The organism is Parapedobacter tibetensis (genome assembly GCF_024704835.1).
Lineage (GTDB): Bacteria > Bacteroidota > Bacteroidia > Sphingobacteriales > Sphingobacteriaceae > Parapedobacter > Parapedobacter tibetensis.
Genome location: NZ_JAMXBE010000013.1, coordinates 1 through 115,343 on the forward strand (window position 1 = coordinate 1; position 115,343 = coordinate 115,343).

Here is a 115,343-nt window from a genome sequence, read left to right on the forward strand (position 1 = left end):
AACGGTAAGTGAGGGACCGGTAGCGGTGGATGATACAACCACCACGACACCGGATACGCCGGTGACCATACCGGTATTGGACAACGATACCCCGGGTGATGCACCGCTGGATTCCACAACGGTAACCATCACCACCCCACCGACGAACGGTACGGTGGAAGTTGACCCTGAAACGGGTGACATCACCTACACACCGGATCCGGGTTATACCGGACCGGATACCTTCGAGTATACCGTGGACGATGAAAACGGCGTACCAAGTAATCCGGCTACCGTGACGGTCGACGTTGTTGAACCGGAGCCACCTGTGGCGAACGACGACGGGGCCATGACGACAGTCTACACTCCGGTGACCATCCCCGTCCTTGATAACGACGAGGATGGTGACGCGCCGCTGGATTCCACAACGGTGACCATCACCACGCCACCGACGAACGGTACGGTGGAAGTTGACCCTGAAACGGGTGACATCACCTACACACCGGATCCGGGTTATACCGGACCGGATACCTTCGAGTATACCGTGGACGATGAAAACGGCGTACCAAGTAATCCGGCTACCGTGACGGTCGACGTTGTTGAACCGGAGCCACCTGTGGCGACCGACGACGGGGCCATGACGCCAGTCAACACACCGGTGACCAGCCCCGTCCTTGATAACGACGAGGATGGTGACGCGCCGCTGGATTCCACACCGGTGACCATCACCACCCCGCCGACAAACGGAACGGTGGAAGTTGAACCTGAAACGGGTGACATCACCTACACACCGGATCCGGGTTATACCGGACCGGATACCTTCGAGTATACCGTGGACGATGAAAACGGCGTACCAAGTAATCCGGCTACCGTGACGGTCGACGTTGTTGAACCGGAGCCACCTGTGGCGAACGACGACGGGGCCATGACGCCAGTCAACACACCGGTGACCATCCCCGTCCTTGATAACGACGAGGAAGGTGACGCGCCGCTGGATTCCACAACGGTGACCATCACCACCCCGCCGACAAACGGAACGGTGGAAGTGGATCCGGTAACAGGTGAAGTGACCTATACGCCGGATGACGGATTCACCGGTGAAGACACCTTCGAGTATATGGTAGACGACGAGAACGGTGTGCCGAGTAATCCGGCGACTGTAGCCGTCACCATCGTGGATGGCCCCGTGGCCAATGACGACGGAACCACAACAACACCGGATACGCCGGTGACCATACCGGTATTGGATAACGATACCCCGGGCGATGCACCGCTGGATTCCACAACGGTGACCATCACCACACCACCGACGAACGGTACGGTGGAAGTCGACCCTGAACCGGGTGACATCACCTACACACCGGATCCCGGTTTCGAGGGTGAGGAGACCTTCTAGTATACCGTGGATGACGAGAACGGTGTGCCGAGTAATCCGGCGACTGTAGCCGTCACCATCGTGGATGGCCCCGTGGCCAATGACGACGGACCCACAACAACACCGGATACGCCGGTGACCCTACCGGTATTGGATAACGATACCCCGGGCGATGCACCGCTGGATTCCACAACGGTGACCATCACCACACCACCGACGAACGGTACGGTGGAAGTCGACCCTGAAACGGGTGACATCACCTACACACCGGATCCCGGTTTCGAGGGTGAGGATACCTTCGAGTATACCGTGGATGACGAGAACGGTGTGCCGAGCAATCCGGCTACCGTGACGGTCGACGTAGCCGAACCGCAACCACCAATGGCCAACGACGACGGGGCCATGACCCCAATCAACACGCCGGTGACCATACCTGTACTCGACAATGACGAGGAAGGTGACGCGCCGCTGGATTCCACCACGGTGACCATCACCACGCCTCCGACAAACGGAACGGTGGAAGTCGACCCCGTAACCGGCGAAGTGACCTATACACCGAATCCGGGTTATACCGGACCGGATACCTTCGAGTATACCGTGGACGACGAGAACGGTGTGCCGAGCAATCCGGCTACCGTAACCGTCACCATCGTGGATGGTCCCGAGGCCAATGACGATGTGGCCATCACCATCCCGGACGCGCCTGTGACCATCCCCGTACTTGACAATGACGAGGAAGGCGACTCCCCCATCGATCCGACAACGGTGATTATCACCACACCACCGACGAACGGCACGGTGGAAGTCGACCCTGAAACGGGTGATATCACCTATACACCGGATCCCGGTTTCGAGGGCGAGGATACCTTCGAATACACCGTGGACGACGAGAACGGCGTACCATCCAACCCAGCGACGGTTACCGTTGTGGTAGCCGAACCCGTGGGCCCGATGGCGAACGACGACGGGGCGATGACGCCAATCAACACACCGGTGACCATCCCTGTACTCGACAATGACGAGGAAGGCGATGCGCCGCTGGATTCCACCACGGTGACCATCACCACCCTGCCGACAAACGGAACGGTTGAGGTCGATCCGGTAACAGGCGAAGTGATCTATACACCGGATGACGGCTTCACCGGCGAGGATACCTTCGAATACACCGTGGATGACGAGAACGGTGTGCCGTCGAATGTAGCAATGGTAACCGTCACCATCGTGGAAGGTCCGGAAGCCAATGATGACGAGACCTCCACCACCCCGGGTACACCGGTGACCATACCGGTATTGGATAATGATACCCCGGGTGATGCACCGCTGGATTCCACCATGGTGACCATCACCACCCCGCCGACGAACGGCACGGTGGAAGTCGACCCTGAAACGGGTGATATCACCTATACACCGGATCCCGGTTTCGAGGGCGAGGATACCTTCGAATACACCGTGGACGACGAGAACGGCGTACCATCCAACCCAGCGACGGTTACCGTTGTGGTAGCCGAACCCGTGGGCCCGATGGCGAACGACGACGGGGCGATGACGCCAATCAACACACCGGTGACCATCCCTGTCCTTGATAATGACGAGGAAGGCGATGCGCCACTGGATTCCACCACGGTGACCATCACCACCCTGCCGACAAACGGAACGGTGGAGGTCGATCCGGTAACAGGCGAAGTGACCTACACGCCGGATGACGGCTTCACCGGCGAGGATACCTTAGAATACACCGTGGACGACGAGAACGGCATGCCAAGCAATCCGGCTACCGTAACCATCACCATCGTGGAAGGTCCGGAAGCCAATGATGACGAGACCTCCACCACCCCGGGTACACCGGTGACCATACCGGTATTGGATAATGATACCCCGGGTGATGCACCGCTGGATTCCACCATGGTGACCATCACCACCCCGCCGACGAACGGCACGGTGGAAGTCGACCCTGAAACGGGTGATATCACCTATACACCGGATCCCGGTTTCGAGGGCGAGGATACCTTCGAATACACCGTGGACGACGAGAACGGCGTACCATCCAACCCAGCGACGGTTACCGTTGTGGTAGCCGAACCCGTGGGCCCGATGGCGAACGACGACGGGGCGATGACGCCAATCAACACACCGGTGACCATCCCTGTCCTTGATAATGACGAGGAAGGCGATGCGCCACTGGATTCCACCACGGTGACCATCACCACCCTGCCGACAAACGGAACGGTGGAGGTCGATCCGGTAACAGGCGAAGTGACCTACACGCCGGATGACGGCTTCACCGGCGAGGATACCTTAGAATACACCGTGGACGACGAGAACGGCATGCCAAGCAATCCGGCTACCGTAACCATCACCATCGTGGAAGGTCCGGAAGCCAATGATGACGAGACCTCCACCACCCCGGGTACACCGGTGACCATACCGGTATTGGATAATGACGAGGAAGGCGACTCCCCCATCGATCCGACAAAGGTGACCATCACCACCCCACCGACAAATGGTACGGTGGAAGTCGACCCTGAAACGGGTGACATCACCTACACACCGGATCCCGGTTTCGAGGGCGAGGATACCTTCGAGTATACCGTGGACGACGAGAACGGCGTACCGAGCAATCCGGCTACCGTGACGGTCGACGTTGTTGAACCGGAGCCACCTGTGGCCAATGATGATGACATCATGACAACGGTCAATACGCCGGTGAGCATCCCTGTTCTTGATAATGACGAGGAAGGTGACGCACCACTGGATCCAACCACGGTGACCATCACCACACCACCGACAAACGGTACGGTTGAGGTTGATCCCGTGACCGGCGAAGTGACCTACACGCCGGATGACGGTTTCGAGGGTGAGGATACCTTCGAGTACACCGTGGATGACGAGAACGGTGTGCCGTCGAATGTAGCAATGGTAACCGTCACCATCGTGGAAGGTCCGGAAGCCAATGATGACGAGACCTCCACCACCCCGGGTACACCGGTGACCATACCGGTATTGGATAATGACGAGGAAGGCGACTCCCCCATCGATCCGACAAAGGTGACCATCACCACCCCACCGACAAATGGTACGGTGGAAGTCGACCCTGAAACGGGTGACATCACCTACACACCGGATCCCGGTTTCGAGGGCGAGGATACCTTCGAGTATACCGTGGACGACGAGAACGGCGTACCGAGCAATCCGGCTACCGTGACGGTCGACGTTGTTGAACCGGAGCCACCTGTGGCCAATGATGATGACATCATGACAACGGTCAATACGCCGGTGAGCATCCCTGTTCTTGATAATGACGAGGAAGGTGACGCACCACTGGATCCAACCACGGTGACCATCACCACACCACCGACAAACGGTACGGTTGAGGTTGATCCCGTGACCGGCGAAGTGACCTACACGCCGGATGACGGTTTCGAGGGTGAGGATACCTTCGAGTACACCGTGGATGACGAGAACGGTGTGCCGTCGAATGTAGCAATGGTAACCGTCACCATCGTGGAAGGTCCGGAAGCCAATGATGACGAGACCTCCACCACCCCGGGTACACCGGTGACCATCCCGGTATTGGATAACGATACCCCAGGTGACGTACCACTGGATCCGACGACGGTGACCATCACCACTCCGCCGACTAACGGTACGGTAGCTGTGGATCCGGTAACAGGTGACATCACCTACACACCGAATCCTGGTTATACCGGATCCGATACCTTCCAGTATACCGTAAAGGATGAAAACAGCATGCCAAGCGATCCGGTAACCGTTATGATAACCGTTGCAGAACCGGAACCTCCAGTTGCCAATGACGACACGGCCGAGACACTGGCTGAGACAGCGGTGACCATTCCGGTACTGAATAACGACGAAGAGGGCGATGCCCCGATCGATTCCGCTACGGTAACCATCGTTACCCCGCCGACCAACGGTACGGTGACTGTGAACACCGACGGTACGGTAGTATACACGCCCAACCCCGGCTTCATTGGTGAAGATACCTTTACGTACACGGTAGAAGATGAAAATGGAAATCCATCAAATACGGCTACAGTAGTTGTACAAGTAACGGCCAGGCCAGTGTTTGTCCCCAATATATTCACGCCGAATGGTGACGGAATGAATGACCGGTTTGAGATTATAGGAAAAGAGGCTTATGACCGGATTGAAGTGACCGTCTTTAATCGCTGGGGCAATGAAATATATCGCAACATGAATTACAACAACGATTGGGGCGGTCAAGACCTGAGAGAAGGCACCTACTATTACTTAGTTAGATTAATCAGGACCAACCAAGAGGAAACCTTAAAAGGATGGGTACTGATAAAAAGACAATAAGAAGTAGGTCATAGAACCAAGCGGTTGGCAAGATGAACCTGCCAACCGCTTGGATTGAGGGCATCACAGTTGAAAAAACATACAATATGGATACGCAGAACATAAAGAAACTACTGGTGATAACGGGACTGGTTTTCGGTTTGTTGCATGCCAAGGCACAGCAAAACATCCAGTTTACACAGTACATATTCAATTCAATGAGTGTCAATCCAGCATATGCGGGTTATAAAGAAGAATGGTTCGGTCAATTAGGCCTGCGGAGTCAGTGGGTGGGCCTAGATGGGGCTCCAGAAACAGGGGTGCTATCCGTGGACGGGTTGATTGACCCGCTCAATAAGCGACATGGTATAGGTTTACAAATCATCACGGACCGATTAGGCCCACAGACAGCATCCTCGGCATATGCAAATTATGCCTTCCGTCTTCGGTTAAATGAGGAAGATACACAGCGGCTAAGTTTTGGCATAGGTGCTGGTGTTACCCAATATAGCTTAAACGGCGATGTATTGAATCCCGTTAACGACGGAGATCCCTTGGTGCCCCCTGGAAGAATCAATAATTTTATTCCCGATATCCGCTTCGGCATCTATTACTACAACCCGCGCTGGTATGCAGGGGTATCGGTCATGGATCTCCTTTCGGGTGATCAAAGCAACAACATCTTCCGGTGGGATAATACAACGACAGACAATATCCGTCGGAAACGGCATATGTATTTCATGGGCGGTATGCTCTTCGATCTCAGCGAGGGCACAAAACTACGCCCCAGCGTGCTGGTAAAGGAAGATTTCACTGGGCCGACTAGCTTGGATCTGAATGCCATGTTCATATTCGGGAACCGCTTTTGGATAGGCGGGGGTTGGCGCACCGGGGTAACCGCCTTCAAACGAGACTACGAGCGGTACACGGGCAACAGCCTGAGCAGTCGCAATTCGATATCCGCCATTGCCCAGCTCTATGTCACGCAAGCCCTACGTGTTGGTTATTCCTATGACCACATCTTAAGTCGGCTGAGCGGTGTGCAGAACGGATCGCACGAAGTAACCTTGGGTATTACTTTTGGCAAATTGAACCAACGGATGCTTAGTCCAAGATTTTTTTAATTATCAATTATTAAGAGTTTCGAAATGGAAAGAATGGACATAAAAGATAACGCATTGGCCAAGTTCTACCTGTCGATGGTTACATTTGTTTCGCTGTTTATCACGGCAACAGTTTTATCCATCGTACCGGTTCATGCGCAGGAGCAACTGGGATTACGCGATCGTGCCGAAGAACTATACCGTAAATATGAATATGCCCATGCGGCAGCAGCCTATGTTAAACTGGCTGACCGAAAAAAGCCCCGTCTAGAAGACCTAGAGCGTTTGGCAGATTGTTATGAAAAGATGAATGACTATGAATCTGCGGAAAACTGGTATGCCCGTGTGATTCAAGACGAGAAGAGTGATGCAGCGAACCTGATAAAATATGGCAGTGTTCTGAAGACTAATGGAAAATATGCAGAAGCCCGAAAACAATTTGAAGCGTATGCCAGCCAAACTGGCGATGCTGAAGCCGTTGCGATCGACATTGCAGGCTGTGATTCGGCTGTTGTATGGATGGCTAACCCGACAGCACATTACCTGCGCAATGAAGCAAACATCAATACCGCTTTATCCGAGTTTTCGGCCTACCCCCTTAACAATAAAATTTACTATACCGGTGAGCCCGATGCAAACATGTTCAATACGACCTATGGCTGGACAGGAAATACATTTCTACGCGTGTACACGGCGGACCGTTCAACGGACAATAGCTTAAGCCAGCCGACCATTGCTCCCGCTGGGCTCAATAGTGAACCTTATCACATCGGACCGGTAGCAGCCGACAAAGATGGAAACACGCTCTACGTTACCCGAACGTATCCAGGTAAAGAAGGGGAGCGAACAAGAGAAGCCAGAAAAAAATACCGGACAAGTAAACTGGAGCTGTATACCTATACAAAAGACAACGATGAATGGAAACCCGCAGCTTTTCCCTATAATAACATCAAGGAATACTCCGTCGGCCATGCCACGCTAAGCGAAGACGGTAACACGTTGTATTTTGTGTCTGACATGCCCAGTGGTCATGGCGGCACCGACATCTGGTACTGCGAGCGACAAACGGATGGTACCTGGGGTACCCCTATCAATGTCGGAAGCACCATCAACAGTGCAGGCGATGAAATGTTCCCAAATATTGGTTCCGATGGGGCGCTGTACTTTTCCAGCGATGGCTTTGCCGGCATGGGAGGACTCGATGTTTTCAAAACACAGGGCAATAAATCCACGTGGAGCAGCCCCGAAAATCTGGGATTTCCTGTCAATTCTGCCAGAGACGACTTCGCATACATCGCGGTTTATGAAGGAGATGCAAATGTATCAGGCTACTTATCCTCCAACCGCCGGGACGGCCGTGGTGGTGATGACATTTATTCATTTTCTTATGAGAAACCTAGGATTATCATTATCCTGATTGGAACCACTTCAGACAAAAGTACAGGGGAGCGCCTTCCTGCCACCTCGGTAACATTATACGACGGCGAGCGAGAGATTATCGCTAAGAAGAACAGCGACCAGCAAGGCAAATTCGAGTTTGTACTTGATCGCGACCAACGCTATACAGTTTTGGGACGGAAAGAGGGTTACCATGCAGACTCGGCGAAAGTAAGTACGGAAGGCATCACCAAATCAGATACGCTCGAAGTTGCTTTATTGTTGGAGCCTATTTTCGAAGTGGGACAAACATTTGAGCTGGAGAATATCTACTATGATTTTGACAAACATAACATCCGTCCGGATGCGGCCGAAATTTTGGATGAGTTGGTTCGTACCATGCGTGACCATCCGACACTGAAGATTGAATTGTCAAGCCACACGGATTCCCGTGGAAGCGATGCATACAACGTTGCCTTGTCACAACGACGGGCCGAGGCAGCCGTGGATTACTTAGTATCCAAGGGTATTGCCCGCGACCGAATGCAAGCAGCGGGTTATGGAGAACGCAGGTTGGTCAACCATTGTTCGGATGGTGTGTCTTGCTCACGTGCAGAACACCAAGCCAACCGCAGGACAGAGGTGACCGTGTTGGAATATTAATGGGTAAAATTATATTTAAGGGTTACGAATGGTTTTCATTCGTAACCCTTAAATATAATTCACTTGGCAAATCTTACAAAGAGGCCCTCAAAGTTAAATAAAATGGCACCTCTTCATGCCTGCGAGAATTGTCAAGTATGAGTTGAGCGGCAACTGTGCCCATCCGTTTAAAATCGGTTGATATGGTCGTAATACCATCTAAAATAAATTTCTTAAGTGGTGTTTCGTTATAGGAAATGATGCCTACCTGTTTTCCTATTTTTAACTTAAGGGATATAACCCTGTCCAATAATTTCACTAGGTCATCTTCCATCAGGTTGATGTAGACTTCTCCCTCGGCAATTGGCTCTTGCATGATGTCGCTAACCAACAAATGGTTAAATGCATACTGTTGGCAAAAACGGTAGAACCCTTTGATAATGCCTTTTGGAAAGTAGCTTTTATCTGGAAAAATTAGCTTGATGGTGTGGTATTTACTTAATTTTTCTTTTGCCTGTTCAAGTGCGTTGTAAATATCATTTTCAAAATTTTCATACACAACAGCATATTCCCCGTCGACGTCCGGCACTAATTTATCGAGCAAGACCAACTTATCCTTCGGGATTGTATTGATAATCTCCGCAGCTTTGTCACGTCCTTCTATAAAATGAGGTATGATTACGTAGTGGGTGTATTCCTGCCTGAGGTTTTGAAACAGCTTCTTGAAAAGAGATAAGTCGTTGTTGTAAATGTAGAAATCCACAAAGGCATCGCTTCCGATGGCCTGCACAAAGGAATCATAAACAATTTTCTTGTGTGCACTCAGTTTGTTAAAAAAAAGTACGATCTGGAGCTTTCGCTTAAAGTCTGCATTGGTGATGTAGTATCCCTTGCCCGGTACAGATCCCAATACGCCCAGTTGCTTGAGGTGCTTGTACCCCTTTTCAGCCGTATCACGCGATATCTCAAGCACATAGCTCAACTCATTGATAGACGGGAGCATATCGTCTTTTTTTATCTTCCCTGCACCCACAGCGTTGATCACTGCATTAGCCAATTGCAGGTATTTGGGCGTGGCAGCATATTCGTTGATATGAATATGGTCCAATATGTTTATGGGTTTCATGGCAAGCGCTGGTTTTTTACGCCCTAAAGATAAGCGGTTAATTCAAGAATGGCATATTTTATTCCATTTTGTATTGCTTAATCTTGACAGTCCCGGTTAATCCAGAAGGCTGAACTTTCCATGATGAGGCATCAAATGCTTTATAGTCGATATTTACGAAATTGATCTCATGGTATTTCCTCCACTCAACGCCCGCGCGATCCATCGACCGAATACGGTTGGCCATAAGGTTGGCTACTTCTATTCGAATGGTGTTCTTCCCTTTTTTCAATAGGTGGCCAATTGGTAAACGATACGGTATGCTCCATGCTAAGCCGGCATCTTGCCCATTGATCCATACCCGCGCGCTCTCATGTACCCCTTCCAATTCCAGCAAATACGTGTCCTTCGTCACTTTGGCAAGCTGGAATGTCACCTGATATGCCCCTACCCCACTAAAGGTTTGGTACGCATCGTCCATAAAATCGGTCCAAGGAACCAATGGCCCAACTTCAGTTGGGGGAGGTAATTGGGGCCCTCCTTCTTTAAAGTCGATCCGCCATCCGTCGGTAATGTTTATTTCAGCTACATTTCGCCCGATATATGACCAATCGGGCATGTGTTTATCTTGTTTATTATAAAACTTAAGAATAACAGCCTCACCTGGATGGAGCTGTATACGTACACCTCGTTTCCCATCAGTTGTTTGGGTGGCTACCTTCCCGAACCGTCCGTTCTGGGGATCCAATAGCATTGCGTCGTGATCCGTTGCAGATTGGAAAGGCACCCAGGTGTCGATTGTGGTAGCATGGTGATTAACGATAAAATAATAGGCGCCATCCGTTGTTTTCCGTCTGACGAATTTCAGCCCATGCTGTACCAATTGCTCTCCAACAATATCATGCCGTTGTAATGTCGACACGATGTCGGTTGAAAGCAGTATGTGCCCTTTGCCTAGCGATGCTTGTTTAATCCCACCCTCCAATGGCGAAAAAGGTATCGTTTTCAGCAACGCCTCAAACCTCAAGTGCCTGTTTTCATAATCCCCCAGACCCGGCACATCCTGTGGAACAGCCTGAAACAGCACGGTAGCACCCTGGCGAACCAAATCCAATAGTTTTTCCAATGTTTCCAATGGCATCTTCCGTGTCACCGGTACAATCAACATTTTATAGGGTATGGCATTGCTTGACGTACGGATAAGGCCGTCAACCACTTCGGCGTTGGACAACAGGTTATCCGATATGAAATCGTAAGCATATCCCTCTTGCTGTAGCCGCTGTACATTTTTATAAAAATCGGTGGGATGCAGCCATTTATCGATATTATGCACGGTGAATGTCATCATGCGGCCATTCGCGGAATCCCAATTGTCATGGATAGGCCAATAGAGCAGCAACTCATTATCGGGCTTGCCCGCCTGCAATACGGATTGCACACGGGTAATGTATTCATTGAGCCCATACAAATGTGGCCACCAGCTGTTGGTGGGCACGAAATTGACCGAAGCATAAAACAGCCATCCAGGCCAGCCCGCTTCCGCTGGCGAATAGGTGATACCGTGGTAAAAAACATGGTTGACCCCGGCAAGGAAACATTGCTCTACCTCTGGTTTGCATTGGGAGAGTGATGTCTTGAAATGTTCCGTAAGCCAGGTGAATGTTTCGGAAGAGACTAGTTTCTTGCCCATGACATTAGCCGCCGAAGAGCCAAATTTCAACATGATGGGGTCTGGGTCTACCGAACGGACATCTGCACTATCGCGACGTAAGCCGGGAATGGCAAAAGAACTCGAACCAAACGTTTCCACTTCGGGGATATCCACAGCAGCATATAGGTCGATAAGATTACCGGGTGATCCATGTGCTTGGTTTTTGCTGACACTACCATATCCATGTGCCCATTTGGTCCAAGGTTGGGTAAAGTTTTCCAGCAGTAAATCGGCCATGGTCTGCCGGTAATCCGATTTGAGCCGAGCCACATGGTCATTGGATTCATCACCAAGAAATTCACGGATATGCAGGCGTAAATCATATCCCCGCCGTTTTATGAATTCATCGAAGAACTCCGCCGTCCAATCTGCACCGTATACCTCATAACTGTCGTTATAGAATGCGCGTATGCCTTGCGGTTGCTTAGCAAAAGCGCTATCATAACGTGACAAGTAGTGGCTCAGGGCATCATGAGAAAAATGGTTGAGGGTAAGACCTTCGCCCCCTGGGGCTGCACGCTTTACCTGCTGATGGGTTTTACCTTCAAAGATAGCATATAGTTCCCAAATGCCTTTCGTTGGTTTCCAGTCCAGTGTGCCATCCTCGGCAACCCGATCGGTAAGCAATGTAGCATTTCCTTCGTCGTCATATGCCGTAAGTGACAATAAGGGGGCGGATTCCTGCTTCGGATCGGCTGATCGGATTTTCTCTTCGAATGGCTTAACAGCAGTCAATTGGAAGGTACGGAATACCATTTTGGTAGCTGCTTCCTTAACACCAACCTGTGGGCCACCGAATGGCCACCCTGTCCCCGTGGTCAGATCGATGCCCATATCCAAGCTATCTGCTTGTTGGACTGTATAGTTCAATACCTCCATCCACCGTGGGGAGAGGTATGGTATATACTGATCTTCATACCCTTTGGCGCCATAAATCGGGGCAATCTCCAATCCGCCAATTCCTGCGGCGGCATAGGACTGCATCAATTTCGCCAAATTATATTCATCCACGGCATTGCCCATCCACCACCAACGTGCCCAAGGTTTCATTTCTTTTTCCACACGTGGCCAAGGGCTGGGCTGGGCTAGGCTTAATTGCATGCCAAGCAACACCAGTAGATAGACACCACATAACCGTACCATATGCTTCAATTTATAATTTTTAAGCATCAATCAAGATGAAAAACCTGTTTTAGGGGTTTGCTTATCGGTGAATTGTCCGAATTTGTTTCCATAATATCTGCCATATAGGCCCACCATTTCTGTACAACGGGATGCGTACCCAAGTCCTGTGAAGATTGGCCTGTTGCTTCCTGCTGCTGTACGGCAAACAAGGTATTGGTTTCTTCATCGAGGAAAATGGAATAATCGCTTATGCCACTTTCTTTGAGCAATTCCTTGAGTTCGGGCCAAATGGCATCATGTCGTTTTTTATATTCCACTTGGCATCCGGGCATCAACTTCATTTTAAATGCGATTCGTTGCATATTTCCAAATTTAATATCCCATTCTTAATAAAATACATTCAATTCACCATGGTCCATTTTTTCGTCTACCCATACTACACCTGCTTCGGCATCATAAAACCAACCCGATGATCCGGAACGCTGTTCCATTTCCTGAAGGTTACGCCCATTGAACGTCAATGCACGTGGCTTTTGTGGGATATCCCACCTGATCTTTGCCGTATAAGCCCTGTTACCCAAGTCATAACCAGCGGAGGGTTTGCCGATCTGGATATTCAGGTGGTCTGCCCTACTGAATGAATGGATTGGCGTAACTGCATAGGCGCCAGCTTGGTAATCCAAGCTCATCCCATCATCGTCATAAAGATCTAGATGGCCATTTGCAGCTGGAAAAATATCCAGCAGCATTTCATCATCCGCATATTGGCCTACATAGTCCATTTCCCGCTGCATGGGAATGATGGCTCCCGCTTTGGCAAATATCGGCATCGTATCCAGGGGCGTGGTCACATGGATGTACTGCCGCCCTTCATAGCGCTTGCCTGTCCAGTAATCAAACCAAATGCCTTCCGGCAGGTACACGGTCCTTGTTTTAGCTCTTTTAGTCACTACCGGACAAACGAGTAAATCATTCCCGAATAGGTATTGGTCATCGATCTCGTAAACATTTCTATCCTGCTGATGCTCCATCACCATGGCCCGCATAAGCGGGGTGCCATCGGTATACATACCGTAAGCGTGGCTATAAATATATGGAATAAGGCGATAACGCAGCCTGTCGTATTTCCTGAAATTTGCCAGTGCTTCCTCGCCATAGTTCCAAGGCTCCTTGTATCCCGGATGGTCCATGCCAAACACCATGGCTATTGGGCTGAACATCCCGAATTGTACCCAACGGATGTACAACTCCGGATCGGCCACATGTTCGAATCCCCCCATACAATGCGTCCAATAGCCTACACCCGACAGTCCCATGTTGAGCCCCGCACGGATGACCGGTAGGAAATATTGCCATTCGCTAGGCCAATCGCCAGCAAAAATAAAGGGATACCGTTGGATGCCTGCGTATCCTTCTCGGGTCTGGTTCAGTCCCCTGATGCCATTGTATGCCTGGAATTTTTCGTACGGTGCCTTGGCATAGGCTATCGGGAAAACATTATGTAGCTTTTTAGCTTGCTCGTCCACAGGCCCCATCTTATCGCTCTCGTTGGCTTTTCCTCCGAAGGCACTACCTTCGTCGGTTTTCAGGAACATTGCCCCGAGATCGGCCACGCGTTTCACGCCGTTGTCCCACCACCAGTCTACCGATTGCTGATCGAAGAAATTAACGAATTCGCCAACCTCTTTCCCCGTTTCATCCTGCTCCGGATAGACATATCCTCCTGCCCGTGCCTGATCAAGCAAATCCATGGTCTGGCCATTGTCAAAACGCGGCCTAAGATGGAGCCCCACCATGGCATAATTCAGGGCATATAGGCTATCAAACATCCCTTTAGGGTCGGCAAAGGTCTCGCGCCATTCGAACGACGTAGCCCCTTTGCCACCGTTTTTGCCAAAAATCCGCCAAGTGGAATCCAACCACAGCAAATCAATGGGGATACCCAATTCCCGGAATTTACGTGCCAGTGCAATTACATAAGCGTCGGACGTCTGTTCCTCATGCCCCCACGTGCCGCCGCTATAGGTGCCAGCATGCAAGCCAAAGGCAAACTTGGGCAACATAGGCGACTTCCCGGTAATGTTGGTGTAGTGTTTTACCACGTTCTTGAACGTCGGTCCATAGATAAAATAATAGTCTAATTCGCCGCCTTCCGCTTCAAAAGCGTACGCATCTTGATCCGAATGCCCCATATCCCATTGGGTGGTATAGGGGTTATGTAAAAAGATACCGTATCCCCGTGTACTCATGAAAAACGGCACCGGCGAATAGTTAGCCTCCAGAATGTTGTATGCCCCTACTTCATGTGGGCGTCCTTTACCACGTCCTACCTTCAAGGTAAGCTTCTTATTACGTTGGTTTATGAAATCCATCCGCTCTCCGAAGCCAAAGAAATACTCCTCGGCCTGAAGTGCCTTACGTACACCTGTTCGCTCCCCTTCTCGATAGGGCCCACCACAGTCGGCAGACAACAAAGCGCCATGCTGGTCATATAGCTGTATGGAAAATGGACTTTTGATAATATGTACGATCAACGAGTCCGATACCAGTCGAACCGTAGAATCGGTCTCCGTCATAGCGACCTCCGAAGGGGGCCAATCGTCACGTACCACCATGAGGCTTGGTTCGGTCTCAAACGTTCCCGTCCATGATGTCCTTATCCGCACCACATCGCTTGTGCAGAATGTTAGCTTTGTGCTGGAGACAGCGGTTTCCAATAGAAACGTATTGCCCTGTTTTTTAACATGCAAAAGGTCCTGCCCTTCCTGGGCAACGGCGGCGGTGATGTTAATCACCAGTAAGGCAGCAATGGCATATTGTATTAAGTGGATCATCCGTATTATCTTTTTTAATTGATGTTTTGGGTAGTGGATATTACCGGTGGACACTAAGGCATTTTTTTAAATCCTTCCGCTTTTACGGTCCATGAGCCGTCTTTCGGAAATCCGGGTAATTCGCCTTCACTCGCATCCCAGCCACCAGCCATCATGGCCACCGCAATAAGTATACCCCCATTACCGGGCAAGTAAATGCGCAGCCTGCCATCCTGGTAGTTGTGGCCATTTTTCAGGTAGCGGTTGGTTTGTATATCCATAAACAGGGCATCCAGGGCTTTTTCAGGCAGACCAAGCCGTGCGGCATTCATGGCGGTCATCGGAAAATCCCATCCCCAGGTCTTCTCCCAAAACCAGGTTTCCCAGACTTTATCCAGGGTATTTGCCATGATTTCCTTATCCAGTTTAGGCGATTCGGGCACCATGCCCAAAGCGCCCAGCACTGCCGGGTGATCCGTCCGCCAACGGTCGTTGGTATAGGAATCAGGAGCACTTTCCGTGGCGAGGTAAACACCGTCTTGTTGGGGTAAGGGTGCCAATTTATCAATGATTTCATCCCATCGCTCATGCCTGGGCAAGCCATCCCGTTCACGCCACTCCTGAGCGATTTTAAGAGCCCAGTCCCAATACGCAACCTCATAAGTTGGGTTATAGGTGTCAACAGCCGGGAAGACCTCTTGGGCAGGAATCACACCTTTGCCGAGGTTGTAACGGTCGTTTTCCTTATCGTATGTAGGGAAATCAGCCATGAATTCAGCTGTGGCATATACGAGTTCCTTGTATTTTTCAATTGTCTCCGGGTCCTTTTTATCCCGATAGGCCAATTCTGCGAGGTAGATAAAATGGGGTTGTTGCCAGATGAGGAAGGCGGCTACGGATGAAGGCGACTCATCACCTTCATGGTCCACCATTTTTTGCCAACGAATGCCCTCATAACCTTGCCGGGTAGCCAAAGCCCGCCCCTTGTCTGCCACTTGGGCAAAATAGCCCAAACTTTTTTCCATCAGATCCACCCGATCCCATAAGGCAAAATGCACGGCATGCCACCAATGCATTTCCAAGTGAGGTTTCCCAAACCAACTGTTGAAAGTTAACCCTGTTTCCTGCGGTGGAAAATTACCTGTACACTGTACTTTAGTAAGGTATTGGGAAAGCACAATGCGTCGTTCCAGCTCATCTGCCCGAGCATCGGTACTCCCCTTAAAATCAATGGCAGCGCCACGTGACCAGAACGCTTTCCATCCCGATTTGCAGCTTTCCGAGGAAGCCTCAAAATCGGGCAGCTCGGCTGGGTCGGATTTTTCCAATGCAAATAATACACTGCATTCAAATGTTTTTTGCCCTTCCGCCGGCGTAACTTGAAAATAATGTGGCGTACCTGTGGGCTGAATATGTGCTCCACTCCACCCAAGAACCGTATGGTAGGTAATTCCTTGTAATGTATGGGTGACAACAGCGCCTCGTTTATTTTGCTGACTGATATCCGTCTTATGGTGTTCATGGTCGGCCCAATGATTGCCTTCATCCAAAAATTCAGCCGTCGGGTATGGATAGCGTAGCCGTATCTTCAACCGACCTTCATCCAAGAGGGCTGATGTAACCTTCACCGCGATCAGGTCTTCTTGCTGGTGGGCCGTTGTCACCACTTCGACCAATTGGCCCTCAATGGAAAAGCTACTGGTTAATTCCCCTGTCCAGAGATCAAGCTCCTGACGAATATCTTGTACATCAGTGGGAGCGATAAGCTGCCCGTCTTTTTTATAGATATCGAAACCGACATTGCCAAGTTGGAGTCTGTGTGGGTTTTTCCGGAACCAATTGGCCGCATCTTGGTTGCGTCCTGCTTCTTTCCACTGCACGCTATAGGTGGCCTCATGTCCATCGTTGTTGAAATCATAGGACCTAAGGGTTTCTTCAAAGCGATAGCCCACACTGTCGTCAAATCGATTCCATCCCCATTCGGATTGTGTACCCAATGAAACGCCTTTGGCATAGCGGTCTGGAAAAGTCTGCAATCCGGTTACATCTGCAGTAAACGCAAATTCCCCATTTCCGATGGTCAGGGATGCCAATGAATCCACTTCCGTATTGATGATGTTATGCCTCCGAACGACCTCCTGCCTGTCGATACCGCTCGGTTGGCTACAACCTCCGGCCAAGGCACACAGTCCAAACCCCATAATAACCTTCCCAAAAAACGTTAACTTCATGATTGCTTATTTTGTTTATAATTTATTCTATTCGTTGCAGGCTTGCTCCCATCAACCCAATGACCACATCATTGGCCAACGCCTGCAACTCCAGCGATTGCAGTTCTTTATCGGGATTGAGTGGTAAATCCAATACCGTTGCAGCACCGCCATCGATAGCCCGTTGGGTGAACCCCTTGATTTCTGTATACTGCGTTGCTTCCCGGGTTATTTTGCCCGTCTTCAGATGGACACGGTAAGGATGCGGGGCTCCGGTATCAAATGCGTATCCATCGTTATAGAAATCCTGTTCGATGGGCCACCAATTTTCTGGATTCCTCAGTGCCAACCGGTCAATGGAACCATCGTTGTACCGTATGCTGATTACCGCATTATCCAATTGGCTCTGCATTGGGTTCGTAGATCCCGCCATTAATAAATAGACGTGATTGGCTTTTCCCGATAATGGAATAGCTAAGGAATCCGGATAGTTATCCCATTTGGAGACAAACGCGATATTAGCACCTTCAGCGGCACCCGTGGTTTGTATGGGAACTCCACCGGGTAGCTTGATTTCATTGTGCTCGCCAGCGAGTTCGCGGATTCCGCTATCATCTATATGAGCTTCCGTAAGGGGATAGCACCAGTTGCCAATCCCTTGCCATGGCAACTGCAATGTGGGGGAGGTTGGCCGCGGCGATAAATACTGGTTCTTGAAAATTTGATCAACACGGTCATTGAATATGCCATCCATAGGAACCGCTTCATAAGAAGCCGGAGCTGCCGCTATCGCGTTCCAATGTTGGATATGTTTTTGCGCGACAACCGCTCCGGTTTCATCGACAATGCGAATGGTGTTTGTCCCCCAAATCACCCCGTTTCGATGCACAAGATGTTCCACTTTCCCTTGTGCGTGAATCGTGATGGTTTCCTGATAATCTCCCTTATCTTCATTTACCAGCACGGTCAGCCTCTTTTCTGCTCCATGATTGACAATCGTAAGGTGAAGATCTGCTCCATCTTGCTCCCGATCGCTCAGCAGCTGTACCTCTGGGATGACATGGAGATCAATCGGTTTCAACCAAGAAAATTCTCCTTGGCTTAACCGGACAAAAAACGTTTTATTCCCAGTTGTCTTAATCGCCCCCGACCAGGCATTCCCTTCCATGTGGGTATGAGCCAGTACCTGCTGCGGGTCATCAATGTGATCAACGGAAGCTCCGGGAAAATCCAAAGTAAATGCGGCATTGGGGAAGATAACCGCTGGCAATTCTGGTTCTACTATCGTTTCCGAAGACCATTCTAACGCTACCCGGTAGGTTTCAGAAGGATCCGCCTCAATCACAATCATTGGTCTCCCAATGGCATCGGACAGGTTATGCCATACCGCTTCAACGCCATTCACCTTGGCCGCTATCAAACTTGCCCCGCGAACATTGACTTTTAAGCATAAGGCCATCTGCTGCCCGAAGCCCGGCTGGATTTCAAACACTTCATGTTTTCCATTCCGATCATACTGAAAGGAGATATGAGGGAGTTCCAATGATGCACTATCCCATTGCTCGGGAAAACCGGGCTGGATAGTCAACACCTTGTTGATTGCATTGGGTTTAATGCCAAACAGTCCTTCTACCACCGTCCTCGCCGCTATACCGATCGGATCCCCAAAATCACGGTAAAGCTGCCCTCTCCGCGCATCATAAAATGATAGCTGCTGGAATCCTCCGGGGCTGGCCCCCAAATACAGGCTTTCAATGATGTTGCTGCGCCATAGTCGATATGCTTCCTCCGGTCTATTACCCTGCCAGTAGGCGATCGTAGTATGCAGTACTTCTGCCAAGGCCACATTGTTTACCGACCAGGTGTATGGCTGCCAATTGGTTGTAGAAAGTGTATATAATGAAGTGTCTGCCAATCCATTGGCGCGAACAGGGATATGTGGGATATGATTGTCGACATATCGTAAGGCTTGATAAGCCATCATGGGATCCGGCACTTCGGAATCAATGGTATGGTAAATGGTCCACAGTCCGGGCCAGGAATGGAGCAATTGGTTGCCCAACAAATCCTGGTATTCGGCATACCACCCTTTTTCCGGTATCCATAGCCGTTCATTCACGGCTTTATGGATCTTTTCTGCCTCTTGGCGATATGGGGTCGGGTCTTCACCAAACCAGCTGGCGACGTCCGCCGCAATCCGATTCGCCCGATAATTATACGCCGAAGTGTGTGCGACACCACCTCCGCTATATTGCAAACCATCGCTGGCCCAGATGGCACAGTATGCATCGTACAATCCATCACCGTCCATATCGAAATTGCGTTTCTCCCAAGCAAGGTGACGCTTGATGGAGGGCCACATCTTACGCATGAAAGCGGTATCTCCGGTCCAATTAACATGGTTGAGCACCTGATCGAAAAATACCAGGTTCATATCATAATGGTGGGGCCTACTGTTATCGTTGGGGTTGCGGGAGATGTAACCGCTGGAAAACATGGCTGTGCCCATTTCCTCGAGGTGACGGGCGAGGTGCAGTGCGGTATCCATCACCACCGGAGCGGTTTCCGGCGCCGTCACCTGCGAGTTGGCGTAGCTCTCGAAATGCCTCCGTGCCCGATCACTCCAGCCCAAGACATCACCCGCATAGGCCCCACGCCAGGCATTCAGGCGCATGCGCCAAGCCACCGCGCCATGCAGAAACGTGGGATCTTCCCAGATCGCATCGGCCGCTGTGGACAGCGCTCCGCCCAGCGTGTTGATAAACGGATCGGGGGTCTTGATTTTTACCCGACCAGCCAGCGTCCTTCGAGCATTCTCCGCTTCACGGAATGCGATTTCTGCATCCGTGTTTGGTTGCGCCCCACCATCGCCAGTACGTACCAAAAAATAATAAGTTGTAGCTGATTGAAGCTTGAGGTCCGATAGCAGCACGGGGGTATCTGAACTCGATGATCCAAGAAGTGCCGCTGGTGTAGCCAGGGCATTCGCATCGCCAAGACGCAGCATACCCTGATCGGGAAACATACCCCATAGCTGCTGCTGTCCGCGACGGCCGTGTACATAGCTAAGTTCAAACACTTGACCGGCTATCGCATAGGTATTGCCTTCGCAGTATGCTGGATGCAGGTAAAAACCCGATTCCGGGTCTGCTCCGATATCCCCTCCCCTGCTGAACGTTTTGCCGTTGGCTCCGCCAAAAACGGACACGAGTCTCAAATCTCGGGGAATTGTTCCTTCCACATGCGCCTTCAGCACCATCCCCTCACCATCGGCCAAGGCCAGTACCTGCACGTGCAGTTCCGCGTCGCCCAACAAGGAGTCTCGAATGCGATACAGCATGGTACCCGGCCGGTAACGCGCTTCGATCGATTGCGCGTTGATTACCCATTTGCTTTGCGATTCATCGACCAAGCCGAACTGGAGGTTACCGCCTACACCGGGCAGATACAATGCAAATTCGGGTAAATCGCCCGCCTCCACACGAAATGCGGTGTTGGTACCATAGAGTGCCCTGTTGAATCGCCTGTTCCCATTTTGGATTACAAAATCTTCGCCATCTGGAAGATACCTTACCTCCCGCGGCAGGTTATGCCAAAAGCGTTGCTGGGCTACCGCCTCCGCAACGCTACACAGCAAACAGCAACCCCAAACCAGAGTAAAAACAATGACATACCAGTTCTTTATACTCTCCATTGCCTATTTAAACTCCTCCGTTTTCTCCAGGCTTTTCTCATCCATATCCACATTCTCCATCGTCATGTTACGCACATTGTTTGCTTTTATGGGTGTGCGCACGCCGTGCATGGTCGAATTGACCATCCTGAAATCCTGCACGGGTGATTCTTCGTAAGCATTGATCAATATGCCATATTTTCCGCCACGCTCCACCTCCATATTTTCCACCCATATATTGCGGATGGTAGGGAGAAAATCCCCTGGCTTCTCGTAAAACATATTGAACCGCACTGCAGCCTCTTTATAGGTGCCCACCTTCGTATCCTTCATGAAAATATGCTCAATAATGCCGCCTCTACTGGAACTGGTCTTCAAGCGTAATACCCTATCCAGCTGCGGACTATCCATTGTGTTGTTCAGGGCAAAGATGTTCCGTGCACCGCCAGATACTTCGCTGCCGATAACCACCCCACCGTGCCCGTCTTTCATGTAGCAATGTTCAATGATGATGTTTTCCGAAGGTATTCCAATCCGGCGTCCATCACCATCGCGTCCCGACTTGATGGCAATGCAATCGTCGCCCGTATCGAAGTAACAGTGGCTAATCAGCACATTCTTGCTCGACTCTGGATTGCAGCCGTCATTATTCGGGCCATGGGAGATTACCTTCACGTGCTCCACAATGACATTTTCGCATAAGACAGGATTGATATTCCACATGGGTGAATTGATTACTTTCACATCCGCAATCCTGACGTTTTTACAGAGATATGGCTGTATGAAATTCGGCCTTAAGTAATAGCCGTCGCCAAACACACGGGTCTTTGGGTCGGTCTGCTGATCGTTGAGCACATGCAGGGAATCGCGCGCCACCTTTTGGTAGCCGATGTGTTTACGCCCGCCGAAACGTTCAGCCCCATTCCACCACCACCAATGGTTATTGTCGGCATTACCGTCTAAGGTACCGATGCCAGTGATGGCGATATTCTCTTCGCCGTAAGCATAGATCAAGGCTGAATAGTTGATCAATTCCATCCCTTCCCAGCGGGTGAAAACCATGGGATATTGCGTGCTATCGCGGCTAAACAAGATCGTGGTGCTATCCGCCAAGTGGAGGTTCACATTGCTCTTCAGGTAGATGGCTCCTGTCAAAAACGTTCCAAAAGGCACCACCACGCGCCCTCCCCCACTGGTATGGCATGTTTCAATAGCCTTCTTGAATGCCTCCGTATTTAGTGTCGTGCCGTCACCAACTGCCCCAAAATCCGTTATCACAAAATCGCGGTCTGGAAACGTTGGTGCGCTGATCTGCTGCCGAACCCGTTCCAGTTCGGCCAGAGGCTCGTCTACGGAGTGCCAAGGGGTGTAATCCGCTATATCCTGATGTTTGGCATCATGACAAGCCGTTGATAAAAAAACCAGTAGTAAGGAAAGTACGGGAAGCTGCTTGAAAAAGGATAGTCTCATGAGTTTTTAAAGTTCAACGTTGTCTGAATCGGTGATTTTCAGCGGATTGCCATCGGCTGCCTCAATGACCACCTGGTCAAACGACCAATCTTTGGCATGCTGTATCTTGCCCGCCTCGCGGGCACGGATCTGTATGGCCTTCAAATGGAAACCCTGCAAAGGTTTTTCCACCAACCCATCAGCAAAAATTGCCTTGCGTGCGTCTTGGCAATTCACTTGGTCAATGTAGATGTTCCTGAATGTAGGGATTCCGCGGCTCGCTGGCAACACCGGCTCCAGCATGGCCCGCCAGTGATCCGGCAGTGTGCGGTAGTCATAGCCTTCGGGCAATTCGGAATAGCTGTAAGATGGGTTCCAATTGGGCGTTATTTCTATGGCCACGCCCACGCTGTCCATCGTGATATTTTGGAGGTAAATATCCTCCACTACGCCACCTCGGTTGCGGGCCGATTTAAACCGGATGCCCACTTTGGTCCCTTGCGCCTTGAGGTTGCGTGCCATGATGTAGCGCATCCCACCGGAAGTCTCGCTGCCAAATGTAATCAGTCCTCCGCCTTTACGGGAAATGCAATTTTGGATGAGCACGTATTCCGTAGGGCGGTTTATGCGCAGGCCATCCCAATCCCTGCCGGATTTGATACAGAAATTATCGTCGTTGCAGTCGATATCGGCGTTCTGTACCAATATCCAAGAGGAGGAGTCGATATCGATACCATCCGTACTCGGGCCATGCCCTCCGATATTATTTTGTACAGTAATGCCATCTATCGTCACATAAGAGGAATAAAGAATGTGTACCGTCCAGAAACCCGCTCTCCTGAAGGTGATATCTTCAATGAGGATATCCCAACATCCATCCACCAGTAGTGTACGGGGGCGCTTGGCGTCATAGTCGACGATCCACCGCAGTTTTTTAGATTCATATTCCTTGCGTAAGGCCCAATATGCATCCCAAAACGGTTTACCCTGCCCATCGATGATGCCTTTGCCGGTTACAGCCGCATTGCGCTGACCAATAATATTAACCAATGCAGCAGGCCATAGCATTTCTACACCCGCTACACGGGTCCATATTTCGGGATAGTCCTTCAGATCTTGGCTTCCCAACAATTCCACGCCCTCATCGATATGCAGTTGCACGTTGGATTTCAGAAATATGGAGCCGGTGTGGTAACTGCCTTTATCAAAGACCACCTTACCTCCACCTTCGGCGGCACAGGCATTCACCGCGCGTTGTATTGCCTCGGTGTTCAACGTCTCGCCATCGGCAACCGCACCATAGTCGTTTGCCCGGAAGGTCTGTTCAGGGATGTCCAAGTTGCGGATGCCTACATGGGTTATCCAATCGGGATCATCGGCATGGGCCGTCATAGCAAAAATGCAACATATCAGGAAAGAGAGCAGTGTCCGTGAAAAAGCTATCATTGATTATTTAACTTTATATTGGTTTTACCTAGCAAGTATACAAACCGTACTTTGGTTAACCGTCCTGAACAAACCCGAACTGGGTTAATTCCAATGAAATCGTTACAATAAAAAAGGGCATGAACTGTTCTGCCCATTTATTTCTTCAACCCCCACCCCAACCCCACCTCAAATGCATTGCCGGCATAGCGGCTCAGCGAAGAGGTTTCCATGCTATACATACCCAGCAACTGCAGGTTTCCCAAGCTTACACCGAAACCCGCAGACGCATTATTTGACGTGTGGTAAAGCCCGAGGATCCGGAAGTGTTCGGCAAAGTGGAAATCCACGCCCAAATCCAGCACATTATCCGTGCCTCGCATGCCGCGGAAACAAACCTTGGGCACCAACGTGATGTCGCTTTTCTCGACATCAAGCGGCACAGCATAGCTAACGGCTGAGAAGAACAGCGGGCTATTTACCAATTGGCGGTTGTCATCCCGTGTGTTGCGTACGATGTCGCTCATCGAAAATTCTATAGTCAACTGTTGGCGGGTATAAGCCAGCCCGAAGTTAGCATCGAGCTCCGTACCCCTGTCGTTGTAGGAAGCCAGCACGGGGTCATACCCTTCGGCGGTCACCTTGGTCATATCCAGTCTGCTGCGCGAAAGTGACATCGCCACACCGAAATGGATGTGTTGGTCATTTGCGGCTATCGGCAGGTGATAGGCATAGCCCAATGCTCCGCCCGTATGCCGCACGGATCCCACCGAGCTGTTATTCAGCACCAATCCAATTCCCGACCGGCCAAAGCCATGGTCTGCGGAAAATGCTTGGTTCTTAGGCGCACCGGGCATTGAATTTGCCGTTGCCCTCACCGCAAGGTTCAGCTTGGTGCCACCATCTGCACCCGCCAATGCCGTGTTAAATAGGTACGGATTTTGGAAATATCCTGTACCCATGGGCGACAATTGCGCCAGGGACGACAATACACCAGCTCCCATCACCCAGAAGACTAGGGCAGCGAAATACCGGCTTATTTTTTTAATCTGCTCGTTCATGTCAGCTTCTTTTATTACCTATTTTCCCTTACAATATTGATATATCCTCTTTGCGTTTCCCGCCCACTGTCAAACGTGATGATGTAATAGTAGGTTCCTTCCGCCAGTGGTTTTCCTTGGTAGGTGCCATTCCAATCGTTTTGGTAGTTCTTAGTCTGATAAAGCACCCTTCCCGATATGTCGAAGACTTTCACGTCGTTGCCAGCATATAGCTCGATATTTTTGACCATCCAAGTATCGTTGATGCCATCTCCGTTAGGTGTCACTACGTTGGTCACGGCGAGTTCCTCCGGCTCAAACACTGTGATGGTGATTGATGTTTCGTCTTCGCAACCCAACGGATTAGTGGCCTTTACCACGTAAGTGGTGGTGACCTGTGGGTGAACGGTTAATATGTCGGTAGCACCTATTACTTGGTCATCGAAATGCCAAGTCATTGCAAAATTTCCACGGGCATTATTCCTGACCGTGAGTCTCACCTCCTCTCCCTTTTCCACGCGATCTTTATCGGCTAAGATGCTGATATCCGGATTAGCGGATACCTCTAGTGTAAACGTTTGGCTATAGGTATCTTGGCCTCCATTCGCCGTACCTCCATTGTCCTTGGCGATTATCGAGACAGTTATCTGATCGTGGATGCCCGCCTTGGGCGTATAATGCAAGTAGGCTACTCCATCCTCGGGTTGCGTAATCGACAAGGAATGGAACATGCGCGATGGATTGGCGTTCACCGACAATTCTACAGTCTGATCCATCTCACGGCCGGGATTGATACCCGAAATCTGGATAACGCGTTCCTCCGGACTGTAGCAATGTTCTACCGGTGCCACCACGTCAAACGATGGTAGCCTGTTCACAAAATTCACCAGTACTTGGATCGTCTGCTCGTCGCTTTCGCCCGCACCATTGCTGACCCGGACTTTCAATTCCAAAATACGTCCTTCTTCGAATACGAAATCCGCCGAATCGCTGATCGCTAACTCCCCGGTTTCGGCATCCAGCTTGAATGCGTCGGCTCCATTGCCGTTTACGTCTACATTCTCCGTAACCCGCCAGTCAAAGAGGGTCTCCCCTTCTGGATTGTCAGCGGTCAACTGGGCGATAACGGTATGCGCTGGGCTGAACTCGTTCACCTCGTGCACGACATCATTGTGGATGACGGGTATCGATTTGGCTTCGGTTACAAAACTCCACGTTTCGCCCGTTACCATATCTCCATCCAACAATGCATCAACGCGCCAGAAATACGTAGCTCCAAATTCCAAGGGTTCTGGAACGGTATACGATTCGCCCGTGATTCCTTCAGCTATGGTAACCAAGTCGTTTTCATCCGTACCCAAGTGAAGCGTATAGGCAGTGGCCACTCCTTCCCATACGAAGGTAGCGCCAGCGACCGGAAAATCGATCGTGCCGTCTGCCGGGCTGATATACGTCACCGCCTTCACTATCGGTTTGCCTTCAAATATTCGTTTCACCTCGTCGTCATTCAAAACCCGCGCATATACCTTAAGGTCATCAAACCGACCGGTATAAGGGGCTGTGCCTCTTTCCAAGTTCGACAACTCCAAAGCCCCGACATTCCCAATAATCAAGTCAGTACCTTCACCGATGCCGGACAGTGCCTTCGTAATTGACTGCTCGTTCACCAATTCCCCGTCACGGTATATCTTCAGCCGCTTATTTTCCGCATCGCGGATGGCTACCACATGAACCCACTCGCCCGAGAAAAACGGAACACCATCGACCTGTATCTCATCTTTACCTCCGCCATTGGCGTCGTTGTCATCATCGATGGCAAAGCGGAGTTGCTTATTTTTCAGCTCGATATTATATCGCTTGCCGGTAGCCCCTGTCGACTCGTTGCGGCCTATGGATCCTTTGCACAGCAAATATGCACTTGAGTTGTTGTCTTGTGGAAGATTCGCACTGGTACCCTGTACCCAAAACGACAGTGTAAATGAACTATTGTCAAAGGTCAATTGTTGCGCGGCAGGCACACGCCATCCCCCCCGCTCGGTATTGTCTTTAAAGTCCAGTGCACCGGCATACTTGCCTTCGGTTATCCAAGGGGTAGCGCCGATGTTGTCCAAATCACCATGGTTTGCGTAGGCAGTTGCATCGTCAGTCACCAACCCCAGGCCTTCATCCAAGCGGTAATGCGCCACGAGGTCGGACTCCACTATTGGAGGTGAAAACAATGCAGCGACCTCTTCCGGTGTCAGCGCGTAGTTATACAGCTGTACATCATCCAGGTAGTCCCGGTAAGGCCGGCTTTCTGCCGAGTTGCCGATCAGTAAGTCCAAATCGGCTTGCGCAATCCCACCAATGGTGCCGTCGTTCCCTTCTTTGGCCAGCTGCCCGTCCACGTACAATAATAGTTTCTGCGCATCGCGGTCGCGAACTGCCACCACATGTTTCCATTCCCCACTGTACAGGTCGATATCCGCCACATCGGCATAGATATCACTCTTCACGATGTTATCATCCACAGCAAACACCAAACGGTTGCTGTGGTTCAATTGAATACCGTACCACTTGCCCACGCCGCCGAAGGTACCCTTCTGGATGAGGTAGGCATTCTGTGCCGAGGGCGTATACGTATTTTCGGTAGCCCGCATCCACAGCGAGATGGTAAAGGAATTTTCGTCAAATGCGTTCTGGCTGGCTGCTGGCACCACAATAGCACCAGTCGGAGTGGTCGCATCAAACTTGATGGCTCCACCGCGCTGGCCATCGGAAACCCATGGGTCGCTGCCAAAATCCTGCAACACGCCGTGGTTGCCGTACGGGCTGGTATCGTACACTGCCGTGCCCGAGGTTTCATCCAGCCGGTAATGCGCCACCAATCCGGGTTCCTCTTTATTTTCAAACAACGCCACGATTTCCTCGGGCGTCAATGCATAGTTGTACAGCCTCACCTCGTCCAAGTCATCACGATAGGGGCGCTCCTCTGCTGAATTGCCAATCAGTAAATCCAAATCCGCTTGGGCGATACCCTCCACGGTGCCGTCGTTACCTTCTTTCACCAACTGCCCGTCAACGTACAACAACAGTTTCTGTGCATCGCGGTCGCGAACTGCCACCACATGTTTCCATTCCCCACTATACAGGTCGATATCCGCCACATCGGCATAGATATCGCTCTTCACGATATTATCATCCACCGCAAACACCAAGCGGTTGCTGTGGTTCAATTGAATACCGTACCACTTGCCCACGCCGCCGAAGGTACCCTTCTGGATGAGGTAGGCATTCTGTGCCGATGGGGTATAGGTATTCTCCGCGGCACGCATCCACAATGAGATGGTGAACGAATTGGCATCAAAGGCGTTCTGGCTGGCCGCCGGAACCACAATAGCACCTGTGGGAGTAGTCGCATCAAATTTGATGGCCCCGCCGTGCTGCCCGTCGGCAATCCATGGATCGGCTCCAAAATCACGCAGCATACCGTGATTAGCATGGTCGCTGGCATCATACACCATCGTGCCCGATGTTTCATCCAGCTTGTAGTGTGCGACCATCTCGGGCGTCGGCCCGTCGCTATCCGGTAGTGTAGAATCGCCGGCGTATTCCGCCATGATTTCGGCATCGCTCAACACATAGTTAAACAGTTTCAGGTCGTCTAATTGCCCACGGTATGGTGCCGGAGTATTTTGACCACTAAGAAACTCCAGCTCGCCAATGTTGCCAATGATCAGGTCGCTCGCTTCCCCGATACCAGCCAGCGCCCGTTGGATGGTGGCCTGGCCCACAGCCGCACCATTCCGGTATATTTTCAGCTGTTTCGATTCCGCATCCCGGATGGCCACTACATGCACCCATTCATTGGTGAAAAAGGGTGTACCGTCGAGCTGCAGTTCATCTTTCCCGCCACCATTGGCATCGTTGTCATCGTCAATGGCAAAGCGGATTTGTTTGTTCTTGAATTCGATATTGAATCGTTTTCCCGTGGCGCCGGTATTCCCGTTACGCGTAATCGAGCCTTTACAAAGCAGGTAGGCGCTCCAGCTGTTATCTTGCGGGAGGTGCGTACCGTCCCCTTTCATCCAAAAGGCGATGGAAAACGAGCTTTGCCCAAGGTACAGGTGATCTTCATGCGGAATGTTGATGGGATACATGGCCGCATCTACATTGACCAAATCGATAGCCCTATCTTTCTTGCCATCCACGCGCACACCTTGCGCATCGTCATCAAATCCCAGCACGCCATGGTTTTCGTATGTTGTGGAGTCTACGATTGTCCGGTCGCCGTCCTCTTCATTGAAAGCCCAATAGCCTGCCAGTCCTTGTTCGAATACATTTTCTGTCCGGAATGTCCACGTGTCGCCCGCTGTTGTGCCTTTGTCATTACGGGCGTCTACACGCCAAAAATACGTTTTGCCGGGTTCCAGTCCCTGCGCGGCATAGCTAGGCGTGGCACCCTGTTCTATTTCGGCCAATTGGGTCAAGCTCTCGGCGGATTCACCAAGGAACACCAGATAGGTTGCTGTATTCTCGCTGCCTTGCCATGCCAATGATGCGCTTCCAGTTTGGTCAACGGTTACGTATTGATAATCGTCTGTTGGATGGGGTTGTTGTGGTTTTTCAGGAGCGGTAGGTATCGGTGGTGTCGTGATTGAAGCTTGGCCATAACTGGATTCCATCCCTTCCTTTATGATTTTTAGCCGATAATGGTAGGTGGTGTTGGGCGTGAGCCCGTCATCATCCTCATAGGTTTCCTCCCCTACGGCTACCTCGGCCACTTGTTCGTAATCACCCTCCGCTTCCCTGCGCTCAATCACCACGGTTCCTGCTTCGTGGTCATTATCGTCCCATTGCAGGGTAACGATGCTTCGGGGCGGCTCCTCTTCGGAAACGGCTTCCAGCACCACCGCGATTGGCGGCTTCAAAAAATCCGGTGCAGGGCTGTCTACCAAGGAGTTGATGTATACCTCGATGTTCAGGTAACCTGCCTCCATTGTGCTTTCTTCCAGCGCATCGGCCGGATTGTCCTTATCGAGGTCGTGTGCATCTTCCCAATCGTCGGGAATACCGTCCCCGTCTGAGTCCATCGGTGCTGGGGCACCATAGACCTCACCCAACCCGCCATTCGCGAGTGGTAAGTCGTTTTCGCGATATGCGTAGTGGGCCGAAGCGCCCTTTGACAGCAGGTCACCAATCAATAGGTTATCCACTGGGTCGCGGCGTGGGTAGTTTGCACCCACATGCTCCGCCACCCAATCGAAGGCCTCAATGGCATTCATTGCTGCCGAAGCCGTGGGGTAGGCATAAGGCTGGCCCATAAAATTTCCTTCAGGTATACCCGGATATCCGGCTTCGTTCTCGGGCACCAAGGAGCCATCCAGCTGCCCATTCTTATTCGTGTCAAAATAATTGCCGGCCGCATACAAGGAAAACGTGGGTGTACCCCTTGAAAACGGTGTGGTTTTACTTGGCGTATGCGGTCCGCTGATAAAGTAGTTGTTGATGATATTCACTTCCGAGACCGAGGCAGACCCTCCCATGATGTAGGCATCGCCCGAGATGGTATGGCCATGCGGGTTTCCGTCGTTTCCAAAGTTGTATACCACATTATTTACAAATTCATTGGTTCCCTTCACTTTGGGATTCCGCGTTTTGTTGCTGATATACAAGCTCTTCAGGATACTGACCTTGCCTCCCGGCTCCATCAGCCCCCCGGCAGAGTGATTATGCCGATGCAGGCCTTGGCCGATGATTGAATTTTGGATGGTGATGTTATCGGGATCCGTTCCTTTATTATCCCAGTTGATGGAAAACACTTCATCCAGCCCCCAAGAAAAGGACATGTGATCAAATATGATGTTGCTTCCGTTGGCGACGCCCGATGCATCTTCGCTGCTACCTGCTCCGGCGTTAGCTCCCATACGAATGCGTAAATACCGAGCGATGGTGTTACTGGCTCCCGAGAAGGACACGTTCCTCCCGTATAGCATGATGCCGTCTCCTGGGGCCGTCTGCCCAGCGATAGTGGTATAGGGTGCCACCACCAGGCGCGATTGCAAGTGGATGATGCCACCCACGGCGAATACCACAAACCGGCCGGGTTGGCTCACCGCATCGCGGAAAGATCCCGGACCGCTGTCATTTAGGTTGGTTACGATATACACCTGCGGGCTGGCATGCCCACGGGCACCTGCTGCATGGCGCCCAAAACCTTCCGCACTCGGAAAAGCGAGCGTTTGCCCTGTACTTCGAAGGGGAACTCCCAACGTCAACAAAACACAGGCGACGAAAAGTGCGCCAATCAAAGCGTTTGTTAATCTCTTCATAATTTGTCGGTTTTCTAATTGGTTCATTTCGAATGATAGCTATTACTCGATTCCCGAAAGGGAATACCGGACAAACCAGTTTTGCGGATCCATCAATCGATCGCGCATGGTTTGGCGCATTCCTTCCTCATATTTTGCACTTACGCGGTCGGCCAGGATGGCAGGATCGTTCCACCGTTTGGCGATACGAATCATGGCAAAATACGATTTCGCTTCCCCAGCACTTTCCATACAGGTCTCTTCAACAATCAGCTCATCCAAAGCGCGTTTGTAGGCCGTCACCTTTTCAGGGGTGTCCAGCTCAGCTTTGGACAAGCCCGCGGGGTATACCGGGCCAAGATCAATCCGTCTGCGGATGCCCCAATTGCGGGTCAACGCGGCATTCCATGCTTCATTGTTAAACGGATACTGCAAGTTTCCGCTGTTTCTTGATAAGTACAGGTTAATCCCATCGTTGAGCAGCGCTTCGGCCTCATCAAAAAGTTCCAATTGATTCAATGCTTCCAAGATAAAAAAGTGTACATCGGAATCACGGTACAACACAATGTGTACATTGTTTTTATGGATTTCGGAAGCCGTTTCCCTATCGCGGGAGAATTTGCGGATTACCCAATCTCCATTCTGCCGGGTAAACGTGTAATTTTCTCCCCTGTATAGGTCTCCAATGGTATGGCCATCCAGCCGCACTTGCTGCCTAAAACGATCCATCGCTACTTGCGTTGGCTTTAGGTAGTATACGGAAGGGTAAGTGTTCGAGAAATATCGGATTAGCCGATTGGTTTGGTTGCGTTCAAAATCAAACGGCACGATGTTGATGAGCACACGGGTTTTCGTTACTGGATCGCGTGTAAATACCTGCACCCATTCGGCGTTGTAGTCGTCATTCCCGATTTTATAGCGGTTGCCTCCGTTGTCATAGATAAAAGGCATGCCGATTTCGACTACCCTGCTGTATTGTCCGGCCCATAGGTAAAGCTCCATAAGCAGCGGTTCAGGTGAGGGGCAGATCATGTTCCACACCAAATCTTGTTCGGAGGCGGTTACCCCAGGGAACAGCACATTGCCCCAGTTCAATACCAATTTTCCATTGAATCCGTTGACACCCACCTCCATCAACTGGATCAGTTTCGGGATTAGTTCATCGAGGCTCAATACGGGCAAACCGCTCAAGTTGTCCAGCGTCACATTTGGCTCGTCAGTATAAGCTGCCTCACCATAGAGTTTGCCTAACATGAGGTAAGCCCATACCTTGAAGCGTATCGCGCCGCTGATCAGCGGCCCAAAATGGGCCTCATCCACTGCACGTGGATATTTGACGCGGTATTCCATCGCTTTATGGATGTAGTTATTGGCATTCAAGATCACATTGTAATAGCCTCGGGGGCTTGCAAACGGATTTCCCTCTGCTGGCCTGTGGCGATAGATATCCCAAAGATCCTGCGGGGCGTTTGCGGTGGGTTCCAACAGATCTCCCCGCAGCTCGGCGAGGAATATGGCATGGTCTGCCACATCTTGTACCTTGGCGGCTATGCCCATATACCCGGAATATAGCTCATTGCTTTCGCCGATGTAGTCTTCATCCTTTAGCATATCGTCTGCATCAACCTCAAAAAAGTTTGAACAACTGGTTGATAACAGCACCATCAGACAGCACGTAGTAAACACCTGTAGTTTCATCGTTTTCTTTCTTCTTAGAATGTCAAATTAATACCCGCCTTAAACGTGCGGGGTTGTGCCAAATTCCCATAATCCATTCCTATCATCATGGGATCCTGGCTGAACGCGGTTTCGGGGTCTAACCCAAGGTATTTCGTCCATGTCACGAGATTTTCGCCAACGAGATAGATCTCTGCACCATCTAGGACACGAATACGGTTATTTTTTATGCGATAGCGGAGTGCCAGGTTGCTCAACCTCAGGAATGAGCCATCTTCGATCCATCGGGAAGAGAAGCGGCTGTTTTCCAGTGGATCGCCGTACACCGCTCTTGGCATATCAGTGACCTGGCCGTCGGCCTTCCACCGGCGCAGGGCGGCGGTAGACTGATTGCCATACCCATCCATGGCCTCTATGTGCCTACGCACGCCATTATAAATTTGGTTGCCATAGCTGAAATTGAAATAGCCTGTCAAAGACAGCTGTTTGTAGCGTACATCGAAATAGGCTCCGCCGAAGAAATCCGGGTTGGGGTCGCCAATGATAAAGCGGTCGGCGCGATCGATCACCCCATCCCCGTTGGCATCAGTAAACCGAATATCTCCAGCTTCAAATGCGAGGTCTTTGTAATCCACTAGTCCCAATGATTGGGCGGCATCTGCTGAGGAGATCACTTCATTAGCTGCATAACCGTAGAACGCGTAAGGCGCTTGGCCCACTTGTGAGATCAGTGTCGATCCATCGGTAAACCCATGTATGCGTTGCTGATCGCCACCAAGGCTCTTGATTTCGCTCGTATAAGTGCTGAACGTGCCACCAATGGTGAGTGAAACGTTCCGCTTTTCTATCAATGCCGCGGAGAGGTCAATTTCTATTCCCCGGTTGCTAATCTCCGCACCATTGATATACACATGGCTAAGCGCCGCCACAGGTGAAGCGGTACGGGCCTGCACCACATTTTTTGTTAAGGTATGGTAATAACCTATTCCGGCTCTCAACCTTTTGTTAAGAATTCCGATATCGATGCCGGCATCGAGCGTATTGTTGTCTTCCCAACGGAGGCCATTGTTTGGTATATTGCCCACCACGATTCCGGAAAGTTGCCGGTAAAGCTGGCTGCTATAGGACGGGCTGCTCAGTTTGGACGAATACCGGCTGTTCCCCGTACGTGAGTAGCCTAGGCGTAGGTCCAGTTGGTCAAGCCATTGGCTTCCTACAAAAGCCTCCATATTGGCCATGCGCCACCTCACTTCCCCACCCGGAAACACCCCAAAGCGGTTGGTTCCGCTTCCGGTGGCCGACGAGCCATCCACGGAAAGGAACGCTGAAAGTGACAATAGGTTGTTCAGGTGCAATCGCCCATAACCATAGAAGTTCATCCAGTTCCAAGGTTCATTATAGCCCCAGAATTGCCTTCCGTCGTTACTTACATGGCTAAGTGTTCTGTAAAAATCCGAGCTGGTGTTTCGCCCGTAACCGGCATCGAATTCATTTTTTGCCATCAGCAGTTGGTAGCCCCCACCTGCTTCCACCTGATGGTTACCCAATTGCTGCTGGTATTGGGCACTGAGCCGGTAAAACAGATTGGACGTTTGGCCAGAGCCAGCCCTGGCGGTATTCAGGGCCACACCGTTCTCCAGCGGCATAACCGTTCTATCGGTAATGCCGGGCACGAAGGTTGACTGTCGGGTATAATTGGTATAGATACCCAATACCGTCCCAATGGTCCAGTTTGTGTTTGGCCGGTAATTTACCCCAGCGTTTACGAATACATCATACATATCTGAGCGCACGGTCATCGTGTTGAGCACAGCTAGGGGATTGCTGATGTTGAACTGCCGCACCACATCGTAGCTAGGCAGCTCATTGTTATACTCATCTTTGGTATATGGGTTCAGGATGGGTGCCTTGCTTAGCGCGGTGAGTATCGGGTTGGTTGCTTCCAGCATGCCCTGTTCGTGCAAGTTGCTCGTCAGATAACTCAACCCTACTGTGCCATGTAAATCAAATTTTCTACCCAGGGCCACAGCGGCATTTAGCCGGGTGGAGTAGCGCGTCATCGCGCTGTTGTCTAAGGCACCTCCTTGATTGGTGACACCCAGAGATAGGTTATACTTGGCTACGGCGTCTCCACCCTTTATACGGAGGTGATTGTCTGTCACGAATGCAGGGCGGTATAGCATATCCTGCCAATTGCTTTGTGCATTGTACAGAAAATTATAGTAATAGTCCGGATCGTCGCGCAAGAAAGGGAAATTGTTGAGCATCTCGCCCATGTCTTCAAACTGCGTGAGCCCTACATCGCCAATGTAGCTTTTGAAGTCACTTGCCCCCAATACAGGCAGGCTTGCCCTATTGTATGCCACCCCATATTGTCCAGCAAATTCGATGACGGTCTCCATATCATCCGGTGTCGCCGTCTCAATGAGCAGTACACCATTAGAGCCCATCGCTCCATAAACTGCCGTCTCCGCCCCTTTGAGCAATCGTACTTGCTGGATATCCTTCACGTTAAATGGGCTGAATAGGCTGTTGGAATACCCACCGATCACGGGCGAATTGCCCATATCTGGCAAATAGGGCACACCGTTTAGCACCACCAGGGGGGCGTTACTGCCTTCAAACGAGCGTACGCCCCTGAAGTGTAAGGTTGCCCCTTCGCCCGGCATCCCACTTTTATTGACTACGTTGAGCCCGGAAAATTGCCCTTGCAGGGTGTTTTCCAGGGTGATTGCACCCCGTCGGAAATCACGCTGGTACAGGGCTGCTGCATCCGCATACAGCGGACTGGTTAGGGATTCGTCGTCATAGTATTTCATCCGACTGTCGGGTACGAGTGTCACTGTAAGGTGCTGCCGTCCCAGGATAGGCAAGGTTGCTTCGTAGTAACCGGGCATCCAAATGGTAATCTCGGTTGCTTCGGCCGGCATGACCAAGCTAAAACTACCATCAGCCTTGGTTTGCGCGGTCATCTCAAATCCCTTCACCGCGATTACAGCACCCTCCAGAGATGCACCATCATATCCACTGATTACCGCTCCGGTTAGCACTAGGCTATCTTGTTGGGCATACCCGGGTAGGGCCATGCCGATGCACACCAAGAAAATACTGACCACTTCCTTCGGTACCAGACGCACCATAAACCTTAAAAAAAATTTAGTTATCGCCATCATATGCTATCAATAATTATTCTGCGTGGGCACCAGTGCCCAGTGATACGGCTCCATCTGCTCGATAGATCCGCTACTCAGTCCGGCAAATTCAACTTTAATCCTAAAACTCCTCACTTGATCGCCTTCGATGACCACTGGACCTACAAGTCCACCCCAACCATTATACCGTGTACCAGGAACCGTATTCGTGGCCCGGTCATAGTTCCAAGGCGTTGCTGGCACCACATTGAGATTCATGGTCACCGGTTTGCCATCTACATAAATGTTGACAAAGGGATGTGCGCTGGAGCGGAATCCCATATAGAGATTATATTCTCCCGGTGGCACCTCTACCACACGGTAGCCCGATGAGCCATCTGGTCGCTGTTCGAGCAATACCGGTGTGAAATCTATGCTCGCCGGTTGGCCCGCTACCAAGTCACCTCGAATCATTAGCGTGCGATACGTCAATTCAATCCCCAGCGTAGGGAAGGTCACATGGTCACGGTTGGTAGGCACGATATCCGTAACGTTATGTAATGTAAACAACGCCGGTTTGTCTCCTTCGGGCACAAATTCCCAATAGTGAAACAATTGCTTGATCATTTGGATGTGCACATTATTCGGTATCTTCAGGTGGGTTATTTCGTAGATCCTGCCGTTACTCATCCGCCGGAAATTTGGATCAACCTGTTGAATATCCGTCCGCCAAAACTTGCCGAAAGCCGACACTAAGTCGCGTTGGCTACCATAGTCGTCAATAATTTGTCCGTAGAATACCGCTTCGCGTATCCATTGGTAAGCAATGAGGCTATCAGCGGGTGTAAACGCCTTGCCGAACTGTTCATATAGTTCCCCCAAGTTTTCGAAGCATTGCTCAATTACAGCATTGCTTGGCAGGAATAGCGTTACCTGAGCAAATTCAGAGCGGAAATTAGCTACTTCGAAAATCGGGTTGGTAATGACGAATACCGAATCATACAGCGTATTGCCAGTAGGATCCACCCCTATGGGAATGCTGTTTTGCTCGTCAAAAACGGTATCATTGAGCGCCAACACCGAATCCCGGATGATGGAGTAATCATCGCCCAAAGCCGAAAGGTAATCGTAGATGCTCTCATCGGGCCTCATCAATTCGTTGATTTCATGCACCACCCCATTGCGACACAGCTGGTTCCCGTTGCTGATGTAGGAATCACCCACGAAAATGGTCTCACTTGTGCGTTCCACCTGGATGTATTTACCATTGAGCGTCTGCACCCGTGTGCCGGCTTTCAGTTTGGTGAAGTCAAAGGTGAGGTGATTGATGTGGTAAAGCATCACATACCGTTCGTCTAGTCCCATAGACGCCAAGCGATCCATCTGGGCATTCGTCACCACCCATACCGAAAGGTTTTGGTCACGGGTGAGCTGCTCGGCCACACCGAGTTCTTCCAGTTTTTCCACAAACCGACTGTAGTTTGGTACGGTTTTGAGATAGTCCAGCAGGTTCAGCGGCGATACCACCGCATGTTGGTCGTCATCGTTGAAATGCTCGTCCCAAACCTTTTTTTGGCATGCACTGATACCCAGTACCAGGCATGCACACAAGAGTATCTTATATAGTTTCTCCATGATTTTTCTAGTTGTTATTGCTCATCCATAGGTTCAAACCTGATGTAATCCAAGGTAATCAGGCGGCCATCCAGCGAGACCACGCGCAGCGTATGGGGTTCGGTTTCGGTAAAGGTCACCGTACCCAGCGTCTCCTCCAACACCCGGTCTTCCCGTGTATTGGATATGTTGTGCCTTGGCCGGAGCATCTGCCCGTCAAGCGCAAATGCGCAGATGCCGGTCGTGCTGGCCTGCCGAGGGCTCGGCCAAATCACTTTAAGTCGATAGGTCCCTTTGACGATTACCGGACTTTCCATCTCCATCCATCCGGATTCGCCTAGTTCGATACGGAGGTGATCATAGTTCAATACATCCGTATACCAGATGCCTTCTGCGGCCCGGTTATTCCGATAGGTAAGCACATTGAATTTGTCCTCCGGTTGGGATACCCAGTGGTAGCTGGTCAACTCTCCTTGCTGGAATGTCCGATTATATTGTGCGCCCAAACTTGGATTGCGGTACTGCGTCACATTGGCTGCGAGATCCGGATAGTCCGTTAACTCCCATACCACCACCACCTGTGGTGGCGTAAATATGGGCATCCAATGGTTTACTTCATGGATTACCCCATTTTTAGAGGGGATATTGGCTTCGTTAAAGCGAATCCCGTCGTTGTTGTCCGGATCATAGTTAATCAAAAGCTCGCCTGCTGTATCCGATATGCTCATCAGCTGGTTTTCGGCCAGTGTATTGATGTTTTTCGTCTGTTCGCCACCCGGAAATACACCCAACTCCGCGAAAGACTGCCACTGGTGGAGCAAGTGATATGATACGTAGCTGTGCAGCGCGTTGTCTGGTACATTGTAAGGGCCGACACCGGCATCCAACGCAGCTATCAATTCAGCAAAACTCTGGATGCCATGTTGCTGGTATACCTCGTTAGCCACGGCGAAGGCCGTATAGCGGTACCGCACTTCAATGGGATTACCCTGCGGATCGGTCTCCTGCGTGTATACCGTGCGGAGCATAGTTTCATATCCCGCGGCTACCATCGCTTCATAAAAGATGCTGTACCTAGCGTCTTCCAAGCGGTCGGCTATCGTTGCCGTGACCGGCACCAATACATCTTCGATCGTGTGGATGATCCCATTGGTTGCCTGGATATCAAATCGTATAAACCGGGCTTCCCCATTGAGGTAAACAGCATCCAGTCCGCCTCCCTCTCCCCTAAATTCGACGGAGAGGTTATCGTCCGTTTCATTGAGATCGTTTATGGCCCCGCTTTGGAATTGTCCAAGGTCTACCGTGACACCGTGGATAAGGTGATATTTCACCAAATAAGCGGCATCATCTTTCGGGATATCCGTAATAGCCCCATAACCCTGTGCCTGCAGGTAACGGTTTACCCCGTCGTTTGTGGGCACAAAGAAGGTGTAAGTGGTCCTTAGGTTCAGTGTGCTGTACAGCCCCGCATGTTCCATCAGTGCCACCCATTGGCTATAATCATCGGGGTTCTCCTTCAAGTACATGCCGATAGGCAATTCATCAAAGGCCGTGTAGATATCATCTTCATATAGGTCTTTACATGCATGCAGGCAAAGGCACGGAAGCAAGAACAACCAGCAGTACTGCGTCAGGCGGTGTATAACATTTCGTTTCCTTTTCATAACCGGTTTTGTTAATTGAGGTTATTGTAATATGGGTTCTGTTCCAACAGCCGGTTGGCTTGCAATTCATCAATGTGAATGGGCAGGTAGTGGCTGTTTTCGTTGAGCAGTTTGGAGCGGATTACCGGTGCCGAACCACCCGGTGCGCTCGACAGCACTTGCGTAATCAGGTATTCCTTGTAGGCATATTGGTTACGTTTGGCCACACGCAGGATGTCATACCAGCGCTTACCTTCCCCGACGAATTCGAGTGCCTTTTCGGTGATTATGATATGGAGCATCTCCAGCTCGGTAGATCCACCACCCAACGGTGCCGATATGCCCGCCCGTTGTCGAATGCGATTTACGAGATCCAACGCTTCGCCGTAGTAGGCCTGACCTTTCATCACCAGCGCTTCGGCTTTCATCAGGTAGATATCCGCCATGCGGTAGAGTATCCAGTTTTGATCGCTATTTGTACGTGGTATGCCGGTATTGGCTTCGGCACCGAGGTATTTCCACAGTTTGAAATCGCCAATGTTATAGGTTGCCCCCTGCCCGCGGATATCTTCCGGAGAAAGCTCAAACTGGGCAACAAGCAGCGATGAAATCACCCAATTGTATGATGTGCCAAACCATTGCATCATGTCGTTGGTCTGGTTTTTCGTAAAGTCAAACTGGATTTCAAAGACGCTTTCGTTGCTATTTCCTTCGCTGAATATGGTAAACCAGCGGTTCTTGTTATTTACCATCCCTTCCAGCAAGCCTATCCAGCCGGATTGCAGCACCTGGTCGCAGGCGGCAATGGCTTGGTCGTATTGTTCGGTCCAAAGGTATACATCGGCGAGGAGCGCATATATGGCCCATTTGGTCGTGCGTCCCTTGGTTTCCCAAAGTGTGGGCCATGTCTCCTTGCTACTTGGGATGGCGATCTCCAAATCCGCGATGATTTGCTGGAAAATCGCTACTTCGGGCGATTTAGCCACCTCAAACGTGTGCTCATCGTTCATGTAAGGCTCGGTGATTAAGGGCACATCCCTGAAATTGCGCACCAGGTAGAAATAACTCAGTGCCCGCAGGAAATAGGCTTCCGAAAGGAAGGAACGCATGATTGGCTCGCTGAATGAAGGATCCTTGGCCACCACATCTGGGGCGTACTTGATGACCATATTCGCGAGGTTAATGATCTGGTAAAATTTATTCCATTGCACAAAGGTATTGGAAGGGATTAGGTCGAACTGTTTCATTCGATAGATATCCATCGTAGTCTCCGTAAGAATGCCCCCCAGCGCCAAGCCATTTCCCCGTGCTTCACCCCAGATCAATTGGGTTTGCAGGGTTTCTTGCAACCGCACATACGCTGCGCCCAACACGGCCTCCACTTCTTCTTTGTCTTTCCAATACAGGTCGCTCACCTGTTCGTTTTCAGGTAGCACATCGAGCCATTTGTTGCAGGCACCCAAAGGCGAGAGCATCGCAACCATCACAATATATATGCAAATTCGTTTCATCATTCAGCGGATTAAAAGTCCAACATAATTCCCAACGCATAGCGTCGAGGTCTCGGTGTACTGGCGTTATCTTGGCTAAGCAAGTATATATCGTTTGACAGGGATACTTCCGGATCCAGCCCCGTGTAGTTTGTCCAGGTGTATAAATCTTGCACCGTCATGAACACATCGAAGCGCTCGATGCCGTGCCGTTGCAAGAAAGTTTTCGGTAGCGAATAACGCAGTGAGAGATTTTTGAGGCGTACAAACGAAGCATCTTCCACAAACCGGTCGGATCCGAGGTAGTTGTATCCTAATCCATAGAGCGCTCGTGGAATCTCAGTCTGATCGCCTTCATGCCGCCAGCGCCGCAGCACGGCCAAGCTTTGGTTGCCAGCCCCACGCATATTCTCTGTATTCATGCGGGCACTATTGACAACCTTATTGCCAAACCGGCCATGGAAAAACGAGGTGAGCATGAAGTTCTTGTACCGCACGGTTACACCACCGCCACTGGTGAATAGGGGCATGGCATTACCCAAGTACACGATGTCATACTGATCAATCACCCCATCACCATTGATGTCGGCATATTTGGCATCACCCGGATAAGCCTTGCGCGGTCCGTTGGCCATGAAAACCGGCTCGCCGTTAATGTTGTAAATGAGGTTGCCCTGCGCATCCCGCGCATAGGTATCATCCACATTTTGGTATACACCCAAATAGCGGTAGCCGTAAAACGATCCTACCGGATTGCCTTCGACGATCCGATGGGCGTATTTTCCATTATCGAATTCATAGTTTTCAAACTGCTTATTATCCGGCAATTCCACTACCTCATTGCGGTTGCGCGAGAGGTTAAAACTCAGCTGCACACGCCAGTCGGTCTGCTTGACCACATCATAGTTGAGGATGAATTCCCAACCACGGTTGTACAACACACCGGAGTTGTAGAATTTCATGGTACCAAAACCTGTAGAGCTGGGCAGGGTCACGTCTTTTTGTAGTAGGTCTGTGGTCTTGCGATCATATACATCAACGGTGACAAAAAGCCGATTGTCGAACATGGCCAGGTCCAGACCCACGTTGGATTGCGTAATGGTTTCCCACTTTAGGTTCTCCAGTTGGATCCGCGTGGGGTTGATGGCTGTCATGTCCATGTATCCCGGGGTGATGGGTTGGAACACACCGAGGTACGGCCAGGCCCCGTCCGGTGCATTGCCACTGCGCCCCCAGCTGTAGCGCAACTTGGCTAGCTGGAATATGCCCAAACGCTGCATGAAGGCCTCGTCGCCGAACTGCCAAGCAGCACCTAAAGAAGGAAAGCCTGCCCAACGGTGTTGGCGTCCCAAACTGGAGTTGGCTTCCCAGCGGTATCCCCCGTTCACGATGTACTTGCTCTTGAAAGCATAGAAGAAATTAGAAATCGCACCGATGTTCCGTCTGAGTGTATTGCCAGATTCCATTTCCACCACCGACCCGCCTGCAGTGGGATCGGACAATCCAGAGGAGGCATTCCCCGCGGTTTCACTCACATAAGCAAACTCACGCGCCTCGTTGGTCTGGAGGAGCGCACTCGCAATGAAATTATGGTCGTCATTTACCGTCTTGTTATAGATAAATTTATTTTCCGTATTGAGGTAGAGATCATCAGAGAGCATGTCTGAGCCCCGGTTGAAATAATTGTGCACCCAAGATACGCCGGTAACGGACTGGGGTAGGAATTTCCGGTTTTTATTGGATCGGGTATCAAAACCCACTGTCCCCGTATATTGCAAGCCGGGGACCACGTCGTACATCAAGCGGAAGATCACCCGGGCGTTTTCACCGAGGGAATTGTTGACGGACTCATTGACCATCGCCACGGGGTTGTATATCTTGTTTTTGGGATCATCCGCTTCGAACGTCCCTTGGAAATTGAGGCGGGGAGTAAAGTACTCAGGGGTCCAGCGCCCGTCGGGGCCGATCACATAAGGGCTCATGTTGGACATGCGGGTCATGGCAATATCGCGGGGGGTTCTTAATTTATCTTCTGACCAAGAGCTACTCCGGTCACTCCGCGAATAGGACATATCGGCCACCACTTGCAGGCGATTAGAGAAGCGGTAGTTAACGCTTAAGAGCGCATTATAGCGATTGAAATCCGTGCCGATGGTGGTACCCACCTCATTGAGGTAACCGAGTGACAGGCGGTAGGTGGCTTTGTCACCTCCACCGCTCATAGAGAGCGAGTTGTCTACGAAATAGCCCATTTGGGTTACCTCGTCTACCCATTTCGTATTTCGATTGTACTCATCGAAATATATCCAATTCGGGTTGAAATTAATTTCATTGGTATTATAGAGCAAGTTGGTATAGGTTTCGCCGCCTTGGTAACCGAGGTCATTCACGGTATTCCACACCCCATCTTGGATTAAGCTCACGTATTGTGAGCCATCAAGCAAGGGGATGGTGCCGGGTTCGCGCTTCATGTCCAGCTTGCTGGAAAAAGAAAAGCGTGTCTTGCCCTGCTTACCCCGTTTCGTGGTAAAGACCAGTACACCATTGGCGCCCTTCGAGCCCCAGATGGCAGTGGCTGCGGCATCCTTGAGCACTTCAATGGATTCAATATCGTTTGGCGAGATATTGACCAAGGAACCGAAGTCCTCGTCATTGGCCGTTGCAAAGTCAAAACCTGACTGGATGTTCGTGGGATAGGGTACCCCATCTACCACGATGAGCGGCTCCGAATTAGCGTTTAGCGATGAGGTACCTCGTATGCGGATAGAACTTCTTGAGCCGGGATCGGCTCCAGCCACGATGTCTACATTGGCCATCCGACCTTGGATGCCCGACTCAATGGAAGTAAAAGGCATCAACTCCACTTCTTCCATATTGAAGCGCTCCGTGGCCGATACTTGGTCGCGGTACGATATACCCAAGCTATTGATTTGTTTGGGTCGCGCCCTTCCCTCTACGGTCACTTCCTCAATCTGCTGATCTGCCAGATGGAGCATGACATTCAGGGTGGTTTGGCCTTGATAAGGTATGCGCTGGCTTTGGAAACCAAGGCACGAAAACACGATGGTGAGGTTTGATTGGCCGGGCACTTCAATGCGGAAGAGGCCATTGGCATCTGTGGGCGAACCGTTCAGGTTGCGTCGGTCTTGGTTTTCAATGTAAACCGTAGCCCCGGCCAACGCATTACCCACCTGATCTGAGATCTTTCCCCGCAAGATATTGGATTGCTGTGCGCTGGACCACATGGCCCAAAGCAACAAGCATCCCAGTAAAAAACATTTTTCTTTCATTCGTATGTTGTTTAAACAGCTTAAACCGGTCTTTTTATTAGTTCAATGACAGCAGCCTATCTATCTGATAGATGGCCCCATCATTGAAGGTCTTGGGAAACTCACTCACCACCTGGGCCACTTGCCCTGTGGCATCGCGCAGCTGCAATGTGGCCCCTTGATCCGTCAATGTGAGTCGCGAGCGCATACCTCCAGCCAGGTGGGCGGTACGCCATTCGCCCTGCACTCCGAACCCCGGAAAGGGATAATCGCTGAGGGAGTTTTCATTGATGGGCACAAAATAGTATTTAAGGTACTCGGCCAGCTCAGTGTTGTCTTCTGGAATAATGCCTCCCATCGTCAACGCTTCACGGATGGCCTCGTTGCTCGGTGCAAAGAGCAGGAAACGCTCACCCAACAAGAATGACAATTCCGAACCAGACGGGAGTAAGCCAGCCCGATTGAGCAGCATGGCAAACTCCGAAAATTCTTGCAAGGGACTCGTGGCGGTGGTGGCACCGCCAATCATGAATTTGATGCTCCCCGGCTCGCGCAGCAAAGCGGCATCTGTGGCATACACGAGGCCGTTTGTCCAGCTGCCCGGAATTTGCCGTACCGGAAAAAACATACCGTTGTTGTAGGATGCCGATGAAGCCACGCCATCTTGGGTCACATACAGGTAGTTAAATGGATTGCGCGTACGAAACACTTGCTTACCTGCAAACTGGGTGATACGGCCGGAAGCGATGTGGTTGGAGACAAATTGGTTCATGGCAGACTGGCTCATCGGTACGCGGATACCTTCTGAATTCTCCACCTCCACAGCCTCATCACCATAGCGCAAGGGATGGCCTTCATTCCAGAACAAATAACTATCGCCATACAGGGTGTTCAGGATGACCTCGTCTTCGGGCACAAATAGGGTATATTCCACCACGTCGCTCATCAATGGCTGGATGATATTGGCGTTGGCCGCCATGTGCAAGAACATCTTGTAGTCGGGATTTTGCAGCAATGGCCCAGTGACACTGTAAAACATGTTAGGCACGATGACCTTATTCAAGCCATAATATACACCATTGGTGCCGATACCCTTGGTAGCCACTTCGGTATAGGGATCAAACGTGATGGGGTTTCCATACGAGCTGGTGATCTTGTTGCCTTGAGCAATTTCATCCGGAAATACCACGTTGCCTTGATATACGTGGTTATTGAGCAGCAGGGAGAGCGGAAGGAATCCCACATCGTCTATGGATGGATAGTAGCTGCTCCAATAGGCTTCGAAGAATTGGCTGAGCGCTTGGTTATTGGGGGCAAATACATTGAACGCCTTATAGGATAACTCACCCAAGTTGGCATAATCCGGCTGACCATCCTCTCCATTATATGACCATTCCGAGGCAATTTGTGGCAATGCGCCGTGGCGCACGATGAACAGCGAATCGGCTAGGCCGCTGTATTGTGCACTGGTAGGAGCATCATACCAAAACTCGATGAAGCGATCGTATATCTTCATGAACGTTGAATAATCCTGCTCATCGCTCAATAGTTTATGCACGGTCTCCAAAGGTTCCAATACACGGTCAATGAGATACACATAACCATTATCGGTGGCAATCGCATATTCCTCCACATAGGCATCTGAAATGTGAAATTCGCTGGCACCTGCATTCCAGGTACTCTGAGGGTAAAAATACTCGTAGTTGCGCTTCGCATCGATTCCCTTGGTCGAAAATAGCGTTGAAGAGATTACCGGCAAAAACCGCTCTTTGTGATATACCGTGCGGTTGAGTTGGCTCACTGGGTCGCGCCATACGGATACGGTATCCTGGCTCCGGGTGCGATGTTTGTAGTGCAGTCCGGCATTAGCAGGTATCGCATTGTCAACCCCTTGCGGTTGATAGTTCGAAAACTTGGCTCGGTCATAGGCATAGTACACTAGGTGGAAGCCTATCAATTTACGCAATTGAGCTATTGGCATCCCCTCTACGGACGCAATGTCATGCGCCTGAAAATATTGCTGCATGGCTTGGTCATTGGGTGCCATCACCGTGGCGATGACCTTGCCTGTGAGTACATTTTTATAACCGGCACGTTCCGCGGCTTCCAGAAAAATCTCGAAATTCCCCCGTGCTTCGAGTACCTCCCAAGCATTTCCCCGCAACCATTCCGGCCGTTCATAATGCTCTTCCCATGGTTGTTTCTGACATTGGCAGAAAACCGAGAAAATCAAACAAGCCCATATAAGACTAATAATAGGTTTATGCATAATTTGTCAATTGGTTATGATTTATAATAGCTCTCAGTCAAACAAACGTTGGCATTTTAGAAAACGAATGTGGATTTAAGTTTAAGGAAACTAGATACATCTGCATACCCAGATTCCGGCAATTTAAGTCATTGGTCAATCCTTCTTAAGGATTATCATCCAAACAAGTTCTTACGACATGATTAGTTGCAAAAAGTGGAGTGATCTATAAAAGTTGGTCGTTTCATTTAAATTATGTAATTGGTCATTAAATTGGTTTATGCTGTCAAAATTAGAAAAGGTAAATCCCATTGGCATCCTGATGCATCCTGCTGCCAAAGGAGGCTAGCTTAAAAAAAGCCGCCTAGCTATTCATTAAGGCTGATTTTAACTATAGGTTAAACTACGCAATCGTTTCCGGTCGCAGGTCTTACGGAGCAATTATTCATCGCATTTGAAGACAAATGCGCTCGAAGTCCTATATTTTCCCCCTTGAGCTGCACAAAAAAGCCAAGCTGGTTTTTTGTTCTCCAGCAATAGCATGGGCCGTTCCAATCGTCCATAGCGTTTTAAATGAGCAGGTGCAGGAGGTTCATCCACATAAGCTGATAGTGATTTATAGGCTATTTGGGGTTCAGACCAATTAATCCCATTGGGAGAAGACATGATAATGCCCACATCATGATTGAATACCCCCATATCTCGCGCTATCATATAAAAGACACCACCTTCCCGCCATACAAAGGCATCTTCAAACTGCCTATTATCGCCTTTGCTTGAAAAATCAATTACCGGATTGTGTTCATATTTATGATAGGGGCCATCAGCGGAATTGCTGAAAGCAACGCCGTATTTGCGATTGCCGCGGATGGCAGGGTCTGTGTAATGCTCGTATTCATAGGTGTTCCAGGATTTATAATAAAGGGAAAATGTTCCATCTTCGTTTTCGACAAAAGCGGGATTGGTGGTGCAATGGTCGTCCCAAGCACCTTCAGCCCCAACATCCAACAAGGGTATGTCTTTTCGCTTCCATGGACCGTATAGCGAATCGGCAGTAGCTAGGCCTATCCTTTTGGTATTGGTTTTTCCATTGGCATTGCCCATGTAGAAAAGGAAATACTGGTCTCCCACCCGCTTAATGAGCGGATTATGACAGGTGGTTGCATCCCAATAACCGGCACCCCTAGGTGTCAAGACCGGCCCAACTAATTGGAAGGTGCTCATGGGATTATCCGCCACTGCATGTGCAATTTCGCAACCATTTATCCAGCCACTCATACCCCGCTTTGCATCCCATCGGGAAAAAAATACATGCGTCTTCCCATCGTCACCGATAATCGGACTATTGCACCATACGTAATATCCTTCCATTTCGAGGGCGCGACCTACGGGCACTAGCTTACGGCTAAAATCTGATTCAGGTAAATGCTCCTCCATACCTCTCCTAGATGTAGCAGCCCCTAAGGGCAGCCCCACGGCCATCATGGACAAGCCAGCAATGAACTGCCGTCTATCGATACCCCTATACTTAGTCGGTTCCATCACTTGTCTTTCTCCGCTAGTTTCCTTTTCAATTTGACAATTTCTATTCCCGCATCAATCACCGAACCCACTCCGTGTTTTTCATTTGGACGGGCGGGGCGGGTGTAGTAAAAACGCAAATTATCTGCAATTCCCGTACCTACGCAAATATCGTTCACCTGCCCATCCTCCGTAATGAAATGTTGCTTCATGCCTTCCCACCCTACCAAGGCCACAGAAGCATAATGCGCATCAAGCCAGCCTTCGTTTACGGCTTTGGCAAACCCCTGTACAAACATGGCTGTGGCCGAAGCTTCCGCATAAGAATCAGGTTTGTCGATTAACTGATGCCAAAGCCCTTCAGCGTCTTGGTAGCGGGCTAGACCGATCAATTGCTTCTGTAGATTAGCAATGACATCTTGCCGATTTGGGTGATCTTTGGGTAACTTGTCCAACAAATGCAGCTGAGCCACCACCAACCAGCCATTGCTGCGCCCCCAATGGGCTACACCGTTTTGTTTGTTGGTTGAATAGTAACAGTGGTAATAAAGCCCTTTGCCTCCATGCCACAGGTATTTATCAAAATTCAATAGTTGGTTGATCGCATCATCGAAATACCTTCCATTGCCGGTAAATTGGGCCATCCTTGCCAAAAAGGGCACACTCATGTACAGATCATCCGCCCATAAGGTTTTATCAACCGGGAACGTACGTACCAACGTACCATCGGATAACCTGGCTTGGCCATCGCTCAGTCGTTTAATACCATTTTCCAAATATACTTTATATTCCTGGCGGGGTGTATGTTGATACACGTCGAGGATACTTGCACTCATAGCACCAAAGTCATCCAATTCCTCCATCGTCCAAAGTTGGCCAAAAGGAAAACGGTGATGAGGGCGGTCATGTTTGAAGATACGTTGAAAATAGGCGTAATTGTCAAACCCGAAAAGCACATGGTCTTGTGCATACTTGGCATATTTCTCTTCTCCCGTGAAATCATAGAGGTTGAGCATAGCCATGTTGATTACACCATTTGTATAATGCCAGGCACCGTATGAGGACTTGAAATCAACTTCCACATCCTTGGGGATATCGGAGGTTTTGGTATAGGTGTTACCGGTTTTGTCGGCAAAGGCGAATTCCGCTTTGCCTAAAATGTAATCCGCCACTTTTTTAACGATTACTTCATCCTCACTTGGGGTTACTTCTTGGGAATAGGACAAATGCCATCCCATTACAAGCATCAAGATTAAATAGCACTTATTCATATATTAGTTTAGTTTCAGGTATTCTTTCAACGGATTTTGAACCAAAGACGCAATGGTCTCAGCCACGGTTTTTGCATTCATTCTCGCCCCTGTTTCATTGGTATGGGTATGGTCAGCTTCTGTAAAGTATGCCTGCACCTTTGCGGAGCCCATCCCATTGTATTTTGTAACAATACGTTCATGCAGATCTATGTAATACGCATCCTGTTGTTCAGCTATCTGCTTGGCCCATTGCGGATAACTTTCCGTGCTGGTAGCTACCGTGCCTCCCTTCCAATTATTACGCGGTATTGGCGAGCATATGTACACCGTTGCACCTTTGGATTTTGCCTCCTGCACAAAGGCAGCTAGGTACCGGCCATAGGTATAAACCGTTTCCTGTTGCCGAGTGATGGGATTGTATATTTCCTTGGCTTCTTCGTCGGCACCCATCTGGTCGTACTTATCCGCCGTGCGCTTATTTAGGTCTATGAAATGAACTTTCTCTTGCTTGGCTTCATCACCGGTGCCCCGGAGCACCCCCCGGTACCCTGCCCTTGTGGTATCGGGTTCGCTACCCTCATTATGCCCAAATTGGATGAGCACATAGTCGCCCTTATGCAATAAGGAGCATACTTTTGCCCAACGGCCTTCTTTGATAAAAGTGCGTGTACTGCGTCCCGCCATGGCGTTGTTATCTACCCGAACACGGGAAGTATCTAAATAATCTGCCAGGTGACTCCCCCACCCCTGTTGCACTTCATGGGTATTGCGCACGGTAGAGTCACCGATGATGTATACGGTTGGCCGGGGCGGCTGCATGGATAACAACGGGAATATTATACAGGCCCATAAGATATATTTTCTCTTCATCAGTTATCCAAAAACTGCACGGAGCTATCGTTGATTTCGTATTTAAATCCGTCTAGCAGGCGATAAATCTCTGCCCCTGCAAGCAAAGCAGGACCATAACCGTGGGCGGCATACTTATTGACTGGTCGATGGTAGTAGAATGCCGGGTCAAAGCCCATCCCGGTACCCACACAGGTCCCCTCCACTTGTCCTTCTTCATTGACCATCGTGCTTACCGCATTCCAGGCCTGTAAAGCCATTGGGCCGTAGGCTTTGGCATCCAACCAGCCGTTATTAATGCCATGAGCAATACAGTATGCGTATATGGCCGTAGCCGATGTTTCCAGGTACGTATCGTTTCGGTCAAGCAATTGATGCCAGAAACCGGTGCCGTGTTGCAATACAGCCAGCCCACCAACGTGTGCCCTGTACTGCGCCAACAATTTTTCACGGGCAGGATGGTCTTCCGGAAGCACTCGCAGGATTTCGACCTTGGTTAACAAGGCCCAACCATTCGCCCGGGCCCAATGAAATACAGGATGGGGCTCCATATCCTGTACCCACCCATGCATATACAGTCCTTTATCTTGCACAAACATCCGATCGGCAAACAACCAAAACTGCCGTAATGCTTCATCAAAATAGCGACTTTCGCCAGTCAATTTTCCCATTTGCACGAGCGCAGGAAGGCTCATGTAAAGGTCGTCAAGCCAAAGCGTATTGGGCTGAGGCCTGTTGCGCGCCAAGGTGCCGTCCGTAAGCCTAAACTCTTTATTAAGAATATAATCCACATAATTGTCAATGATTGGACGTATGTCTTTTTGAATCACCCCAGACTGTTGCGTTTTGATGATGGCCGCACACATTGCGCCTGCATCATCGAGGGCCCTTGGATGGGTAACCGAATGTACGGGGCTTCTGAAGTTGGAGGATGTTGCCTCGAAATTCCGGTATGCCTGTACTACGTCGGCAATAAAATTTACCCGTTTTTGTGTGTACTCCTGATAGCGCTGGTCGCCCGTCGCTTCCGATGCCAACAACATGGCCCCGTAGGTGACTCCCCACTCATAGCTAATCAGGCGGAAGTTGCCCTGCTCAAAGCGGGTATTGGTATCAATATCAGCTAGATTATCCACTGGTGTATTGGTATCGGCATCGACCAACGCCACAGGGGTGGCCTCATCTAAATAGGCATGTACCCGATCGAGCACCACCTTCACGGCGTCCTTATCTGTTTGTCCATAAAACACTGAGTAATCGGGTTGTAGCAGATGTAGGGGGGTATTCACGTCGTTGGCAGTCTCTTGTTGTTTGCCCGGCTCCTTGCAGGAATATACCGAAAGAGAAAGTGCCGTATAAAAAAACGCTTTGCTAATTAACTGTATTTTCAACATTTTACTATGAATATAACTGGTTTAATATGTCTGCTAAACTACGAATCTTTCAATTGTCGACCATCATGGTGTATCCTGTTTTTTTCATTAATTGGTGTCCTAAATAGCTGTATCCATAGGAGCCTTTAAGGTGATCCAATAAAGGCCAAACACTGCATGGCTGCAAGCCCCCATTGGGCTGCCGCGTTGGTGGAGACAGGAGCTTCCATTACGGGAGCGAGGACATCGGGGGGTATGACGATATGGGTAGTCGGCATGGCCACGGGCATGCCCGCCCCAGCAGCATAAAATTCAGCCCATGCCCGTTGCCCCAACTCCTTATCTGACAATTTCCTGGCTGCATACGCGGTGAGCTTACTGTGCCCCTGTGCAAGGTTGAGCTTACCCAATGGTTTACCCAGTTCTTCCTGTTGCAGCGTTTCTGACGCGTTGTACAAACGGCAATACTGTAGCCAAGCAGCGCTGAACTCGGGGATATCGAAATTTTCAATCAATTCCGTACAGATTTCTGGAAGGCCAAAAGCGGCACTAAGATGTGATACAGAGATCCGCTCCGAATCAGCCCTTGAAAATTCCCCCGTCTCCAAGTCCATAAGCGCAACACCGGTAAAAAAACCACGGGGTTGCGCGGCAATGGTACGCATGCTATTTTCCAGCCGAGCCCGCATACGCTTGTCGGCCGTACGTTCCCATTCGGTAAACCACGCCGCAGCAAGAGCTCCCCAATCGGTACCAAAGCCAATGCTTGCATAGCCTTCCTTATCGGCAGCCCGTTGCCCGATTTTGCGACCCGGCACGATGCGCCTGACGGTTGCTGCGGCATCCAATTGCTCCCGCATCAAGTCCCCTATTCGTTCATCGGCTGTTAGGTAGTAGTAAAACCGTCGGTTGGCCACAGTGCTAATACGTAGCTGTTTGGCACTGCAACCCCAATGTTGCACATTATGTCTGGAGCCCAAGGGACTGAAGGGACCAATATGATGTACATCCACCTCTCCGGTATGCCGAGTCATCGCCTCGGCCATCCGGAACACATCGTATCTCCCTGTCCGTAAGAAATAGTACCATAGCCATAAATCTGTTGATAGCTCGGAATTGTCCCAAGCAAAGCCTCCCACATCATAGCGCCACATATGCCGGTCTCGGTCATAGCTATGCATCACGTCTCCGTAATTCCAGAAACCATACCACTTGTGCTGTTCTATTTGTGTCTTATAATACTCAATGTAGAACGCGAGCTGCTCTTCGATGGCCTGTTCCGTGGCATCTTGTTGATTGACCGGAGAGAACGCCCCTCCAAAAATACCGGTATCGTGATAATACGCTGGTTGACAAACCAACAAAGGGGGCTCATTGATTTGTGCGGCCAGCGCGGTTAAGTCTGCCGCCGCAGGGGTATGATCCAAGGCCCAAAGTTCCATTTCGCTGGTGCGCGCCACCCCATGAGGAGTGCCGAAGCCGGGCTCATAATCTTCATAATTGATATCGAGCGCGTCCAGCTGTTTTTGATGTGTATCCTGCCCCATGCCATCATGGTAAAAGCGCAGATCCATCGGCTGGGCATCCGGCGCCCAAAGCCATAAGGTTACTTGGGCTTGCTCCGTTTCCGCGTGCCGGATATCCAGTTGTGCCGGGAAACTCTTCCAGAAATTCCGGATACCAAAAGCAACCCCTCCGGACGGCCCGCCCAAGTAACCTACGCCGGCCGCACGCTGGCCAAAAGCCGACTGCAGCCAGGCGTGGCCTTTTTTGGTGCGCTTTCTAATTTCAAAACCTTCGGGATTTGGCTGCAATAAGGTGTAGTCGCCAAATGTAGCGATGTAATGTATATTCTTTTTAACCGAAGGATGGAAATCTTCTTCGGGCGGGGTTGCCTTGCCGGCCACCTGTGCGTCCCGCACCGATTTTCCTGGATCCCTTCGAAGCCCCGTGAGTCCTTTGACTGCCTCGCCAAATACGCCTTCATCGGCGCCGCAGAAGCGGACATGCCTGTTGTACAGTTCATCGGTCAGTGGCATGGTAAACCGTAACCCCAATCCGCTGATGAAATCCTGCTGCTCGTCTGCGTCATAGACGATACTATGTACCACACGCATCGATTCCCCAGCGGCATATATATAAAACCGAACAACAAAAGGCAGCAGTTGCCTGCCTTCTGCTGACTGATGACTGCCTGTAACTTTGATAACGGCACGTATGGGTCCGCGCTGCTCTACCTCCACTTGGGCGATTTCGCTGATAAAATCCTGCGCGACCATGGGCATTCCTTGCTCCGGATCGGAGCTATTGCGTACATTTAGCACCAATTGGCCCTCCTTGGCCAACACCTTGTTGCCCCTGCGTATTTCAGCTATCAATGCATCGCCGTTCTTGTTGAACCGGAAAGAAGCTTTACCGGTATCAACAGTAACATGCTGGTCCTCATCAACAACAACCAACTGTGGGTCGAGGGCTCGATTAGCGCCCTTAGGTTGTGTGGTCAGCAAAAGTTGGTCGCCGATATATGTTGCTGCAGGCACAGCGTGGGCTGTCCATTTCAGCGAACCGTCGGGCCAACGGGCCGTCACCCAACTTTGCAGGGTGACACTTGACAAGTCATTTTCCTGTAAATTCAATTTATCGACATTGAACAATTCACCTTGTTGCCAAGGCACTCCCCAGGTCAATCCCATGGGCATCGTGGGCTTATGGTTTCCCATCCATTGCAGGGGTACCCCGCGTCCATTGTCCTTTTCCGTGGCTAGCCACGGCAGGGAGTGGTATAAAGGAAAAGCGGAAGCAAGTGCGAATGATTGCTTGACAAAGGTTCTTCTATTCAGTCTGTTTTTATCAGCCATATTTCAATTCAAATTATTTTTTTATCATTATTTTGTTCATTTTAGCAGCATGCGTTTATATCATATTATCCCAGCATTGCTATCGATTTCAACGGCCTTATCGTCGTACCAATCACCCCAGCAGTCGGCACGGGAAACAACAGATTCTCAAGAGACCCGGCAACTCCTGTTCGAAGAGCAATTTGACAAACTGGACAGCACCAAGTGGGTGATGGAAATCGCACCCGCTCCAGCGTCTTCCGTATACGTAAAGGATGGAAAATTGTGGATGGACACTTATGGTGGGGTAACGGTTTGGTTAAACCACCAACTGGAAGGGAATATCGAAATCGAGTACGAACGTACGGTGGTACTAGACAGCGGAGCCAATGACCGAGTATCGGACTTAAACCAATTCTGGATGGCCACCGATCCAAATCGTGATTCATTATTTTCCCGCTCGGGTATATTTGAAGAATATGATTCATTATCACTTTATTATGTGGGTATGGGTGGCAATACCAATACCACTACGCGTTTTCGGAAGTACGAAGGCACGGGTGAGAAGCCCTTGCTTTACGAGCGGGATGACCAACTGCTTGAAGCAAACCGTACTTATCATATACGTACCGTTGTAAAGGATGGCACCACTTCCTTTTGGGTGGACGGCGAATTGGTATTCAGCCATGAAGACCCCGAACCGCTTACCAAGGGCTACTTCGGTTTTCGCTCCACATATTCCCGGCATTCCATCGATGCATTGAAAATCTATCAAATCGAATAAATATGTGGTGTGATCTAATAATTCCCGCAGCGGATCCGCATCCCACCATACTATAAAATTGGAGGGGTTTGGTGTTTCCAAATAGATTTCCTCTCGGGTATACAGGGGTATCCTCCGTGCCTTAATCCAAAAGAGCCCCCATATCCATTAATATCCCGGATTTTGGTAAGCATTTCTTGTTGTCTCGTCAAGCGGATTGCCATTCTCATCGGTAAGCTGTACGAGGAAAGCATTCGGCCATGGGCGGAACGTATGGTGCTTGGCCATTTGGCCTTTACCATTGCCGTTCTGTCCGTTACCGTTGTCCGTATTTGTTGCCACAGGCCACAAACCACTCCGGTCCGAGGCCATTTGGTTGAAATAAATCACCCGGTCATAGAGTATCCCAGTGTTGTGTTGATCTTCCCAAGCGATGCCTTCTGATAAAAATTCCCTGACTTTCTCATTGTATATAAAGTGTATGAACATGTCAGCCATCGTTGTAACGGTCGGGATGTATCCCTCTTGGGTAGCTTCCGGCGTACCCGGAGTGAAATGGTTCATAGAAACATTAATTTTGTCATACGTATTGGCGCTGCTTTGGTAGGGTGCCTGTCTTTCTTCGGCTGGTAATGTAGCAGCCTTCGGCTCCCATTGGGCCAACACCTGTGGGCGGCTTTCACCGGCTTTATAGGCTGCACGTCTCCTTAGCACGTTGATGTCATCCACTGCCAACCCATATTGTCCTTTGCGCCCATAGGCTTCAGCCCGGATGAGGAAGGTTTCGGCAAGGCGCATCAGTATAGCATCACGAGTACCAGCTTCACTGTTGAAATTGGCTTCATCCGCACTGCCACCCCGCATCGGGTCGACATATTTTTTTGAAGCAAGATAAGGTGCATTTCGTGTAGTGGCAAGCCCCATATTGGAGCCGTCAATGAAAAGCCGGTAATAATACTTACCCGTGTTCGCAGATTTGATCCAGCGTACCATGAATTGATACGGCTGGCTCATCACTGTAGCCGAATCCAATGCTTCTTCCTTTTGGTTTTCGATATAAATCAATGCCCTAGAGTCTTGCAAAATCCGCTTTTCCCCCGCTGAAACAGTGGGTTCACCATCCGGCTTATTGACATTCCACCATGCAGCTGCCGCTGTGTTCCACGTATAGGACGTGCTCGTGCTTGGCGGCATGTTGCTGACGTACTCATAGGAAAACGTTTTATAATAGCGTGAATCGTTTACCTTATCCCTAAAATTGTCATATGCCCAGTCTGTAGGTTTGAACGTACCGAACGGTCGTCCGTAGGCCATTGCCCTAGTTACTCCTGTCTGGTCCGTATAATTACCCACGTGGTAATTCACGGACCGATTGCCTCCGAACCTGCCATTGAGTGATGTATTCACATCAAACTGTGCTGACCAAAGCACCTCCTTATGCGGAGTGCTTTCAGCGACTTCGGGGTCAAACAACATCCAGTAATCCGGAGCCAGACCAATACTTTCGCCTCCCATGCCATTGATGACCTCTGTGGTCACACTGATGACCGAGTCCAAGTCGGTAGACACACTGCCTTTGTAAAGCATACGGAGATGTTCTTCTGCACTGCTTTGGAACCCTGCAGCTTGTGCCCTGTTCAGGTATAGCTTTGCGAGAAAATGCCCAGCTGCCCATTTGGTCACCCTGCCATAGTCGGATTGGTTTGGCGGGAGGTGTTCATAGGCGAAACGAACATCCGTGATGATTTTTTTATAGATATCCTCCAAACTGGTTTTTGGATAATAATAAATTCCATTATCTTCTCGTTTCGGTTCGAGTAGTAGCGGCACGTCCCCAAGCTGATTGGACACCAAATAGTAGGCCCAAGCCCGCAAAAACAACACCTCAGCCTTGCGTTCATTACTGAAGGCTAGATCCGTGCCGTACATACCAGGATGTACATTATCTATTTGGTCAAGGGCGATGTTGCAATTGTTGATATGCGGATATGCACCCATCGGTGCATAATTCGAGTTGGCCGATCCAAGGAAGTTATTGATGTTTCCGGCAATACGGCTTACATCCGTGCCATACTCGGCGCTTGTCATCCGAGCTACGGGGGCTGATGAGGTCATGTAAGCATCTGTCTCGGTTTCAATAAGCCTAGCACCATTGGCATCCCATTCATGTTTCACGCGAGCGTACACATATAAGCTCTTTATCATCACTTCCAGCCCACTCTCCGTATTGTAATAATCCTGGGTAAGGGTAGAGACCTGCTTTTCCTCCAGAAAATCCTTGCAGGAAAGCATGGTAGCCATTATCAATAAAAATGCGATGTATCTTTTCATGATTATACTGTATATAGAGTAAACAAATCAATAAATGTTAAAAACCTGCCCTCAAGCCAAATACGTAGGATTGTGGCACTACTGTATTGTTGTTCATACCACCAAGCGGATTCGTATTGGAAGAGGCGACTGACCAATTGGTTTCATCATCCGGGTTGATGCCGTATTTAACAATGTCCTTTCCGAATATAAAGGGGTTCAACACCTGTGCGTTTAATTGGATGTTTTTTATGAATCTTCCCGCAAGCCAACTTTGCGGGAAATCATAACTTAACGAAATATTTCTTACCGCAATGAAGGAACCATCATGGTACTGCATGGCTGCTGTAATATTTTCGACATTGCCAGAGTTGGGCATGGGCCACTTCCCGTCAGGGTTATCCCACCGCCATACGTCGTTTTCTACCCTGCCATTCGGCCATATTCCACCGTAGGAATTAGGATATCCACCAAAGTACGTCTGTCCCCACCTAGCGTAGATAAACGAGCTAAATGTCCAATTCTTATAGGTGAGCGTATTCGTGATACCACCAGTCCATTTCGGACGTGTGGTTCCTAATACCACCATGTCATCACCTGTGATCCGGTAATCGCCATTTTGGTCTACCACTTTGATCGTGCCGGGATGGAATTGGTGGCCATTTGCATTGAATTTAGCCATCTCAGCTAAGTCCTCCGTTGTATTCTGCCAAATGCCTGCGTTGTCATATTGAAAGTAGACTTGCAGTGGCTGACCGATAAACCAACGGTTGGCCAACATGTCTTCCTTGCCGTTCAGCAGTTCGACGATTTCCTCCCTATTGTTGCTCCAGTTGAAATCAGTGGACCAACTGAAATTATCGTTTCTGATGTTGACCGTTGACAATGTAAGCTCAACCCCCCGATTTCTTGTTTTGCCCACGTTTTCCAGTTTTTGTACGTACCCTGAAACCGCGGGCAGTGTCTTGGGCATAATCAAATCGAATGTATTGCCTTCATAATATTCAATGGAACCGGAGAACCTGTTATCTACAATGGCAAAATCCACACCCACATTTATTTGTGCTGTTTTTTCCCAACCAAGCAACGGATTTTTCACCAGTTGGGGGAGGTACCCTATTGCTGGAGTCGAACCAAAGACATAGGGGTTGCGGCTCAATGGTCCAGATGTGGAGTATGGATTAACAGCTGAATTTCCCGTGATCCCGTACCCCACACGGAGCTTCAACTCATTCAACCAGTCGACACCAGCCAAGAACTCCTCTTCCTGCATTTTCCATGCGAGGGCAAATGAAGGAAAGAAATCCCACTTGTGACCCGGCGCCAATACCGAAGAGCCATCATAGCGTCCAGTAACGGTCACCAAATATCTATCCAATAAGCTGTAGTTCACGCGTCCCATCCATGACATCAACGTATTTTCCGAAAAACCTGTTCCATAGCCCTGAGGAGCACCATTGGTATTCGACGCCAAGTCATACCAGTAACTGATATCATAAATGTTTCCCGCTACATTAGCTCCGATGTTCTCTGTACGGAACCGTTGGGCCGATTGAAGCAATGTCACATTGATGGTATGAATATCAGCGAACGTTTTATCCACAAAGAGGAGGTTTTCAGCTACCCAAGAAAACTGCTGGCTCGTGTTATATCCGGCGGTGTTGGGCCGGTTCGTGAGGTGGCTGGTCGCTTCGGGGCCCGTCCATAACCCATTCCTAAAACTCCGAAACTGAGCACCAAAATTCAACCGGTATTTCAGCCAAGGTATGAATTTCACTTCGGCAAAAAGGTTGGGTGAGACTGCTCCTATCCGTCTTTCGTTTTTCACTTGGTCGATGTCAATTAAGGGGTTAAACAATTGCAAATTACCCCCTGAATTGCGTATGTAATCTCCATTTTCATCCTTCATTGGTGCATAGGGAAATTGATCAGCAGCCCTAGAATACAAATCTTTAGACCCTGTATTAGAAGTATTTGGGGGAAGAATACCGAAATTTTGTACCGCCAAGGAAGCCATCACAGAAGCTCCAACTGTCAGCCAGCTATTTGGGGTAATGTCTCCGTTGAGATTCACCGCGAAACGCTCGTAATCCTGATCTTTCTGTACACCCAACTGATCGAAGTAATCCATAGACAAGTAAACCCTGGATGTTTCGGTACCAGCGGACACTGACAATTGGTGGTTTTGGGTGACCCCTTGCCGTATCGCATTATCTATCCAATCATAAGTGGGGATATTGGCCGAATTGTAGATAGGTACCTGAGCAGGCCATCCCCAAGCCTGTTCCTGTGCAGTGGTTGACCTTGTTCTTACCGTTTCACCAAACACATCCCATTCATAGCCCTTCCAAACATTGTTGCGGGCATTGACATCTTGGCCTAACCCCATCCGTTGCTCATCCTCAAATGGGTCAGGATAACCGGGAACAATGGGGGTATTCAGGTCGGTGAACTCAGCGGTACTATACAAGCCGCCATTCATTAGGCTCTCCCGCCAACGATCGATATACTCCCCGCCACCCATCCACTCAGTCAATGATTTATATCGATCCAAGGTAGTTGTTGCACGATAGTTTACAGTTACCCTGCCCGCCGATCCCTTTTTCGTGGTAATCAGTACAACGCCGTTCGCACCCCTTGAACCGTAAATAGCGGTAGCCGAAGCATCTTTCAGAATTTCCATCGACTCAATATCATTGGGACTGATATCCGTGATGCTGCCTGCTACAAGCGGAATATTGTCTATCACATATAAAGGTTCATTGGAAGCATTCAAAGACCGATTACCGCGGATTCTGATTACAGGAAGCTCCCCAGGTCTAAAATTCGTCGAAGCATTGATTCCCGCAACTTTGCCCTGCAAGGCCTCAAATAAGTTTTGCACGGGGCGCTCCTGAATAGTGGACGCTGAAACACGGGATACCGCGCCTGTCACATCACGCTTAAGTTGCGTACCATACCCCACCACCACCACTTCATCCAAATGACTTTGGCTGGCTATGAGTACGATGTCGATGGTACTGCCTACCACTTCGACCGCTTGTTCTTCAAAACCTATTGAACGGAATACCAAATAGCTCCCCTTGGCCGCATTGATATGGTAGTTCCCTTGTTTATCGGTTTGAGTAGTAGTTGCTTGTCCCCGTACGGCAACCGAAACACCTTCTAGCGGACTGCTGTCTTCCGAAGCGGTGACCGTACCGCTTATCGCGAGAATTTCCTGTGCATGCACAACCGTGCAATACACCACACTAAGGAAAATCAGGATAAATTTTCCCAGTAGTACTAAGTCATACAATTTTCTCATAATGGATTATTTTGGTTAAAAATTAGTTATGTCAACAAGACACTTAAGCAGCTCTAAAAAAGTCACCAATGCGCACATCGCCTCATCATATTGATGCCCTATACCTTCTGACTATTGCGTCGAAGGTATTTCCGTCATCGGTGGGTACTGGATTGGTGTGTATTTGGACGCATCCTCCGCATTCACACCCAAGTAGTAGCTTGTCAATGGTGACTGATCATACCCCATAGATCGGTGAGCTACCCCATTGCGGTATACCAGATCCTGCAACAAACATACACGCCGGTCGGTTGCCGGGAAGGTGGTCGTATAGATACGTAGTTCACCCGGCAAAACCGTAATAAGTTCTTCACGCCAGTCACCCGCGACATCCGCTATCATTTTAATACTCCCTTCCATACCTTCTGCAACGATTGGCCCATTATATTTGGTCACGGAAAGTTTGCTTGCCATGGGAAATTGGGGGCGCTTATTCATCGATGGTTGGCTTATAATTTCTTCCCGCAGCAAGTCATCATCCCAAAAAATCCAATTCAATTGTCCAGGTACCCCGTCATTACGCGCGAGGTATTTGCCCTGTGCCGAGAGTAGGTATTTCTCCGTTGATTTTCCGTTGCCATTTCCTTTTGGATCTTCCGCTGCAAAAAATTCAAGTCCCGGAATGGACGGGTCAATGTCTGCCACCATACCATGACCTACATGGTATGTTTTATGTCCGATACCCCATAGGGTTTCACCAGTTTTGGCATCAACAAGGTTCACTCCATAACCGTCAAAATGCCAGTCCTCCTGAACATATGCAATCTCCAGCCCAAGACGGGTTGGATCTATATCGCTTACGAATACTTTATCTGGATGTCCGAATCCAGTAGACCAAAGCGCCGTGCCGTCATCATCAATCACCACCGCGCCAAGCACTACCTCATCCCGGCCATCCCCGTCCACGTCAACAGCATGCATGTTGTGCGCTCCCTGATGGCGAATGATGGGGTTTTCTTCATCCCCGTCCCAATGCCACAGTTGTTCCAATTTTTTTTCATGAAATTGGTAGGCAGTTAAGGTCATCAACTTATACGTACCACGCCCAAGCAATAGGCACGGCGTCTTTCCATCGAGATAAGCCATGCCAATTTGGTTGCGATTAAGCCGATTGTAGTCGCCATAACGTGGATCACGTTTGGGCCATGGCGCCCTTACCAATTCTTCACCGGTCATGCCGTCAAGAATTGAAATAGCTTCTTCCCCGCTTCGGACGCGTCCATCAGGATCACGTTTACCGTTGGGGGCAGTCTTAACGGCCACTTCAGCTTTCCCATCACCGTCAAAATCATAAACCACATAAGGCGAATACCAGATGCCCTGCTCTATACCCGGCCCAAGATCCACACGCCAGAGAAACGTGCCGTCGCCGAGGTACGCCTCCAATTTGTAAGTTGAGTCGTCTGTATTAGGCCGCCCCCCTGGGTCAATTGAACGGTTGGGCTGCTTGATTACAAAATCCAATTCGCCATCGCCATTGAGATCTGCAACACCAATTTTCTGGGGCATATGCTCCCCATGTAGTTTGATGGTCTTATAAAGTTCATGGGCCATTGTACGTGCAACTGTCTTCTCTGAAGGTTCCAGCTCCTTGCCTGCAACTACTGGTGCAACCCAATAAGCACATTCTTGGCCACGCACTGGTTCTTTGTCAATAAAATCCGTGGTAACGAGGAGTGGCTTGTTATTGAGTTTTTGCCCTTTGCCGTTACCTATGGCACGGTACACATTGAAAGCCGTCTCGGCCGGATCGGTCTTCAGCAAACGCCAACTGATATACACCTGTCCCTCACCATTTGATACGGCTAGTATGCCCCGATCAAGTTTCTCTTCGACACGTTCCCGGGCCCATCCAATAACCTTAGGCTTAGCTTCGTGCCGAGGCTTGAGTACGGGATATAAGTAATGCCGCTCAGCCTGGTCTTGTGCAAATACCGGGAGGCCCACGAAACATATCATTAACAGAAAAATTTCTTTTAGCATTATATAGGCATAATTTGGCATTTTGGCAGTTTATTGTAAACGTTTGCACGATCAAGCTATATCATCGGTTATTGAGCAGCCCAACTGTCTATATACAAGCAACGCTACATTGACATGTAGATGCTCCGCTTCCTATGATAACTGCTTAATAAGTTTATAACATTCCGGACCTCACTGTCCAAATTTTTTCTAAGTTGAGAAAAAAAATAATAACGGCCATCCTGCTGTGTCCTGAAAAAACCGAAATTAAGCCCAAATGCGCTGGGATTAATCGGTAATCGATTTCACGAACCAATTGCCGTGAGGCAGGTGGATTTGCGGATGCCGGTCGAAATCATGTTGGTTTCCATTAACGATAACTTCGCGGTGTTTTCCAGCAGGTAATTGAAGAATTGCGGTAGCACCTTCGGGTACCGTGAGCTCCATATTGAGTGTATCTTGATTTCGATTAAAACTTGCTTTAATCATCCCCCGAACACTTGCCACCGCTGCTGAAGCCTGCGTGATCGCCCCTAGCTGCGGAGCCACGAGGAATGTCTTATATCCTGGCTCCAAAGGCCTTATACCACATAAATAGCTCGATAAGATCGTCAGCCCTCCTCCACTCCATGCATGGTTGACCGTTCCACCGCCAAATCCCTCTCCGCCGATGCCCCAACCTTCAAACAATGTGCTGAAGTACTCGTTATTGACCATCATGGAGAAGCGTTTTTCATGGCGGACATTGGCTTCTTCCGGAAAACCCATCTGGTACATGGCCTCATAAACATATTTTTCCATATAGGGGCTGGCATGCTCCTCCGTTGCGAAAACGTCCATGATTGCCGGAGATTTACTGGAATCCGCCACACCAGAAACCACTGCCAATGCATGCACCCGGTCATCCGTCTTACCTGTATATTGTGGATCCCGGTATGCCTTCCCATTCCAAAATCGCTGATTGAAGGAATGGGCAAACAACCGCATGGCTTGGGCATGTTTTGCCTCATCTTCCTGCAGCCCCAATTCGCCGGCCATCAATTGGCTTCCTTTCAACGCCAGGTAATACCATAGGTTAAAAATGGGAAGCATATCCTTGTTGTCACCCCAGTCGCCCCAAAGCCAACCTCCCTCCCTTATCTTCACCAGTCCACTTTCCTCTTTTTCCCATAGCGCTAAGTAGCGCTGTATGGCCGGATATAGGTCCTCCAAGGCCTGCAAATCACCCGTATGGAGATAGTATGTCCATATTCCATAATAGCCGATGCTGGCCAACACTTGGTCCGGCAGTTCTTTGTCCCAATTACCTGCTGGCACTGGGGCATATAGGCTGCTGTCTTCCCGCTGCCATCCAATCAATTCATATAACCACTTGCGCGCCAAGGCATGTGAAGCGGTATCCAAGGCATAAAAGGCCTCTTCGGCTTCTAACACCGCATCACCGGTCCATTGTGCACGCTCCCTATCCGGGCAGTCCATATACGTGTCGCGCATGGTAATATATAGCGTCCGTCGAGCCTTTTCCCATAGTTTATTCAAGAAGTCGTCACTTGATGAAAAACTTCCTGCAAATTCGGTATCATAGCCTGTCTCTCTATATTTTAGATCCAGCACTTCCACGCCTTCTGGGATGATGTAGTACATCCAATGGCCATTCAGCCATCCCAGGCTTTCATATTCCTGAACACCTTCCTTGGTAATGTACTCCGCACGAATATTGTCGTCAGATCCATTATAATGAACATAATTATCGGTCATCATCACGATTTTTTGCCCAGCCCGTGCCTTTACTCGGAGGTAAGGGGTGAATTGGGCATTATACGGCAATTGACATAGGATGGTGTCTCCACGTTGCTGATAGGTTTTAAGATTACCTACGTAGTTTTTTAATCCGAAATCCTTCCATAACGGAATCGGACGTCGTACAAGCTTATTCCAAGGCAATATGCCTGCGCTGCCGATTTCAATGGCGTTGGGCATCTCCTCCATTTGATTGGGGTCTTTCCAGTCCGCCTGCTCCAGCCGAGCATCATACCCTATGCTTGATTCAGGTAAGCGATAATTGGGCAACGGCGGTGGTGCAGTTTGGTAAGTCCGCAACGGCTCAGCCCGCCATGAGCTGTCACTCACCAACGAAACACCTTCCGCAACGCAATCAAACAACAATCCCGCTTGTCCACTATTCTTATGTGAAAATCCGTCCTTTCCGAAAAACCACAGCTTCACAGCCACGGTATTCCGCCCTTTTTGTAGATAAGGGGCAATATCCACCTCATCATAATAGGTATCATACGGGTTAGGGCCTCTTTTCAGCCCGCCTTCAAATACCACCATTTCGCCATTTACCCATAGCCAATACTTGCTATCTACAGCGATTTTAGCTACCGCTGCCTTAGGCACGTTAGCTATTTCGATGTCCTTGCGAAACGCAAACCATGCATTGACTGTGTCCTTTCCGTCTACTGCCGCTATCCATTTGGCTTGCCAAACCTGTCCGTACATTGTTTGGCCGATAAACAATAAAAGCAAGGCAATTATACATAATCTGATCATCGTAGTCTTATACATGGTTTATAATCATACGCAAGATAATAAGAATGACTGAGAGGGGTATCCTGTGCTTACCTGAAGACGTTACCTGCATTGTCGCCTACTTTTTAAAACTACTAAAACGATTTATACATATGAAATTGTACATTTGCCTTGATTATAACCACAACATAGCTACAAAATCATAAACAATAAAAAATATCCAGAAAATGACCCTTTATTATTTATTAGTAAGCATTATACCGGCATTCCTCGTTCGCTGCGATGCCAATAGCGACACGATTCCCACCACGGTTGGAGAAGATCTTACGACACCCTATATAGAGGCCGATATCTCGGAAGCCTATGAAGCGTTCAACCGGCACCTACTCCATCCTGAACGAAAGCTATATATGCGCGATACGGAAGCGCAAACAGCGGTGGGCGCCATCTGGACACAGGCCATCTATTGGGATATGGCCATGAATGCATTTAAGAAAACCAATTCGGGAGCACATAAGCAATTAATCACGGATATTTATCAAGGCAATCATGACCATTATGACCGGTTCAATTGGGATAATGGCAAGGTATGGTTCATTTATGACGACATCATGTGGTGGGTCATTTCGCTGGCCAGAGGTTACGAGCTTACGAAAAACGAAGACTACCTCAGGCTATCCGAGAGCGGCTTTGAACGGGTTTGGTCCGGCTCTCCTGTGGTGGGCGACGGTGGATCCTATGATTCTGTTGAGGGCGGGATGTATTGGCAATGGAACCAACGCAATCCCAGCCAGCCGAAAGATGGCGGTGGCAAGATGGCCTGCATCAATTATCCTACCGTTATCGCCGCCATGACCTTATATAAGGTCACCAAGAATTCCGATTACTTCTTGAAGGCCAAGAAAATCTATGCATGGGCATCTGAAAATCTCTTTGATAAGCAGCTCGGTGCGGTGGCCGATTCAAAGCACGGTTCCAATACGCCAAATTGGAAGACGCACGTATACAACCAGGCTACATGCATCGGCGCGGCGGTCATGCTTTATGAAGAGACCAAGGAACAGCGCTATTTGGATGAAGCCGTTCTCGCTGCAGACTATACCTTTCACACCATGTCCGGAGATATGCAGTTGCTACCCTATGAAGGTGGGGAGGAACAAGGGATCTACACTGCGATTTTTGCACAATACATTATCCGTCTGATTGAAGATTGCGATAAACCAGCATACCTGCCGTGGCTCCGCCGTACGATCAATTACGGCTGGCATTACCGCGACAAGACAAGGGGACTTATGGGCAAAAATTACACCAAGCAAGTGGAGTCCACTGATGTGGTCAGTTGTTACGATGCGTCTGGGATTCCCGCACTCATGTTGGTCTGCCCACCATTATCAGGCGCAAATGAGGCAGTGGATAGATAAACAAAACCATTGGTTATGTCTGTTGTTATTTCGTATAGGGAACAGTTAACCATATAAATAATTAATCATGAAAACATTAAGAATAATCGCCTTCGTAACTGCAGCTGTCTTTTTCTTGCTGCAATCTTGTGGTGAGAACAAAGGAACCGATTTGGTTGAATCAGGCACCTATGAGGGCGTCGTTGAAAAAGTCGTGTCGGAACAACGGGAAATATACGTACGCACGGCCGACAATAAATTGTTGGAGCTATATTTTACGGATGAGACCGTCCTCACAGGATCAGATGACATCCCAATAGAATTTGATGCGCTGAGTAAAGGTGGAAAAGTGGAAGTGCAGGTGGAGAATACGGGCGACCAACTGGAGCCCATCGCGGTAAAAATCTTATAGCTAAACGGCAACAAGGCATGGGCAGGTCCGTGCGAATAACATTCACTTCATGACTTCGATATCATAGGTTCCACTGCCCATTGCTGATAACCGGATGAATCCATGATCTAGCTCAAAATCAACCTTTCTTCCATTAACAGTCACTTGTGGATTGGGAATGGCTTGAACAGGGATTTCAATGTAGGCTTGCGTATTAGGCGGTATGGTCAGGTGCATGGAATAGGTACCTTGTCCTTGCCGACACGATAGGTCGACAGATCCTTTAAGGGTAGGTACTTTGATGGTTGCCCATTCCAATGAGCCGATCTGCGGTCTCACCCGGAATGTTCTCCAGCCCGGTTCCAATGGCTCCACACCCATCAATTTCCGCGGAATAGCATTGGCCGGTACCGCACCCCATGCATGGTTCCAATCTTGGTTGGGCTTATATTTGTTGTCCCAAGCTTCCATTGTAATGGTACTTCCAGCACGGATCATGTTGTACCAACTTCGGTCGCCCTGCGAAGTGAGCAAAGACAACCCATAATTGGCGTCACCTGCTGTATAAGTGGCATCCAGCAGGAACTGGCTACCATACACACTGCAAGCCACCCCCCTTGAACGGATAAAATCCATTACATGGCGGGTTTCTTTTTCCGGAACCAACCCAAATGCCAGCGCCATCATATTCGTATGCAGCGATGCATGGTCCGTATCAATTCCATCGCGAAATACGCGCTTACGTTTATCCCATAGCAGCGATTGGAATGCCTTATACGTTTCATCCGCTTTTATGGAAAAATGGGCGGCATCGTCATGGTTTCCTAAAGCTACAGCCAGCTTCTCCATATCCCTAAGTGCCTTGTAATGGAAAGCGTTGACCACAGCATTATAGGTGGTAAACACAAACCCATCGGTTTCTCCGTTGCCCACCATGCCGAAGCCCCCCGTATGGGGCCAATCCACAATATCCCGCAGCGCATCTCCTTGAAAATGGATGGCTTGCATCAGTTGCTTATTTTGCTTCTCGGTTTTTGTGCTGATGAGGCCATTATTCTCCCTTAATGGCAACAGCAATTTGGCTTTCAGGTCTTCATAGTAATGTCGTGCTGAGCGAATGTCACCTGTATACAAGTAATCATGATAAGCCATGAGTACAGATTGTAAAATCCATTCCGTGGGCCAAGTGGCATGGTGGAGCAGGTATTCATGCGAACGGCGAGCCATGCTATATTCCTTGTCTACACCATAATGGCAAAGCTGGTTGATATAAGCATCCGCCTCATAAGGGATTCGTTCGCGATCGCCATCTACATAGATACCAGCAAAGGACGTGGCTTTGATACTATACTTGCACAATTCCCACACAGCGTTCAATATCGAATCCGAGCTTTCAAAATCAGATGCGAAGTCGTCAAAAGGATAATGCACAGTGGAACGGACGAAATCATCCTTTTTCAATTCGCCTACATGGCCAGTTACTTCACCATAGCGAAAAGGCATCACTTCGCCAATATAATCGGGCATTTTGATGGCTTGTGGACCCGTATTACGTTGGTTAGGACTCAATTGCAATCGGTAGGTATGTCGTCCACGCATCAAGGGCACTTGGTATTTGGCATAACGAATGGTTCCACCGGGATCACGGTTAATGCTGCCATCCGGATTTACAGCCTCCCCCAACCTCACGGTTATGGTGTCCCCGTCTTTCGAAGCAGCCAGCGTCAAGCGGAGCTGGCCGAATGAAGCCTTGCCAAAATCAATCCGCACCACATCGTCAACCTTGGTCAGCGATTTGGGCATTTCATCGGTTTTCTGCAACGGGTAAGCGGAGGTGTTGTAGTCGCTCAAGCTATCGGCTGTCCAAAAATTAGAAATCGCCGACCAGGACGATGGCCTACCTTGATCGTCCCACACCATCACTTGCCAGAAGTAATTGGAATTGGTCTCCAATGGAATACCCTGATATAATACCGTGGTGGATTCTTCAGACTCCATTTTGCCGGAATCCCAAATGCCCCCGACACCCTTGGTAAGGCTATCGCGATTTTGGGATACCATTATCCGATAGGCCGATTGCATTATCCCCATACGAGCGCCCGACAATTCCCAGCCAAACGCAGGTTGGGTATTGGCTATTAATACCCGTTGCCCCGTTCCAATAGCATAACCGCCAACGGGATAACCGTTTACCATCTGGAGCGCAGGGTATTGTAGATGGTCTACTTTGAGGTGGTGTACTTGGACATCTTGAGCCTGTAAGGTCATACCAACCACACTCAAACCGCACAAAATGGCAAGGCATAAAACCCATTTTATGGGACATTTCCTAGGTTTAAACATACGAAAGCTTTTTACTGGTTATCCAAAAATACTGTTCAATATCATGTCTTTAATAGCCACCGGTTCCACCAAAACTTCCCCTTGTTTTTCTCGTGTTATCAAAACTGGGTAATAGGCTTCCGGTATGTTGATTGCGCCATGCGACCCCTTGACCAACGTAGCATCCAATGGTATAACATCCATCACATACCGAAACCCTAGTTTCTTCCTGAGTAATTTGTACGCTGCACGGGGTTTGGAGGTCATGAACATTTCCACGGGATCATAACCTGGTTTCTTGTGGATATCCACAACCGTTGCATAATCAGGTGCAAGCTTATCGTCCAACCAGAAATAATAGGTAAACCAACTGTCGGGTTTCGCAATAGCCACAATGTCTCCAGCCCGTTCATGATCGAGGTGGTATTGCTTTTTGCCCTCGCCATCCAATAAAAGATCTACTCCTTCCTCGGCGGCCAACAGCTTCATTACTTGCGCTTTTATGGATTCGTCTTTCGTATAGATATGTGCAATTTGGTGGTCGGATACAGCAAATGCTTGGGATGCCCCCGCATCCAGCAATTCCAGACCTCGCTCTATGCGAATGCTGATGAGACCAGCGCTGCGCAATATCCGGTTGATGTGTATGGGGCGGGACACGGGCACAATCCCGTACTCCGATAGCAGGATAACGTTTGCCCCGCGTTGCTCGTAAAACTCGACCAGTCTTTCCAATAAGGCATCGATCTCCAGCACTTCTTTGCCGATTTTCTTCACATCCGGACCAAACTTCTGCTGGCAATAATCCAGGTGTGGCAAATAGACCAAACTAAGGGTGGGGTTATATTTTTCTTCCACGTACATAGACGCCGCTGCAATCCATTCCGAAGAAGCGATATTGGCCCCAGGCCCCCAAAAACTGAACAGCGGAAACTGCCCGAGTTCACGTTGCAATTCATCCCGCAACTCAGCGGGATGGGAATAACAATCGGGCATTTTGCGGCCATCTGCCAAATAATTCGGCCGCGGGGTCACCGAATAATCTACCGAGGAATACATATTATACCACCAAAACAACTGGGCGCAGGTAAAATTAGGATCCATGCGCTTGGCTGTATCCCACACGGATTCCCCTTGCACCAGCTTATTGGACTGCTTCCAAAACTTCACTTCGCAATCTACGCGGTCATACCAGCCATTCCCGACAATGCCGTGTTGTGATGGCCACAAGCCCGTGAGGTAAGTAGACTGCATCGAAGTGGTAACCGCCGGTAGGTGGGGTTTTATATGGCTTAGGTGGGCATTCCGCAAGTATTTCTTCAAAAAAGGGGTATGTTCGCCAACCAAAGCGGAAGACAGTCCCACAACATCGATTACAATCGTTTTTCTCATCTCAATGTTGTTCAGCAAATTGATCAAGCACCCATCGTAGTTCGCGCAAGATGGAATCGGCTATAGGCAACTGCAGGTGTTCCGGTAAAACACCCCAGGTATAGGTTTCCACTTCGAGATGGCTGGTCAACCGGTTATCGTTATGGATATCCAGCAGTTGTATGATGTCTGACTGCGTTGACTGCAACTTACCTAAATCCGCTAAAAATATGGGCACATGGAAATGCGAGCGCCACTCCGTCACCTGTTCATCAAAAAGGGCGGATTGCGCATCTGGCAAATCCTTGAAGCGAATAAGCTGTCCGTTTTGCCATTTTGCAATGACCTGATGCAAATAAGTGGGTTCATCAAACGCCATAAATGCATCGCCGATTGCTTGTCTGGCTGCGGTGTCGGTCGGCATTGCAGCCTTGATGGCTGCGCTGATCTGAAATTTCCCGATTTGTATACCATGCCTGGTCAATGTTTCGACCACGTCCTGGTGTTGCTCGTAGCCCAATGCAAAATGACAGACATCATAGCAAAGCCGGATATGGTGCTTGATCGCCTGCTCCGCTTCGGCCGGTGTGAATCCAGGCTCTTTCGATAGTATCGCTACTCCCTCCGGCACCAGTTCCTCCTCATACCAGGTGACAAATTCCTCACCGCTTTCCAGCACGCCATCCGGCTCGGGTTCAATATCGAGGTGCAAGGTCTTTCCCTGCTCTTGTTGTATTCTGATGAGATGCTGAACCACATCTACCACCTGTTGCGTAGCCCGCTTGCGCATGGCTGTCCACGTATGCTCGGCATCGTTATACCAATGCCTGTAGGCCAGGGGCGAGGTGGATATACCGCCCTCCAACCCATCGGGAACCAATTGGGCAAGGATATCAAACATCCGTTTGGTATACTGGAGCCGATCAGCAGTTGTCCAGTCCGGCGTATGCACATGTGCTTTCACCACGTGGTCATGGAAAGCCCCGAAAGGGAACCCATTCATCGTAAACACATAGGCATCCTTGTCGGCAAGCCAGTCCTTGAATACAGCCAGCTCCTTATCATCCATCAAAGCTTTGCTTGCCAAATCGGAGAGGCGCAGCCCGATTCCCATCGGACGCTGCGGTGAGACCGCATTTTTTATCGTTGGGAAATGGGTCTTCAACAACCTAAAGTGGTCATCCCATTTTTCCCCGCCGTGGATATTGGTGCAATATGTGAGGTGTCCGTGTGTGGTAAACATGTCAGCTGTGAATTGCTACCCGGTGCTGCAGGGCCGTGGCGGCCTGCAGGATCAGTTCGTTGTCCAATGCATTTACTTCAATCCCCTTGCCAATCACTTCAAGCAACATGATGGTCAGCCGACCACCCAGATGCTCCCTGAATTCCTCCAGACCGGCAAGCAGGGGATGCTGCTGATCGTTGCCGGATTCCAAAAGTGGATGGAAGACGGGCAAGCCTAGTGCCTGCAATACGTCTATGATGCGCTCGGCATCTGCTTGTGGCAGCAAACCAGCCAACGACGAATACACGCTATCCAAGGCAATGCCGATGGCAACGGCCTCGCCGTGTATGACTTCAAAGGCCGAAAGCTGCTCCAGTTTATGTGCGCTCCAATGGCCAAAATCCAAAGGCCTGGACGACCCGAATTCAAATGGATCCGCACCTGCGATGTGTTGCAAATGCAGCTCGGCACACCGATAAATCAGGTATTCCATCGCCACCATATCGCGGTTATGGAGCTGGAACGTATGCCCTGCTATCCATTCAAAGAAATCAGCATCTTTAATCAGGGCCACCTTTATAGCCTCCGATATCCCGGCCAGCCATTGGCGATGCGATAAGCTCTGCAAGAAGGAGCGATCATTGAATACGGCAACCGGTGGGCTGAACGTTCCGATGAAGTTTTTCTTCCCCTGGTAGTTGATACCGTTTTTTACACCCATGCCAGAGTCGTTTTGGGAGAGGACGGTAGTCGGCACTCGGATGTGCCTGATACCCCTGTGCGCAATCGTGGTGGCGTAGCCCACGGCATCCAGTACGGCCCCACCCCCAATGGCCATTATGTAGGAGTGGCGGTCGATGCCATGCCGATCCACGGCATCCACGATACGATCTACCACGGCATGGTCATTTTTCGCGGCTTCACCCCCCGGCACCACCATCACCTCATCGATGAGTGAAACACACGGAAATCCCCTGAAATACGCGGTTATCCGTTCTATCAGCTCATCGTGGTGCGCCGCTACACCCTCGTCGATTACAACCAATAACTTGGGCGCCGCATCGATGGCCTGGTTATCAAAAAATTGCGCCAGTAGTCGGTTATCCACGGCAAACAAATCCGCTGTAAAGTGTACGTCGTATTGGTATGTAACTGTAAATGATTGCCTAATCGATGTCTTGATCATGTAAAAAGAATTGTTAAGTAACCGAAAACATTTTTGACAGCCAAATGGATATTGGAAAAAGTGACAATACCACAACCGTCAGCCCTGTCAAGCCGGCTGCGGCCACCCAAACCGCGTTCATAAAAATTAATGCCAACACCCCATATTTCACGGATTTACGAATATCTCCGGCAGCTTGTGTTTTAATGGCTTTAAGTAAGGGCGTATAAATCATTGCCGCGAACACTATCAAAATCGCCATACCTAGCCATCCCCCACCTTTCAGCACGCCGAAATAGGTGACAAATCCAATTACAATCGCATATAATAGTGCCGAAAATAAAAGTGGGATTTTTTTCCCACCGTGTACCTCACCCCTACTGATCGTAGTAATAGCAGCGATATATATAATCGGGATGAATGACAACATCCAAACTTGTGGTAACGCGGCGACGAATATGCTCATCCCCAGCATTAAATTCAACCCCCTGCATAACCCCATAACGATAGGGCCGGCCACGAAATGATGTTTCGCCCATTTATCGTACAACAGGCACATCAACGTAATGGAAATGGCTATGGCACAAGAAATAGCGGTTAAAAACCCAGCGGCCAGCACACCGACTGCAAACAGCAATGAACCAAAAACCATGGCATGCTTTAGAGGCACTTTTCCACTGGGTATCGGGCGTTCAGGCCGCTCTTTGGCGTCCAGCTTCGCATCGAAAACATCATTGAAAACAACGCCTCCACCATACAATCCGATGGTGGATACCGACAATATCGCAAGGGAAAATACCGACAGGTCCAAACCTTCTCCTTCCAAATAAATGGTCGAAATTGCGGCTCCTGCCAAGACATCCGACACGGCCGTGACAACGTTTGCCGGACGCATCAATTGTAAATATGCTTTCCACATGCGCCTCATTCGCTGGCCTTAAGAGATAACGATGGAATCGGCATCCCTGCGGGGCTGCTGTCCTCCCCTTAAAATAGAGTTGCCTTCAAACTTCTTGCCCTGATCAATACGGTCCTTTGCATTCAACATGGCTTCGTCCAGCTGCCCGCTTTGGGAAAATGCCGCCACTGCATTTTTATAGCATACCATTTCAATAGCTTCCCTGGCTATCCCGCTCTTGACCATCAGTGCGGCAGTCTTCGGTACGGCCAACGGGTCGCTGATGCCCCAATCGGCCGCAGAATTAACCATGATCCGCTCGGGGCCATATTCCTTAACGATTTGTACCATGCGCTCATTGCCCATTTTGGTAAATGGGTAGATGGTAAACGCTGCCCAAAAGCCTTTGTCCAGCACTTCCCTGACCGTCTCTTCCGTATTATGGTCGATGATAACCATCGCCGGGTCCAATCCATGCTCAATGGCAATATCCATACTTCTGGAAGTTCCTTTGGTTTTATCCCGATGTGGGGTATGTACCTGAACCGGAAGTCCCGCTTCTTTCGCAAGTTCCAACTGTAGCCTATAATACTTTTCTTCCGCAGGGGTTTGATCGTCAAATCCAATCTCTCCAACGCCAACAACGCCTTCTTTGTAAACGAAGAAAGGAAGCAGTTCCATCACCTCTTCGGCCAATGCTTCATTATTCGCCTCCCTGGAATTCAGCCCAATGGTACAGAAGTGTTTTATCCCAAATTGAGAGGCCCTAAAGCGTTCCCAGCCAATCAGGCTGCTATAATAGTCCCTAAATGTATCGATGCCTGTACGTGGTTGGCCAACCCAAAATGCCGGTTCGATGACCGCAACCACACCAGCATCAGCCATGGCCTGATAATCATCAGTTGTCCTAGAAACCATATGGATGTGGGGATCGAAAAAACGCAATCCTTTGACCAAATCCAACTCTAATGCGACACGCTGTCCCATCAACGCCCCGTCACGATCATTATAATTACACATAAATCTAACTTATGAAGTTTGTTCCATTAGCCGGTATGCCCTTGCATCCATAAACGGGGCAACCAATATCCACAACATGGGGTTTATGCTCCTTTTGGCTGCATGAAGCTCATATGCATAATCCACCAAAGCTTGGGCCAGTTTTTCATTATTCCGCTGTTTCAAACCTACTATGTTATGGATGTCTTCATCCGTAAAGAAGGCTTTCAACACCAGTTGGTTCCATGCCCCTTCGTCTAAGAATTGACTCGGATAATGGTTATGGATCATGATGGCATGCCTGACAGCCCCGATATTGCTTCTTATGCCTTCCACACACCGCAAACGCCATGCCGCTGGATAGTGATATATCGGCAAGGCTGCATAGAGCGCCACAAGTTCCTCCATTTCACCATATTTAAACAGCTGCTCAATCAACCGCACATATCCAGCTTGATCCCTTGCGGGGATATGCATCAGCACCCAAACTCGTATCAACCTCACCAGGGTCCAATCTTTCACCAGCAATGGCAGCTGATTACGCCCGATGTTTTCTTCTTCCGCGAAGGAAATATATAAATCTTTATCGATGGATCTGATGTTTCTCGGAATCGTGGTAAATATCCTAGCCACCAGCTGCGGTTGGGGATCGGCGATATCATTCAGGTTATTAAGCAACCATTTCCATTCCGTACCATTAATATGCTGCTCAATCCGGTTGGCTATCAATCCGAAATGCTCACTATGCGCTATAGAAAGAGTATCTTTCAAGTGGTTATCGCTATCATTCATGGTCTTTCAACCACTAAGGGGTTTCAACTGTATGTTTCTGGAGGGTATTTTCATCGGTGTACCAAGGCACACCTGAAATCCTATCAAGCCTTCAAACTTAGATAAATTCGCTTTTATATGCAATAAAATCGCATTTTATATAAAAGTGAAGTTATTCGTTATTGTCTATTCTCATAGGTACTCATGAATGCTACGCAGTTATTGGCCTCTCCTCTGCCGCTAAAAGACAGCTTTTATAGAGGAAATTTACAATTTTTCTCGTCACCGTCAACCACTTCACTTCATTGTATGATGTTTACAGTTACTTCAGCAGCCAATTGTTCGGCCAAATTCACGATGTATTGTTCAAAACCCTCAGCTTCCAAGAAGGCTTGGTCTGCTAATTCCCATCCAGCCACGGAATAGTATGCTACTGGTTTTCCATCGGATATATCCAATTGAGCCATATAGCTATTCGTTAAGGGTCCCTGGCTAGGGGCTTCTATATAACCCTGGTACAATGCTTTGGGCACAATAAGCCCCAGGCCAAGACGCCATTCTTTTTCGTAAGTCTGCCAATCATGCGTATACAATACAACCCACTCGTCGGCAACGGTGATTTCTTTCGGCTTTTCCGCTGTATGGATATTCACCAATCCTACCAGTAACGTTTCATCACCTTGCAATTCCTCAATGGATACCGAGTTTTTATACGCGTACATGCCTGGCCAGATGGATACCTGCTCACGCACATGATACATACGCTCGCTTGCTGCCCAATTTTCATATTTAAAATCCATTGAAGAACGTAAAGGGCCATCAGCTGTAATGTGAAATATCGTACGCTCGACATTGTTGACCGAGTCATTTACGGTAACCCCTAAACGGCAAAACTCATCCCCTATTTTCAACGCCACTCCTCCAAGGCCTACCGAATTGCCTACAGCAAGGATGTCTCTCCCCCAATCCGCCATCACATGATAATTGTCTTCCACAGCTCTGGATGAAGTAAGCCCGACATTCGAGGGGCTCAGATAAGCCACCTTTTTACCAAAGACATCCTTTGCATTGCGACCATCAAGATAATGCCTGAATCCGACCTTGTCGTTTTCCCAGGAAGGGCCATCGGTCTGATAAGGTTGATATCCGATACTCAGGGGCAATTGATCTGCATATAATGTATCGCCGAGCTTTGGCTCCACGGGAGACGTCCCCGAATCTCTTTTGCCGAAACGGACTGATGTCCGCTTTTCGTACGCCATGGAATCGTCGGTATGTTTCAGCGTTACCGTTATTTCTCCTTGGGAAGGCATATCCACCAAAAAGAACAATTCATCCCATTCGCCATCACCGTTCATATCGTCCGTTTGGGAGGGGATGGTATCGCCTTGAGCATTCAATACTAATGGGAATCGACCATCGCCCTCATCTGTCGTTAAAGCTGTCCTTTTTACAGCGATTGCTTTACCCGATAAGTCGATATCAGCTGTATTTTTCAGCGTTATGGCAATTCCTTTATCACTCCGATTGCAGGAAAACAAGAGCATGGAGACCAGCGTAATCATTAACGTATTTTTCATCCGCGTGATTTGTAGCATGATTTGTATTTAAACTTCCATCAAAATTATACATTTTCAATGACGGTTTATAACCGATGGATCCCTTTTCTAAGGAGCACTACGTTTATACCCCAACACCACCGGTCCAATCAACCCAGATTCCAGTAACTCCCAATCATCTTTTATGGTGATGTTGGTTTGGGTATAGCGCTTTTCCACAGGCTGGCCACGGTCGCCCACCAACCGGTTCCGCCAACTATTGACTACTTCCACCTCAAGTACATGATCGCCCTCCACCAGTTCGTCCACCACCACCCGGTAGGGAGGTGTCCACAATACGCCCAAGTCCTCGCCGTTCAGCCAGACACGGGCTATCCCTACGTCAACGACCTTACCTAAATCTATCCAAAGCTGTTTCGGCGTTTTTCCATCATAATGGAACGATTTCAGATACTTCGCCGTTCCCGAATAGTATCGAATACCCGGATCGGGATGGCCTGTCCAATCCATCAATTCCTGAAATTCCGCTTCGGAAGGCGCTCCCCATCGTTCATCAAAACGCACTTTCCAAGTACCATCCAAGGTATCCACGGGGATGAACGCCGCAATATTGGCGGATCCTTGACCTTGTTGATCCGTTGGGATATCCTGCCTGAACATTACAAACCACGATCCCATCGGATCGAAATGCACTGGAACCTTGGTAAGCCCACCCACCTGTTGGTACGCACGTGCAGGCTTAATTTCGCCGGATACTGGATTCCAAAACTCCGGCAATTTTCCGGTTATGCGGAAGGATACCACAGCATCACAAGCCTGCTTGTTTTGGCTGCTCAGGAAATAGTACGACTCCTCATCGTCATTGCGGACATGGTGTATGTAATCAAAATGGAGGGAGGTGTCCGAAAGCTGTTCGAAACGGCAATCCGGCTGTATGCCCCGCTCCAACAACAACTCACGTGCGGTATAACCCCAAGCTACGGAACCCACCCCCACTTTGCGCTTCCCTTTGGTAGTAGACGCTTCTCCCCAAAGTGCCGTTGCCATTCGTTTCACTTCATGTTCCGAATCGGGATGATGCATCAGGCTGACCGTTTTGAGGGGCTTCGGGCCAAGAATTGCCGCACCGGCATTCACCAGTTCGGTGACCTTCCGAAGCGCAGCTAAAGACAGTACCGCATGATCCGGAAGTACCAAAACCCGATATCGCATGCCATGTGGCAGGGTAAGCCATCCATCCACCATTTGAAGCGACATCAAACGATCCTCATTGATGAGGTCGTAATCAAAGTCAGGCAATGCGCCCGCCGGGTCGCTCGCTTTCAGCGTGCCGATGTTGGGCACATGATCGCCATAGTAATAAAGCACATCGGCCTGAAAACGACCGTGCTGCATCATATACTGAATCCTGGCCATGTAGTCAAAAAAAGCTCCAGCGTGCTCCCACCAGGTAATGTTAGGGTTGATATGCGTGCCCGCAAAATACTCCTGGCCCGGGATCCCCATCTCAGTGGGAGAGTTAGTAAACGTATGCAGGAAAGCCAGGTTCAGTCCGGCGCACACCTCGTGGTCAAAGCTGGGTTTCATATCCTCCCAGATCACGTCATCCCAGTGGTGCCCAATGGTGGTAAAACTCTCAGCCCCTACCAGCTTTTTATCGTAGATATGCGCTGCGCTGGAAGCCTGCTTCACAAAAAAGCGCTTTTCGGGAGTAGGTCGGTGTCCGGATGGCGACCAGAACTCACTCATCATCAACTCGCTGTATCCATAATTCATTAACCCGTCAAACGGCCCGGCATGCGGTCCGGCCGATTCAGGCTGAATACCCATTCCATATTCGGCTGCTTTCTCAGCGAAAACCCGGTAATGATTATCCGAGATACAGTCGCCGATGGTCTTGCGAAAATCTGCCAGGAAACGATTGCTCGTCTCCCGGTTGCCAATGATCTTTCCGGCAACGACCGGCAGGTAAGGGAACAGATCGTACCCCCTCTTGGCTCGGAACTCTTCCCGGAAATTTTCGGTCCAATTGACCCCGCCCAACTCCCAGCTGTCGGTCTGCAAGTAACGGACGGTCGTTCCCGCCAGGGTGTCGATGCTTTCCAGCAGAGGTAGCACATGGGTATCCCAATAACGCGTAAAATGCTTCCGGCTCATGTAATCCAGCACCAGGCCCTGCCATTTGCCGCTGGAAGTGGATACGTGCGAGCCATTATTCGTATATCCGAAACGCATCACGACCCATTTTCCTTCCGGCACTTCCCAACGTAAAACGCCTTGTTCATCCATGTACGGTGTCAGGTCGATGATCTCCGCGGCTCCGGCATGTATTTTCCCGTCTTCCGAGTTTGTATCATCAAGCAGGTACCGGGTATCCGAAGCCGAAAAGGCCGCCTCAACAAAAGCAGCCTTGACCTTTAGATCACTGACCGGTTTTATCCCTGCGGTATCCCGGTAAGGGAAAGCCAGCACGGCAAAATCCTGATAAAAACCGATTCGGTGAGGCGGTAAGGGCAGCTTGTGTTCATCATGCCGACCGCCCGACACAACGGTCTCTGACCAAGTCAGGTGCTTGGCCGACTCCTGCGGAGTCACATCCGGGCCGCCCAGGTTCCACCCGCTTTGGATACTCAGGCTCAGCACCAGACCCAGACGGTGGGCTTCTTTTACGGCATGCCGGTAAAGCTCCTGCCATTCGGGGCTACCGAACATCGGGCCCTCAGGCACCTGTGCATTCCCCCGCTGGTCGGCCCCGCCGGCATCAAAGATACAGGCCCCGCTGAATCCTTTGGCTTTCATCTCCTCCAGATCTCGGGTAATGGACACTTTGGTCACATTCCCGTTCAACCACCACCACCAGCAGCGGATGCCAAATTCAGGGATCGGTTCCCCAAACAACTCCTCCGACAGCCCAGCTCCCCGGGAATCCATGTCCGGATTTTGCTGACAAGCCGCCAGCAAACCCACCAGACTTATAAAAACAACTTTCAGGTAAGACATATTATCGATTCTCCCATCCGGGGTTTTGGTCCAATTTTACATCCTTATTCGTATCGATCACCGTTTGCGGAATAGGCCAAAGATTATAATTGAACGTCAGGGTAGCCTTTGTTTCAGGCCAATAAGCGTATTCGCGGATACGGTCTACCGCGATCGTGCCCCCCATACGAAGCAGGGTATTCCAGCGGCATTCTTCATAAACCAGTTCCCGCGCCCGTTCATCAAGGATCAAATTAAACGCATCGTCCACATCGGCTGCACTAACCAGGTAATCGCATTCCGCACGTTCCCGCAATAAATTGATATCTGCCGCAGCGCCGGCTTTATCGCCCATCCGTTGCTTAGCTTCTGCCCTGAGCAGGATGGTTTCAGGCAGGCGAATGATATAGTCATCGCGAAAAAGGTTGCTTCTATTCTGCCCCTCATCCAGCCCGGTGTACTTATCGGTTGCGATCTTGCAGGAAACCGGATAACAAAGGCTACGGTTATTCATATCGGTTGTGGCGTCTCCACTCCCGTTATACATCACCTCCCAGGGAACCGGCTTCAAATAGTAAGGCGAACTGGGTACATTTCCTTTGAATCTTCTGCGGAAAACAATATCTGAATTGCGTAGGTCATCAGCCCATTTACCCTCATAAATAATATCACGGGTATACATGGTAGGCATGATAGAAGAAATACCCCTTCCGCCCACGTCTTCCAGCGTGCCAACCATATGATCTTTGGCGGCATCGCGGAAAACAGGACCGAAGGAACGGGAATAAGTCAGTACTGATTTGCCGTCTTCTGCTTTAAAAGCGTCATAATCGACCTGTAAAGCCCAAATGCATTCCCTGTTGCCGTCCTGATAATTGACACTCCCTTCCTGGAACAAGTCCCAGTAATGATTGGGGGTCAGTCGCAAGGTATCTACTTTTTCGCTTTCCCTGAAAATGCCGTTATTATAGATATCGATCACGGCCTCCTGCTCCTCAGCGCGCCCGCCAAAGCGGGTGTTCATCAGGGAATATGTCCCCCCATCGATTACCTCGTTTGCATAACTGATAGATTTCAGGAACGCAGCCTGGGCATCCCCGCCTTCATCAGCAAGGTGAGTGCCCAAGGCCAGATACAGTTCACACAGGTTGTGCTGGGCCACCCCCCGTACCAGTCGCCCGCCCGCACCGGTTGTTTCAGGCAAGTCATCCAAGACCGCCTCCAGTTCGTCGATAGCAAACTGGTAGGTCTCCGTGCGGCTGGCCCGTTCATAATCGTAACGCGGCACAGTGGTGACTTCGGTGACAATCGGCACACCCCCGAAAAGTTCGCCCAAATTGCGGTAGGCAAAAGCGCGGAAAAACCTGGCCTGAGCCAAGACATGGGCCTTTTCTTCTGCCGAAGACCAGCTGATCTGCGGCAGATCCGCCGCATAGATAGCGAGGTTCGCACGGGAAATCACATAGTACCAGGTGGTATAGATCTCATAAAAAGCCTCCGTGTTGGTGTTGATTGTTCCGTAATCGCTAAAGGTCCCACCCCGCCTGATGCTAGCCACATCATACATATCGGTGCCTTTGCCGCGGAAAACACGGATCCAGTCATCGCCATCTGGAGCAGCCCATATATCCCGCATATGCGAATAGAGCGATACCAGTACCTGATCAACCTGGGCAGCCGTTGAAAATGCATTATCCACCGTGTAAAATGTGGGCGGCTCTTCGGTTAAAAAGTCCATATCCGATTTGCATCCTGCCATCATCAAAAAAACCAACAATAACCCGGTAATGTGTTTATTATGGAATAATCTGTTCATGATCAATCTATTTAAATCTAATTAGAAACTTGCATTCAGGCCTATCGCATAGGTGGAAAGCACTGGAAACGTATCGGATATGATGGTAGCGCCCGTTTCGGGATCTCCCCCATACCAATCGGTAAAGGTGCCGAGATTTTTGGCGGTTGCAAACAACTTCAGCGCTTGGAGCTTTGCCCGCCCCATCCAGGGTTGGCGGAAGGTATAGGAGAGCGTTACATCTTGAATCCTAACAAACCCGCGCGACTGCAGGGCAAGGTAGCGCCCATCCCCTGCAAAATAGGCTGAGGGGTATTCATTACTCGGGTTTTCCGGTGTCCAGTAAGGCTTTGAAGTCATGTTATCGTTAAACCTGCCTGTTCCCCCGGTCAAATAAGCGGTGGTATTGCTTTGCAAGAACCGGTTGTTCCCGCCAAAAGTACCGGTAAGCATCACGTACAAATCAAGATTTTTGTAGGTCACGCTATTGCTCAGGCTGAGCCTGAAATTTTCCATTCTGTACCCGAGAACCTGCCGGTCTGCTTCCGTGATGCCCGGTACCCCGTCGATGTCCCGGTATTTAGGAGCCCCGGCGGCGGCCCCCGTCAGTTCCATATATTCCGTATCGCTTTCCTGAACGATCCCATCCTGCACATAGCCATAAATGGCTTCAAGGGAGTGTCCAATAAACAACTCGTTTCCAATATCATCATCCTCCCTTCCATCGCCATCATGGTCTTCCCCATATAGTTTGACCAGTTTATTGTTGTTTTTCCAAAATGTCGCGGCGGTATTCCAGTTCCAGTTGGCGTTTCGGACATTGACCGAGCGCACCGTCAGGTCGATACCGGTATTATTCACCTGCCCCATGGACGTAACGACCGTCTTGAAACCGGTCATCACCGGGATGTTGCGTCTAAAAATCTGGTCGGTGGTTTTGGAGAAATAAGCATCCAAATCCACGAACAAGCGGTTATCCAGCCAGGCCGATTCAAAACCGGCATTCCAGGATTCGGTCTTTTCCCAACCGAGGTCAGCATCTCCCAACGTATTTTGGTACAGACCGTACCGGATAATCCCCGGTCCATCCGAAAACTCATACCTTACCCCACCGCTGGATGCGTTGGCCACCGTAGACAGCGTACCGTAAGGAGCGATCCCCTGATTGCCGTTTTGCCCAAAAGAGAATTTCAGTTTCAGATAGTCCAGCGGCTTCAGGTTTTGCATAAAAGGCTCGTTGGATATCGCCCAGGCCACCCCTGCGGCCGCAAAGTCGGCCCATTTGTTATTCACCCCGAATACCGAAGCGCCATCACGGCGGTAAGAACCCGTAAAATAATATTTATCATCGAAAGCATAGCTTACCCGGCCCAGGTAGCCAACATTGGTACGCTTTCGGCCATCCAGTTCTATCCGCTGGACAGTCGCCTTATCCAGACCCTGCATGCCCAGGATCGTGTTCCCGTTGGCCGCAAAGTCGGATCCCCTTGTAATAACCCTGGCTGTATCCACATAGTCCCTGGTTGCTACTAATGTGACATCCATGCTGTGTTTCTCAAACGTTTGCTTATAATTGAGAATATGATCGATTACATAACTACGGGCACGCTCATTACTGATATAGCCGTTGCTATTGGTGAGGAAACCCTGCACCACGGCGGGGTCATACCGTTCCAGTCCCTCGCCCTCCTGTACATAATATCCTTCATAGATAAAAACCCCGGATTCGTACCGATCGATATTGGTCATGTAATTTGCCCGGTAGCTCAGTCCCGCTACCCAGGGGATACGGACCAGGGCATGGGCATTCAGGCGGAGGCTATTGCGCAGATCCAGGTTATCCCGCAAACCATCGTCCACCCCCCATAATGGATTTGCGAGAGATTGCGTATAAGGATATTTTTCCAGGTTGCCCGCCTCATCGCGAAACATTACCCCATAAGGAGACATCCGCTGGGCCGCTTGGACATTCGCTGCGTTCCCTGAATAATCCCTCCGGCTATAGCCGGCATCCAGCCCTACCTCCAGCCAATCGGTAACCTGCGTATTCAGCTTACCCAGCAATGAAATCCGGTCGAAATCCTCTCCCACCATCACGCTTTTATTGTCATCGTACGAAGTGGAAACATAATAATTGATCCACTCTGACGAACCCGAAACCGCGGCCTGGTAGTTTTGCATCACCCCGGTACGGCTTACCTCATCCAGCCAAACCGTTTCGCGGCCGGCCTCCATATTGGCCAGTTCGCCGGGTTTCAACCAATTGGTGGAGCCCTCGGTGTATTGGTTGCGGGCATTAACGGCCTCAACCCACTCCTGGCCCTTCATCATCACCGGCTGGTTTTGCCATCTTTGGAAGCCGGTGGACGTATTGAAAGCAATGAGCGGTTTGCCGAACCGGCCCTTTTTGGTAGTAATGGCAATCACGCCATTAGCCGATCTGGAACCGTAGGCAGCCGCAGAAGTGGCATCTTTCAGCACATCGATGCTGGCAATGTCGTTCGGGTTGATATCGCTGATGCTTCCCAGGAAAATAACCCCGTCCAGCACAATCAGCGGATTGTTGTCGCCATGGACGGAGTTCTGGCCACGGACCTGCATGTCCGGCTCGCCCCCAGCCCTATTGGTAGCGCCGATATTTAGGCCTGGTATGCTCCCCTTCAGTGCCTCCAGGACATTTAAATTGGGCATAAGCGCCACAGGCGAATCCTCCAATTTCAGGGAGCTCACCGCCCCCGTTAAGTCCTTCCTCGTGGTCGTGCCATAGCCGATTACCACCACCTCATCCAAATCAGCCGATTCGGGCACCAATACCACGCTGAGATTCCGTTGGCCTGTTAACGTAATTTCCTGGGCCATAAAACCCAGGGCACTGAATACCAACACCTCACTCACATCGGCCTGGATTTGGAATTGCCCGGTAGCGTTGGTGGCCGTGCCCCGGGAGGTGCCGCGCACCAATACCGATACGCCTTCCAACGGATTGCCCAGTGAATCGCGTACGGTACCTGTAAACGTTTCCTGCGCCGGTGCAATCGCATGCGATCTACTTTTCTGTTTAATCACAACGGTCTTATCTTCATTGAAGATAAACTCCAGCGATTGGTCTGCAAAGCACTGTTCCAATACTTCTTTAAACGGCGCATTGCTCACGCGCATCGTCACGCGTGGCACCTTGCGCAATAGTCTGGCATCGTAAATAAAATCATACCCACTTTCCTGCGATAGTTGGTACAGTACCTGCTCGATGGACGCATTTTTTACATGAAGGCTCACCTCCTGCCCGTGCCCTGCTACGGCCAATTGCATGAATGCGATCGTCAGCAACAAGAGTGTTTTCATAATCACTAAATGAGGAAATGATCGAACGATTGGTTTTCCGCATCGAATTGCGATAAATTTTCTATACATTTGAATTTGGGTTTAATTACTAATTGGCATATATACTCCGCTGGTTGGTTGCCCAGTATTGCCTCCATAAAAGGCGATAACCGGGTGCGGGCCAACGCCCCGGTTATTTTGTTGGCAACCCAAACTGCTGTCTCGTTAGTTCTCCATGACGATGATCCTCCTTCCTTCAATGTGAAACGTAATCAATCCGGTATCTTTCAGATTTTCCAGCAACTGGACGATGCTCTTAGACCGTTTGAAAATGCCCCCGAAACGCTTGTCCGACAAATCCCCCCGGTATTCCACCTCTACGTCATACCATCTCGCTACCCGCTCCATAATGCTTTCGATAGCTTCGTCGTTGAATAGGAAATACCCGTTATGCCAAGCCAGTTCGACATCCAAGTCGACCCTGCCTACCGTGAAGTTCCCACCACGCCTGGTAAACACAGCGACTTCTCCCGGTTTCAGCAATGCGGACGCCCCTGAGGTATTTGACACCCGGACACTCCCATCCACCAAAGCCGTTCTGACGTCGTTACCGGGATACGCCTTGACATTAAAAACCGTACCCAATACCTCTACTACCTGCCCGTTGCCCACCACTTTAAAGGGTACATCCTTCACGGTCGGCTTCGTGTCGTTACCGGACTGGCGGTTCACCTCGAAATAGGCTTCTCCTTCCAATGCCACCACACGTTCATGTTTTTCAAATGGTACGGGATACTTCAGCACGCTTTCTGAGTTGAGGTGTACCTTGCTTCCATCCGGCAACACCAACTGACAATGGCCGCCCCTGGGGATCACGATGGTATGATGGGTTGTCGCTGTTGCCACATGCCCCATAGCTGGCTCATAACGGACTTGTCCATCCGTCAGCTTTTGGATGGACACCCCAGCCTCCTCGGCCATCAAACCGCTGCCCGCTTCATCCAGTACGAGCGTACGGCCATCGCCCAATGTAATCGTAGCACGGTCTTTTCCGGGTTTTATCCCGGCCTGCTCCACCGCTTCCGCCAACGTCAATTCGGGGCTATTTGCCGTCTCCTTTGATAGAAACAGGTAAACGGCCAGCGAGGCAACGATCATCACACTGGCAGCAGCAGCCCACCAACGCCATGCCACACCGGCGCGGATCTCCGATGACGGCGTTTCTTCCGGGTGATGCTGATTCATGATCCCTTGTAGCATTTCAACCCCTTGCTCCTGCGTAAAAATGGATCGCCCGGGACTGAAATGTTCCCACATTTCCCCCAGTAATTGTTCGGCATATGCTCTGTTTTGCGGATTGGCTAGCCGCGCGAATAACTCGTCGCGTTCATCAGGCGTGATGTTTTGATGTATCGCCCTATTTATCAATACCGCAATTCGTTCTTTTTCTATCCCTTTAGCCATTTATCCGTCATCCGTTTACATAAAGACGCAGAAACGGGGAAAAGTGGATATCAAAATAAAAAAATGAGAAAAATTAAAAAGAAGTGGCTAGTCAGAGTATAAAAAAAATCAACGTTGCCCATCGCACAAATTCCTTTATTGATTTTATCGCCAAATGCTGATACTTTTTCACCGATTCGATGGAAAGATTCATCCGTTGGGAAATTTCAGGGTTTTTCAGGCCCTGTTGCCGGAAGATGAATACCCGTTGCTGCTGAGGGGGTAGGTTCTGCAACGCCCGTTCCACCAGTTCATGCGGGTTTTGCGGTGTGTCTTCCTCCACCCGGTCTTCGATCCAGTCAGTCTCTCGCACATAGGTTTCGTATTTTTTCCGTTCGGCCACCTGTTTCCGGATGTGACTCAAGGTATGGTTTCGGCAAAGGATGAACAGGTACGCGTCAAAACTTCTGACGGAAGGTAGGGACTCCCGGTTGATCCATATTTTTTCAAAAACTTCCTGCACAATTTCAGCCGTGGCATCCAAGTCATGGATAATCAACTGCACAAACTCACCCAGCTGGTTGTAATAAGCATGGAACATTTCCGTGAAGGCCCGCTCATCGCCTCCGGCAATTTTTTCCAGCACTTCTTCTTCATTAGCTAACTTACGCAAAGTCATAATCTAGCATTTGAGCAAATAGTCGGCAAAAAGCAATACTAATGTCTTTCGTGTAAAGGGGCAACCTGTACTGTCCTGAAAGAAATAGTCTATCAACAGATCTTAATGGTTTCCATACTTATCAGTTTCCCCAATTTCTCGATTTTACTAGCAATGTGTCCAGTTCCCACCGCGCAATGGTGCGCAGGACCGTAGCTATTCCACCGTTCCACAAACTTCCGTGCCCCGATACTGAATCGGTAGCGGCTGTTGGTATTACCGATTTCCAGGATAGGGCCAGGTACAGATTCGGCCTCGGCCACCAAGAAAAACAGCTTCCCTTTACCATCTTCCACCACCGACAAGAGCGTGACCGGTCCATGTTTCACCGACATTTCCACAGACAATCCCTTACCCACCTTGCCGTGGTACACCTTTAGCGGTTTGACCTTGATCTTCCCTTCCGCGATCCGGAAATGTCCGGGCCCATCATGTCCCATCAATACCACATCGTCATTAAAGTCCATCGCGTAATATTCAGTAAAGGAGCCACCGGCATCGAAACTATCCATTATTTTCATCGCTTGAGCGTTTTTGATTTCATACTCACCGGCAACCGGAACGCCACGGGCCGTGAGCAACGTATTTCCCAAAATCACAGAACTTATGGTGTCCTCATTGGCATTGCCATTGTGCCCCTTATAGTAATACGCCAACGAACCGAGCCGATACCGCTCAACCAAACGATCCAACGCGATAGCCGTTTGTGCTGCCCGTTGGAGTTCTACTTGTGAACAATCCGAACTTACGTTGAAAACTTCGGTAAACTCCCGGATCCGCGCTTCAATTGCATTCGCCGAAACGTCCTCCCGTAATGCTGTCAACTCATCTACCTCAATGATTTCGATGTGTCCGCCGAACGTGATGAGTTGTTGGGTCAAATCAGTATAAATATCAAGCATCCCAGAATAGTATGTGCCCATCGCCCCCAAGCGGTTATGCGCCATAATGGCAGCTACACGGGCTGCTTCAATCCATTCGCCGATTTCCTGCCAACAGGCTTCGTCATCGTGTAACATACCTATTACCTCATGGAAGGGAATGCCTGCCCGCTTAAACACATTTGCGATTTCTGGTACGGGACAGGCAGTGCAATACTTGAGCCATTCCCCTGTCATCATGCGCCGGTCGGGCAATTCATTGAACAAGACATAATCGATTGCAGCCGCAGGCGATAAATTGAGGATAATCACCGGAACTTTAGCCCGTTGTACCACCGGCAGTACCGTAGACGACAAGGCGTAGGTCGTCACATACAAAAAGATGATGTCTACATCTTCCCGGCGAAAATGATGACCGGCCTCCATGGCCTTGAGGGGCGAATCAATCAATCCAAGACTCACCAATTCCACTCCGTCATATTCCCTGAAACGATTCTCCACCAGCGCTAGATACTGCTCCAAGGTCGATTTCAATCCTTGAAACTGTTCCCAATAAGCTTCGAGACCTATCCCAAATAGCCCTACCCTAAGCTGGTGTTTGCCTGACGGCTGTTTTTTCATCATATCGTAGCTTCTTCAAGATGTTAAAAGTATTTTTAATTGTATCGTAAACCCATGTAGAAATTGATACGGTGCATGTAGTTTTTGATCTATCCGTATTCATGCCGCGGTATCATGGATACCGTTTATTTGTTTTCCTAAAGATCCCCTGGTGTATAATCCACTTCGTGAGGCAGGCTTGCTCGGCATGTACTGCCACCCATTCTTCACGGCCGGTATACGTGTCTTCCCCAGCGGCCTGACAGGCACAAGATAGTAATGGCGTTTGCGATCATAAACGATTAGTGATGATTGAAAGATTTAATAGTTGACGATCTCAAAATCGTTCATCAAACCATATTCAAACGTGTCGTACTGGCTTCCCGGCGGATACCGGTCGGCCTTCCAGAAGCCCGGCCCGGCAATACCCTTTCCTGGTGTGTTATGAAAAGGGCCCAATAAATTTTTAAGCGTTCCAATCACCTCCACTGTGATGCGGTTTGATCCGTTTTTCAGGTAATCCGTAATGTCCAACGTGTTGGGTTCTGCCAGGATGATTCCCGCCTGCCTACCATTTACAGTGATTACGGCCACACTTCCTTTCCACTGATCGAGCTTTACGGCGTATCGGCCATTCCCACCTACCAGTTCCAGTTCTTTCTGATATATTACCCCGTGCGCATACATCGGCAACCCTTGTTTATTCCAGCTGCCGAAATCCAAGGGTTCCGATGCGGTGATGTGCCAGCCCCTGTCCGCAGTGCGGAGGTTAAAATCCCCCAGGATATAAATTGGCTCAATCTCGGCATAAATGCTCATCGGATCGACGGACAGGGTCAGCACGTTTTCGCCTGCCCGAACAAATGCGCCTATCTCCAGTGCACTAAAGGCGCGGTCGAGCCACCACATCTCTCCATCCGGATGGATTTCTTTGCCATTTACACTGATACTGCTCCATAGCGATCCCTGCTCCACCACTGCACGGAATTTCTGATGGTTAACGCCTTCGTCCACAAAAAAACGGTATGTCGCTGTAAACCCGGTACCCGCTGAAAACGTATCCCGCTCTACGATACGTTGTTTGAATTGCGTTTGATTAAACCAAGGATTTCCGGCGCCTTCCGAAAAGCCTAGCTGACGAAATACCAGGTTAGAAGCCCTGGGGACGTAAACATCCTGTAACACGGTGTCCGTACCATGTATCTGCAGATCGCAAAAATCGAGGGTCAGTATATTTTCCGCAGCCCGTCGGATTTCCGTCAGGCCACTCTTCATCGATATACCGTTCGCAGGAAGTAAATAGTCCTTCAGGCCTTGCTGTTTTTGATCAGCGCTGAAAAGCAGCAGACTGCCAGCCGGGGGAACGGTAACGTCAACAACGGCAAATCCACCATCCGCACCGGTTTCCGGGTAACCCAATAGTTCACCTGTAAACAGATCCAGCAGCAGCACATCGCTGCCTTTGATCCGCACGCTGCCTTTCGCCTCCTGTTCCAGACTGGCGTTCGAGAGGAACAATAGCTGGCCATCGTCCAGCAAGCGCCGGTGATGAAACAGGTTTCCTCCTTCCGTATCGATGCGGAAACCGTCGGACCGGAAATGCCGCTCGATTATTTCGCCGGAGAGTTCGCCTGTTTTTTGATACCCCACCATAGTTCCTATTCGCGGCTCGTTGGTTTCCTTACCGTTAATCGTTTTTATCGTTTCAAACCCAAGCACTTTCCCTCCCGCTGCCAGGTATTGTTGGAGTAAATCCAAAGTCTTCCCGTTCAGATTGTCCATTCCGGGTGGAATCACCACCATCGTATAACCCCTTTCACCAACAATAAACTGACCATTCCGGATATTTCCTGCGTAACTGATTATATCTTCTGATCCCAGGTCGTATGCTACCTGCGCCTTTGTAAGCGTGGTTACGAAGTCTTGAAAACGCGACCCAATTTCATAGAACCGTTTATTTTTTCCTCCGGGCCCTGTATACATCCAGGCCGATGTGGTCGGCTCCAGCACCAGGATACTATTTTCCTGACGGCCGCTGGACAGCGCCAGCGATAGACGGGCATAGTACTGGTTCAGGTCGCGGTAATACGGCCACCAAGGGCTGTGATAAGAAAAGCTCGGCGGGTAATCGTATTTCCGGGCGCCGGTAAGCGTCATAAACGAGAGGTGCTGGTTCATGAAATTGACGCCCAGCGCAAACTCCCAGTCGGCCAGTCTTTTCAGGTCTTTGAACGTAACATCCCAGCCGCCCCCGCCGTACGTCTCGCTCAGCGTCCTTTTTTTTCCAAGCTGGTTGGCGACGCTCGACAGCTCCTTTACCGCGCGGATGTTTCCGAACTGTGCATTCGGGCTATTTTCATTAAACTGGTTGAACAGCATATCAATGCCCGGCTGGTCAAACCAAGCATACATCGCCATATTATCCGGCACATGTTGCGGGTCGGGCCACCCATGCTCCCAATAATGGCCGGTCCAGATAAGCCCTTGTTTCGCTGCGTACCGTTGCATTGGTTTAGCCCACCGTTCCGTAAACAGGTGCAAAAGCGCATACTGATAGTTATGCCTTACATGCTTCCAATCGCCCACTTCTTCAAACAGCGACGGCAAATGCTGCTGAAGATCATAACCCCACTGTCGCTTAAACGTACTAAACAGGTCCGGCGTCCAGCGGATCCGGTTGGGGCCTTCCGTCGGAATACTGGGTTCATCTGAAAAGATACCCGGTATGGTTTTTCCGAATTCCGCACCGGCAACATTTCTATACCCCTTAAAAGTGATATCGATGAATTTTTCAGTGACGCCTTCCGCCATCAGGTCTATGTACGAGAATCCGACAGGACCGCTCAATATCCCGCGGTTGGCGGTGTAATACGCTTTGGTGATGAGGTAATAATTGCCCGGTTTTCCGAGGTACGGCCCCATGGATGATGTAATGTCTTCGATCTGGTTACCTTTTACAATAAAGCATGCAACCAGATCATGAAATACAACCGGCAGGAGATTGACCTTGTTCAGCTGAAGCATCTGCCCCTGGTTTTGGGCAGCAGGCATCTGTTCCTGCAGCAAGCCGCCTGCAAATCCGGTAGGATATGAATTCTCATCATATATCCAGACGTTCATCCCGAGTTCCTTCCCCTTTTCTACGGTGTACCTGAACAAGTCAAACCACTCCGGGGATAAGTATTCCGTGACCAATCCGGGGCGCGGATGGACCATAACCCCGCCGAAAGCATTTGCTTTAAATTCGGTCATCATGGAATCGATGATCGTTTTGGTGACCTTAGTATGCCAAACCCATAACGGCGCACTGCCATATTCCTTGCCGGGAGAAGCGAAATGCTCCCGAAGATAAGAAAACGAATCCCGGGAACGCGGAATATCCGGTGCGGGTGATTTACCGGAAAACAATAATGCAAACAAGACCAAGGCAGTCACCTTTAGCCTATCTGTTTTGAGAAATCGATTCATCTTTTTCATATCCTGTTTACTTTAACTTAAGCAGCTCACTGGCCGCAAGCAAAAAAGCACCAACGCCGAAGCCATCGGTATCTTCGTAGGTAGCCGGCTCAGGCTGGTCGCCTATCTTTTGCACATAGCCCAGTTTGCCGTTCGGTCTTTATATTGAGCATATAGTTTACAATACAAATCGCCTATCAGGTAATCATCTGCAAAAAAGCGTCTCTTTCCTTCGCCATTGATGAGTCCGTCCTGCAACCTGCTCCATTTCTTTTCTTTCGTATGGTAGTGATTCAACATCAGGTTGCCATTCCCCGAACCTCCATCCCTATACAGAAACAACAGATCACCATTCGGAAAGCTGTAAAACTCGGGGTAAGTGACCTGTTGCTCTTTTTGGCCGGTCATCGGTAATTTTTCCGACATGACCAAAGCGCCTGGTTCGGTGCTCTTACAGTACCGTAATGGATTGTTGTGATGATCCCATGACATGTGGAGATAGCCATCGCCGTCGACCATAATGCTGATCGCATTATGCGCATCTGTATTGTTCCCTTTATAGGACGTGACTTCCAGCTCCCATTCATCGGTGCCCTGTTGGCGTTTTCCCAACACGACGGTATTGACAGAATTTTGTGCCCAGCCCATGCCCACGTTTGTCATGGTTTGCTGGGTATGCCTTTGCGGATAAGCGGATAAGGGGAACAAAATCAGACTGAAAAAAAATAGTTTAATATCCATAAACGCTGAATTCTCCCAAAACAACGAATCGTTCTGGACCTGATACGGCCACCAGTTTAACGTAACGAGCTTTTGGCAGTGATTCGAAATGGTATAGCTGCTCACCGTTAATTAAGCGGTTGTAATCAAATGTTCCAAGATCGGCCCAATTGATGTTGTCACTGCTCACCAGAAACTGTATCACATCCGGACCACGCGGGTCTACCGGATTAAAAGCATTCGTGGTTCCCCATACGCCCAAACGAGCAATGGTACGCTCCATTCCCAGATCGAACGTAACAAAATGCGGATAATTGGACGTGTTAGCATTCGCGTGCCAGCGCGTGGCATCGGTACCGTCTATGAGGTTTTTTGCCATATTTGCTTCACCGGGATGTTCGGAAGAAACGGCCGCGATGAACCAATCCTTTTTATCAAACTCAAATGGATCGCTTGTCGCAAACTCGGTGTAAAACGTATCAATGGCTAATGAATCCGGAATGAATGCGGTTCTGTATTGGAAAGCAGCGCCTCCCTGGTAATCATCGATCGTTGTTTCGGTTGAATCCACATGCACATGAAGAACCTGTTGAGTATTATCACTCGTATATTTTATTTCCGTTCTGATCGCTCCATTGGCTATATCCGCATCAGCCCATTGCAGTGTCAGGTTACCGTTGGCATCAAGTAGAGCGGTGCTCAACGGCCGCGCCAGCAAGCTTTCCTGATACCTGATCCCATACGCTTTTCCGCTAATTTCTACCGGAACCGAAACATGCCCATCGTCATCAAATGTCTTGATAACAAACGAATAAGTAATTCCTTCTGTTAAGGGCTGGATGATTTGGCTGATCGTATCCCCCTGTTCAGGAATGGGTACGACAACGGAATCAATAAAGTTATTCCAGTAAATAACAGCCCATGTCACATTGGGATCATTGCCCCGTAACCAGCTGATCTGCAGACGATCCTTGCCGGCATAGACCTGCGGCGAAGAAGCCTTCGCCGGATAAGTCGTGCCATTCGGAACAACATACGCTTTATAACTGTCATCCATCTCCTTGCAGCTGAATGCCGAAATCAGCATAGCCGGGATGAGCATTGTATATATTATCGTTTTCATATACTATAATATTTATTTTTGAACCTGTCCGGAAAGGGTAATCTCCGCTATGATAACCTGTCCCGTTGTCGTATTACCGGCCCATGTTTCCATGCTTCTGAAGCGGATGTAACGAACCGGGATCCAAGGGTTGGGGACTTTATCGGTTACCACGAGCTCGAAGTTTTCACCCTGGACATTGGCATACTCCTTGTCTTCCGGTGTGACGGCACCTCCGGGTCCTGACGGCTTAAACGATTCGAATTCGCCGAGTAAAGTCCAGTCTCCACCAGCCAAATCATCACCGGGAACTGCTGCATTAGATCCATACAACTGAAACCTTTTGACATTGGCGCCCGCATATTCCGAATTTTGGCGATGGTGTACTCTGATCCGGCTGATAATCGCCGGATCATTCAGCCTGAACGTAAACGTTTGTGGTATGGGTGAGGTATGGGGTGTTGCAAAGATATCATTGTTCACGCTGGACGTAATATCATCCCAAATCTGGGGCAGGGCATAATTCTGGCTTCCTTCTACAGGAAGATAGGTATCGGATGCTAAGTTGTATTCAATATAAGGTTTTTGTAACCGCTCTTCATACAGGGGAGTCAGCTCTTTGATTAACGTATCCGATTTATTATCCCACCGGTCACGCAGATAAATACCAAACCGGGCATCCAGTGAATCCAGCCCCAGGTATGAAAAGCTTCCGGTGCGCGACTTGGTGTAGAAGGTCTGCAAAGGTCTCCACATACCATTCTTCAGCGAATCGTACATCAGCGAAATGGCCAGATTGGCTTCATATTCATTTTTAAAAGAAATACGCACACCGCCGAACGTTTCGTTCACTTCCAGATCCGGAAACGATAGTTCCACCGCAGGCGGCAACGGTTCGACAAGAACCGTAAGTGGTTCGGAAATCTTTTCGTTCTTACCTACAGCATAAAGGGTAACTGGGTATGAACCAGATGCACCATAACCTTCAATAAGCAGGGTGTCTACATAATATGATGCCCTTGATTCGCGTACCACTCCCCTGTTGGTCGTATAAACGGCCTTCACATAAAGCATATTTTTATCTGTTGGGATTTTATATTGCAGAACCGCGCCGCCTGGTATGTTTTTTACGGAAACGCCGGAAACTGCTCCTGGAGCAGGAGCTGAATCATCTATCAGATTGAGCCGCGTATCCTCTTTACAGGTACTATACAACAGGCCTATTAGGCCAGCTGTAATTAGAAAATATACTTTTTTCATCAGAATAAATTGATTTTAAGTGGCGATGAAGCTTGCCAGCTACCGCAGGCAGCAGTGGTAGCACATGCAGGTTTCATTTTAAACAATAGCTAATTGTAGAACAATGAACAACTACCATCCGATATTCTGTACCATATTGGGGTTGACCGTGAGATCAGCCTGTGCAATGGGCCAGAAATAATCCCGAAGGCGGTATTCCTGCCTGAAAACCAGTCTTGGCCGGTAATAATAAGCGGGGTCGGCCTGTTGTAAATCCCAGCCCTGTATAGGGGTGCCATAATAATCCGCTAAGGTTTTCCAGCGCCGGATATCCCAAAAACGCTGGCCCTCAAAACATAGCTCGTTCAACCGCTCCTGGTGAATGATTTGCCGAAGTCCTTCTTGCGATCTGAACTTATCCGGATTCGTTGAATGTTGTGTCCACGCTTCGTTTACGGACTTCAGGCCAGCACGTTCTCTCACCATATCCACATATTCAAGTGCCTGCGTGCGGTTAGCGTCGGTGTTAGCTGCTTCATTTAATGCTTCTGCATACAGCAGGAACAGATCGCTTAGGCGAAACAGTGGCCAGGCATAATTGCGGATAGAATAGCTTGTCAGGCTGATCTGCACATTTTCAAAGTGAATCCATTTCTTGATCTGATAGCCCGTAATGGGCCCAAAATGGGAACCTCCCGCACCATGCATCTGGCCTTTGCGGCCGGTCATGTAATATAAACTTGACGGATTCCTATCGTCGTAAACACCCTGTCCGTACCATATTCCGCCATCAAAACCCAAATTGGCATAAAACCGAGGCTCCCGTTTAAAATTAAGGTACGCCGTTTGGTAGTCCTGCCTGATATACCGGTTGTCTGCTACTGTTGCGGTTTTCACTTCAAACCTGCGGCTATAGTCCCAGTCTCTGTCTTCCCTGATGGGTACGCCGTTGTTGCTGTAAAACTGCTCAGCGATCTTGATAGGCGCTCCGGTCAGCATTCTCATTTGTGAGTAGTCGATATACCTGATATCCAGCTTAGGAGCTGAGTTTTGCTGTAAATTTGCGGAAAGACTCTGGGTATTGGCCCATATAATATCGTCGTTCCACCGTTCGGCAAAAGCATTGCGCAGGGTGAGTTCTGTTAATATGGTATCTGATAAAGGAAACTGCGGGTTTCCCGGATACGCATACAGTCCCATACCCAATTCGCCTACACACACATCAATGGCATCTTTACAGGCCTGGGCCGCAATAACCCACTTCCCGGCGTCGGACCCCTGGTTAAACAATACAGTCCCATCCGGATTTCTCAAGGTAGTCTGATCGGCATTGCCATTAAACAACGGACTTGCCGCTGTTACCAGTACCCGGGCTTTGAGGGCCAGTGCGATGGGTTTGGTAATACGGCCCAGTTCTTCTCCCCTGCTGGCAATCGTAATGGGTAATCCTTCAACCGATTCATCCAGTAATTGTACGATGTAGCTGACACAGCTATCTACGGGATCCCTTGCGACACGCACATCCTCTTCGCTCGCATCAATGGGTAGATTGACTTTGATGACCGGAATTGGTCCATACATCCGTAACAGGCGAAAGTGATAATACGCTTTCAGGACCTTCACTTCCGAAACCCATTGGTACCGCTCCCAATCCTCCAGATCAGGCACATTGCCGATATTTTCCAAAAAGATATTGCAGGTACGGATTCCTTGATATAGGCTATTCCAGCTGTGAATTAGCGGACTGCTCGCATTCTGCGCACCTAGCGCAATATTAACTGCCTCGTAATTGAAGGGAATGACTGCTCCCGAACCCTGTGGAACTGCCCACACTTCATCCCCACTCATCAATGCAGGGTCTAATCCGATATTCCCGTCCTTTGGCATATAGGAATAACAGGTATACAAATATTTTATCGCTTGGTTCCGCATGGAAAAGGCGTTGTCAATCGTACTGACCCCCTCCGGTACCACATCTAGGTATTTGCACGAACCCAGCAGGAAAATCATTCCGCCTATTAAAACAAGGGGTTTTATACGTTCCTGTAATCTTAAATTTTTCATGCTTGTTAATTGAATGACATGTTTATCCCTAAGTTAAATACCCGCTGTATGGGATAGGCCAAACCATTGCCGGCCATCTCCACATCCCATAATTTGAATTTACTGAATGTAAGTAGGTTGGTACCGCTGAGATACACCCTGAAATTGGATAACCTGAGCCGCTCTATCAGGTCCTGGCTTAAATTATAACCAATTTCTAACTGTTTCAGGCGCAGAAAGGTGCCATCGCGCATGAACCACGTATTGGGTACCACATTGTTTTCATTAATCGTGGTGCTTAATCTGGGCCACAGCGCATATATATTCCGATTCTCCTCAGACCAATGGCTATCGGCGTAGACCTGCAGCAACTGTGTTTCCCTATAAAATGGCGTCGTGGAATTAAGCCATTCCTGGTTGGGTTTACGGCTATTCACTTCGATCCAGAACGACTCGTTGGTTATCCCTTGGAACATGGCAGATAGATCAAAATTTTTGTATCCCAGTGAAAAAGCAAATCCGTAGACAATTTCCGGCACTGTTGGATTGCCAATAGGGACGATATCCAAGCTGTTTACCCGGCCATCCTTGTTCACGTCGGTGTATTTAATATCGCCACCTCCGTATAACGAGTTCCCTACCTCCTGAACCGGAGAGTTGGCGGCCTCCGCATCATCGACAAAGAGCCGTTCAGCGATATAACCATAGGTTTGGCTTAATGGCCGGCCAACATGGTACCGCCAGGGTTCGAGGTAAACGGGTTCTTCATACACTTCATATTTACTGGTCGCGTAGGTAAAGTTGACACGGGCAGCAGCCCACAGATCGGAAGAAAAATTCTGCGTGTAGTCCAAGCTGAAATCGATCCCTTTGCCGGATGCCTCGCCCAAATTGGCCCTGACGGGAGCAGTAAGCCCCATAGTGGTGGGAATGGAAGCCCTCGGCATCAGGATGTTGCTACGGTATTCAGTAAAATAATCAGCAATGATGTTCAGCTTATTCCAAAGGCTTAATTCGACAGCATAATCGGCCTTCCGGGCAGTTTCCCAGCCTATTTCCGGGTTCGCGTACCGGTTAATCAAGACACCGGGCAAGAATTCCGAAAATTCTTCGCCAAAGGTTGCGCCCCGGCCGGCATTTCCCATATCAACCTGTGAAAGATAAAAAAAGCGGTCTTCAGCACGGCCTATCCGGTCATTACCCACTAAACCATACGAGAAACGAAATTTCAATTTAGAAATGGTATTAAGGAAAGGTTCCATAAAACGTTCGTTGGATGCCATCCAGGCCACTCCTGCTGACGGGAAGAAGCCGAACCGGCGTGATTCATGAAAACGTTCGGACCCGTTGTAACCAAAATTAAACTCGCCGAAGTAACGGTCATCATACGAATAGGTGGCACGGCCGGAAAGCCCCAGGTTACGCGATGGCAGTGACAACTGTAGTTCGCCCGTATTGGCGTTCAGGGCTTGCTGAGCCATAAACACGAACAGGCCGCTCAGGTTATGCTTATTGCCAAACAATCTGGAATAATTGGCAATACCCTGAAAGTAGAAGGTAGAATTGGTGACTTTGTCGGGATTAATTTCGGCATAGTCAAGGTACTCTGTCCCGTCGTTCGTCTGAATAAGCGAATAGTTTCCGGTGGCCATATCATAACTACCCATCTGGTAGTAATACGGATTGTAAAATCTATTTACAGAGAATTGCGAAAGCCTAGATATATTTAATAGTCCGTTTACATTCAGTCCTTCCGTCAGAAAGCTCAGGTTTTGTTTCATTTCGAGCTGTGCCAGCAGCTGGGAACGGGATTTATCCTTATATCCCCTTACCATTTCCGCATAAGGGTTTACGAACTCATTATCATCATTACCAAACATGATGTGATTAACGTGTTGGTGCTCGGCATCGAGTGGATAATAGGCCGGAAACCTGACCGGATTGGAGTGCATGATCATCTGATAGGTCTCCGTACCCCCGTTGAGCGGACCGCTGTAATCATCGAAAACACCGCTCAGCCTCACAATTAGCTCAGTAGTTTTACTCAAATCGATGTTCACGGTTGACCGCAGCGTATAAGATTTATTATCAATATTATTATTAAAATTGTTTCGCTTATCTACGTTTAAGATGCCATTATCCTTATTCAGTGAGCCTGCCACGTAATAACGGGCGACACCACCGCCACCGCTTACACTTAGGTTAGCCCGTTGGGTGGTTGCATAGTTTTTCATCAGCATACTCATCCAGTCATTGGTCGGATAACGTATCGGGTCGTAACCTGCAGCTGTAGACTCGATTTTTTCCTGCGAATAAGGTAATTCACCGAGTGGGTCCCTCGTCAACACCGCTTCATTCGCCAGTCTCATATACGTTATGGGGTCGGCCAGCTCGACTTTCCGGGTAGGGGCTGATACCGAATTTTCTATTCTGAAAGAAACTTTTGCCGGACCGACAGTCCCTTGCTTAGTGGTCACCAAAATAACCCCGTTCGCTCCTCTGGCGCCATAGAGCGCGGTGGCGGTTGCGTCTTTCATCACCGAGAAACTGGCGATATCATCCGGCTGGAGCCTAGCTAAATCGGTGGTGGTTAGTTCGATATTATCAATTAAGATCAGCGGGTTGGTGTTGGCACCAAATGTCGTGATGCCCCGTACGAAGAAGTCGGCATTGTCTTGCCCCGGTTCGCCGTTCCGCTGATACGCAATGATCCCCGCCACATTCCCCGCCAACGCAGCGGTCAGGTTGCTCGACGGAATTTTCAGTTGGGAAGGATTCACCGTTGTAACTGCGCCGACCACGTCCTTCTTCTTCTGCCGACCAAAGGCAACCACGACTACTTCATCGATATCCGATTGCTCCAGCGCCAACGTCACGTCCAGCACCGCGTGTTGCTCAACGGGAATTTCCTGGGCCGTATACCCGACCATGGAAAATACGAGTACGCTACCCTCGGGCACAGCCAGTATATAGCGGCCATTCACATCGGTGGATGTACCGATTTCGGATTGGTTTTTCACTTTAACGCTGACACCGGATAACAACGTCCCCGTACTATCGGTCACCGTTCCTCGTACCTCTGTCTGCTGCACGGCGGCCCGCGCGACCGTTGTCTGTAGCAAACAGATGGGCCATAATAATAATAGAAATGCGATAATACTTTTCATAATCGATTATTGTTTGACATGTTGTAACGCGTTCATCTTATTGAACGATTCCTACGCTGCGAAAGCCATTCGTATAATGCTATACGTAGTCCACTAATGCCACCCTTGGTTAATTAGGAGGAGGCCATCGTTCTTACACTTCGAAGTGTCCGTACCAAACCAATGATACGCTATAAGACACAACGGGAAACGATTTCACTGGTTGATAACGTAAATTTGCTGCATATCACAATTTTTTAGTTTTTATGTTTTAGGTTTTTAGGTGACACGCTCAACAAAACTATACCGTGTTCACCAAAACTATCTTAGTTTTACCATAAATAATTTGATGTTCAAAGATATTTTTCGTTATCTTACATCAACATACACAAACTGATATTATACATATAAATTATGACAGGCTGTAAATCCGCTTAACCATGAAGAAATACTACAAATACCTGCCCGTGGGCATCGAAGATGAAAAATGGGGGTTATGTATACTGAATGTGGGGTTTGGCACCATCCCGTTGTCATCGGTTTATCCAAGTCCAAACCATCCTCCCTCCTATTATTTCAATTGGGAAAAGGGACGTGTGCTGAGCGAATATCAGCTGATTTACATCACACAGGGCGGGGGCATATTCGAATCTAAGACGGGTGGAGAAATCGCCATAAAAGAAGGGACTGTTATCATGCTCTTTCCAGACGAATGGCATCGTTATAAGCCAAATGAAAACACGGGTTGGAATGAACATTGGGTTGGATTCAAGGGACCCATTATTGACCGGTTGATCAAACACCATATTTTCGGACCACAAAAACCCGTCATCCAAATCGGATTGCGTGATGAAATCATTACTTTTTTCAATGACATAGCGGAACGGACGAAAACGGAGTTCACCGGTTACCAACCGCTCATATCAGGCGAAGTCTTGCACCTGTTGGGTTTTGTTCATGCCATCAGCAAGGAGAATGCACTGAGTTATGATAAAGATGATATGCACGAATTGGTAAGCAAGGCCAGGGTGATATTCCGCGAAAATGTCGAAACCACGATAACAGCCGAAGAAGTATCGGATGAATTGAGGGTGAGTTACTCCCTTTTCCGGAAGGTATTCAAAAAATATACCGGTATCTCCCCGGGTCAATACCTCATCCAGCTCAAAATCGAAAAGGCCAAGCTGTTGCTAACCTTTCCGGATAAGCTCATTAAGGAGGTGGCCTATGATTTAGGTTTTGACTCGTGCTTTTACTTTTCAAAACTGTTCAAGGAGAAAACAGGGTATTCACCCGTCAAATATCGCGAAAAGTACCTGGGGCGTTTAGCGTCCCGGCTGCATCGCTGATGCTGCCATCTTTTTGCCCGCCTCCAGCAGATAGCTACTTGATTGCAACTCATATTGCGATTGGCCCGATCAGAAAAGTTCCAATGGGTTGATCATCAAGAATTCCTCCCAGGGGATGCCCGAGTGTCCAACCAGCAGCACGCGATCCGGCGCTACTGCTTTACGGAATGCCGGCATGTTGGTGCCCGTTTGAATGCTGCCGCTCTTGACCTCTATACCGATGACCTTGCCCCTACGTTCCAATACAAAATCCACCTCATAGCCAGATTCTCGCCAATAAGAAACCTGATATCCATCGGTATTGGCTCCATTTATCAGGTGTGCCCCGACGGCCGATTCGACCATATGGCCCCATTCATCCGGTTGCTGGCGGACTTCGTCGAATTGTTCGTTACGTTGTGCACTGATCAACGCCGTGTTGTGCACTTGGAACTTGGGGCTTGATGAACGTTTCCTCACTAACTTCGGATCGTGCTTTTCCAGCCCGCTGAGCAAGCCCGCTGTATTCAATAATTCAAGGTAATGCGCCAACGTAGTGGTATTTCCTGCATCCACCAATTGGCCAAGCATCTTGGTATAGGCCATGATTTTCCCCGAATAAATGCATCCCAATTCAAACAACCGTTTCATCAGGGCAGGCTTGTCCACACGGGTCAGCATAAGAATATCCCTAGATATACTCGTTTCGATCAACGAATCGTGTACATACCGCTTCCAGCGATCTTCGTCATCGATGAGCGTAGCAGCTCCGGGATAACCACCAAACCAGACATAGGTAGATACATCCCAGCTGAACGCATCCCGCATCTCCGCAAAAGACCAATGCCCGAGGTATGAGGTCTCAAATCGGCCGGCGAGCGACTCGGTCAGCCCTTGCTGCAATAACAGACGTGACGAACCCAGTAGAATTACCTTGATATTGCGCTGCTCCCGGCTATCGGTATCCCAGAGTAGTTTGACGGTCTCGCTCCAGTTCGCTATCTTCTGTATTTCGTCAATCACCAAGAGGAATTCAGGTGTTCCGCGCTGCTTCATCATCAACCGTGCCGTCTCCCACTGCTGTTCCAGCCAGGCCGCCCCCGCTGCAGGCACAGCGTCTGCCGTAACGAAATGAAAAGGATACTCATATCCGGCCGTAAGTTGGGTCACCAATGTCGTTTTTCCGACCTGCCGAGGTCCCATGATTACCTGGATAAATCGTCTTGGCTCATTTACTCGACGAGTAAGATCCTGTAAATAAGGCCTTTCATACATGATTTGCAATTTACTCAATATACTGAGTAAAAGTACTCAATATATTGAGTAAATACAATATTTTTTATGTAACAGTTAACAAATGTTAGAACCGTTGAATGGGTATTGATTGAATGATGATCAACATGCAATGCTCCAGACCACTTCAGCTCATCGAAGTGGTCTGGAACATGCATCATCAGGCGCTTCGACTATTCGTTACTGGATGTGCCATTTGGATTCAACACGGTTTTTGCCACGATGGATCCATTCAGCACATGAAACATGAATTGCTCGGCATCCGTATAGTCAGGTGCGATTTTACGTAGGTCTACCTTCACGTTCAGCTTGGCATCAGGGTCGAAGGCTGCTTCCTCGCCCTCGTACACGATGACCAATCGCAGGGTGGCGGGATACGACAGTTGGATCTGTCCATCCCAGATGACCTTGAAATCTGCTGCCTCGCTGCCACCTTTGAGTGAAATGACCAAGAAATCTCCTTTCCGATTGACGTTTTCGATGTGGAATATGTTGGTCGTTTCGTTATCGCGCTCGCGTAAGGCGCTTTCGAATAGCTTGGGGCTCCGCAATAGGTTCACGTCAAGCGCCTGCGGATCTTCTATTGCAGGGTTCTCTATTTTGTTGCAGGCGGCAAGGAGCACCAGTAATAATACCGCTGTAGAAATAAGTCCTTTGATGTTCATGTTTTTTTTCATGCCTTAGATTTTAATTTTTAGTGAATCATTTTTGTTATTAACCGTATAAACACACCTTTACTGCCCAACGCTACAAGAAATCTCCTTTTTTAGAAAGCGACCTTCAATCGCAGGCCACCATACGGTACGCCCTTGCGTGAATTAGCTTGGCCTACAGGTAATTTGAAATAGGGTTCGGCGGTCAAGGACAGGTTGTCGCCAATGGATATTCGCTTGCCTGCCGAAAACTGGATGAATCCCAGCGGATGCATGAAATCCCGGTCAGTAGCAGGGTAACGGGCCTCATACTCCACGAGTTCATAACGCTTTCCGGGCTCACCTGTTAGGGGGTCGGTAAACTCTACCGGACGCAGCGCTTTCTCATGGTAAACCAAATTTTTGTCCTCCCGGAGCACGACGAAAGAGGAAACTCCCACAGCGGCATATAGCCCTTCGTTAATGTGGTAGCTTACCGATAGCGGGATGTCGAATCCCGAAACCTGATTTTCCGTTCCGGTCAATAACTTATTTTCCGATTCTGAAATCGCTTGCTCCAATCTGTTATTTATGCCAAGGTGTTGCCAGCCGATTCCTCCTTGCAGCGACACGCGGGGCGACATTGCGTATATCGCCGTAACACCGCCACCGAAGTAAGCCCTGTCAGTAATGGCGGTCGACACTTCGAAACCGAAGTTCCATGGTTTTTTGGTTGGGGTGGCGTTGCCGTCCTCCATGGGATACCGATTTGTCGCGAGTAGCGCTTCCTGATCCCTCGAAGAATCTTGCGCTGGCCGAGCCGGGAGGTTAGCATGTTCCTGCTGACCGGTAGGCAATCCAGCACTTAAAGGCGTTTGCGTAGCGGCCAGATCTCGGTTGGGCACGTGCCTAGGGGTTTGCACGGCGTAGCTGGGTTGGGGGGCTGGGGCTGATGCCTCGTGCGCGATGTGCGCCTTAGTCGATGGTGCAGAAACAACTGGTGCTGCGATAAGGCGTGGAGTTTTTTGACCCACGGCTTCCTCCAGGTGTCTACCGTTCGTTGTGTTGCCGGTATCCATACGGTTCGTCGGTACGAGAAGGAAGGCCAGCATTACCGCCGCGGCTATCGAAGCCCATCTCAGGGCAGTGATTCGTTGTCGGCGCCCTACCTTTTTGGCGAACTCTTCCCACCGACCCTTCTCATAAGGAATTTCGTAATGCGCCAATGCATCCCGCAGTTTTTTTGGCAACTGGTTGTCTTGACGATGGTCCATGTTATTTTAAATGAAGTCTGCTATATAATGTGCGCAGCCGCTCCTTGGCTTTGGAGAGGTAACCCCTGCTTGTGCCAGCGGGGATTCCCAGCAGCTGGCTGATTTCCTCATGCGTGTAACCCTCGATTTCATACAGGCTGAATACCGCGCGGTGTAGCGAAGGCAAGCGGTCCAGCATCCGAATGAAATCTTCCACCTCCAACCGGTCTTCTGCCGGGCCGGGCTGCTCATAATACGTGAGGTCTTCGCTGTATACAAAGAGAATCCTCCTTTTCCGCAATGTGTTAAGGGCTGTATGGGCGGTTATCCTGGCCATCCATACCCGGAATGCCGCTTCAAATTCGGATGGAAGCTCTGGGCATTCGAATCGTTCGGCATGCTTGAACAGCTTCATGAAGCTATCATTGACCACTTCACAGGCAGCTTCCTTATCGCCAACGTAGCGCATGGCAACCCCCATGAGATACCCCCAAAAATGCTTATACATACGTTCCTTTAACCGGCTGTCAAGCGGTTTCTTTTTCAGGATAGCCACCCTGAACTGCTCCATGTTTATGTTCACGCTGACGTTGGGATCCTGAATAGCTAAATAATAGTGCTGTTACCTTTTTTGGTTAAACACTGAATTCAGTCATGGTGCTACAGGTATTTGGTTTTTTTTGTTTGGGAGTTTACAATGCTTTTAAATAAGCTTGTTGACACATTACGCGTGGATAAAACAGGGCTTTTAGATTAGTTCGGATGGTACAGTTCGTGCTATGCTACCAAGTCAAAGCTTCATTATTGTACTTCCCTTTATATTCCAATGGCGGCATTCCCGTGATTTTTTTAAACACCTCTCGAAACGCTTTTACATCCGAGTACCCGACATCATACATTACTTCATTGATTGCTTTGCGGTTTGTTTCAAAAGCTTTTTTAGCTGCTTCAATTTTTACTCTCTGCGCATATTCAATGGGCGTATTTCCAGTGGCTTTTATAAACCTTCTGTCAAAATTTCGCCTGCTGACGGAAAATTTGGAGGACAAATCTTCTATGTGTATTTTTTCATGCAAGTTGTTTTCAATATAAGTTTGCGCTTCTTTTACCATTTCATCCCCATGTTCTTTTTGCCCTTTGAAAATGATAACTGCAGATTGGCTTTGCCTATCCATTTCGATCTGGAATATTTTAGAATAATAGATAGCTGTTTGCCTGTCAAAATATTTTTCTACAAGATAGATGATAAGATTCAGGAAGGAATAGGCCCCTCCATTTGTATAAATCCCTTGTTCGTCTGTTATTAATTTTTCAGGTTGTAGGTTTACCTTGGGGAACATATTCCTGAACGTATTGACTGCTGACCAATGGGCAGAACAACTTTTCCCATTAAGCAAGCCTGATGCTTGCCCATCAGGCACGATAATGGTCAGGTGTTTCATGATTTGAATTTTCTGTAAAGGTAATAAATATGGCTGTCCAAATCAACCTGCTATAAAGTCCATTTTACACCCTTGCCAAGTGATATTTAGTCAATACATTTACAGCATAAATTTTATAGCAATTAAAAATCAAAAAAATGACAACAACAGAAACAACCGTTAAAATGATATTAGACAGGTGGAATGCATCCATAAAAAATTTTGGTGATCTGCTGAATTCGCTTACGGATGAGCAACTGCAAAAAGAAATTGCACCAAAAAGAAACAGGGGAGTTTATTTAATAGGTCATCTTATAGCTGTTCACGATTTAATGATTCCATTATTAGATATGGGAGAAAAATTGTATCCCAACTTGCAACAATCCTTTTTTGAATTGCCAGATAAAGCGGTTGCAGAAATTCCTTCTGCAAAAGAACTGAGAGAATGCTGGATCAAACATTGCGAATGGCTAAGACAAAAATTTGAAAGCCTAAAACCTGAACAGTGGTTTGACAAACATACCGTTGTTTCTGACGAAGATTTTGCCAAAGAGCCACACCGCAACAAATTAAATATTATCGTAACAAGAACATCCCATCTGCAATACCATACAGGACAGTTTGTATTACTTAAATAATTGAAAATGAAAACGAAAAAATGAAGTAATATTATCGATTTTGGTTTTTCTGTGTCTGTTGTAAGTTACAGCCACGGAACCAACCCTGATTCTACAAAAGAAACATTAATAAAAACAAATAAAAACATGGAAAGTAAAGATTTTAACATCACCATTTTGGTGAATCAAACACCAGCCGAAGTGTTCAAAGCCCTCTTAAATGTCCGCGGTTGGTGGTCGGGCTTATACGGCGAATCGTTCGAAGGCAGTTCAGAAAAACCCGGTGACGAGTTTACATTCCTGGCAGGTGGTGGAGCGCATTATACTAAACAGAAGCTGGTAGAACTAGTACCCGACAAAAAACTGGTTTGGCTGGTAACGGAAAGCAATCTCAGCTTTGTCGAAAAAACCAACGAATGGACAGGAACCAAAATTTGTTTCGAAATTTCCAAAGAGCAGGACAAAACCAAAGTTGTATTCACTCATATGGGCCTGGTTCCGGAATTTGAATGCTACGATTCCTGTGCTCCCGCATGGACACAATACGTATTGGAAAAACAATTGAAATTAAATTAAAACAAATAAAATCAAAAATAAAAATATGGAAAATAAAAATTTCACGGCAACCATTTGGGTTGACCAAAATCCGAATGTGGCTTATAATGCCATAAAAAACTTTCGTGCTTGGTGGTCGGAAGAAATTGAAGGCAATACCGATCAACTCCATGGAGAATTTTTCTATCACTACAAAGACATCCATTTGTGTAAGCTGAAACTTGTCGAAATGGTTTCCGACAAAAAATTGGTTTATCAGGTATTGGAGAACGAATTCAACTTTATCAATGACAAAACCGAATGGGTGAACACGCAATTGGTTTTTGAGATTGTCAAAGAAGGCGAAAAAACAAAAGTGAAATTCACTCACGAAGGCCTAGTACCTGCCTATGAATGCTACGAAGTTTGTAATGATGCTTGGACGAGCTATATACAAGGGAGTTTACAAAGTTTAATCACAACAGGGAAAGGCAAGCCAAACCCTAAAGAGGGTGGACTTAATGCCGAATTGGTAGAAAAATGGGGCTTACCGAAAAAGTAGTTTTATGATCAATCAAACTTTGGAATTGCAATGGTCTACTGGAGACAGTTGCTGACCTTTCCGGATAAGCTCAGTAATGAGGCGAAAAGTACCTGAGGCGTTTAGCGTCCCGGCTGCATCGCTGATGCTGCCATCTTTTTATCTGCCTCCAGCCGATAGCTCCCTGATTGCAACTCATATTGTAAAAAATCCCCTTTCATCCCCAACTCAGTAATGGAGTCGTATGGTGTCACATTTACAGCTTCCTCGACCCGTAACTGAAGAATGGCTACGCTATTTGGTGGCACGGTTAGTTCCAGCATAAGTCGTCCATTTTCCCTTGACCATTTCGATTCGATACTTCCTGCCGGGGAATCGAAAGCCGCTTTGGCCCAGCTTACAGCTGTCGCATTTGCGGCCGGGGGACGGATGATGAACCGACGGAAGCCGGGATATTCAGGATCCCTGCGGATACCCGCCAACCCATCAATGTACCATGCACCGGGGTAGAGGTATGAACTATGCAGCAGCGAATGTCCCGGCAGGTCTTTTTCCCACATCTCCCAGATGGTGGTAGCTCCGTGTTCCTTCATGTATCCCCAGCTGGGGTAAGTGGTTTTGGATACCATGCTGTAAATCAAATCGTCCCTACCTTCCTCACGAAGGAACTTGAATAGCAAAGCCCCGCCGGTAATGCCCGTATGGATATGCCCGCGGCGCACATGGAGGATCTCCCGCTCCAGTCGCTGCATTACCCGTCCCCGTATTCCTTCTGGTGGGATGCCCGCCAGCAATGCCGCGGCTAGGTTGGCCATCGAACCATCTGCATAGCTGTCGTCTGTTTCATTGAAAAACCGTGCATGCGTGGCTTTGGCTGATGCCTCGGCCCGCCGATTCCATCGGTCAGCCTCGGTTGTGTGCCCCAGCACATGGGCGACCTTGGCCGCCGTGCGCAGGTTGAATACATAATAGGCATTATTCAGACACAACGTTTCGGGCTTATCATTATTCATCCCCTCGGCCGTGGCATTGGGCCATAGCCAGTCGCCCAGAAAGTCCCATTGCCCGCCGAAGCGTTGCAAGAGATCAGCTTCTGTGTTGGAATTGAGGAAGCTGAGCCATCCTTCAATCAGTCCAAAATTCTTTTCTAACACCTGTTTATCCCCATAGTGCTGGTACATAAACCACGGCAGGGTAACCACAATACCGCCCCAAGCCGGGCCACCTCCGCCCCAATAGGTAGGCGCCGTATGGGGAAGGACGCCATTGCCAAGCATCCTTCCGCTACCCACCACCTTCCGTGCATGGTTAGTATCGAGCATATTGCCTACCATGGATTCGGTGCCCTGCACATCCCGCCAATCTTCCATCCACTTCGTATAGAACGCGCCTAATTGGTAATTGAACATCCCGGTCTCACTCGTGGCGTGGGCATCGCCTCCGTACCCCATGCGCTCCCGTTGGGGGCAGTCTACAATGTAACCGCCCAAAGAAAGGTTTTCGAATGTCCACCGTACACGATCGTATATCCAATTTTGTAGGGAATCCGAGCATTCAAATCGGGTGGCGTTTTGATAGTTCGTTCGTACCATCCATCCCTTAATGTCGTTGATAGCGGGTTGTTCTTTTAGCCCCCGTATCGTAATCCACCGGCCGGAGCTGTAGTTGAAGCGGTTGCGGAATGTGCCTTTACCACTTGGCCCAATAATATAGGCGCTATGAAGGTTGAATGTCATATCATCCTGTTCCCGTTCGGAATACTGGAACCGGACGGTATCTCCCTCCTGTCCCTTTACATTGACTGCTGTCCATCCTGCAAAATTCACCCCCATATCCACACGATATGAGCCATCGGGCCGTGCCTCCACGCTTACCGGCCTGATTTCATCGAACAACCGGTTGGGTGCTACCAGCTGTGCTGAAAGCTTCAGTTGAGTTGGATATTCGATGGCCGTTTTCCAATCCGTCTCATCGCATGTAATCTTGTTCCAATCGGTTATCTCTTTGCGGGCATCCCACAGTTCACCCCCCATCTTCGCAAAGTCCCATTTGCCAAGGAGTTTATTCGGACTGGGGTGGGTTTTCCATGAGTTGTCTGTCATTACGGTCGCCATTGGTGTTGCATTGGCCGCCGGAAACCGTTCCCGATAAATGACCGCCTGCGCCATTACGATGGGTGTAAGCGGACGGTCGCCATGGAGGATATACGCCGGAAAAATGGACCATGAGGTCCCTAACCAAATGGCTATCACGTTTGTTCCCCGTTTAAGTTCTCCGGCGATATCATACGCCACGTATCGTGCCCGTTTGGTATGGTCGGTCACAGCTGGCGCCAGTACATCTTCCCCGACGCGTTTACCGTTTACATAGAGTTCGTGATAACCTACCGACGCCAGGAATAACGTGGCCTTCCCAGGCTTTTTACTAAGTTCAACGGTTTTGCGGAACCACGGATCCGAAATGTTGTTGTCAGCGGCAGCCGGGTCGTATAATTCATCGCTTCCAATCCATTTGGCTAGCCATTCATGCTGCTCGAACAGGCCTGTGGACCAATAGGCGGATTCGCTCCATGCCGAAGCCACCCCATTTTCGTCTTTTACCTGCACTTTCCAGTGGTAGGTTCGGTCAGATTGCAGCTGCTGTCCACCGTATTGGATATGTTGCATTTCATCCGACTCCACCCATCCACTATCCCATATATCTGTTTTGCCCTTGGCCAGCAACCTATTTGTGGAGGCCACCAGTATCCGGTAGGCCGTTTGCCGTTTCCCGAAGGCATTTTTATTAGTGGCCTGGAGTATCCAGCCCAGCCGTGGGTGAGCCTCATCTATGCCTCTTGGATTTTCGAGGTATTCACAACGAAGTTGGGCAGGAGAAACCGAGCGCTGCGATCTTGCGGATACCGGTGTAGTTAATGGTAAATTTATACCAACAACCATAAATAGCAAGAAGACTTTGTTAATGGCAATCATAAAATATTAAACTGGATAAAAACGAAAGTAAGGATATTTTCTCGTTACACCCACGCTATAGTAGTACATTTAATTGCAAATATATCCTCCGATTATAAATTGAAGTCGCTACATTAGCTTGAAATATAAATCTATAGCCATGGACAATATTATGAATCTATTGAACGGCGGTCTCAGCAAAGATGTCATTGCGGGCATAACGAAACAAACAGGAGCTACCGAGGAACAGACCCAATCGGTGGTTTCAAGTGCCCTGCCCGCCCTGCTGGGCGCCTTGCAAAACAATGCCAGTAGCGGGGAAGGTGCCCAAGGTATCCTGAACGCCATTGGTTCCAAGCACGATGGAAGCATCCTAGATAACCTGCAAGGTTTCTTGGGAAGTAGCGATACCTCAGATGGTAACGGTATACTGAAACATCTATTAGGCAATAAGCAAGGAGCACTTGAGCAAGGGATCAGCGGGAAAACCGGTGTATCCTCCGGCACCGTGTCCAAGATACTGGCTATGCTAGCACCTATTGTCATGGGTTACCTCGGCAAACAAACTCGTAGTAACAATGTCAGTGACGGCAACGGACTGCAAGATCTCTTGGGTGGAATGCTAGGCGGCAAATCCGGTGGCAATGTCTTGGGTGGCATGCTCGACCAAAATGGCGACGGTAAATTGGGTGTCGATGACGTCGGCGGACTATTGGGTGGCTTATTCGGGAAGAAGTAAAGGACTAACATTCTTTGGCCGAGTAGTCGGCCACGTTGCGTTGCTGCGATGAGAAACTGATTCCTATTGCTGTTTTTTGCCTAGAGTCAGCGGTATAAGGTGTAAGGTAGCCATTATCAAGCACCTGCTGCAATGCCTCCTCGGCCGTGCCATCCAACTTGAGTTCGATGACATAAATATAGCGGTCGGTCTGGACCAGTAAATCGCAACGCCCCTTGCTGCTGTGTACTTCGGTACCAACGTCTACTCCTACTTTCTGGAAAGTAAGCAGCATAATGATGTGGAATATGGATTCCGTATCCGCCCGCCAATGATCGTAAGGAATGCTGGCGATCACCGCATTAAGCGCATCGATTAGCCCAGGGATGTCATGATTTTGGATGGCCAACAGGATGCCCCCGGTTTCGTTGGCAGAGGTATCTGGATATACGCCCCGATAGGCGCTCAGCAAGTTATCCAACAAACTGTCCTTAACCTCCTGGTTGGGGTATCCTAATTCATACAAGCGGCTATTGGGGTTGTATTCCTTGATAGTCAAGTAACCCGTTTGGAACAGCAACGGGATGGAAAGCATGTGCAGCGGGTCGAAATTGCCCAATATGTGTTCCGTACTACTCACGCGCTCAAAGTCATATTCCCCACGGGCACGTATCCCATTGACCAAAAACGTGGGTGAACCTGTGGCAAACCAATAATTCCTAAACTCCCCCTCTTTCATGAAGGAAAGCAAGGAAAACGGGTTATACAGTGTATCACGGCCTCCCCAGGAATAGCCGTTGTACCACTGTCGTACCTTCTCGATGAGCTCCACCTCGCGGACACCCATTTCATCGGCATAATTCCGGATTTCCGCCACAAAGTTGGTTTCCAACTCCTGTTGTGTAATGCCCACCAGTGCATTGAACATCCGGCCTACGGTGATGTCCTGCAAGTTGTTCAAATCCGAAAAGATGCTTACTTTGCTGAACCGGCTCACCCCCGTCAAGAAAAGGAAGCGGATATGGCGGTCCGCATCTTTTAACACGGAGTAGAAGCTTTTGAATACCGCACGGTTTTCTTTCACTTTGGCGGGGTCGTCAAGGTAATCGATAATCGGTTTATCGTATTCATCGACGAGGATGACCACCTGCCCTAAACTTTTGGCCGCTTTCTCAATGAGTTCCCGGAATTTGCTCTTCAGGTCGGTCTCCAATAGATCCAGTCCCATCTCTTCGGCCACCTTATTCAGTTCACTGGATAAGGCGTCATACAATCCCCTTTTTTGGTAATCGATCTGACTTATCCGTAGGTGGATGACCGGGTTTTTCTGCTCCCAGTCCCAATGGTCGGCAATCCAGAGCCCTTCAAACAGTTTGTGGTTCCCGGAAAACAACTCATCGATCGTATCCACCAACAGCGACTTTCCGAATCGCCGTGGCCGGCTCAGGAAATAATAGTTACCCGTAGTAACCAATTCGTGAATCAGTTCTGTTTTGTCAATATACAGATAGTCCCCCTCCCGTATTTTACGGAAGCTTTGCAAACCGATAGGATATTTCCTGCGCATGAAGCAAATATAATGCTTTTACTCAGAAATCCCCATACGCCACTTGGGAACAGGGCAACAGCTTACGCCATAGTTCCACCACTTGATCGCGGTCATCCAACCCAAACTCCACCCGGTATTGGCCATCGATATGCGCTCGGAAGAGCTCCTTTTTTATAACCGCATCCTTCCGGTAATCATTCTTCTGCCTCATCCACAATCCATCGTATCCAATATGGTGCTTTTGGAGGAAAGCTTCCGTCTGCGGCCGGTAGACTTCCTCCCTGCCGGATAACAACAGGATTTTATAGCCCATGCAATACTAACACAGTTGCAGACGAAACGACTTTTAACTACTTCCAAACTTACCACCCACCTTTTCAGAACAGTTAACAAATTCATTATCTGCTTATTTGTAAGCCTTCCAAACTTCTCTTTCAAGTCTGCTTATTCGTTGAAATTCATCATCGGTCATTTTCCATTGTAAGGAAGAGAGGTTGTCACTGACCTGTTTTAAGTTCTTTGCTCCGGGAATATAAATCATTTTTGGATGGCTATTTAACAACCAATTTAATGCTACTTGTACTATGGTAGCTTGGTGAGTAGAAGCAATTTCTTCCATAAGTTCAAATAGCGGCTCCAGCTTCTCTCTTTCAAGTTCGTAAGGTTTCTTAAATAGACTTTTAAGCCAAAAAGTCGGATGTCCTGTACCAAATATATCTAATTGCATAACTTTCATAATTGACTTTACATTTTTGGGGTAATCCATACCACCGACCCTGTACTTGCCCGTCAAGATACCTTCTGCCAGTGGAAGAATAGCAATAGGTGCTACATTCAATTCGTCACAAGTTTCTAATAGACCATTGGTTTCAGGGTGACGAAATAACAAGTTATACCCTATTTGATTGGAAGCAATCAGAATACCTTGTTTGTCAAGAGTTTCTCTGACTCCCCTTTCGCATAACTGTCCGAAGTATCGAAAAAATTAACGCCTGCATCCAAACTTGCTTTGAATGCCTCAAACACATCTTTTTCGGTATATTTTGAGCCATAGCCAAAACTCCCTTTTCCCCAGGCTTGTGTACCTATTCCCATTGCAGTGACGTTAATTCCACAAACCCCTAATGCACGATATGCTATTTTGTTCATTTTTTAAAAGAATTTTATTTCGTGACAAAAGTAAAAAGCAAATGGTATATATTTGTAACCAGTATTAAAAAGGATACCGGTGAAAGAAAGAGAAATATCTGATAAAGAGATTATTAATTATTTGCAAGACACGTTGTATGTGATTAATGGTAAATGGAAACTACCTGTTTTAATGGCCATAAAGAGGGGAAGCACCCGTTTCAGGGAAATTCAACGTTATGTTCCGCCTATTACAAGCAGGGTATTGTCGTCTGAATTGAAATTATTGGAACAAAACAAACTAGTTACTAGAAAGGTATATGATGAAATACCTGTGTTAGTGGAATATACATTAACAACGTATAGCGAAACACTATTT

At 49.2% G+C, this 115,343-nt stretch carries 70 protein-coding genes (1 of these 70 running past the window's edge); 13 read left to right on the forward strand and 57 right to left on the reverse strand.

Features of this window, described 5'->3' with window-relative positions:
• From NF543_RS18510 to NF543_RS18525, 4 genes are all read left to right on the forward strand, one after another.
• On the forward strand, nt 1-1,375 hold a 1,375-nt coding region (locus NF543_RS18510), incomplete at its 5' end, for an Ig-like domain-containing protein (protein WP_257957529.1).
• A gap of 6 nt (nt 1,376-1,381) precedes the next feature.
• Nucleotides 1,382-5,692, forward strand: a complete 4,311-nt coding sequence (locus NF543_RS18515) for an Ig-like domain-containing protein (RefSeq protein WP_257957530.1) — start codon at nt 1,382-1,384, stop codon at nt 5,690-5,692.
• Between the two features lie 86 nt (nt 5,693-5,778).
• Complete coding sequence (locus NF543_RS18520) at nt 5,779-6,795, forward strand: PorP/SprF family type IX secretion system membrane protein (RefSeq protein WP_257669674.1); 1,017 nt, start codon at nt 5,779-5,781, stop codon at nt 6,793-6,795.
• Between the two features lie 24 nt (nt 6,796-6,819).
• Nucleotides 6,820-8,814 carry an OmpA family protein gene (locus NF543_RS18525; protein ID WP_257669675.1) on the forward strand — a complete coding sequence of 665 codons (1,995 nt, stop codon included), beginning with the start codon at nt 6,820-6,822 and terminating at the stop codon, nt 8,812-8,814.
• 73 nt (nt 8,815-8,887) lie between these two features.
• Here the strand turns inward: NF543_RS18525 and NF543_RS18530 are convergent, their stop codons facing one another.
• From NF543_RS18530 to NF543_RS18635, 22 genes are all read right to left on the reverse strand, one after another.
• Nucleotides 8,888-9,919: a GntR family transcriptional regulator gene (locus NF543_RS18530; protein ID WP_257669676.1), complete on the reverse strand. Its 1,032-nt coding sequence runs from the start codon at nt 9,917-9,919 to the stop codon at nt 8,888-8,890.
• Nucleotides 9,920-9,977: 58 nt separating this feature from the next.
• On the reverse strand, nt 9,978-12,752 hold the full coding sequence (locus NF543_RS18535) for a glycosyl hydrolase (protein WP_257669677.1): 2,775 nt from the start codon (nt 12,750-12,752) through the stop codon (nt 9,978-9,980).
• Nucleotides 12,753-12,778: 26 nt separating this feature from the next.
• A complete protein-coding gene (gene rhaM, locus NF543_RS18540) occupies nt 12,779-13,096 on the reverse strand; it encodes an L-rhamnose mutarotase (protein WP_257669678.1) in 318 nt (105 codons plus the stop codon).
• A gap of 24 nt (nt 13,097-13,120) precedes the next feature.
• Nucleotides 13,121-15,568, reverse strand: a complete 2,448-nt coding sequence (locus NF543_RS18545) for a glycoside hydrolase family 31 protein (protein ID WP_257669679.1) — start codon at nt 15,566-15,568, stop codon at nt 13,121-13,123.
• A 53-nt stretch (nt 15,569-15,621) separates the two neighbouring features.
• On the reverse strand, nt 15,622-17,778 hold the full coding sequence (locus tag NF543_RS18550; RefSeq protein WP_257669680.1) for a hypothetical protein: 2,157 nt from the start codon (nt 17,776-17,778) through the stop codon (nt 15,622-15,624).
• Nucleotides 17,779-17,800: 22 nt separating this feature from the next.
• Nucleotides 17,801-21,451: a DUF4450 domain-containing protein gene (locus NF543_RS18555; RefSeq protein WP_257669681.1), complete on the reverse strand. Its 3,651-nt coding sequence runs from the start codon at nt 21,449-21,451 to the stop codon at nt 17,801-17,803.
• Nucleotides 21,452-21,454: 3 nt separating this feature from the next.
• Complete coding sequence (locus NF543_RS18560) at nt 21,455-22,900, reverse strand: glycoside hydrolase family 28 protein (protein ID WP_257669682.1); 1,446 nt, start codon at nt 22,898-22,900, stop codon at nt 21,455-21,457.
• 6 nt (nt 22,901-22,906) lie between these two features.
• Complete coding sequence (locus tag NF543_RS18565; RefSeq protein ID WP_257669683.1) at nt 22,907-24,325, reverse strand: glycoside hydrolase family 28 protein; 1,419 nt, start codon at nt 24,323-24,325, stop codon at nt 22,907-22,909.
• 137 nt (nt 24,326-24,462) lie between these two features.
• Nucleotides 24,463-25,365, reverse strand: coding sequence for a PorP/SprF family type IX secretion system membrane protein (locus tag NF543_RS18570; protein ID WP_257669684.1), 903 nt, complete (start codon nt 25,363-25,365; stop codon nt 24,463-24,465).
• A gap of 14 nt (nt 25,366-25,379) precedes the next feature.
• Nucleotides 25,380-31,655 carry a LamG-like jellyroll fold domain-containing protein gene (locus NF543_RS18575; RefSeq protein ID WP_257669685.1) on the reverse strand — a complete coding sequence of 2,092 codons (6,276 nt, stop codon included), beginning with the start codon at nt 31,653-31,655 and terminating at the stop codon, nt 25,380-25,382.
• Nucleotides 31,656-31,697: 42 nt separating this feature from the next.
• The gene (locus tag NF543_RS18580; RefSeq protein ID WP_257669686.1) at nt 31,698-33,332 is read right to left on the reverse strand and encodes a RagB/SusD family protein; all 1,635 of its coding nucleotides are present in this window, start codon (nt 33,330-33,332) and stop codon (nt 31,698-31,700) included.
• A gap of 14 nt (nt 33,333-33,346) precedes the next feature.
• Nucleotides 33,347-36,484 (reverse strand): SusC/RagA family TonB-linked outer membrane protein, encoded by a 3,138-nt coding sequence (locus NF543_RS18585; protein WP_257669687.1) that lies wholly within the window; start codon nt 36,482-36,484, stop codon nt 33,347-33,349.
• A 6-nt stretch (nt 36,485-36,490) separates the two neighbouring features.
• Nucleotides 36,491-38,077: a fasciclin domain-containing protein gene (locus NF543_RS18590; protein WP_257669688.1), complete on the reverse strand. Its 1,587-nt coding sequence runs from the start codon at nt 38,075-38,077 to the stop codon at nt 36,491-36,493.
• A 14-nt stretch (nt 38,078-38,091) separates the two neighbouring features.
• The gene (locus tag NF543_RS18595; RefSeq protein ID WP_257669689.1) at nt 38,092-39,723 is read right to left on the reverse strand and encodes a fasciclin domain-containing protein; all 1,632 of its coding nucleotides are present in this window, start codon (nt 39,721-39,723) and stop codon (nt 38,092-38,094) included.
• 11 nt (nt 39,724-39,734) lie between these two features.
• Nucleotides 39,735-41,216: a RagB/SusD family nutrient uptake outer membrane protein gene (locus NF543_RS18600; protein WP_257669690.1), complete on the reverse strand. Its 1,482-nt coding sequence runs from the start codon at nt 41,214-41,216 to the stop codon at nt 39,735-39,737.
• A gap of 8 nt (nt 41,217-41,224) precedes the next feature.
• Nucleotides 41,225-44,482 (reverse strand): SusC/RagA family TonB-linked outer membrane protein, encoded by a 3,258-nt coding sequence (locus NF543_RS18605; protein ID WP_257669691.1) that lies wholly within the window; start codon nt 44,480-44,482, stop codon nt 41,225-41,227.
• Between the two features lie 37 nt (nt 44,483-44,519).
• Nucleotides 44,520-46,730 (reverse strand): fasciclin domain-containing protein, encoded by a 2,211-nt coding sequence (locus tag NF543_RS18610; RefSeq protein WP_257669692.1) that lies wholly within the window; start codon nt 46,728-46,730, stop codon nt 44,520-44,522.
• Nucleotides 46,731-47,150: 420 nt separating this feature from the next.
• Nucleotides 47,151-48,251 (reverse strand): glycoside hydrolase family protein, encoded by a 1,101-nt coding sequence (locus NF543_RS18615; protein ID WP_257669693.1) that lies wholly within the window; start codon nt 48,249-48,251, stop codon nt 47,151-47,153.
• Entirely contained in the window at nt 48,251-49,501 is a 1,251-nt protein-coding gene (locus NF543_RS18620; RefSeq protein ID WP_257669694.1) for a glycoside hydrolase family 88/105 protein, read from the reverse strand. Before NF543_RS18620 ends, NF543_RS18615 begins: the two co-directional genes overlap by 1 nt.
• A gap of 3 nt (nt 49,502-49,504) precedes the next feature.
• On the reverse strand, nt 49,505-50,353 hold the full coding sequence (locus tag NF543_RS18625) for a rhamnogalacturonan acetylesterase (RefSeq protein WP_257669695.1): 849 nt from the start codon (nt 50,351-50,353) through the stop codon (nt 49,505-49,507).
• Complete coding sequence (locus tag NF543_RS18630; RefSeq protein ID WP_257669696.1) at nt 50,353-51,726, reverse strand: glycoside hydrolase family 88/105 protein; 1,374 nt, start codon at nt 51,724-51,726, stop codon at nt 50,353-50,355. Before NF543_RS18630 ends, NF543_RS18625 begins: the two co-directional genes overlap by 1 nt.
• A gap of 125 nt (nt 51,727-51,851) precedes the next feature.
• Nucleotides 51,852-54,563: an exo-rhamnogalacturonan lyase family protein gene (locus tag NF543_RS18635; protein ID WP_257669697.1), complete on the reverse strand. Its 2,712-nt coding sequence runs from the start codon at nt 54,561-54,563 to the stop codon at nt 51,852-51,854.
• A 49-nt stretch (nt 54,564-54,612) separates the two neighbouring features.
• Here NF543_RS18635 and NF543_RS18640 point away from each other — a divergent pair, with 49 nt between their 5' ends.
• The gene (locus tag NF543_RS18640; protein ID WP_257669698.1) at nt 54,613-55,326 is read left to right on the forward strand and encodes a DUF6250 domain-containing protein; all 714 of its coding nucleotides are present in this window, start codon (nt 54,613-54,615) and stop codon (nt 55,324-55,326) included.
• Between the two features lie 147 nt (nt 55,327-55,473).
• Here the strand turns inward: NF543_RS18640 and NF543_RS18645 are convergent, their stop codons facing one another.
• From NF543_RS18645 to NF543_RS18660, 4 genes are all read right to left on the reverse strand, one after another.
• Entirely contained in the window at nt 55,474-57,636 is a 2,163-nt protein-coding gene (locus NF543_RS18645) for a RagB/SusD family nutrient uptake outer membrane protein (protein WP_257669699.1), read from the reverse strand.
• 37 nt (nt 57,637-57,673) lie between these two features.
• A complete protein-coding gene (locus tag NF543_RS18650) occupies nt 57,674-60,922 on the reverse strand; it encodes a SusC/RagA family TonB-linked outer membrane protein (RefSeq protein WP_257669700.1) in 3,249 nt (1,082 codons plus the stop codon).
• 111 nt (nt 60,923-61,033) lie between these two features.
• Entirely contained in the window at nt 61,034-62,944 is a 1,911-nt protein-coding gene (locus tag NF543_RS18655; protein WP_257669701.1) for a rhamnogalacturonan lyase family protein, read from the reverse strand.
• A gap of 267 nt (nt 62,945-63,211) precedes the next feature.
• A complete protein-coding gene (locus NF543_RS18660) occupies nt 63,212-65,476 on the reverse strand; it encodes an alpha-L-rhamnosidase-related protein (protein ID WP_257669702.1) in 2,265 nt (754 codons plus the stop codon).
• Between the two features lie 206 nt (nt 65,477-65,682).
• On the opposite strand from NF543_RS18660, the gene NF543_RS18665 reads away from it, so the two are divergent.
• Together NF543_RS18665 and NF543_RS18670 are read left to right on the forward strand one after the other, a co-directional pair.
• Nucleotides 65,683-66,876 carry a glycoside hydrolase family 76 protein gene (locus NF543_RS18665; protein ID WP_257669703.1) on the forward strand — a complete coding sequence of 398 codons (1,194 nt, stop codon included), beginning with the start codon at nt 65,683-65,685 and terminating at the stop codon, nt 66,874-66,876.
• 67 nt (nt 66,877-66,943) lie between these two features.
• Entirely contained in the window at nt 66,944-67,267 is a 324-nt protein-coding gene (locus NF543_RS18670; protein ID WP_257669704.1) for a hypothetical protein, read from the forward strand.
• Nucleotides 67,268-67,309: 42 nt separating this feature from the next.
• Here the strand turns inward: NF543_RS18670 and NF543_RS18675 are convergent, their stop codons facing one another.
• From NF543_RS18675 to NF543_RS18775, 21 genes are all read right to left on the reverse strand, one after another.
• Nucleotides 67,310-69,514, reverse strand: a complete 2,205-nt coding sequence (locus NF543_RS18675) for a family 78 glycoside hydrolase catalytic domain (protein WP_257669705.1) — start codon at nt 69,512-69,514, stop codon at nt 67,310-67,312.
• A gap of 93 nt (nt 69,515-69,607) precedes the next feature.
• On the reverse strand, nt 69,608-70,960 hold the full coding sequence (locus tag NF543_RS18680; RefSeq protein ID WP_257669706.1) for an alkaline phosphatase family protein: 1,353 nt from the start codon (nt 70,958-70,960) through the stop codon (nt 69,608-69,610).
• 1 nt (nt 70,961) lies between these two features.
• Nucleotides 70,962-72,182: a metabolite traffic protein EboE gene (eboE, locus tag NF543_RS18685; RefSeq protein WP_257669707.1), complete on the reverse strand. Its 1,221-nt coding sequence runs from the start codon at nt 72,180-72,182 to the stop codon at nt 70,962-70,964.
• Nucleotide 72,183: 1 nt separating this feature from the next.
• Nucleotides 72,184-73,350, reverse strand: a complete 1,167-nt coding sequence (locus tag NF543_RS18690; protein ID WP_257669708.1) for a 3-dehydroquinate synthase — start codon at nt 73,348-73,350, stop codon at nt 72,184-72,186.
• Between the two features lie 13 nt (nt 73,351-73,363).
• Nucleotides 73,364-74,248, reverse strand: coding sequence for a UbiA-like protein EboC (gene eboC, locus NF543_RS18695; protein WP_257669709.1), 885 nt, complete (start codon nt 74,246-74,248; stop codon nt 73,364-73,366).
• An 18-nt stretch (nt 74,249-74,266) separates the two neighbouring features.
• Nucleotides 74,267-75,247, reverse strand: a complete 981-nt coding sequence (locus NF543_RS18700; RefSeq protein WP_257669710.1) for a TatD family hydrolase — start codon at nt 75,245-75,247, stop codon at nt 74,267-74,269.
• A gap of 9 nt (nt 75,248-75,256) precedes the next feature.
• The gene (locus NF543_RS18705) at nt 75,257-76,018 is read right to left on the reverse strand and encodes an EboA domain-containing protein (protein WP_257669711.1); all 762 of its coding nucleotides are present in this window, start codon (nt 76,016-76,018) and stop codon (nt 75,257-75,259) included.
• A 281-nt stretch (nt 76,019-76,299) separates the two neighbouring features.
• On the reverse strand, nt 76,300-77,595 hold the full coding sequence (locus NF543_RS18710) for a DUF4861 domain-containing protein (protein ID WP_257669712.1): 1,296 nt from the start codon (nt 77,593-77,595) through the stop codon (nt 76,300-76,302).
• A 69-nt stretch (nt 77,596-77,664) separates the two neighbouring features.
• A complete protein-coding gene (locus NF543_RS18715) occupies nt 77,665-80,556 on the reverse strand; it encodes a glycosyl hydrolase (protein WP_257669713.1) in 2,892 nt (963 codons plus the stop codon).
• Between the two features lies 1 nt (nt 80,557).
• Nucleotides 80,558-82,351: a RagB/SusD family nutrient uptake outer membrane protein gene (locus NF543_RS18720; RefSeq protein ID WP_257669714.1), complete on the reverse strand. Its 1,794-nt coding sequence runs from the start codon at nt 82,349-82,351 to the stop codon at nt 80,558-80,560.
• A 21-nt stretch (nt 82,352-82,372) separates the two neighbouring features.
• On the reverse strand, nt 82,373-85,672 hold the full coding sequence (locus tag NF543_RS18725) for a SusC/RagA family TonB-linked outer membrane protein (protein ID WP_257669715.1): 3,300 nt from the start codon (nt 85,670-85,672) through the stop codon (nt 82,373-82,375).
• 204 nt (nt 85,673-85,876) lie between these two features.
• A complete protein-coding gene (locus NF543_RS18730) occupies nt 85,877-87,115 on the reverse strand; it encodes a FecR family protein (RefSeq protein WP_257669716.1) in 1,239 nt (412 codons plus the stop codon).
• A 91-nt stretch (nt 87,116-87,206) separates the two neighbouring features.
• Nucleotides 87,207-87,773 carry a sigma-70 family RNA polymerase sigma factor gene (locus NF543_RS18735; protein WP_257669717.1) on the reverse strand — a complete coding sequence of 189 codons (567 nt, stop codon included), beginning with the start codon at nt 87,771-87,773 and terminating at the stop codon, nt 87,207-87,209.
• 92 nt (nt 87,774-87,865) lie between these two features.
• Complete coding sequence (locus NF543_RS18740) at nt 87,866-89,317, reverse strand: arabinose isomerase (protein WP_257669718.1); 1,452 nt, start codon at nt 89,315-89,317, stop codon at nt 87,866-87,868.
• A 297-nt stretch (nt 89,318-89,614) separates the two neighbouring features.
• Nucleotides 89,615-92,770, reverse strand: a complete 3,156-nt coding sequence (locus NF543_RS18745) for a glycosyl hydrolase (RefSeq protein WP_257669719.1) — start codon at nt 92,768-92,770, stop codon at nt 89,615-89,617.
• A gap of 7 nt (nt 92,771-92,777) precedes the next feature.
• Nucleotides 92,778-92,885, reverse strand: a complete 108-nt coding sequence (locus NF543_RS18750; RefSeq protein ID WP_257669720.1) for a glycoside hydrolase family 88 protein — start codon at nt 92,883-92,885, stop codon at nt 92,778-92,780.
• Nucleotides 92,873-93,490 (reverse strand): BNR-4 repeat-containing protein, encoded by a 618-nt coding sequence (locus tag NF543_RS18755; RefSeq protein WP_257669721.1) that lies wholly within the window; start codon nt 93,488-93,490, stop codon nt 92,873-92,875. The genes NF543_RS18750 and NF543_RS18755 overlap by 13 nt, the downstream gene beginning before the upstream one ends.
• Nucleotides 93,480-94,592, reverse strand: coding sequence for a DUF4998 domain-containing protein (locus tag NF543_RS18760; protein ID WP_257669722.1), 1,113 nt, complete (start codon nt 94,590-94,592; stop codon nt 93,480-93,482). The genes NF543_RS18755 and NF543_RS18760 overlap by 11 nt, the downstream gene beginning before the upstream one ends.
• Before the next feature lie 12 nt (nt 94,593-94,604).
• Nucleotides 94,605-95,831, reverse strand: coding sequence for a DUF4959 domain-containing protein (locus NF543_RS18765; protein WP_257669723.1), 1,227 nt, complete (start codon nt 95,829-95,831; stop codon nt 94,605-94,607).
• Nucleotides 95,832-95,942: 111 nt separating this feature from the next.
• On the reverse strand, nt 95,943-97,874 hold the full coding sequence (locus tag NF543_RS18770; protein WP_257669724.1) for a RagB/SusD family nutrient uptake outer membrane protein: 1,932 nt from the start codon (nt 97,872-97,874) through the stop codon (nt 95,943-95,945).
• Nucleotides 97,875-97,879: 5 nt separating this feature from the next.
• The gene (locus NF543_RS18775) at nt 97,880-101,020 is read right to left on the reverse strand and encodes a SusC/RagA family TonB-linked outer membrane protein (RefSeq protein WP_257669725.1); all 3,141 of its coding nucleotides are present in this window, start codon (nt 101,018-101,020) and stop codon (nt 97,880-97,882) included.
• Nucleotides 101,021-101,439: 419 nt separating this feature from the next.
• Here NF543_RS18775 and NF543_RS18780 point away from each other — a divergent pair, with 419 nt between their 5' ends.
• Nucleotides 101,440-102,348, forward strand: a complete 909-nt coding sequence (locus NF543_RS18780; protein ID WP_257669726.1) for an AraC family transcriptional regulator — start codon at nt 101,440-101,442, stop codon at nt 102,346-102,348.
• Between the two features lie 69 nt (nt 102,349-102,417).
• Here the strand turns inward: NF543_RS18780 and NF543_RS18785 are convergent, their stop codons facing one another.
• From NF543_RS18785 to NF543_RS18805, 5 genes are all read right to left on the reverse strand, one after another.
• Nucleotides 102,418-103,602: an ATP-binding protein gene (locus NF543_RS18785; protein ID WP_257669727.1), complete on the reverse strand. Its 1,185-nt coding sequence runs from the start codon at nt 103,600-103,602 to the stop codon at nt 102,418-102,420.
• A gap of 191 nt (nt 103,603-103,793) precedes the next feature.
• On the reverse strand, nt 103,794-104,297 hold the full coding sequence (locus NF543_RS18790) for a hypothetical protein (RefSeq protein ID WP_257669728.1): 504 nt from the start codon (nt 104,295-104,297) through the stop codon (nt 103,794-103,796).
• Nucleotides 104,298-104,386: 89 nt separating this feature from the next.
• Complete coding sequence (locus NF543_RS18795) at nt 104,387-105,526, reverse strand: hypothetical protein (RefSeq protein WP_257669729.1); 1,140 nt, start codon at nt 105,524-105,526, stop codon at nt 104,387-104,389.
• Between the two features lies 1 nt (nt 105,527).
• The gene (locus NF543_RS18800) at nt 105,528-106,076 is read right to left on the reverse strand and encodes an RNA polymerase sigma factor (protein ID WP_257669730.1); all 549 of its coding nucleotides are present in this window, start codon (nt 106,074-106,076) and stop codon (nt 105,528-105,530) included.
• 211 nt (nt 106,077-106,287) lie between these two features.
• Nucleotides 106,288-106,845: a GlxA family transcriptional regulator gene (locus NF543_RS18805; protein WP_257669731.1), complete on the reverse strand. Its 558-nt coding sequence runs from the start codon at nt 106,843-106,845 to the stop codon at nt 106,288-106,290.
• Nucleotides 106,846-107,084: 239 nt separating this feature from the next.
• On the opposite strand from NF543_RS18805, the gene NF543_RS18810 reads away from it, so the two are divergent.
• From NF543_RS18810 to NF543_RS18820, 3 genes are all read left to right on the forward strand, one after another.
• Nucleotides 107,085-107,564: a DinB family protein gene (locus NF543_RS18810; protein ID WP_257669732.1), complete on the forward strand. Its 480-nt coding sequence runs from the start codon at nt 107,085-107,087 to the stop codon at nt 107,562-107,564.
• Nucleotides 107,565-107,690: 126 nt separating this feature from the next.
• Complete coding sequence (locus NF543_RS18815) at nt 107,691-108,119, forward strand: SRPBCC family protein (protein ID WP_257669733.1); 429 nt, start codon at nt 107,691-107,693, stop codon at nt 108,117-108,119.
• A 25-nt stretch (nt 108,120-108,144) separates the two neighbouring features.
• Complete coding sequence (locus tag NF543_RS18820) at nt 108,145-108,639, forward strand: SRPBCC family protein (protein ID WP_257669734.1); 495 nt, start codon at nt 108,145-108,147, stop codon at nt 108,637-108,639.
• 101 nt (nt 108,640-108,740) lie between these two features.
• Here the strand turns inward: NF543_RS18820 and NF543_RS18825 are convergent, their stop codons facing one another.
• A complete protein-coding gene (locus NF543_RS18825) occupies nt 108,741-111,590 on the reverse strand; it encodes a family 78 glycoside hydrolase catalytic domain (protein WP_257669735.1) in 2,850 nt (949 codons plus the stop codon).
• A gap of 139 nt (nt 111,591-111,729) precedes the next feature.
• Here NF543_RS18825 and NF543_RS18830 point away from each other — a divergent pair, with 139 nt between their 5' ends.
• Nucleotides 111,730-112,308, forward strand: coding sequence for a DUF937 domain-containing protein (locus tag NF543_RS18830; RefSeq protein WP_257669736.1), 579 nt, complete (start codon nt 111,730-111,732; stop codon nt 112,306-112,308).
• A gap of 4 nt (nt 112,309-112,312) precedes the next feature.
• Here NF543_RS18830 and NF543_RS18835 read toward each other — a convergent pair whose 3' ends face one another.
• The 4 genes from NF543_RS18835 to NF543_RS18850 form a co-directional block, all read right to left on the reverse strand.
• Nucleotides 112,313-113,854, reverse strand: a complete 1,542-nt coding sequence (locus NF543_RS18835) for a PD-(D/E)XK nuclease domain-containing ATP-binding protein (RefSeq protein ID WP_257669737.1) — start codon at nt 113,852-113,854, stop codon at nt 112,313-112,315.
• A 22-nt stretch (nt 113,855-113,876) separates the two neighbouring features.
• Entirely contained in the window at nt 113,877-114,149 is a 273-nt protein-coding gene (locus NF543_RS18840; RefSeq protein WP_257669738.1) for a phosphatase domain-containing protein, read from the reverse strand.
• A 93-nt stretch (nt 114,150-114,242) separates the two neighbouring features.
• Nucleotides 114,243-114,725 (reverse strand): aldo/keto reductase, encoded by a 483-nt coding sequence (locus NF543_RS18845; protein WP_257669739.1) that lies wholly within the window; start codon nt 114,723-114,725, stop codon nt 114,243-114,245.
• A 26-nt stretch (nt 114,726-114,751) separates the two neighbouring features.
• The gene (locus NF543_RS18850; RefSeq protein ID WP_257669740.1) at nt 114,752-114,985 is read right to left on the reverse strand and encodes an aldo/keto reductase; all 234 of its coding nucleotides are present in this window, start codon (nt 114,983-114,985) and stop codon (nt 114,752-114,754) included.
• Between the two features lie 79 nt (nt 114,986-115,064).
• Between NF543_RS18850 and NF543_RS18855 the strand changes: the two genes are divergently transcribed.
• Nucleotides 115,065-115,343: the 5' portion of a winged helix-turn-helix transcriptional regulator gene (locus NF543_RS18855; RefSeq protein ID WP_257669741.1), read on the forward strand. The gene runs 63 nt beyond the window's last position; the window shows 279 of its 342 coding nt (coding positions 1-279); it begins with the start codon at nt 115,065-115,067; its stop codon lies off the right edge, out of view.

What these genes read in the sequence shown, in the direction of transcription:
- NF543_RS18520 (WP_257669674.1), top strand. Translation starts at nt 5,779, where the DNA reads ATGGATACGCAGAACATAAAGAAACTACTGGTGATAACGGGACTGGTT.
- NF543_RS18525 (WP_257669675.1), top strand. Translation starts at nt 6,820, where the DNA reads ATGGAAAGAATGGACATAAAAGATAACGCATTGGCCAAGTTCTACCTG.
- NF543_RS18530 (WP_257669676.1), bottom strand. Translation starts at nt 9,919, where the DNA reads ATGAAACCCATAAACATATTGGACCATATTCATATCAACGAATATGCT.
- NF543_RS18535 (WP_257669677.1), bottom strand. Translation starts at nt 12,752, where the DNA reads ATGGTACGGTTATGTGGTGTCTATCTACTGGTGTTGCTTGGCATGCAA.
- rhaM (WP_257669678.1), bottom strand. Translation starts at nt 13,096, where the DNA reads ATGCAACGAATCGCATTTAAAATGAAGTTGATGCCCGGATGCCAAGTG.
- NF543_RS18545 (WP_257669679.1), bottom strand. Translation starts at nt 15,568, where the DNA reads ATGATCCACTTAATACAATATGCCATTGCTGCCTTACTGGTGATTAAC.
- NF543_RS18550 (WP_257669680.1), bottom strand. Translation starts at nt 17,778, where the DNA reads ATGAAGTTAACGTTTTTTGGGAAGGTTATTATGGGGTTTGGACTGTGT.
- NF543_RS18555 (WP_257669681.1), bottom strand. Translation starts at nt 21,451, where the DNA reads ATGGAGAGTATAAAGAACTGGTATGTCATTGTTTTTACTCTGGTTTGG.
- NF543_RS18560 (WP_257669682.1), bottom strand. Translation starts at nt 22,900, where the DNA reads ATGAGACTATCCTTTTTCAAGCAGCTTCCCGTACTTTCCTTACTACTG.
- NF543_RS18565 (WP_257669683.1), bottom strand. Translation starts at nt 24,325, where the DNA reads ATGATAGCTTTTTCACGGACACTGCTCTCTTTCCTGATATGTTGCATT.
- NF543_RS18570 (WP_257669684.1), bottom strand. Translation starts at nt 25,365, where the DNA reads ATGAACGAGCAGATTAAAAAAATAAGCCGGTATTTCGCTGCCCTAGTC.
- NF543_RS18575 (WP_257669685.1), bottom strand. Translation starts at nt 31,655, where the DNA reads ATGAAGAGATTAACAAACGCTTTGATTGGCGCACTTTTCGTCGCCTGT.
- NF543_RS18580 (WP_257669686.1), bottom strand. Translation starts at nt 33,332, where the DNA reads ATGAAACTACAGGTGTTTACTACGTGCTGTCTGATGGTGCTGTTATCA.
- NF543_RS18585 (WP_257669687.1), bottom strand. Translation starts at nt 36,484, where the DNA reads ATGATGGCGATAACTAAATTTTTTTTAAGGTTTATGGTGCGTCTGGTA.
- NF543_RS18590 (WP_257669688.1), bottom strand. Translation starts at nt 38,077, where the DNA reads ATGGAGAAACTATATAAGATACTCTTGTGTGCATGCCTGGTACTGGGT.
- NF543_RS18595 (WP_257669689.1), bottom strand. Translation starts at nt 39,723, where the DNA reads ATGAAAAGGAAACGAAATGTTATACACCGCCTGACGCAGTACTGCTGG.
- NF543_RS18600 (WP_257669690.1), bottom strand. Translation starts at nt 41,216, where the DNA reads ATGATGAAACGAATTTGCATATATATTGTGATGGTTGCGATGCTCTCG.
- NF543_RS18605 (WP_257669691.1), bottom strand. Translation starts at nt 44,482, where the DNA reads ATGAAAGAAAAATGTTTTTTACTGGGATGCTTGTTGCTTTGGGCCATG.
- NF543_RS18610 (WP_257669692.1), bottom strand. Translation starts at nt 46,730, where the DNA reads ATGCATAAACCTATTATTAGTCTTATATGGGCTTGTTTGATTTTCTCG.
- NF543_RS18615 (WP_257669693.1), bottom strand. Translation starts at nt 48,251, where the DNA reads ATGGAACCGACTAAGTATAGGGGTATCGATAGACGGCAGTTCATTGCT.
- NF543_RS18620 (WP_257669694.1), bottom strand. Translation starts at nt 49,501, where the DNA reads ATGAATAAGTGCTATTTAATCTTGATGCTTGTAATGGGATGGCATTTG.
- NF543_RS18625 (WP_257669695.1), bottom strand. Translation starts at nt 50,353, where the DNA reads ATGAAGAGAAAATATATCTTATGGGCCTGTATAATATTCCCGTTGTTA.
- NF543_RS18630 (WP_257669696.1), bottom strand. Translation starts at nt 51,726, where the DNA reads ATGTTGAAAATACAGTTAATTAGCAAAGCGTTTTTTTATACGGCACTT.
- NF543_RS18635 (WP_257669697.1), bottom strand. Translation starts at nt 54,563, where the DNA reads ATGGCTGATAAAAACAGACTGAATAGAAGAACCTTTGTCAAGCAATCA.
- NF543_RS18640 (WP_257669698.1), top strand. Translation starts at nt 54,613, where the DNA reads ATGCGTTTATATCATATTATCCCAGCATTGCTATCGATTTCAACGGCC.
- NF543_RS18645 (WP_257669699.1), bottom strand. Translation starts at nt 57,636, where the DNA reads ATGAAAAGATACATCGCATTTTTATTGATAATGGCTACCATGCTTTCC.
- NF543_RS18650 (WP_257669700.1), bottom strand. Translation starts at nt 60,922, where the DNA reads ATGAGAAAATTGTATGACTTAGTACTACTGGGAAAATTTATCCTGATT.
- NF543_RS18655 (WP_257669701.1), bottom strand. Translation starts at nt 62,944, where the DNA reads ATGCTAAAAGAAATTTTTCTGTTAATGATATGTTTCGTGGGCCTCCCG.
- NF543_RS18660 (WP_257669702.1), bottom strand. Translation starts at nt 65,476, where the DNA reads ATGATCAGATTATGTATAATTGCCTTGCTTTTATTGTTTATCGGCCAA.
- NF543_RS18665 (WP_257669703.1), top strand. Translation starts at nt 65,683, where the DNA reads ATGACCCTTTATTATTTATTAGTAAGCATTATACCGGCATTCCTCGTT.
- NF543_RS18670 (WP_257669704.1), top strand. Translation starts at nt 66,944, where the DNA reads ATGAAAACATTAAGAATAATCGCCTTCGTAACTGCAGCTGTCTTTTTC.
- NF543_RS18675 (WP_257669705.1), bottom strand. Translation starts at nt 69,514, where the DNA reads ATGACCTTACAGGCTCAAGATGTCCAAGTACACCACCTCAAAGTAGAC.
- NF543_RS18680 (WP_257669706.1), bottom strand. Translation starts at nt 70,960, where the DNA reads ATGAGAAAAACGATTGTAATCGATGTTGTGGGACTGTCTTCCGCTTTG.
- eboE (WP_257669707.1), bottom strand. Translation starts at nt 72,182, where the DNA reads ATGTTTACCACACACGGACACCTCACATATTGCACCAATATCCACGGC.
- NF543_RS18690 (WP_257669708.1), bottom strand. Translation starts at nt 73,350, where the DNA reads ATGATCAAGACATCGATTAGGCAATCATTTACAGTTACATACCAATAC.
- eboC (WP_257669709.1), bottom strand. Translation starts at nt 74,248, where the DNA reads ATGTGGAAAGCATATTTACAATTGATGCGTCCGGCAAACGTTGTCACG.
- NF543_RS18700 (WP_257669710.1), bottom strand. Translation starts at nt 75,247, where the DNA reads ATGTGTAATTATAATGATCGTGACGGGGCGTTGATGGGACAGCGTGTC.
- NF543_RS18705 (WP_257669711.1), bottom strand. Translation starts at nt 76,018, where the DNA reads ATGAATGATAGCGATAACCACTTGAAAGATACTCTTTCTATAGCGCAT.
- NF543_RS18710 (WP_257669712.1), bottom strand. Translation starts at nt 77,595, where the DNA reads ATGCTACAAATCACGCGGATGAAAAATACGTTAATGATTACGCTGGTC.
- NF543_RS18715 (WP_257669713.1), bottom strand. Translation starts at nt 80,556, where the DNA reads ATGTCTTACCTGAAAGTTGTTTTTATAAGTCTGGTGGGTTTGCTGGCG.
- NF543_RS18720 (WP_257669714.1), bottom strand. Translation starts at nt 82,351, where the DNA reads ATGAACAGATTATTCCATAATAAACACATTACCGGGTTATTGTTGGTT.
- NF543_RS18725 (WP_257669715.1), bottom strand. Translation starts at nt 85,672, where the DNA reads ATGAAAACACTCTTGTTGCTGACGATCGCATTCATGCAATTGGCCGTA.
- NF543_RS18730 (WP_257669716.1), bottom strand. Translation starts at nt 87,115, where the DNA reads ATGGCTAAAGGGATAGAAAAAGAACGAATTGCGGTATTGATAAATAGG.
- NF543_RS18735 (WP_257669717.1), bottom strand. Translation starts at nt 87,773, where the DNA reads ATGACTTTGCGTAAGTTAGCTAATGAAGAAGAAGTGCTGGAAAAAATT.
- NF543_RS18740 (WP_257669718.1), bottom strand. Translation starts at nt 89,317, where the DNA reads ATGATGAAAAAACAGCCGTCAGGCAAACACCAGCTTAGGGTAGGGCTA.
- NF543_RS18745 (WP_257669719.1), bottom strand. Translation starts at nt 92,770, where the DNA reads ATGAAAAAGATGAATCGATTTCTCAAAACAGATAGGCTAAAGGTGACT.
- NF543_RS18755 (WP_257669721.1), bottom strand. Translation starts at nt 93,490, where the DNA reads ATGGATATTAAACTATTTTTTTTCAGTCTGATTTTGTTCCCCTTATCC.
- NF543_RS18760 (WP_257669722.1), bottom strand. Translation starts at nt 94,592, where the DNA reads ATGAAAACGATAATATATACAATGCTCATCCCGGCTATGCTGATTTCG.
- NF543_RS18765 (WP_257669723.1), bottom strand. Translation starts at nt 95,831, where the DNA reads ATGAAAAAAGTATATTTTCTAATTACAGCTGGCCTAATAGGCCTGTTG.
- NF543_RS18770 (WP_257669724.1), bottom strand. Translation starts at nt 97,874, where the DNA reads ATGAAAAATTTAAGATTACAGGAACGTATAAAACCCCTTGTTTTAATA.
- NF543_RS18775 (WP_257669725.1), bottom strand. Translation starts at nt 101,020, where the DNA reads ATGAAAAGTATTATCGCATTTCTATTATTATTATGGCCCATCTGTTTG.
- NF543_RS18780 (WP_257669726.1), top strand. Translation starts at nt 101,440, where the DNA reads ATGAAGAAATACTACAAATACCTGCCCGTGGGCATCGAAGATGAAAAA.
- NF543_RS18785 (WP_257669727.1), bottom strand. Translation starts at nt 103,602, where the DNA reads ATGTATGAAAGGCCTTATTTACAGGATCTTACTCGTCGAGTAAATGAG.
- NF543_RS18790 (WP_257669728.1), bottom strand. Translation starts at nt 104,297, where the DNA reads ATGAAAAAAAACATGAACATCAAAGGACTTATTTCTACAGCGGTATTA.
- NF543_RS18795 (WP_257669729.1), bottom strand. Translation starts at nt 105,526, where the DNA reads ATGGACCATCGTCAAGACAACCAGTTGCCAAAAAAACTGCGGGATGCA.
- NF543_RS18800 (WP_257669730.1), bottom strand. Translation starts at nt 106,076, where the DNA reads ATGGAGCAGTTCAGGGTGGCTATCCTGAAAAAGAAACCGCTTGACAGC.
- NF543_RS18805 (WP_257669731.1), bottom strand. Translation starts at nt 106,845, where the DNA reads ATGTTCCCCAAGGTAAACCTACAACCTGAAAAATTAATAACAGACGAA.
- NF543_RS18810 (WP_257669732.1), top strand. Translation starts at nt 107,085, where the DNA reads ATGACAACAACAGAAACAACCGTTAAAATGATATTAGACAGGTGGAAT.
- NF543_RS18815 (WP_257669733.1), top strand. Translation starts at nt 107,691, where the DNA reads ATGGAAAGTAAAGATTTTAACATCACCATTTTGGTGAATCAAACACCA.
- NF543_RS18820 (WP_257669734.1), top strand. Translation starts at nt 108,145, where the DNA reads ATGGAAAATAAAAATTTCACGGCAACCATTTGGGTTGACCAAAATCCG.
- NF543_RS18825 (WP_257669735.1), bottom strand. Translation starts at nt 111,590, where the DNA reads ATGATTGCCATTAACAAAGTCTTCTTGCTATTTATGGTTGTTGGTATA.
- NF543_RS18830 (WP_257669736.1), top strand. Translation starts at nt 111,730, where the DNA reads ATGGACAATATTATGAATCTATTGAACGGCGGTCTCAGCAAAGATGTC.
- NF543_RS18835 (WP_257669737.1), bottom strand. Translation starts at nt 113,854, where the DNA reads ATGCGCAGGAAATATCCTATCGGTTTGCAAAGCTTCCGTAAAATACGG.
- NF543_RS18840 (WP_257669738.1), bottom strand. Translation starts at nt 114,149, where the DNA reads ATGGGCTATAAAATCCTGTTGTTATCCGGCAGGGAGGAAGTCTACCGG.
- NF543_RS18850 (WP_257669740.1), bottom strand. Translation starts at nt 114,985, where the DNA reads ATGAACAAAATAGCATATCGTGCATTAGGGGTTTGTGGAATTAACGTC.